Below are 111,716 nucleotides of genomic sequence, written 5' to 3'. Positions count from 1 at the left end.
CACCGAGTACGTCTCGGACGGGGGCAGCCCCTGCCACCGCCGGCCGTAGTCGATGACCTCGCCGTCGGCGTCGCGGAACACCGGAGCATCGATCCTCGGGCGCACGTAGGAGCTCATCCCGCCATCCTCCCCCGCGGGAGTGGTCCGAGGGCTTGCGTCACCTCATTCACGGAGTGAACTGTCGATCATGACCGAACCTCGTACCGCGGGTGTCATCACCGCCCGCTGGTGGATCGGCTTCGTGATCGCGATCGCCGTCGGCATCCCGGGAGCGGTCTGGGCGCTGTCTCCCAACGGCGACCAGACCATCGGCTTCATCGGGACCCTTCCGGCGGCCGCATACGTGGTCGTGACCATCGTCCGGTTGCGCGGCGTACGAGCACGACGGTCCAGATGAGGCCGGCGACCAGCAGCAGACCGCCGGCGACATTCCAGGCGATGTCGTACGGCAGCAGCTCGACCCCGTATCGGATCTGATGCAGGCGCAGAACCTTGTGGTCGATGACGCCATCCCAGAGCTGGAACAGCCCGAGGCCGACTAGGAAACCGGCCCAACCGGCTGCGGGCCAGAACGTGCCGCGACGGCGCGCGTCGAGCATGAGGAAGAACCCGAACACGAAGATGAACAGCTCGGCAGCATGCAACAACCCGTCGGAAAGCAGCGCGATGTCTGAGGTGGCGTTGTCGTAGAAGTGATGCCAAGCAAGGATCTGGTGGAAGACGATCTCATCGATCGCCGCCATCGTCGCGATTCCGAGCAGAAACGCCGCCCAATACGACCGGTTGCGTAACGGCGAACTCGTCGCACGGCCTGCAGTGTTGATCACGATCACGTTCCCTTCGCGGTTGTCTCCCTGGATTGCGCGGAGAGCGACCCAGGATGCGGCGATGCCGCTGCCGGTGTCCTGTGAAGCCTTCGGCCGGTGACGCGATACCAGTCCGCGCACAGCAGCACGATCAACAGGACGTCGACGAGGTCACCGCCGTAGAACATCAGTTGGGCGCCCGCGCGGGCATCGGCGACAGCGACACCCGGCGGCGGATAGGCATAGAGCAGCTTCGCGAGCACGCCGTGGGCTGCCAGGGACAGCACGAGCACGATCGACCGCAGGGCGAACCCGGCGCGGTGCGGGGAAGGATCGACCGCCACCAACGACGCGGTGTACAGATACCCGGCGAGCAGGAAGTGCAGCATCACCGCCCCATGCACCAGCATGACCTGCTGCATGAGCCCGTACAGCGGTGTGAGATACAGCACCCACATCCCGCCGACGTTCAGCAGTGCCGCCACAGGCGGATCGGTCAAGACGCGCATGAGCGGGCTGCGCAGCATCCGGCTCACCCGCCGCGCCGGCACGACGCTCATGCTCCGTAGAGCCAGCGTCACCGGAGCGGCAAGCACCAGAAGCAGCGGCGCCACCATGCCCACCAGCAGGTGCGCGCCCATATGAGCGGTGAAGCTGTCGTGCGCAGCGGACGCGAGCGGGCCGATGAAACCGGATGCCGCAGCCGACAGGCCTCCGATCCACAGGATGCTGCGGTACCACGGCCAGGCCCGGCCGCGCCGACTCGCTCTGACCGCCGCAGCGACGTAGACCACAGCGGCCATGAGGAACGGCGCAGCCAGGATCCAGCTGACCGCGATGCCGTCCGCGCCGCCGTGCACGTGCTCGCCGGCCACTGCCACGGCCCCTCCTCCCCCGCCTCAGGAAACGGACACGTCCCCGCCTCGGGAAACGCCACGTCGGTGCACGTTAGCGACGTGTGTTCGGCAGGGGCATGGGGTTGACCGTTGCCCGTTTCATACGCAGTGCCCGACTGGCGGGGCATCCGCACCGCTACCCCTCGACGTGCGCGGCCAGGTGAGCCAGGGTCTGGGCACCGCCCTCGACGGCGTGGTACTCCTCGACGGCGGTGTCGCGCAGCTGCTTCGTCGGGAAGACAGTCGACAGGGTCACTCGCGTCTGTCCGTCTACCTCATCGAACGTGACCACCGAATCGAACGCGTTCGGGTCGCCGGCGTGTTCGCCGTGCAGCAGCACGATGCGCTCGGGCGCGACGATCTCGCGCCACTGGATCCACTCGGCATAGTCGGCGCCATCCGGACCGTGCATCGTGAACACCCACTCACCGCCCTCACGGAACTCGAACGCTCGCGTCGAGGTGGTGAAGCCGTCTGGACCCCACCACGCCGACAGGTGATCGACGGTCGTGAAGGCCTCGAAGACGACCTCCCGCGGTGCGTGGATCATCCGCTCTATCGTCACCGTCCGCTCTGCCTCGGGCTCGGTCGGCCGCTCCGGGTGCGTCGCTGGCAGCTCAGTCATCGGTGTCTCCCTCGTCTGTGGATGCATGGTGTTGCGTGAGTCGCTGGACGTAGGCATCCAGCCGATCGAAGCTGCCGTTCCAGAACCGCTCGAATCCGCCGGTCCACTCGTGGACGGGGCGCAGGCCGCGAGCGTCGAGACCATAGAGGCGTTGCTTTCCTACCTCGCGCACCTGGACCAGTCCCACCTCCCGCAGCACGCGCAGGTGCTTGGAGGTCTGCGGCTGGGTCATGCGGAGGTGCTCCGCGAGGTCGGCGACGGGCCGCTCGCCGTCGCGCAGCAGGGTCAGGATGTCGCGACGCCGTGGTTCAGCGATCGCGTTGAACGCGTCGGATGTTGTCGCAGCTCGTGCCATAGCTTCATCATATGCCCATATGGGCAGGTATGCGCAACGTGCTCTGACGGCGGCGCGAAACGAGAGACACGACACCGATATCGATCGAGGCGTACTGCCGTGCCGGTTCTGCGCAGGCACCTGCACAACCGAAAGCACCAGGATCCTGGGCGCGCGAACGGCCGGGTCCGTCGGACCATCACGGCGCGGGTCGGGCGGGGCGGGGATCGCCACACGACCGCGGCGCCGTTCCCGCTGCCCTTCTCATTATCCCGCGCACAGGGGGGCTTGCCGCAAGGCCCCCTCGGTGCGGCAGAATCGCAGGTCGCGCGGGAATTCTCGGCGTAGGGCTCGCGGCTGGTGAAGGGAACTGAGATGCCGACACGGAACGCACCCGTGAGCGTGTTCGATCTGCCGGGACGGCTGCACCGGAAGGCCGACCCTGCGCTCATCGGACGGGACGCCGAGCACTTCGCCGCGCTCGGCGCCGCCCTCACCGCCGAGGTCGAACGCACCGAGAGCAGGCTCGCGGCGCTGCAGCGCGAAACGGCAGGCGACGGTCAGCGCGCCCTCGAACGCGACCTCGAGGTGCAGAACCTCGCGGGGCGACTGCGCGTGCTTCGGCGGTTCGGCCTCGACGCGTGCATCGGCCGCACGGTCGACCAGACGGGAACCGTCACCTACATCGGGCGCTTCGGCCTCGCGGATGCCGCGGAGGAGCGTCTGCTCATGGATTGGCGAGCTCCGGCATCCGCCCCCTTCTTCGCGGCGACTGCCGCCAGGCCCCAGGGGCTGACCAGCCGCAGGCGCTACCGGTGGCGCGCGGGGCGCATCATCGACTACTGGGACGAGGTGTTCGCCGACGACGGGCTCGACCACAGTGCCGCGCTCGACGATCAGTCGGCATTCATCGCGAGTCTCGGCGCGAGTCGGTCGGCGAAGATGCGTGATGTGCTCGCGACGATCCAGACAGACCAGGATGCGATCATCCGGGCCGACTCCCGTGGCGCTCTCGTCGTCGACGGCGGGCCGGGGACGGGCAAGACCGTCGTCGCGCTGCACCGCGCCGCCTACCTGCTCTACGCCGACGCGCGGATGCAGGCCGGAGGCGGCGGGCTGCTGTTCGTCGGGCCGCACCGCCCCTACGTCGAGTACGTCGACGACGTGCTGCCGAGCCTCGGCGAAGACGGCGCGCTCGTCTGTGCCGTAAACGACCTGGTCGGCGGGGGTGCGGTGACCCATCAGGCCGGCCGGTATGCCGCGACCGATCGGCTCGATCCCGTCATCCGTCGGCTGCTCGGCGACGGTCGCATGATCGACGCCGTGGATGCCGCGGTGCGCCTGTGGCAACGAGCACCCACGCGCCGCACACCGATCGAAACCGCGTGGGGAACGATCGTGGTCGGCGCCGACGAGTGGGCCGAGATCTTCGACGGAGCTGACGTCCTCGCGCACAATGCCCTCCGCACCCTCGCGTGGGAGCGACTGCTCGACCTGCTCGAGGAGCGCATCGACGAGGAGCTGCGCCGGCCCCGCGGCTCGTCCGACACGTGGGGCGAGGGGTGGGGGGACGCATCAGATCCTCAGGACGACTTCGATGCGTACGGCTCCGGATGGGAGGAGGACGAGTCCACCCGCGAGGTGCTCGAGAACGACGACGAGCTACGCGCCCTCTTCGACGCGGCCTGGCCCCTGCTCGACCCCGACGCTCTGCTGCGAGGCCTACTCACGACACCCGAGCTGTTGCGACGCTGCGCTCCCTGGCTCTCGCCCGACGAGATCGCCGCGCTCGTGGCTCGCGGGACGCCCGCAGCCTGGACCGTCGATGACCTTCCACTGCTCGACAGCGCACGTCAGGGCGTCGGCGACCCGCAGCGCGACGTGCTCGAGCGGCGGGCGCGCCGGGAAGCGGCTGAAGCGCAGCGCATGATGTCTGATGTCGTGGCCGACCTCATCGCGGCCGACGACGGAGACATGCGGATCATGTCGATGCTGCGCGGGCAAGACCTGCGTCGCACGCTCGAGCTGCCCGCGGCATCCGACCTCGACCCGTTCGCCGGGCCGTTCGCGCATATCGTCGTGGACGAGGCGCAGGAACTCACCGATGCGCAGTGGCGCATGCTGCTACGGCGCTGTCCGTCGGGGAGCCTCACGATCGTCGGCGACCGCGCCCAGGCCCGCCGGGGCTTCGCCGAGTCATGGACCGAGCGGCTGGCGAGGGTGGGGATCGCGCGGACGCGCGTCGCGTCGCTGAGCGTGAACTACCGCACGCCCGGTGAGGTGATGGATGCCGCCGCTCCCGTGATCCGCGCCGTTCTCCCCGACGCGAACGTACCGGAATCGATCCGCCGCACCGGCGTGCCCGTCCGGTTCGGCGCGCGCGGCGAGCTCGGGGCGATCATCGACAGGTGGGAGCACGACAACGCCGAAGGGACGGCGGTCGTGATCGGTGATCCGTCATTCGCGCCGCGCGAGCGGGTGTCCTCCCTCGACCCGGAACGGGTCAAGGGACTCGAGTTCGACCTCGTCGTGCTCGTCGACCCCGACCGGTTCGGCGATGGCATCGAGGGCGCCGTCGATCGGTATGTCGCGATGACGCGCGCGACGCAGCGGCTCGTCATCCTCACGTGACGAGCTGGTGGCCCGCCCGCCCGCACCCTGACCGGGATGAAACAACCGCCCCTCGCCGCGTCGCGCAGGGACGCCGACACGCCCCTGTGTCGACGCACTTCGTCATCTAAGCGACACACAGAACCCGGCATCCGCGCTGCTCGCTTACCGTCGTCGTCATGACCGACTCCCCCGTTCCCGTCCTCGACCTCTCGAACCTGGATGCCGGACCGGCGGCGGCCGCGCAGTTCCGCGCGGATCTTCGCCAGGCAACCCATGAGGTCGGGTTCTTCGCCCTCGTCGGCCACGGGGCCTCTCCCGCGCTCCAGGATCGGCTCCTCGCGACATCCCGCGCGTTCTTCGCCCTTCCGGATGCCGACAAACTCGCCATCGAGAACCTGAAGTCCCCGCAGTTCCACGGCTACACGCGCCTGGGCGGCGAACTCACGCAAGGACGGGTCGACTGGCGGGAACAGATCGACATCGGACCGGGCCGCGAGGCCGTCACGCGGGGGCCGGATGACCCCGCCTACATCGCGCTCGACGGCCCCAACCAGTGGCCTGAGGCTCTACCCGAGTTGCGGGAGGTCATCGATGAGTGGACCGCCCACCTCACCACGGTAGGGCGTCGACTCCTCACCGCCTGGGCCGAATCGCTCGGCGCGGATCCGCGCGCGCTGCTCCCCCTGTTCGATGACGCCCCCGCGACCCTGCTGAAGATCGTGCGGTATCCCGGCGTCCCCGACTCTGCGCCGTCGCGCCAGGGTGTCGGCAGCCACAAAGACCCGGGCGTGCTCACCCTGCTCTGGATCGAACCGGGCAGCCCCGGTCTGCAGGTCGAGTACCGCGGCGAGTGGGTCGACGTTCCGCCCGTCGATGGCGCCCTCATCGTCAACATCGGTGAATTGCTCGAATGGGCCACCGACGGATACCTGCGCGCCACCGTGCATCGCGTCATCGCGCCGGCAGAAGGTGCCGAACGTATCTCGGTTCCGTTCTTCTTCAATCCGCGACTGGATGCCGAACTGCCCCGCCTGCCGATCGCCGAGCAGTTCCGCGCTGCAGCGCGAGGGATCGAACAGGACCCCGACAATGTCATCCGCGGCACGTACGGCGAGAACCTGCTCAAGTCGCGCCTGCGCGCGCACCCCGACGTCGCGGCGATCCACTACCCGGACCTCGTCGGAGCGGCAGCGGCGGTGTGAGAGGCGTTCATGTCGTCATATGACGACATGAACACGACGACCGTGCCATAGCCGGGCATAATCGACGGCATGTCCCTGACGTGTCGGTGTTGTCGCTAGCGCTTCTGCGCCTGCTTGACGACCCCCGACCATCGCGCCTCCGCGCGCTCCCACACTTCAGGACACCCCGTGCGCTACGCCGCTTCGGTTGCTGACCTCATCGGCAACACTCCCCTCGTTCGCCTCACCTCCGTCACCGACGGCATCCGGGCCACCGTGCTCGCGAAGGTCGAGTACCTCAACCCCGGCGGCTCCGCGAAGGACCGCATCGCCGCCCGCATGATCGACGCCGCCGAAGCCGCTGGCCTCCTGCGGCCCGGCGGCACGATCATCGAACCGACCAGCGGCAACACCGGTGTCGGCCTGGCCCTGGTCGCCCAGCAACGCGGCTACCGCATGATCTTCGTGGTGCCCGACAAGTTCGCCGGCGACAAGGTCGCGACCCTGCGCGCCTACGGCGCCGAGGTCGTCGAGGTCCCGGCATCCGTCCCCCCCGAGCATCCCGACTCGTACTACTCGGTCTCGGACCGCCTCGCCCGCGAGATTCCCGGCGCCGTCAAGCCCGATCAGTTCGCCAACCCCGCCGCTCCCCGTAGCCACTACGAGACCACCGGTCCCGAGATCTGGCGCGACACCGACGGCCAGGTCACGCACTTCGTCGCCGGAGTCGGCACCGGCGGGACGATCTCCGGGGCCGGCGGCTACCTGAAGGAAGCCTCCGCGGGCCGGGTGCGCGTCATCGGAGCGGACCCCGAGGGGTCGATCTACTCCGGCGGTCCGGTCCACGGGTACCTCGTCGAAGGGGTGGGTGAGGACTTCTTCCCACCGAACTACGACCCGACCGTCGTCGACGAGTTCCACCGGGTGTCGGATGCCGAGTCCTTCGCCATGACCCGCCGTCTGGCCCGTGAAGAAGGCCTCCTCGTGGGCGGCTCCAGCGGGATGGCCGTCGTCGCCGCCCTCCGCGCCGCCAGCGATCTACCCGCCGACGCGGTCGTCGTCGTGCTGCTGCCCGACAGTGGGCGCAGCTACCTCGACAAGATCTTCGACGACGAGTGGATCGCCGCTCGCGTTCCCGAGGTCCTCGACCACGAGCCTGCGCGCACCGTGTGACGACGCATACCAGCCATCCCTCCCCCGTCCCTCTGGAGTTCCTATGACCACGTCCGCCGCCCGCCAGTTCGACTCCCTCGCCGTCCACGCCGGTCAGGATCCGGATGCCACGACCGGCGCCGTCATCCCGCCCGTGCACTTCTCGTCGACCTACGCGCAGGACGGCATCGGCACCCTGCGCGACGGGTACGAGTACGGGCGTGCCGGCAACCCGACCCGCACGGCGCTCGAACGCCAGCTCGCCGCGATCGAGGGCGGCGCGTTCGGACTCTCGTTCGCCTCGGGCCTGGCAGCCGAAGACGCCCTGCTGCGCGCCGTCCTGTCCCCCGGCGATGAGGTCCTCATCGGAAACGACGCCTACGGCGGCACGTACCGACTCATCTCCCGACTGCTGGGCCCGTGGGGCGTCAGCGTGCGAGTCGCCGACCTCAGCGATCCCGCCGCCGTCGAGGTCGCTCTGGCCGAAAGAGCCCCGCGCGTCGTGTGGGTCGAAACGCCCAGCAACCCGCTGCTGCGCGTCACGGACATCGCCTCGCTCGCGCAATCCGCGCACGCGGCGGGGGCGATCGTCGTCGTCGACAACACGTTCGCGACTCCCGCCCTCCAGCGACCTCTCGCGCTGGGGGCCGACGTGGTCGTCCACTCGACGACCAAGTACCTCGGCGGTCACTCCGACGTCGTCGGCGGCGCCGTCATCACCTCGGATGCCGAGATCCACGAGCAGACACGGTTCCTGCAGTTCGCCGCGGGTGCCGTCTCGGGGCCGCTGGATGCCTGGCTGACCACCCGCGGGATCAAGACGCTCGGCATCCGGATGCAGCGACACAGCCAGAACGCACAGCGCATCGCTGACACCTTTGCACACGACGCGCGGGTCGCCCGCGTCTTCTACCCGGGCCTGACCTCGCACCCCGGTCACGAGATCGCGGCGGAGCAGATGTCGGGATTCGGCGGGATCGTCTCGCTCGAACTGGAATCGGGTGAGCGAGCCCGGCGCTTCGCCGAGTCGACCCGCCTGTTCACGCTCGCGGAATCGCTCGGCGGTGTCGAATCGCTCGTGAACTACCCCGACGCCATGACGCATGCATCAGTGCGCGGCACCGAACTGGCTGTGCCCGAGACGATCGTGCGACTCTCGGTCGGCATCGAAGCGATCGACGATCTGCTCGACGACATCGATCGCGCCCTGGACGCATAGCCGCCGGGGTGAACCGCGTAGCTACGGAGCCCACTCGTCGCTGTTCCTGTTCCCGTTCCCGTTCCCGTTCCCGTCGGGGACGATGGCGACCAGCGCGATCTCGCTCTCCGACCACCCGCGCGACTGGAGTTCCGCACGCAGCACGCGACTGAACGCCTGCCTCGAGCTCACCCCGGTGGTGACCTCATGCCCGGATGCTGCGTCGGCACCGATCGCCTCGCAGGCGTCCCTGAGATCCGCGTCCAGCCGTGACGCCGTTGCGCCTCCGAACGCGGCACGCAGGTCCGCACCTCCGGGCAGGCTCACGAGCCAGCCGTTCACGCGATACCCGGACTCCGGGTGGGGCGTCGACGGTCCACCGTGGGGGCCGAGCGCGGCCGCCATCCGGATGACTGCCACCCCGGTCGCCGCGACGGCCGCGATACCGACCGCGGTGGTCGGATAGATCGAGAAGACTGCCCGATACAGGGGCGAGTCCATCCCGAACGCGAGCCCGACGACGATGCGTCCGAGCGAGAAGGCGGCGTATCCCACATACACGACCAGGAGAATCGTCGCACCGACCATGCCTGCCACGGGCGCCACGCGCGTCTCGCGCGCCGTGAGCACGCACAGCAGCAGCAGCGCCGACACCTTGACGAGCACAGCATCCGGATTCCCCACGAGCGCCGTGGTCAACGCGACGACGACGACAGCGGAGGCGACCACGACGATCCCAGTGCGCAGCCTCCCCGACAACGCCCGCAACGCCAAGAGAATCCCGCCGGGCGCGAGCACCATGAAGACGTCGCCGACGACCAGGGCCAGCACGGTAGTGGTTGTCTCGTAGATCGCGTACATGAGGGTCGACCCCACCGCCGAGATCCCGGCCCCGATGCTCAACCGAGCGAACACCTGCGCCCGTCCGCCGGAACCGACCCGGGTCAGCGTGAAGGCGATGACCGCGCCCGCGGCAGCGAGGCAGATCACCAGGAGACTCCAGATCCAGGCCATGCTCTCCCGCCCGAGGCTTCGCGAAGGACACTCGACTCACATACCTGGGTTCATCCTAAGGATCCAGGGTGAACGGCGAGGGTGAAGGCGAGGGTGAGCGGGCCACATCCGGTCGCGGGGCCGGGAGCCGGTAGGTAGTCGTTACTCATTGCCGCGGCTCAGCCACCGCGCGAACATGTCAACGTCCTCTGTCCCCTCCCCTGGAGACCCCCATGCCCCGCACCCGCGCTGCCCTTCTCGTTCCCACTCTCGGACTTGCATCCGTTCTGCTCTTGAGCGGCTGCATGCCATCGGTCAGCGACATCGTCGAGGACGCCACCGGTGTCTCCGTCGATGAGACCGGGGCCACCATCGAGACAGACGAGGGCACCGTCGAGGTCTCGACCAACGCGGAGGTCCCGGCGGACTTCCCGGCCGAGCTGCCCCAGCCCGACGGCCAGCTCGTGGGTGTCATCACGACTCCCGGATCCTGGAATCTCACGTACGAAGGGGTGGAGGCGGACGCTGTCGATCAGATGATCGCCACCATCGCCGGTTCGGGGTATGAGCTGGTCACCGACGGCACAACCGCCGACGGGCGCATGGCCTCCTACCAGAACGACCAGTGGGTCGTCACCGTGATCTGGGATGGCGCCGAGGGCGGGAGCAAGGCTCTGATCTACGGGGTGACGACGCGATGATGCTGCACCGTCGCCCGCGTTCCGTATTCGCCGCGCTCGCCCTCGTCCCGGCCCTGCTACTGGTCGGGTGCGCGGCTTCGGATGCCGACCCCCTCTCCACCCCGACCGACGTCGCGCTCGATGTGGCGGCGGATGATTCGACGGATGCCGAGGCCTCGACGGCTCCCGCGGCGGAAGCGGCCTCCACTGAGGGCGAGCTCATCCCGGTTCCCGACGGCATGCCCGATGTCCCCCTCTACGGCTGCGAAGAAGAAGTCGACGCCTCGGTGAGCGAGACCGAGTTCGACACGCAGTGGGTGTGGGAGTTCGTGTGCCGCACGCCCGACCCGTTCTGGCGCACGGTCGACGGGATCGCCGCCAGCGCCGGATGGACGAACACGGTCGACCAGCGCAGCGGGAACGAAGACTTCCTCACCGAGAACGTGCACTACATCGCCGATATCGGTGGCGTCGCGGGAGACGTCGATCTCAGGGCATTCGGTTCCGCGGACGACCTGGAGGTGACGTACACCGTCACCCTCGCGAAGCCGTAGCGGAGTCCTTCAGAGCCGGATCGAGCGTAGCCGGAAGCAGTCCGGTCTCGATGAGCGCGGCGCGAAGCTCGTCTCGCGACGAGACGCCGAGCTTTCGGTAGACCGACTGCAGGTGGTTGTCGATCGTGCGCGATGACACCCCGAACCGCTCCGCGATCTCCCGGCTTCGCGCGCGCCCCGCAGCCGCGATCGCGACCTCGCGCTCTCGCGGCGAAACCAGCGGGACCTCCCGCACCTGCAGGAGTGGGGCGTCCACGCCGTCTGCGGCCATCATGGCGACGCGGTCCAGCCGATGGCGGGTTTCGGCATCCGACCGCATCCGCCGGGCGATCGCCACCGCATCCAGCGCGGTCGGCGCCATGCCGCCCGCCACGAGGGCCGCAGCAGCAGCCGGCACACGGGCCGGCATCCGGTCCCGCAGCGCCACGGCGACATCGCGCAGGGCCGTGTAGAGACGCAGCGAGGCGGGGACCTGTTCGCAGATCGCCTCGAGTATCGACGCGGCCCGGTCGACCCGGTCGATCCGGATGCAGACTCCCAACGAGATCGCCGCGACCAGATGGAATCCCACGGCGACCGCCTGCTCGGCAGCATCCTCGATCAGCGCCGCCGCGCGTACCGCGTCACCGTTCGCGTACGAGAGCCACGCCTCGCATTCCGCGACCATCATGAGGGCCTTGGGCTCTGCGCGCTGCGCCGGGTCCATCGCATCCAGGAGCGCTCGTGCACCGGCGAGGTCACCCGACTTCGCCGTGAGGTCGGCACGGATGGCAAGAGCCAGCGGCATGATCGCGAACGGGTCACGCCACCGCAGCTGGTCGACGGCGAGAGCGCACAGCCGCCGGGCCTCGGTGAGCCGGCCGTTGTAGCTGCGGTGCTCGGCGACGGTGCTCGTCCAGATGCCCGCGCCCTCGCCTGCCGTCGCCCGGCGGGCCTCCGCGAACTCGACGGCCCGCTCATGCTCGCCACGGGAGAGGAGATCGAAGTAGGTTTCGAACCCGATCATCGCCGCCGCGAACGGGTCGAGGACGCCGTATTTCGCCTGCGCCTCGGCAAGCAGCGACGCCGCCTCGACGGCGGATGCCGTGCGGCCGTTCATCGACTCGGTCATGATCGACGCCACCGCGCCGCGCACGAGCATCTCCGGCGACTCCTCGCCGCCCTCGCCATCGCTCGTGTGATCGTGGCTCCGCTCCCCCATCTGCCCGACCAGCCCGCGCCACAGGCGCAACTCCGGATCCAGCGCGGCCCCGACGCTCGGGGGTGCGACAGCCTGGAGTTCCTCGGCAGCTCGGATCGCTGCCGCGACATCGAACCGGCGGAACGCGAGATGCTCGCCGCGGCGACTGGCCAGCAGCGCACGATCGCTCCAGCTCACAGCCTCAGCCGAGACGTCGGTCGAGCTCGCGCTCGCACCCGCCGCCGGCTCGTCGGCGTTGGGTGCTGATTCGGCGGCCGCGAGGGCGGCGTCGAACGCGGCGTCGGCCGCCTCGAGTTCACCCACACTCGACTTCGCGCAGGCGAGCACCAGATGAGCGCGGAACAGCTGGGCATTCCCCGACGCCACGCGCGCCGCGTGCAGCGCGAGCGCGGCGGCATGCTCGAAGTCGGCCGAGCGGAAGGCGTGATCGGCCGCCCACACAAGGTCGGCGGCATCCGGGTCGTCCTCCCCCGCCGAGTGCAGCACGATCGCCTTGAACCGGCTGGTGGGATCGCCAAGAGCCGCCAGATGCCGGATGGCATGCTCACGGGCCCCGGCTGTGTCGTCGCCGATCGTCTCCAGCGCTTCCGAGAGCAGCGGGTGGGCAACACGCACCGCTCGTGATCCGGCCTCCCGCACGAGCACACCGCGAGCGATGAGCGCATCGAACACCCGCCTGGGCCAGGGCACACTCCGGTCGTGCGAATCGAGGCCGTCAAGATCGAGCGGTTGGGTCACCGACACGAACCGCAGCGCCCCACGCTCATCAGCGTCCAGGGAAGCGACAGCGGCACCGATGGTCTGCAGCAGATCGGGAGGTGTCTGCCCATCGTCGATCTCGACCACGCCGTCCGTGATCCGCACGGCACCGTCGCGGTCGGCGGTCTCGACAAGCATCCGCAGGTACAGGGGGTTGCCTTCGGTCCGACCGGCGAGCCGCATTGCATCCGCGCGGCGCCCGGCGGCTCCGAAGCGGTGGCGCAGCAACTCCTGGATGTCGTCGACCGCAAGTCCGCCGACCTGACGCTCCTGGGCGAACCCTTCGAGCAGGAGCTTGGCAAGCGGGCCCGGAAGCGCCTCGCCGAGGCGAGCTGTTGCGATCATCGGCACACCGAATCCGCGCACGAGCTGATACACGACCGCAGCCGACACCTCGTCCAGACGCGGCGCGTCGTCCACGACAAGCAGATGGTCACCGGGATGGCGTCCGATGCGGGAGACGACAGCGGGAACGGCCTGTGCGGGGTCGACCGGGAGCTCCAGCGCCGTCAGCACCGGCGAAAACGCGGCCAAGGGCACCGCGCCCAGTTCGGCCAGCGCGATGACCGACACGACGCGGCGGTCCGGCATCCGTTCGGCCACGAGCGTCGCAAGGGCCGTCTTCCCGATGCCCGGTGGCCCGATGAGGATCTGGGCCCGAACGGGGAGCTCACTGAGCCGTCCGACGAGCATGTCGATCTCCGGCTCTCGCCCGACGAGGGGCCATACGCTCTCCCGCGTCGGCGCAGCTTTCACGAGAATCTATAGTGGCACCGCTCCGGCGATGCGGGCGCGGCACCCGGACCACTAGTGTGATGCCGTGCGAAAGCTGATGGCGGCTGTTGCTGCGACGACCGGACTGCTCGTCCTTCTGCTCACAGGGGCGCCGGCCCTCGGAGCCAGCGGAGACACCGATGCGCTCGACGGACTGGACTACGTGTCGCTCGGCGACTCCTACCAGGCCGGGTATGGACTCACTCCGTTCAGCAATACGAGCCCGTTCGCGGGCGACCCCAACGGCTGCTACCAGGCCGATGGCAACTATCCGCACCTGCTTGCGGCGTCGTTCGGTCTCACGATCAATGACCAGACCTGTTCGGGCGCGATCACCGCCAACATCGGCTACGGATCGGCGACGGTCCCCGCGACCGACCCGAACGTCATCCTGCCGACGCTTCCGGATGTCTCGACACTGCAGGTCACGCTCTCGGGCATGACGGCACCGCAGCTGCAGTCGGCGGGCCTGAGCGCAGACACCGACATCGTCACGGTCGGCATCGGCGGCAACGACCTCGGCTTCTCGTCGATCGCCACGGCCTGCATGCGCCTCACCGTCGACAGCGATCCCGCCTACCTCGAGTACAAGGTCGGGTCGTTCGACAACTGCAAGGACTACTTCGACGACGAAGCCACCTATCCGTCGGCGTACCTGAAGGGGCGTATCACCGACTCCGTGGCGCCGCGCCTCGCGCAGACGTTCGCCGAGATCCGGGCCGCCGCTCCGAACGCGCAGGTCTTCGTCGTGGGATACCCGCAGGTTGCGCCCAACAACGCAACGGATGCCTGCTTCACCGCGCCGACGACGCCGAACGCGGTGCCCTACAACGGCATCGATCTGCAGTTCCTGCACGACATCGAGCAGCAGCTCGACGACACCATCCAGTCCGCCGCGCTCGCGGCGAACTTCACGTTCATCCCCACGTGGGACCAGACAGCCGGCAACACCCTGTGCACGCCCGACCCCTGGATCAACGGCATCACGCTCTACATCAACACGCAGCAGGACTGCGACCCGGGCTACCTTCCCGCCGACTCCGAGAAGTGGATCTGCGTCAAGCTCGGTGCGCTGCACCCGAACGAGGGCGGCGTGCTCGAGGTCGCGAACATCGTGCAGCAGGCCATCGCCGAGTGGGCGCAGACCCGAGGGGTCACCGCGAGTGTCGGCGAGGTCGTGCAGGGCGGGCAGGTGACACTCTCGGGCGGCGGTTTCGGACCGAACGAGACGGTGCAGATCGAGCTGCACTCGACGCCCGTCCTGCTCTCGTCGGTGCCGGCCAGCGCGTCAGGGACGTTCTCGACGACCCTGACGATCCCGACGGATGCCGCGCCCGGCCCGCACTCGCTGGTCGCACGGGGCCTCAGCTCCAAGCGGACGTTCTCCACCCCCGTCACCGTCACCGCGGCCAGCCCCGCGAGCGAAGGCGGAGCATCCGTCCTGGCCGAAGGCGGCATGGACTCGACCACCCTGAGCCTTGTCGGTCTCGGGGCGCTGCTGGGCACGGCGCTGGTCGCGGGTGGGGCAACGCTCGCGCTGCGGCACGGCCGCGTCGCCCGTGTGAAGCGCTGACGCCAGCGCGTCACCGGAACCCGGTGCGGCACCGCATCGCGGCACCGCCACGCCTCAGCCTGCCGTCAGCGGACCTGTCGGGCGAGCAGGATCGCGATGGCCGCGCACAGGGCCGTGCTCACGGCGACGAGGACCGCCCCGAGCGGCCCGATGCCGTCGAGCACGATGAACACGAGGTTCAGGACAAGACTGATCGTGCCCGCCGCGGCCGGCACCCAGGGACGTCTGGCGAGAGGAACCACCAGCACAGCGAGCGCGGCGACCAGAACGACGACGTTGCCCGAAATGCGCAACGGCTCGACCTGATCGATCGCGACGTGCAGCACGACGTCGAACACGGTCAACAGGGCGAGGACTGTCGCCAGCACCAGGACGACACGGGAGCGAGAGAGCACGACTGAGTCTCTCATCACTGCTCCCGATGGCGCCCGCGAGAGGATGGATGCCGTGAAACTGGCGATCATCGGCCTCGCGCTGCTGCTGGCCGCAGCCAGCGCCATCGCCACCGGAGTGGCGCGCCCCGACGATGCGATCATCGTGGCCGAGCGGGTGTGGCCGATCCTCCTCTTCGTCGTGTCGGTGACGATCGTCGCCGAACTTGCTGCAGCCGCCGGCGTGTTCGACGCCGCAGCGCACCGACTCTCACGTGTGGGACGCGGGCGCACCGCAGCGCTCTGGGCCGCCGTGGTGATCCTCGCCGTCGCGGCAACCGCTTTCCTCTCGCTGGACACCACCGCTGTGCTGCTCACCCCGGTCATCGTCGCGGTGGTCAGGGCGCGACGCCTCGACCCGCTGCCTTTCGTGTTCGCGACCGTCTGGTTGGCCAACACCGCCTCGCTCGTGCTGCCGGTCTCGAACCTCACGAACCTGCTCGCCGCCGACCTGCTGCACCTGGACCCGTGGGAGTTCCTCGCGCTCCTCGGGCCGTCCGCGGTGATCGCGATCGCGGCGACCGTCGGCGTGCTCGTCGTGTTCTTCCAGCGCAGTCTGCACGGCACCTACCCCGATGTGACTCCCCCTGCCGCGGCCGACCCTCAGCTGCTGCGCATCGCAGCGATCGTCGTCATCGTTCTGCTTCCGCTGCTCGTGTCGGGACTCGCGCCATGGATCCCCGCATCCGCAGCCGCCCTCGTGCTCCTCGGCGTGTTCGGATGGCGGCATCCGCGCGCACTGCGGTGGCGTCTTGTGCCGTTCTCGCTCGTCGTCTTCGCGGCAGGGCTGTTCTTCGCCGTCGGAATCCTCGAGACACTCGGTTCGGGCGCTCTCATCGGGGCCATCGCGGGCACCGGGACGGATCTGCTGTCGCTGTGGCGCCTGACCGGGACAGGGTTGATCTCGGCGAACCTCATCAACAATCTGCCCGCGTATCTGCTCATCGAACCGGTCGCCGGGTCACCCGAGCGGCTCGGTGCGCTGCTGATCGGCGTCAATGCGGGCTCTCTCATCACGCCGTGGGCCTCGCTCGCGACCCTCTTGTGGCATCGCCGGTTGCGAGTCGAGGGCGTCGACGTGGGATGGACCCGGTTTGTTCTCATGGGGCTGGTGGGCGCACCCCTGATCGCGCTCACCGCCGTCATCCCCCTGGCACGCTGACCTGCGGACGGCGCACGGCAGGGCTCACCGTTCGCCCGAGCGCGACGCGAGCGCCACCCGCATCCGCGCGGTCACGGCAGGAGGTTCGGGATCGGAAACTCCCGCATCCGGTCCCACGGCTCCGTCCACCCCAAGCGATCGAAGAGGCCATCAAGCAGCATCGCGGTGAACCCCCACACGAGGTGCTCGCCTGTCTCGTGGCGCACCAGGAATGCGGGAGCACGGTGGGCCCGCTCGCCCCGGTCGATGACGGTGCTTCCCCGATTCGAGGGATCCAGCAGGTCCGCGACGGGCGCCCGAAAGACGGCGGCCGATTCCCCGACATCGACCGCGCGCACCGGCGACGGCCTCCGCCACCAGCTCAGAACCGGCGTCACGCGATGAGACGAGTACGGAAGGGGCACTTCGCTGAGTGTGCCCAGCACGTCCACCCCCGCCGGATCCAGGCCCGTCTCCTCCTGCGCCTCACGCAGCGCGGCGGTGACCGGACCGGTATCCCCGGGCTCGAGTCGACCACCCGGGAATGCCACTTGTCCCGCATGCGAGCGCAGCGTCGCCGCGCGGGCCAGAAGCAGGACGTCCAAGTCTCGCGAGACCTCAGCCGCGCTCGGCCGATGGACGCTCGGTGCGGCATCCAGCATCCCGAACAGGATCAACACGGCCGCCGGCCTCGCCTCCGGATCCGTGGGGAAGCCCAGGATCGCGGAGAGGCTGTCATCGGGGCCGACGGGTGAACCGCTCTCGACGAGCTCCAGCAGTTGTCGGCGCGCGCGGTGCATGCGCGGGTCCGCGTTCTCGCTCCCCCGCGCCGCGTGGGGACCGCTCGTTCGCACCGCAGCATCGCGGGGCCCGACGTCGCCAGTCATCCCCCCAGGGTACGGCCGACGCGCCCCGACCCCGCCGACGGATGGTAAGTTTCCGGCCACGGGACGGTACGGGGAGGTGCTGATGCCCGGACGGCGAGCGGCACCGGCCGCCTCGATGATCCTGGCCGCGATGGCGATCATTGCCGCGCTCGCCGGAGTCGTGACCGCCGGCTCGCTGTGGTCGACCTACCAGGCTGCCGAGTCGACGGCGGCGCAGACGCGGGTCGTCCTGGACGACGCCCTCGCCGACGCGCGTGGACGAGCGGATGCCGTCATCTCCGCTCAGGAAGACACCGAGCGGCTGCGGGAGTTCGCCGTCGGTCAGGCGAACTGTCTTCGGGTGAACCCCTGGTCGCCGCTGTGCAACAACTGGAACGCGCAGTCCGCGCTCGCGACCGCCGAGGCATCGCTGGCCGGCCTCGAAAGCGAGATGGACGTCGCCTTCGAGCGGGTCACCGGCGCGAGGGGCCCGTACGAGGCAGCACGCGCCGGTGCGGATGCCGCATACACGTCCTTCCTGGGTGCATGGGTCGCCGCATCTGTCGTGGTCACGGCTCTGCTCGGCGCCGCCATCCGTTCAACCGTCCGGGGTGGACGCGCGCCCTCGTCCGATCCTTCCGGCGCCGGTCACTGAACGCCACGGAACAGCTCACGCAGCGCGGAAGCGGCCTCGGAGCGGGCGAAGACCGGGATACGGTCGATCGGCGTCGCCACCGACACCTGGCCTCCTCCGGCATGCCGCTCGCCCGTCCAGACATCGACCCACTCGCCCTCGGGCAGGTACACCGGCCAGGTCGACGCGTCCGGCGCGAGAACCGGCGCCACCAGGAGGTCAGGACCCAGCATCCACTGCACACCCGCTGACCACACCCGCTCGTCGTCCGGCCAGTCGAAGAACAGCGGACGCATGAGCGGGCGGTCCGTCGCGATCGTCTCGCGCGCGGATGCCGCCAGATAGGGAACCAGCGCCTCCCGCAGCTTCACGAAGCGCCGCGTGATCGGAATCACCCGCGCGTCGCCGGTGCGCTCGGCGATGTTCCAGGGGGTCCGGTCCCGAGAGGGACGACGGTGATGGTTGAACTCCGAGTGGTACTGCATGATGGGCACGAACGCGGAGGCGCTCATCGCACGGACGTAGAGTTCCGCGTCGGGCACGTCCCCGGAGAAACCGGCGATGTCCCAGCCCCAGTACACGATGCCGCACGCCGCGGCTGACAGCCCCGCGTTCATCGACCAGCGGAATGCCTGCCACGTGCTGTTCTCGTCGCCGGCCCAGAAGGCACCGTGGGGCTGCGATCCTGCGAAACCTGCGCGGCTGAACGTCACCGGCGCCTTGCCCGCCGAGAGCAACAGGTCGCCGTATGCGGCGGCGTACGCCGCCGGGTACGTGTTGTTCTTCTCGTCGCCGCGACGACCGTCGAGGTAGACCAGTTCGCTCCCCCATGCGTGCTCGCCACCGTCGGTCTTGAATCCGTCGATGCCGACATCCTCGACCAGATACCGGCGCTTGTCCGTCCACCACCGCGCAGCGCGATCGTCGGTCAGATCCGGCATGAGACCGAGCGGGAACCACCACCCCCGATTGCGGTAGGGCCGCAGACCGCCGCGTGAGTCGGGCTCTCGGATGAGCACTCCCTCGGTGATGGCGGCGCGGGCGTCCGCGGCTGCCTGCCCCACCGGGTGGGGACGCATCTTGATGAGCGGGATCTGCCAGAGGTGCACGGTGATTCCCCGGCGATGCAACTCATCGGTCATCGCCTTCGGGTCCGGCCAGGCGCCCTCCGCCGGGAAGGAGAAGTCGGAGAGCCGATGAGGCGACCCGTCGTCGTTGACCTCGTACTGCGCGTCGCGGAACGCGGTGAAGGTGGATTCATCGCTCCACGCTTCGATGACGACCGATCCGACGGGAATGTCGTGTTCGCGGTGCAGGTCCATCTGTCGCATCACCTCGGCCTGCGTGTTCCACTCGTTTCCGCTCGCCCAGAGCCGGAACACCCAGGAGGGCAGCTCGGCGGCGCGACCGACACCGTCGAGGAATCCCCCGAGGACGTCCACGGGAGATCCGGTGAACAGGCGCAGGGGCACGATGCCCTCCGGTCCCGTCTCGGCTTCCACAAGAACGCGATCCCGAACACTCTCCCCCGTGTCGAACCACACGCGGCGGGATGTATCGACGTGGAATCCCCAGCCTGCCCCACCCACAACGTGCGCGAACGGCATCGGCATATAGGTCTTGCGCTCGGCGCCTTGCGACTTGTACTGCTCGAAGACCATCGAGTCCAGGCGGATGCGGGTCTGCTCGAGCGCGTCATACCGCTCACCGAAGCCGACGACGTGCTCCTGCTCCGACAACGGCAGCGCGAAGCGGACCCGCCACGCCCGGCGTCCGTCGTGCAGCACCTCGACGCTTCCCTCGATCACAGTCGAGCGTCCGGACACGTCGACCGCAGCCGGTTGCGGTTGCCACTGCGCAGCGCGGAAGGAGAACCAGCGGGTCCGCTCGGAGCGGCCGTCCTGGCGCGATGCGATGAACCGATACCGGTACGTTCCGCTGCCGCGCAGCACCGGCGTCTCCACCTGCCACCCGCCGGCGGAGCGCGACAGCCGCGCGGCCGCGGACGCAAGGTGGCCACCGTCTTCCACGCGGCCGCGCGAGGCGCGCAAGGCGCGCTCCAGCGGCAGCTCGACGGTCTCGACAGTGCCGTCGTCACCGCGCCATTCGAGCGAGCAGCGCACCGCGACAGCGGCGGCATCCGTTCTCACACCGAGCGCGGCGGTGGCACCCACGAGCGGGACGACAGGCGACCGCTGCTCGGTGTCGACAGCGTAGGGGTGCCCCGACCCGTGTGGACGGTGACGGATCATCGCGCACCTCCCTGTCCCGGCGCGGTCGCGGCGTATGCCGCTACCGTCAGCGCGGCCGGGTCGATGGCGCCGAGCTCGACGCCCAGGCGAAGAAACATCGCGTGGCTCCACAGCAGCGGAGTGGCCACCGGACCCCACTTGTCGATCCACTCTTGGCGCATGCCGGGCGCGATCAGATGCTCTCCGACCTGCTCGGGCATGTCTCCGGTGTCTGTCGCGGTCGCGGCAGACCACGCGAACAGTTCCTCTGCGCGGTCGCGGTCACCCGCGGCGAGATGCGCGAGGCCGAGGAAACAACTCAGCAGCGGCCATTGCCCGCCACCGAAGAAGGTGTCACCGAGGTAGCGATGCACTCCCCCGGTCACGGCGAGATGGGACTCGAGGACCTCGATCGTGCGGCGCCCCACGGCCGACCGGGCATCGATCACCCCCAGCGGCGCGAGCGCTGCCGCAAGGCTGCCGTCGACGGCGGTCGAGCCCACCCATTTCACCAGGTGCCCGTCCGCCACGCCCCGCTCCGTGATGAACTCCGCGATGGCGCGGGCGGCATCGTCAGCGGCGGCGCGGCGCTCTCCCGAGATCAGGCCCGCGACGGATGCTGCCCGAAGGCCGGCTTCCACGCACGCAAGCGTGGAGATGTGCACGTGTTGCGAGTGTTCTTCCCACCAGTCGTAGCAGGGCCGCTGCCACGACGCGACGAGATAGTCGACGGTGATACCGACCGCATCGACGAACCGATCAGCGGGGAGCCCGTGTCGCTCGAGGTGGGCGGCGAGCGCCCAGATCCAGGTGCCGTAGCCGTCGAGTTGGAAGTCCCACCATTCGTCGACGCCGTCCTCCCCGGCGAATGTGAACCGCGCCGGAAGCATGTCGGACGCCGCGACGGGACGACCCGCCGCGGCCTCGGCGACGATCCGCATGATCGTGTCGCGCCGGCGGGCGATGGTGTTCGCGCACCACTGGAAGAAGGCGGTTGCCGAGTCCGGAGCACCGGCGATCGACGCTGCGTCTGCGATGAACGCGCCGTCGCGCAACCAGCTGTATCCCACGTAGGCCGAGAACGTGGGGCTGGCGGGGTAGGCGCCCTCCGGTGTCTGCAGTCCCGTGATGAGGCGGATGCTGTGTTCAGCAAGAGCGGAGTACGAGTCGAGGCGGCGGGGCGTGTGGGCCACGGGGTCCTTCTGTCTGTGTCGGTGTGGGGGCGTGCGCGCTGACCGTGGTGCCGCGCCTTCGTGTGCGAGGAGGCGCGGCACCACGGTTGGGTGCGGCTACTCGAGCAGGCCGGTCACCTGCTCGGCGAGTGCCGGGATTGCCGTGTCGGCAGTCGCTCGCCCGGCGGCGATCTCACCGAGCGCATTGGTGACGTCGTCCTGGATCTCGGTCGCGTTGGGGCCCAGCTGCGGAGCGACGGCGATGTTCTCGAGCGCCTCGAACACTGCGGCGCGGTTCTCCGGCGGCGTCAGCTCGAGGTACGGCGTGAGAAGGGCGTCATCGCTGATCGCGGGAAGCTCCCACCCGCTGCTCAGTCGCACATCGACCATCGTCTGCGACGAGGTGAGGAACTCCGCCCACTTCTGAGCAGCCTCCTTGTGCTCCGAGTTCGCGGACACGACAGCGGCGTTGGAGAACACCGCGCTGGCCTTCTGGACATCACCGGGCTCGACCGCGATGTCCCACTCGAACGGAAGGTCACCGACGAGACTGATCATCCAGATCCCGGTGTGCCACATCGCGAGCTTTCCGTCCTTGAACAGGTTCGAATCGAAGTCCGGCGTGCCCGCGCCGTCCTCCGCGGTCGGCATGACCGTGCCGGACTTGCCGGCGAGCCAGTTCGCGGCACGCAGGCCGGCCTCGGAATCGAACGCAGCCTCGGTGTTGTCGGCGTTGAGGAACTCACCACCGGCCTGCTGAACCGTCTTGTAGTACTCGTAGTAGCTGATGGGCTGATAGTCGCCCCACACCCCCGCGGCAGTGTCGGTGAGCGCTTCGGCGGCGGCCAGCTCGTCGTCCCAGGTCCAGTCGGATGTCGGGTACTCGACGCCGGCGGCGTCGAAGAGGTCCTTGTTGTAGAACAGGACGACGTCTGAGAACGACGTCGGAAGACCGTACTGAGCGCCGTCGACGGCGTACGTCTCGAGCACGGAGGTGCGGTACGCCGAGGCATCCACATCGGTCAGCTCGGCCAACGCTCCACTGGCCTGAATGTTCGGGAAGCTCCCGGCGTCGACGTCGAAGACATCAGCTTCGGTGCCGGCAGCCAGATCAGTCTGCAGCTGCGTGAAGTAGTCCGAGTACGGCGCGGTCGTGACCTCGACGGTGATGTCGGGGTTCTCCGCCTCGAACGCGTCGACGATCGTCTGAAGGTTCTCTTCGTTCCCTCCGTTGGAGATGAAGTTCGAGTACGTGATGGTGACGGGACCACTGTCGGTTCCGCCGTCCTCGGATGCCGAGCATCCTGCCAGCGCGAGTGCGCCGACTGCGGCAATCGCCGTCGCCGCAACGAGTGTCTTCTTCATGTGATCGGGATCTCCTTCGATTCGGATGGGTGGTGAGGGGTTCGGGTGGCCTATTTCAGGCCGGTCCCGGCAACGCCCTGAACGATGTATTTCTGGGCGAAGACGTAGAGGGCGAACATCGGGATGATGCTGATGACCGAGCCGGCCATCAGCACGTCCCATTGGGTGGAGTACTGACCCTGGAGGCTGGACAGGGCGACCGGCAGGGTCTGCAGCATGGGGTCGCGCAGGATGATGAGGGGCCACAGGAAGCTGTTCCAGGTGTTCAGGAAGGCGAACACGGCGAGCGTCGCGAGGGCCGGTCGAACGAGCGGCAGCATGATCTGGAAGAAGATCCGGAAGTGGCCCGCGCCGTCGAGCGTTGCCGCCTGGTCGAGGTCGTACGGCACCGTGCTCATCGCTTGGCGCAGCAGAAACACCCCGAAGGCCGACGCGATCGTTGGGAGGATCGCACCGAGGTACGTGTTGATCAGCCCGAGGGTCCGCATCTCCGCGAACAGCGGCACGATGAGCACCTGGAACGGGATCATCATGGTCGCCAGATACAGCAGGAAGACCAGGTTGCGTCCGGGGAACGGCATCCGCGCGAACACGTACGCCGCCATCGAGCTCGTCACCAGCTGCAGGAGGGTGCTCACGACCGCGATGATGATCGAGTTCACGATCACGCGGGCGAACGGGACCGTGCTGAACAACTGGACGTAGGGCTCGAGCGACGGGTTCTCGGGGATGAGCTGAGGCGTCACCGTGAGGCTCGCGCCCGGGGTGATCGAAGTCACGACAGTCCACAGGAACGGGAAGAGCATGATCAGCCCGCCCGCGATGAGCAGCACATACAGGGATGCGGTGCGCAGCGTCTTAGTCATAGTTCACCCACTTCCGCTGGCCGTAGAACTGGACGAGGGTGACCACGAGGATGACCGCGAACAGCAGCCACGAGAGCGCCGAAGCCATGCCTGCCTGGCCGTATCGGAACGTCAGGTCGTAGACCTCGAGCACCACGACCTGCGTCGCATCGTTCGGACCGCCGGCGGTCATGACGTAGACCTGGTCGAAGACTTGGAAGCCATTGATCAACGAGAGCACGATGACGAAGAACGTCGACGGTGAGAGCATCGGCATCGTGACGTGCACGAGTCGCTGCCACCAGCCGGCGCCGTCCAGCTCGGCGGCCTCGTAGAGATCCGCATTGATCGATTGCAGACCGGCCAGCAGGATCACCATGACGAACCCGAGATCCTTCCACGCGGACGCCAGGATGATCGAGGGCATCGCCCACGCGGGATCTGCCCACCACCCGGGCCCGTCGATGCCGAACCACGCCAGGACGGTGTTGACGACGCCCGTGCTCGGGTTCAGCAGCCACCGCCACACGAGAGCCACCACGACCCAGCTGGTGATGACCGGGAGGAAGTACACGCCGCGCAGCAGCGAGCGACCCTTCAGTTTCGCGTTCAGGGCGAGAGCCAGCGCGAGCCCGCCGACATAGACCAGCGGCAGGTAGCCGACGATGTAGTACAGCGTGTGCAGGAACGCCGCACCGGTCGCGGGGTCGGTGAGCAGGTCGGCGTAGTTGTCGAGTCCGACCCACTCCATGGGACCGATGAGGTTCCACGAGTGAAGGCTCGTCCATCCGGCCGAGATCATCGGCCCGAAGACGAACGCCAGCAGCGGGACGAGACTGGGGAGCAGGAAGACCAGCACCGTGAGGGTGTACTTCGCGCGTTTCCCCCGCGGCCGGGTCCGGCGTCCTGCCCCGGGAACGCCCCCGCGCGCGGCCAGGGCGTCACCGGCATCCGGGGATGCCGAGCGCAGCGGGACTGTGGTCACGAACCCACCTCGAGCGACGCGACGAAACGTTCGCGGACGAGCCGGCCCTGTTCCCCGGAGACGCCGTCCGCATCGAAGGGTGTCGCGAGCACGAGGGCTGCAGCACCCTGAGCCCACCGATCATCGAGCCAGCGCTCGACGGCGACGGGCGTGCCGCGCTTGCCGGGCACGAGGGCGCCGCGCAGCGCCTTCTCGAACGAGTCCGACCAGTGGTGCCAGGCCTCCACGCCTTCGCCCGAGAGCACGACGATGTCGGGGTCGAAGAGGTTCACCGCACCGGCCAGCGCGCGACCGAACGTGTGTCCGGCGTGCGCGAAGATCTCGCGAGCATCCGTGTTGCCCGCGTCTGCGAGAGCACGCAACTCGTCGATGCCCTCGTGCGTACCGAGGAGGCGGATCGAGCGCGCATCGTTGATGAGTGCGCCCTGGCCGACGATCGCCTCGAGGCAGCCGCGGTTCCCGCACTGGCACAGTGGGCCGTCCTCACGGACGGGGACGTGACCCAGATCTCCTGCGCCACCGGCCCGGCCGCGGACGATGGCGCCGTCCGCGATGATTCCGGCTCCCACGCCGTTTCCGACCGTGACCACGAGCACGTTGTCCGAGCCGCGCCCCTGGCCGAACAGATGCTCGGCCACGCACAACGCGTTGACGTTGTTCTCCACGACGACCGGCAGCTGGAGGCCACGTCGCAGCAGGTCGCCCAGCGGTACCTGGTGCCAGCCGAGCTGCGTCGAGTCGACGACCCCGACTCCCTGTTCGGCGACGGTTCCCGGCAGCCCCACGCCGATGCCCAGGATCTGCGTGTCCCTGCCGCCGGCGATGAACGCCCGAATCAGGTCGATGAGGGCGGATGTCGCCACCGGCGAGACGGCATCGAACTCCGCTGTCTCGGAACGGACGACCACCCCGTCGATCCCGACCTGCACGATCACGACATGGTCGGGCGCCACCTTCACCCCGAGCGCCGTCAAACCTCGCGAGACGAGGCCGAGGCGACGAGCGGGACGCCCCCCGCTGCGTGCGGCTTCGAGCTCTTCGATGAGCCCGTCGACGAGCAAGTCCCGCGTGAGCTGCGTGACGAGGGCCGGCGAGACATCCAGAGCGCGAGCGAGTTCGGCCCGCGATGCAGGTCCCTGACCGCCGAGGTGAGCCAGGATCGCCGTCCGGTTCACATCCGCGAGAAGCCGGTTTCCCTTTGCCACTTCACTCCCTCGTTCCGTGTTCTCACTCGTTGCGTGACCTCACTCGTCGCGAGAACTCGGTCACTGACTCGCCGCACGACCACTTAGGTCATCACTTTCTTAAGTCGTGAATAAAGGCTAGAAGGAAGTGTTCAGCGATGTCAAGCACGTCCGCGACATCAGCGACCGACGGGATCCCCGCTCTCGCGCACCGCACGCGCCGCGCCGTGCGCGGGTGTCCGGCGGACGCAGATGCGCTCAGATGATCGGCCGCACCGGCTGACGCAGAATCGTCCTGAGCTTGTCCGGAGCCACGCGCCGCGGGTCGCTGAGGTAGATCTCGTGATGCGGCCCGTTGAAAGTCAGTCCCTGCGCCGGCATGAGGTCGGTGTGCAACCGCTCCAGCGTGGGCGTCTCGGCGTCGTAGGACCCGATGTGCAGAATCTGCAGCGCGAGCCCCTCGTCGATGACAGCGGGAACGACGCGCGCGATGGGAAGCTCCGGTTTCGCGCGCGCCGCCGTTTCCAGTCCGGCGCGGATGTCGGCATCCGTCACCTGCGCGGGCAGCGGGATCATCATCGTCCAGGCCCAGGCGTCCTTGCGTCGATCCCGGAAACTCGCGGGGTCTTCGCTGGACCACAGCCCCTCGAGCGGTCCGACGACGAAGCCCTCTCCCGTGCGGGCCGCGAACGCGCCCCTCACGGCGTAGCCCGACGCGTAGAGCGCGCTCACGGCATTCGTGTACTCAGGCGACGTGTTCGGGTCGCCGCGGCCTTCGACGGTGAGGTATGTGAGAGGCGGCACGGTCACGCGGGTGAAGTCGTGAGCGCTCGGCGCGTAGAGGTCCTTGCGGTCCTTCTTCAGGTCGTACGTCAATCCTCGCCGTCCCTCCGTCGCACGCCGACGTCAGTCGACCTCGCCGCGCATCGACCCCGACCGCTCTGCCGCCCGGCGCACGACGAGCGCGCCGACGAAGCCGAGCAGGAGGAAGACGGTAGCGACCAGGAGCGACCACCGGGTGGCGTCCGCGAAACCGGTCGACAGCGCCGTCACCGCCGCCGCCGTCTGGTCACCCAGCGCACTGCTGGACCCCTCCGCGCGCAGCTGGCTGATCGTCGTTCCCGCGGACTGGCGCGTCGTGTCCGCGAGCTGTGTCGCCGTCGACCCGGTGATGCCGGCATCCGTGAGCGCCGCCGGCAGCGTCAGGGCCAGCGCGACCGCGAGGGCAGCCCCCGCAAACGCCGTGCCGAGGGCCGAACCCACCTGCCGAACGGTGCTCTGGGTCGCCGATCCCTGTCCCGACACGTCGACGGGCACGTCCTGCAGAACAGTGCCGGTAAGTTGCGCGGATGCCAGGCCCAGACCCAGTCCATACACCACCAGCGGAATCGCGATGATCCATCCGGAGCTGTCCCCGGTGATGAGAAGGGCGAGGATGCCGACCCCGACCACTTCGAGACCGAGCCCGATGAGTACGGTCCCCGGCGACCCGAAACGCGCGGCAAGGTGGCGCGCGGAGGCCCCCGAGAAGAAGGCGCCGAGCGCCATCGCTGCCAGGACGAGACCTGCCCCCATGACATCCAGACCGAGGGCATTCACAAGGTACAGCGGCAGCACGAAGATGATCGCGAACTCCCCCACCGCCACCATCGCGGCCGTCAAGTTCCCCCAGGTGAAGGTCGGCAGTCGGAACAGATTCAGATCGAGGATGGCGGATCGGCGCACGCGCTCGCGGTGACGTTCCCACAGCACGAACAGCACCAGGGCGACGATCGCGACGGCGAAAGCGATCGGGACGACAGAGACCGGAGCATCCGCGGGCCACTGCCAGCCGAACACCGAGAACTCCCCGGTGGGCGCCCACCACCCCAGCTGCGGCCCTTCGATGACCGCGAACACCAGTGCGCCGAAGCCGATGGCGCTCAGGAGCGCACCGTCGACGTCCGCGCCCGGCCGCCCCTTCGCGCCCTTCGTCTCGGGCACGGTCAGCAGCGCTGCCACGAAGACGGCCGCACCGAGCGGGATGTTCACGAGGAAGATCCAGTGCCACGACGCCCACTGCGTCAGCGCTCCGCCGGCGAGCGGACCGATCGCCGCCGCTCCCGAGATCACCGCGCCCCACACGCCGAAGGCGGCACCGCGGTACCTGCCGCGGAACACCGCATTGACCGTCGACAGGGTCGAGGGCATGATGAGCGCCGCGCCGATCGCCTGCACGGCGCGCGCGGCGATGAGCGGGCCCGCAGCGTCAGCCATCGCGGCGAGGATGCTACCGCCGACGAACACGACGATGCCCACCTGGAACAGCAGTTTGCGTCCCCACCGGTCGGCAAGTTTGCCGGTGGAGAGCAGGAGGGCTGCCAGCAGCACCGCGTAGAGACTGTTGACCCACTGCGCGTCGGTCAGATCGAGGCCGATGTCCGCGATGATCACGGGCAGCGCAACGCCGACGATCGTGCCGTCGAGCACGATCATGCCGAGGCCTGTCGACAGGACCGCCAAGGCCAGCCATTCGCGGCGGGTCGGCGGAGTCACGCGAAGGTCAGTGGTGGTGCTCACGCATCGAGCCTGGCACAACGGGAACAGCCCGACAACGCGCGCCCGGCGATCGCGGGGCAACGTTCCCCGACCTACCGAGATACAGCGGTTTCGGGGCGTGCCATGGATCGGGGGACCTCGCGGTTACCCCAGGGCACGTCGTTGTGGGTCGAGAAACGTATCACTCAACGAGCACGGAAGGCAAGCGAGGTCCGCGAGAGACCGCTGCGCACCTCCGGCGGTCAGTTGGTGAAGGGCGGGACCTCAACGGGTGCAGCGATACCGATGAATGCCACGATCTGGTGCCCGCCGGGGTTGGTCTGCAGCGGCACCTCTTCCCAGTTGTTCGCGACCCAGAGGTTGCCGGACGGGTCGACGACGAGGCCCGTGTTGCGCACCAGCCCGTCGAAGCCGTAGCCGGTGTCATCCGGCGAGATTGCGTCCCCGGTGGACAGTGATCCCGGGCACGTCTCGGGAGAGGTTCCGCAGAACGCTGACACGCGCTGGTCCGCGAAGTTCGCGACCCACACGTTGCCGTTGCCGTCCGTCGCGATTCCCCACGGACGCGTCACTCCGCCACCGCTGAACGGACCCGTGACCGTTTGCCCGTCCGCCGAGATGAGCGCCACCGAACCCGTCGGGCCGGAGGAGATCGGACGCTCCGGGCACGGGAGGGTCGTCGATCCGGAGTTGGCGACCCACACGTTGCCCTCGGCATCCGCAGCGACACCCATCGGGAGCACGAAAGCGTCACCGGTCAGCGGGGCATCGCCCACGAGTGTCCCGTCGTAGTCGAAGACCGCGACCGAGCTGCTCGCGATGCCGCTGACGACGACATGCCGCCCGGTGTCGACGACACCGAACGCCTGCTCGAGACCCGCGTCGAGGGTCTTGGCCTGTTCCGGGTCGCCACCGGGGTACACGGTCACGGTGCCCGTCTGGCAGTTCGCGGTCCACACATCGCCGGATGCCGTCACGTCCATTCCCTGCGGCCATGCGAGATTCCCCGCCGTGAAGCCGGTCGTCGCCGGCGACAGCGGCTCCCCCTCGATCGTGAACAACGACAGGCTGTTGTGCGGGGGCTGTTCAGTGCATCCTTCACCGGCGAAACCGAAGTTGCTCAGCCACAGCCGACCCGACGGGTCGAAGGCGATCCCGAACCCCGACCCGCTGAGCCCGCCGCCGGCGTAGGTGCCGACCATCTGCCCATCGGGCGAGAACTTGAGAACCAGGTCGCTGGCGCAGGTGGGCTGCTGGGGATCCGCGTTGTACTCGTAGTTGTTGTTCACCCAGACATTGCCGTCCGGGTCGACAGCGAAGGTGCCGGGCCCGTCCAGGGTCTGCCCGTCGCCGTCGAACCGCAACGCGAGGGTCCACGCCGAGGGCTCTTCCGTGAGACCGGGACGATCGCCGGCCACGGTCAGTGACAGCTCGTACAGGGTCGAGACAGCCGCTCCCGGGTCGCGGGCGATCGCAGAGAATGCCCGGAACGTGTCGACGGGTCGCTCGTCTGCCCGGGCACCTGCCGCGTCGATGAGGGTGGCGCAGTCGTCTGTGTCGAGCACGCACGCGCTCAGCATGTTCGCGAGCGACGTGAAGGCCGCAAGAGCCGTGGTCTCCGTACCGTTGGGCGCGGAGGTCAGCACCGCTCCGTAGTCGCCCGTCTGCGCATCCACCAGGTTGGCGGCCATGAGTGCCGCGTTGGGAAGCCCGGGAGCGGATCCCGCGACTCCCGCAGCGTCGGTGAATTGCGCGAGCGCATACGCGGTAGCCACGGTGGAACGCTCGTTGAGCACGACGGTTTCGGCATCCGTCGGCACGATCGCCGCGAATGTGGCGGTGTCCGTCGAGGAACTCGCGCCCGGTGCTGTCGCGACGAGGTAGACCAGCGACGTGGCGCGCTCGATCGCACGGAGATCGACAGTGAAGCTCCCGTCACTGTCGGTGGTGGTCGCCGCGATCCGCTCAGCCGGGCCGTCAGCCGTCCCCGCTTGCCAGGCAGACACGCTCCATCCGGATGCCGAGGCCCCCGTGACGACGGGGTCGACGGTGCCGGCGAAGGATGCTGCGCCGAAGGTGGAATCCTCGCTCGCCCAGCACCCGCTCAGCGCCAGAGCGGTCACGGTCAGCGCTGCGGCGGCGGCCAGGGCGCGCGAAGCCAGTCTCGGTCGCATCACATTCACTCCGTCGGGTGGTCGGGAATTCGGGTCCTCGGATCCGTGTGCGCGGCAACCCTAGCAGGGCCGGTTATGACCAGATCGAGCAGGAATCGAGAAGTCTCCCCGCGTGCCGCGGTCGTATCGTCGGTGTCAGCCGACTCAGCGGGAAGGAACAGGCGATGGCCGACACACGTGAGAGCACGAACGACGACGCTTCGGCAGGGTTCAGCGAGGCCGAACGCGAGGCGATGAAGCAGCGCGCCGCCGAACTGCGCGCGCAGGCCGCGGGCGGAACGGGCACGGCGAAGAAGAAGAAGGAGGCGAAGGCGTGTCTGGACGCGATCGCCGCGCTCAGCGGCACGGACAAGGACGTAGCCGAGCTGCTGCACCGGATCGTCCAGGACGAGGCGCCGCACCTGGATCCGAAGACCTGGTACGGATTCCCGTCGTACGCGCGAGACGGAAAGGTCATCGTCTTCTACCAGCCGGCCTCGAAGTTCGACACCCGCTACGGCAGCGTCGGGTTCAACGAGGAAGCACTCCTCGATGACGGGGCCATGTGGGCGACGGGCTTCGCCGTCGTCGAGGTCACGGACGAGGTCGAAGCGACTCTCCGCGACCTGGTGCGCCGCGCCGCCGGTTGACGGGTCGATCGACCGAGCGTCGGGTTCTCCCCCCGGCCTGTCCGCCGTCAGGCTGCGCGAGTGCGCCGGCGCTCGTCGCGTGCCGCGCGACGACGGCGCCACCACACCCAGAACCGGTCCAGCATCCGCTTTGCCCACGCCGAGAGCCGACGTGCCCAGCGGAACTCGGTACCCAGCACGGCCAGCCCCAGGAAGACGATGAGCCACCCCGGGCCCGGCAAGGGCACGAGGACGAGTCCGCCGAGCGTGAGCACCGTGCCGACGGACGCAACTCCCACACGGTAGGCGATCTCGACACGAGGATGCCGCGCGACCCACGCGCGCGCCCGGCGCAGCATCCGTCGGATGGGTCGGTCCTCGCGCTCGGCGTCGGCGATCTCGGCGCGGATCTCGCTTTCGAGCGGTCCGGCACCCGCGGGGGCGGAGTCGAAGTCGGCAGGCCCTGGGCGTGTCGTCGAGGACATGGCGCGACGCTAACACGTGAGGCGGCGAGCTCCCTGAGAGCGCCCGCGGCCACTCGCGGGTCGGGTCCCGCAGAGCGCCGGATGACGATCTCTCACACGCTCTGCTTGACATTGTCACAGTGTCAAGGTCTTGCATGGATCCAGGAGGTATCCCCATGACCATGGACTCGCGGAGCGTCGGGCGACTGCAGGCGCTGCTTCAGGACGCGTCGGCGTCGACACGGATGCAGGCGGCGCTCACCGCCGGCTCCCGGCCGGATCCGACGTTCGTCGGCATCCTCATCGACCGGTGCGCGATCGAGCCGGACTTCACGGTGCGCGACACGCTCACCTGGGCGATCACGCGCCACGACCCGACCCAGACGATGCCGTTGCTGCTCGAGGCCGCCCGGAGCACCCCACCGCAGGCGCGCAGCCAGGCGCTCCACACGCTGTCGAAGGTCGGCGCACCCGGCGGCTGGGAGGCGATCACTCCGCAGACGCTCACCGATCCGGACGACGAGGTCGCGCGCGCGGCGTGGCGCGCCGCCGTGGTCCTCGTCCCCCGCGGCGTCGAGCCCGATCTCGCTCAGACGCTCGCCGCACAACTCGGCCGCGGCGACCGGGATGTGCGTCGCAGTCTGAGCCGCGCGCTGGTGAGTCTCGGTGAGGCCGGCGCGGCTGCTGTCGACACGGCGCTCGCGGGCGATCTGAGCGATGAGGCCCGCACACACGCCCTGGCGACGCTGCGCATGGTCGAGGATCCCGAGGAAGGATTCGATGCGGCGACATTCGAGGCTCGGCGGATCGTCGCGCTGCGCAACGCGCCGACGATCCGCGACACCGACCACGGGCGCTCGGCCACATGAAGATCGGCGATGTCGCCCGCCGGTCGGGCGTGAGCGCGCGGATGCTGCGGTACTACGACCGCATCGGTCTCGTGCAACCGAGCGGCCGCACCCGCGGCGGCTATCGGGACTACGACGACTCCGACCTACGCCGCCTCCTGCACGTGGAGGCGCTGCGCTCGCTAGGTCTCCCGCTGCGCCAGGTCGCTCATGTCCTGGACGACGCGGCAGCCACCCCGACGGAGATCCTCGACCGCGTGATCGCCCGCACTGCCGAGGCCATCACACGCGAGCAGGAGCTGCTTGCCCGACTCCTCCGGCTGCGTGATCAGCAGCCGGAAGCCTGGGCGGACGTGCTGAGCACCGTCTCGCTGCTGCAACGTCTCGGTTCCTCCAGCGCATCCGAGCGGCAGCGGGCGGCGCTGACAGATCCGCGTCCGCCGATTCCGTCCGCGCTCGCCGAGGCGGCGCTCACCGAAGACGACCCGAACGTCGCGGGTGCTCTGCAGTGGGCGTTGGCGCGATCGGCGGACGATGCGACACTCGCGGCGCTGGGCGACGCGCTCGAGTCAGGTGATCCAGACACCCGTCGGCGGGCGATCACCGCGCTCGTGAAGATCGCCTCGCCCACGCTGCCGGGGGTCGCGCCACTGCTGGAGCGTGCAGTGCGGCACGCGGACCCGATCGTACGCGGCCGGGCAGCCCTCGCGCTCGGTCGTGCCGGAGCCCCGGCCGCGACGGCGGAACTCCTCGCCATGATCGTGCGCGGCACCGACGATGTGGAGGCTGCGGAGGCCCTCGGTGTCCTCGCCCGCACGCCGGGCAACGACATCACGACGCGACTGGACAAGGAGTTGTCCACCCTCTCGGACCCCGACGCCAGGCTCCGACTCACGCAGGCGCTGGGCGAGCTCAACGACGACGCCGCGACCGGCATCCTCGACCGATTGGCAGCCGACCCGGATCACCGCGTGCGCTTGACGGCGCGTTACCTGCGCAGCAGAGTCGCGCGGTGACTCGGACCCGGTCGGCGGGCCGATAACCTGAGCGCTGACGCGACGCGGGAAGAGCCCCGCGGGAAAGGACACCGCCCACCCGTGGTCAGGTCACTCCCCCGTTCCCGCCTCGCCATCGCTGTGCTCCTGGCGGTACTCGCCGGCTACATCGACGGCATCGCATTCGTCTATCTCGGGGGCTACTTCGTCTCGTTCATGAGCGGCAATACAACCCAGTCCGGCGTCGAGCTGGCGGGCGGGGACATCGCTGCCGCCGGGTTCGGGTTCGCCGTCATCGTCGCGTTCGTGCTCGGAGTCATGCTCGGATCGGCCATCAGCACCCCCGGGCGTGATCGCGGAGCGCTCATCCTGGTCGGCGTCGCCGGCGTCGTCGCCCTCGGCGCGGCACTCGCGTCTGCGGCTCCGGTCGATCCCGGCGCCGTGACCGGGGCTGCGCTGCTGGCAGTGGCCCCGACGGCCGTGTGCCTGTCGCTGGCGATGGGCGCCGTCAACACCGTGTTCAACAGTCGGGGCGGGCCGTCCTTCGGGATCACCTACATGACCGGCGCGCTCGTGAAGATCGGGGAAGGGATCGTCGGTGCCTTCCGGGGCGGAGACCGCACGGGGTGGCTCCGCTACTTCGCGTTGTGGCTCGGGATCGCGATGGGCGCCATCGGCGGCGCGGCCGTCTACGGCGCCGTCGGCGCCGCCGCTCTCTGGTTCGCCGTGTTCTTCGCCGTCGGGATCGCGGGCATCAGTTCCACAGTGAGAGCTTCTCGGGGTTGAGTATCAGCCTGACCTCGCGGACGCTCCCGTCAGCCACGCGCGAGGCGAGACCACGGCGGAGCGCTCATCCTCGGTGAGGCGATACCACGGCGCATACGTCTCTTGCACGGCGCCCTCGGCGTGAGCGACCGTTCCCAGCATCCGGAACGCGAGCGACACGAGGTGCCGACGTTCGGCGATCGCCGGATCGTGGAGCGAGAGGTCACTGGTCGCAGCTGTGCCATCGGTCATCCGCGACCCCCGTCCTGATCCAGCCACTCGGCGAAGGTCTGCGACCCGAGCCGGGCTCCCGGCCCCGGAAGCAGGCCTCCGCCGGCCATGGCCGCCCCGAGCGCCCCGGGGAGTCGAATCTCCACGACGCGAGCGCTGGACCCGGTCCGCTGCAGGTACCGCCGTGCGAGATCCGCCATCCGCTCCTCCCGTGGACCGGCAAGATCAGGGGCATCTCCGCTCGCGCCGCTTTCGACCAGGTGCAGGAGGGCCGAGGCCACTTCCGATGCTGCCACCGGCTGAGAGCGCATCTGCGGCACGACGTGGACGCCGAGCACCTTCGCCTGGGCGAGCACCTGCGCCGAAAACTCATGGAACTGCGTCGCGCGCAGAATCGACCAGTGCCTCCCGGATGCCGCGACCAGCTCCTCGTGAAGCGCCTTTCCCGCGTAGTACCCGTGCGGCGCCTGGCGGGCCCCGACGATAGACAGAGCGACGTGGTGCACGGGGTTCTCGCGCGTTGCGGCGAGCAGGTTCGCGGTGACCGTGCCGAAGAACCTCCGTGAGGCCGATGCCGAAAGCGTCTGGATCGAGGTGACGTCGATGACGGCATCCGCCCCCGCGACGGCCGCAGCGAGACCGGCGCCCGTGATCAGGTCGACGCCGCCCGAACGCGACAGCACGACCACGTCGTGACCGGCAGCACGGGCGTGCGAGACCACGTGGCGACCGACGGTTCCGGTTCCGCCTGCAACGGCGACTCTCATGATGTCTCCTGCCTCGCGTCGCCACGATCCGGACGAACACTCTCATCATCCAGGACGACGCGGAGACGCGGAATGTGAGGTGGCGACCCCGCTGTCGCAGTCCGAAATTCTCTGACTATAGTCAGAGACATGGTCACGATCCCTCCCGAGCAGGATCCCGCTCTCGCACGTGCCGAGCTGCGAGCCTTCAACCGCGTCGTGACGGAGCGCATCGGCGCTCTCGAGGACCACTATCTCGACAGGGGCCGGTCGTTGGCCCTCGACCGGCTGCTGTGGGAGGTCGGCGAGGCCGGCGCCGAAGTCCGCGAGCTCCGGGCGCGACTCGGGCTCGATTCGGGGTATCTGAGCCGCATGCTCCGCTCCCTCGAGCACGAGGGCCTCGTCGTCACCAGAACCTCAGGCGAGGACAGTCGAGTGCGGCGCGTCCAGCTCACCGACGCCGGCCGCGCCGAGATCGGCATCCTCGACCGTCTCTCCGACGACCTGGTGGACGCGATCCTCGCGCCGCTCACGCCCCGCCAGCGCGCCGAGCTCGTGGACGCCACCGCAACGGCGCGTCGGCTTCTGACGGCGTCGGCAATCGAGATCGCATCCGCTGACCCCGACGACGCGGCGGCGCAGTACGCGATCGCGCAGTACTACTCGGTCTTGGCGCAGCGGTTCGAGTCAGGGTTCGACGCCGGCACGACCCGCCCCGCGCCCGCCGACGCGCTGCGGCCCCCCGCGGGTCGGTTCCTCGTGGCCACGCTCCGGGGCGCGGTCGTCGGGTGCGTCGGTCTGAAGCTCCATGCCGACGGCGTGGGCGAGATCAAGCGGCTCTGGGTCGCGCCCGCCACGCGAGGCATGGGTCTGGGCCGACGGCTCCTCACCGCGATCGAGGATGCCGCCCGCGACGCGGGGGCGCGGGTCGCCCGCCTGGACACGAACCGCGCACTCACGGAGGCCATTCAGCTGTACCGCTCCTCGGGCTACGTCGAGATCCCCGCGTTCAACGACGAGCCGTACGCGCACCACTGGTTCCAGAAGCGGCTCGCCGACGACCGCGCCGACCGCGAGCGCACGGCACCCTACGGGCGCGTCGGGTTCATCGGACTGGGACTCATGGGAACGCCGATGGCCGGGCGGCTCCTGGCCGCGGGGATCCCGCTGACCGTGTGGACGCGATCAGCCGCAGCGCTCGATCCGATCGTGAACGCGGGTGCTGCTCCCGCGGAATCCCCCGAGGCGGTGTTCGCGGCGTCGGACACGGTTGTCGTCATGCTCCGCGACGCGGATGCCGTCGATGCGGTTCTGCGCGACGCACACGGTGTGATTCAGCCGTTCGTCGCCGGACGCACCATCGTCAACACGGGAACGATGGCCCCTCACCTGTCGCGACGGCTCGCCGACGACACCGCCGCGGCGGGTGGGACCTACGTCGAGGCGCCGGTGTCGGGATCTCGCGTTCCGGCCGTGAACGGTCAGCTCGTCGGGATGCTCGCCGGCCCACCGGAGGCTGTCCACCGCGTTCGCCCGCTCCTCGAGCACCTGTGCGCCCGCGTGGAGGCCTGCGGCGACATCCCCGCGGCCCTGACGATGAAGCTCAGCGTCAACGTGTTCCTCGTGTCGTTGCTGGCCGGCCTCGCGGAGTCATTCCATTTCGCCACGGCGCACGGTGTGGACACTGCCGCGTGGCGAGAGATCCTCGACTCGGGCCAGATGTCCTCTCCCCTGTCGCGGGTCAAGACCGAGATGCTGGTTCGCGGCGATACAGCTCCGCAGGCGTCCATCGCGGATGTCCATGCGAACGCCGACCTGATCCGCAAGGCCGCCGCGGCGGCGGGGATCGCCTCACCGGTGATCGACGCGTGCGCGGAGCTGTTCGCCGCGGGCATGGCCGGCGGCGACAGCCCCCTGGACGCGGTCGGGATCGTCCGAACGCTCGCCGGCATGCGGCGCTGACGGGGGTGAGCGCTACGGTGCGGCTTCGACGAGCGGCACCGACAGCAGCCGGTCGTCGTCTCCGGAGGGCGACCCTCGCCCGTCGGTGTTGTTGGTGAGCAGCAGAAGCTCATCGCCGTCGATGACGGCGTCACGGATGCGGCCGAATTCGCTGATCCAGAGCGGCTGGGGGTCACCGATCAGCCCCTCCGGACCGACATCGAGCATCCAGACCCGCTCCCCGCGCAGCGCCGCGACGAAGAGAGTGTTGCCGGCGGCCGCCAGCCCGCTGGGACTGGCCTGATCCGGAGACCAGGTCACGACCGGATCCACGTAGGCGGTATCGCCCGCCGGCCCCTCGTGCACCGGCCACCCGTAGTTCGCACCGGCAACGATGCGGTTGATCTCATCGACCCGGTTCTGACCGAACTCGGTTGCCCACATGCTGCCGTCGTCGGTCCACGCCAGACCTTGCACGTTGCGGTGGCCGAGCGAGTAGACGGCGGTACCGAAGGGGTTTCCCGCGGCGGGTGCACCGTCGGGCCCGACCCGCAGAATCTTGCCCGCCAGCGACGACGGATCCTGCGCGGCATCCGGCGACCCGGCATCCCCCGTGGCGACGTACAGGTACCCGTCGGGTCCGAACGCGAGACGGCCACCGTTGTGGGTGCTCGCCTTCGGAATACCCTCGAGGATCACCTCCTCGGCACCGAGCCGGCGTTCGCCTGCCGCCCCCACGAGCGGCATCCGGATGACCCGGTTGCCGTTCCAGCTCGTGAGATACGCGTAGAGCCACGTCTGAGCATCCGTCTCGAGCACCGCGAGGCCCAGGAGGCCGCCCTCACCCACCGCGCTGACACCCGAGGCTGCGCCCAGGATGCGAGCTGATCCACCCGCGTCGACCTCGACGATCTCGCCGCCGCGCAGGCTCACGATGCGGGTGCCGTCGGCGAAAGGCACAACCGACCAGGGCACGCGCAGATCAGCCGCGACCACGGCCGGGGCACCCGCCGTGCGCCACATGACCGGAAGCGCTGCGGACGGTGACGACGACGGGCTGGGGTTCGGTGACGAACTCACGGGCGCCGACACCCCGCTGGGCGAGGCGCTCTCGGTATCGGATGCCGACTCGACGCACGCGGTCAGCGTGAGGGCGGCGGTGAGCAGCACGCTCCCGAGCGTGGCGCGGGCTGCCGGGGGTGAGGTCATTCGGAGGAGGACCGGGAGAAGACAGCGCGCAGCAGGAAGAACACGAAGAGGGCGACGACAGCCACGATCGCAAGTTTCACGATGAGCATCGCCACGCCCCAGAGCAGTTCCACCAGGACCCAGGCGATGACGATCGCCGCGATGACCCCGAGGATGGTCCAGAGTGTGCCTTTGTTCATCCTCCCAGCCTACGTACGAGCGATCACGGGTGGGCGTTCCGTCCGAGATCGGATACGGAACGTCTGAGGTCCTCCGGCGGTCGGCCCGCTACGCTCAGGAACGAAAAGGGGGAGCAATCATGTCGAACGACACGCCCACCGGAACGGGTGACCCGCGACCATCAGGCGAGAACGCCGCGCCTCCCCCGCCGCCCGCGGACGCGCCGCCCACGGGGAGCGCTACCCCTCCGGCTGCAGTCGACACGCGACCCAAGACCCTCGCGATCGTCGCGCTCGTGCTCGCCGGAGTCGGATTCGTCATGGCGTTCATCCCGTTCGTCAACTGGATCGCCGGCTTCGTCCTGCTCGCAGGGTTCATCATCAGCCTCATCGCGCTCATCGGGTCGCGGCACGGCGGCAAGGGCCTCAGCATCACGGCGCTGATCCTGTCGGTCGTCGGCTGGATCGCGGCATTCGTCATGATCCTGGTATCCGTCTTCTGGATCGGCGGGGTCGCCCTCACCGAGGCCATCCAGGAGCAGATCGTCGAGGCGACGCCGGTGATGCCCGAAGATGACGCGCCAGCCGAGGATGCCGGCGCCGCCGAGGACATCGCGGTGCTCGACGGCGCGTTCGGCCGATACAGCGTCGCCCCCGACACCTGGTGGTACGTGGCGGTCATCGACAACCCCAACGAGGACTACATCTTCGATTACTCGAGCATCGACGTCGAAGCGATCGGCGCGGACGGCACGATCCTCGACATCGCCACCGAATACCGCGTGATCCTCTCCGGTCAGGCAGCCCTCGTCGGCGATTTCACGGAGGTCGGCGAGGCCGAGATCGTGGATCTCAACATCGTCCTCCCCGGGGCCGCGGATGCCGTCTACTCCCCGTTCGCCGAGACCGGAGAGTTCACGATGGGCGCGCTGACCGCGACATCCGACGAGGTGTCGACGACGGTCACCGGAACGGTCAGCGGTGACTTCGCCGAGGATATGGAGCTCGTGCAGGTGAGCGTCGTCGCGCGCGACCCGTCCGGCCAGATCATCGGCGGCGCGTGGACCGTCATCGACCAGCTGCCCTCCATCGGCACGGCGGTGCAGTTCGAGGCCGTGTTCGTGGAGCCGCTCCCCGAGGGCACCGTGTTCGAGGCCTACGCGTCCCTGTAGCGGCGGCTCACCATCCGACGATCGCCAGTCCCACGACACCGGCGAGCACACCGAGGAACACCAGCAGGTCCGTCCACGTCGCCACCTGTTCGGCGGCTCCCTTGCCGGGCTTGGCGATGTGGCGCACGCCGGCCAGCAGCAGGAAGATCGCCCCGGGCACGGCAAGCAGAACGCTCCACGTCGGCAGGAACGGGATCGCGAGGGCCGTCACGCCCATGCCGAGGTTGGCGTAGCCGAGCTCCTGCACGATCTGGTTCGCATCCGTCGCCTCGACACCGAGGATCCTGCGGGTACGGTCGGGCTTCATGATCTGGCTCACGCCGGCCAATCCCAGCCGGATGCCGACACCCCAGAACCCCCACCAGATTCCGAACACGAGGAGCGGGTTTCCCCCCGCGACCAGCAGGTGGATCGCTCCGGAAACGAGCGGGAGGATCAACGTTTGCAAGAGGATGATGAATGCGTACACGTGCACACTCCGGATGATCAGGCGGCTTTCGTGCTCACGCTAGCGGTGCGAGCGGCAGAATGGATGCCGTGATCCGCCGCGCCGCCCCCGCAGACGCCGCGGCACTCCACGTTCTCGCTGCCGCGACCTTCCCCCTCGCGTGCCCCCCGGAGTCGACCCCCGCCGATCAGCGCGCGTTCATCGAGGCTCATCTGAGTGAAGCGTCCTTCCAGACGTATCTCACCGACCCGCACCGCGTGCTGCTGGTCGATGAGCGCGATCAGCAGCTGGTCGGCTACACGATGCTGGTGCTGGGCGAACCGACGGATGCCGATGTCCGCGCCGCTCTCGACGACGACGCTGCTCGCCCCGCGGCCGAGCTCTCCAAGTGCTACGCGCTCCCCGCCACGCACGGCACCGGTGTGGCCGCGGGGCTCCTGGAGGAGACGGTCGCCGAGGCGCGCCGCCGCGGAGCCGGGCGCGTCTGGCTCGGGGTGAACCAGCAGAACGCGCGCGCACAGCGCTTCTACGCCAAACACGGGTTCTCCGTGGTGGGAGAGAAGCGTTTCCGGGTCGGCCGTCGTCTCGAGAGCGACTATGTGCTGGTGCGCGACGTCCCCGGCATCCATTCACAGGAATAAAAGCACCCACCTGGAGGTTGCATCACTCATGCAGCGATTCGGAACACTCTCGTTCGGTCATTACGGACCTCTTGGCGGTGGGCACATTCTCACCGCGCAGGATTCCATGCTCCAGGCGATCGATCTCGCGCAGGGCATGGATGACCTGGGCGTCAACGGCGTCTACTTCCGCGTTCACCACTTCGCGCGACAGCAGTCGTCGCCGATGCCGCTGCTGGCTGCCATCGCAGCCCGTACCGAGCGGATCGAGGTGGGAACCGGCGTCATCGACATGCGGTACGAGAACCCCCTGTATCTGGCCGAGGAGGCGGCATCCGTCGACCTCATCAGCGGCGGGCGGCTCGCACTCGGAGTCAGCCGTGGCTCACCCGAGACGGTTGTGCGAGGATATGAGGCCTTCGGGTACACCGGGTCGAGCGATCCGCGCGGTGCCGACATCGCCCGAGAGCACTTCGACCTGTTCCTCCGCGCGGTCGAGGGTGAGGGACTGGCCGAGCGCGACGCGATGAGTCCGTTCGGCGGCGGATCCGGGATGCAGCGCATCGAGCCACACTCCCCCGGACTGCGCTCGCGCATCTGGTGGGGCGCCGGCAACCGCGATTCCGCGCAGTGGGCAGGACGCATGGGCGTGAACCTGATGTCGTCCACACTGCTCACCGAGGACCGCGGTCTGCCGTTCGACGAGCTGCAGGCCCAGCAGATCGACGCGTTCCGCACATCGTGGCGCGAGGCCGGCCACCCAGGTGAGCCGCGCGTGTCGGTGAGCCGCAGCATCTTCCCGATCACGACTGCCGAGGACGAGATGTACTTCGGAGGTCGACAGGACGGCGACGGCGTCGGCTACATCGACGGTATGCGCTCGACGTTCGGCAAGACGTACGCGGGCGCGCCGGACGTGCTCGTCGAGCAGCTGCTGGCGGATGCCGCCGTGCAGTCAGCCGATACGCTCATGCTCACGATTCCGAGTCAACTCGGGGTCGCGTTCAACCTGCGTATCGTCGAGGCCTTCGCGAAGCACGTCGCGCCCGCGCTGGGCTGGCAGCCCACGCGGGACACCGTCACGGCCTGACCTCGAGCAGGAGTCGCCTCCGGTCGCGTCCGCGCCGTCCGGGGCGCCGCACGCCACCGGACGGGCGGACACCGAGACCGCCGCAGGGCGGGATCGCGCGAACGGGGCGTGGCGCCATAGAAGCCGAAGCGCTGGCCCGATAGCGTCAATCCATGGGGTCGGCGGCGTCGGGGCGGCTCGAACTCGCGGTGGCGAGCATCCAGCGCACCCCGCGGTGGTGGGCGTGGGTTCTCGTTGCTCTCGCCCTGTTCGCTCTGTCTCGCCTGGGCGTCGCGTTCACGCCGCTCGGAGGCAGTGTCGCCGCGTGGTGGCCGGCCGCCGGCGTCGCAGCGTGGTTCGTGCTGGTCAACCCGCGCCAACGCCGGTGGGCGGCGTTAGTCCTCGTGTTCGTCGCCACCGGGCTTGCAAACGCCACGGGAGAGCGTGACCTCGTCACCTCCGTCGGGTTCGGTCTCGCCAATGCCATCGAGGCCGGAGTGTTCGCAGCTCTGCTCGATCACCGGGCGACGAGGCGTTTTCGGCTTCGCTCCGTTCGCCACGCGTGGCGCTTCGCTCTCGCGGTGCTTGCGGCGTCGAGCCTGCTCGGTATCCTCGTGGGTCTGGTTGTTCTCGCCGATGGCCGCGAGTTCCTCCCCGCTGCGACTCAGGCAGCGGCATCGCATGCTGCAGCGATCCTCATCATCGCGCCCTTCGCCGTTCTGCCACCCCCGATCTATCTCCGAATCCCGCGCATCGAGGTCATCGCCCAAGTCGCCGCGCTGACCGGGATCCTCGTGTTCCTTGCCGTCGGTGGGGCCGGTCTTCCGTTGACCTTCTTGCCCGTGGGCATTCTGGCCTGGGGATCATTCCGATTTCCGAACTGGGGCTCCTATGTCGAGACCCTGTTGACAGGTGTCGCGGTTCTCGCCATGACGGTCGCGGGCATCGGACCGTTCAGCGAGCCGGGACTCGATCCCCGCACTCAGGTGCTGATTGTCGCGCTGTTCATCTTCATGGCCGGGCTGTACAACCTGTTCCTCTCGACAGCGAGCTACGAGCTGCGCGCTGCGAACCGCACGAGCCGGGACTTCGCCAAGCTGTTCACCGGCGGCTTCATCGATTCCCGAGTCGGCCTGGTCATCGCCGAACGACGTGGCGCCACGTGGCGGGCGCTGCTCGCGAACTCGGCGGCCCGCGGCGTCCTCCGGTCGGAACTGCGTCAGGACGATGTCTGGGTGCACGGCCCCATCCGCGAACACGTCGAGAACAGTCTGCGCACCGGCCATCGTGCGACTTTTGAGACCTCCGACGGCGGGGTCATGACCATCGACGCGTCGACAGTCACCGGCGACGACACACGAGTTGCCGTGCAGGTTTTCGACATCACCGACAGCGTGCGCGCCACCCAGACCCTCCTCGACGCCGAACGCGCACGGGCGACGGCCCTCGCGGCCAAGCTCGATCTCGAGCGTCGTCAGAGCGACTTCGTGGCCACGGCGAGCCACGAGCTGCGCACCCCGATCGCGAGCATCGCCGGGTATCTCGAACTGATCGAGGAATCCGACGAACTGCCGGCGCAGTCGCGGGAGTGGGTCGAGGTCGTCCAGCGCAACACGGCACGTCTGAGCTACCTGATCGACGACCTGCTGATCCTTGCGCGTGTGCAGGAGCGCGCGGATCGCCACTTTCTGATCGCGGAGGTCGCCGTCGCCGACCTCGTCGATGAGGTCCTCACCCGCTACTCACCGTCGGCCCGGCAACGAGGCCTCGAGCTGAGCGTCGGCGACTGCGATGGCCTCGTCCAGGGCGTCCCCTCCGAACTCAGCCACGCCCTGGCGAGTCTCGTCGCGAACGCGGTGAAGTTCACGCCGCGCGGCGGTCGCGTGCGCGTGGAAGCGTCGCACGACGACTCCACGCTCGTTGCCGCCGACGGGTCTGCCCTATCGGCCGTCCGCATCACCGTCCGCGACACCGGCCCCGGGATCGCCGCGGCAGACCTTCCCCACGTCTTCGACCGCTTCTACCGGACGAAAGAAGCGGAGGAGGCGCACGCCCCGGGAACCGGTCTCGGTCTCGCGGTGGCGCAGGAGCTTGCGCACGCCAATGGCGGCATCGTCGAGGTGAGCTCACCGAACCGCGAAGGCGTGATCGCGGCACTGATCGTCCCCGTGGCAGACGAGTGGATACGGCCGGCGCCATGAGAAGAGTGCTGGCCCGAGCCCTCGCCGGGTGAGGCCGCGGATGACCGTGCCGCGCGACGCTCCTCAGCGTCCGGTGCGATCGGCGCTCCCCCGCGGCGGATCCACCGTGACGTCGAGCCGCTCCAACCCGCGCAGAGAGGTCCAGGTCAACGCTTCGCCCCTCGCAGCGTGCTCCGAGGCGCGGACGGCGCGCTCGTCTGCCCAACTGTTGAGCCGATGACCGCTGTGCCCCCGCACATGCTCGAGCACGACATCCGGCATCCCCGCCGCGCGGCGCGCGTCCCGGGCGGCGATGAGACGCTCGAGAATCTCCCGATTGGCGACCGGCTTCTTCGCGCTCGTGACCCAGCCGCGACGGCGATGGCCGTCCATCCATGACGAGTACGTGTCGATCGCGTATTTCGAGTCGGCCTGGATCACCAGCTCCCGGACGTCGGCATGGTCAGCGATGGCATAGAGCAGCCCGAGGAGCTCACCGATGTTGTTCGTTCCCTCGGGGATCGAACCCGCGGCCCAGTGACCGTCTTCTCCCACCCACGCCCACCCCGCGGGGCCCGGGTTTCCCTTGCAGGCGCCATCGGTGGCAACGATGTAGCGATCAGTCGGATGCGGGGAGATCGGTGCGGGCACGCGCTCCAGTCTCTCAGCCTCAGGGCGCCGGTGCCGCCACAGCCACGGCGCATGCGCGAAATCAGCCGACCGCACTCTCCAGCACCTCGAGCGCCCGCCGCGTCCCCTGCTCCGCCGCGATGGATGGCGCGCGCTCAGCGTTCACCGCCGCATACCGGTGGACGGCATCCAGCGCGTCGCCGAGGCGGCGGGCCGTCAGACGTGAGGCCCGGAGCGGACGCGGCGAAAGGCCTTCTCGATAGAGTCGGGCGCCCCAGTACGGCTGGTCGGCGAAGAACGGCACGACGATCGATGTGGCTCCCGCCCGAGCAGCCGCGTGAATCGTGCCGATCCCGCCGCGACGACCCGGGGCAGGACGGCGTCGTGAGGCACCGAACCGGTCACGAAGACGTCGTCGCCACGGAGGCCATCGGGTACCGCGATAGCTCCCAGACCCGTGGCGATGAGGACCCGCAGGCCTCGTTGTCGGGCTGCGGTCACGACTGCCGCCCCCAGCCGGTGCGGATCAGGAGACACCATCGAGCCGAACCCCGCGTAGAGCACGTTCCCGCTGGCGAGAAACTGCTCCATCTGCGGGGAAACGTTCTGCCGGTCCCGCGATGGTGTGTTCCACGCTCCGGTCAGGACCGTGGAATCGGGCCAGTCCGCCGGCCGACGCAGGATGCGGGGACTGATGGGAACCAGCGATGCCCGCGAGGCGAGCCCGCGCGTCGCCGTGACACCGAGGGTGTCCGCCGCTTCCGCGATCTCGCGACGAAACAGCGCGGACGCGCCGGCGGCGGCGCGGTAGGTGAGGCGGTTGAGGGGGCCGAGGGAGCCCGCGACAGTACCCGCGGCGGGAAAGGCACGCGTCGGCGTCACGGCGGGGACGAGTTCGGCGAGGAACCCGGGGATGTCGAGGGCCGCCGCCACGAGCGGGCCGGAGAGGACCTTGGGGTGGAAGATCACCGCATCCGGACTCTCGTCACGCGCCCGCCGCGCCGACTCGACGATGACCGAGCGCATGATGGGACGCACAACCGTGTTCATCGATCGCATCGCGGCCCACGCTGAGAGCCCCTGCGACCGGATGACGGCGCTGTAATCCGCATCCAGCTCCCAGACCGTGAGCCCGGAGAGGTCGGCGCCGGAGGCGCGGGGAACGATCAGGACTGCGTCGTGTCCGGCATCCTGAGCCGCTCGCGCGAGCGCGGCGAACGGCTCCACGTCACCGCGCGAACCCGCCGTCAGCAACACGAGTTTCATGAGCAACCCCCTGAATTGAACAGTTGTTCAGCACAGGCTACCGCGTGACTCAGGTCGCGGCGAGGGCAGGCGATCGTCCCCCGGGGTCAGGACGGGGCGGCGCATGGGCCTCCAGTTCCTCCGCCGCCTCGAGCACCATCAGATCCGCGGCTGAGCACGCGGGAGCGGGCATCGGGCACCCGGGAGCGGACGCCGGAACAAGGGGATCCCGCCGAGGCGAGGGCCGGATGCCGCATCCGCACCCCCGTGTCGGCAGAATCCCCTCACCGTTGCTGCACCGGCGTCCCAGACCGCGGCTCAACCGAGGAGGACCGCGTCAGCCGCGGTGCGCGCGGTAATACTCGAGCAGCGCGCGGGTCGAGGCATCCTGGGCCGCGACGGCATCGGCATCCCCCTCGATCGCCGGAGCGATTTGCAGGGCCAGCTGCTTGCCGAGCTCGACCCCCCACTGATCGAAGGAGTTGATGCCCCAGATCGTGCCCTGCGTGAACACGATGTGCTCATAGAGGGCGATGAGCTGACCGAGCACCGACGGTGTGAGCGCGGGCGCGAAGATCGAGGTCGTCGGGCGGTTGCCGGGGAACGTCCGCGCCGCGACGAGCGCACCCGTCGTGCCCTCTGCCTCGACCTCTTCAGCGGTCTTGCCGAACGCGAGGGCCTTCGTCTGCGCGAGGAAGTTCGCGAGGAACAGGCCGTGCACGTCGCGCCCGCCGTCCTCGAGCGGATAGGCGGGGTTGACGAACGCGATGAAATCGGCCGGGATGAGCCGGGTGCCCTGATGGATGAGCTGGTAGAACGCGTGCTGCCCGTTCGTGCCGGGCTCGCCCCAGAACACCTCACCGGTGTCGGTCACGACCGGCGACCCGTCCCAGCGCACGCGCTTGCCGTTGGATTCCATCGTCAACTGCTGCAGGTACGCCGGGAAGCGGTGCAGCTGCTGCGCGTACGGGAGCACCGCATGGGTCTGGGCGCCGAGGAAGTTCGTGTACCAGACGTTGAGCAGGCCCATGAGCACCGGCACATTCCGCTCGAGCGGCGTCGTCGCAACATGCACGTCGACGGCGTGGAAGCCGGCGAGCAGGTCACGGAAGGCATCCGGACCGAGCGCAATCGTGAGCGAGAGCCCGATGGCCGAGTCCACGGAATAGCGGCCGCCGACCCAGTCCCAGAAGCCGAACGCGTTGTCGGTGTCGATGCCGAACGCGGCGACCTTGTCGAGGGCCGTCGAGACGGCGGCGAAGTGGTGGGCGACGGCATCCGTCTTGGCCGCATCCGATCCGTCGATCGCGCCGGATGCCGACAGTCCCGCCCACAGCCAGTCGCGAGCCAGCCGCGCGTTGGTGAGGGTCTCGAGGGTCGTGAAGGTCTTGGAGGCGACGATGAACAGGGTCGTCTCGGGGTCGAGGTCCGCGGTCTTCTGCGCCATGTCGGTGGGGTCGATGTTCGAGACGAACCGCGCCTCGATACCGGCGTTCGCGTACGGACGCAGGGCCTCGTAGACCATGACCGGTCCGAGGTCGGAGCCGCCGATGCCGATGTTGACGACGTGGGTGACCTTCTTGCCGGTCACCCCGAGCCACTGGCCCGACCGCACGCGGTTCGCGAAGGCATCCATCGCATCCAGCACGGCGTGCACGTCGGTGTCGACATCCTGCCCGTCCACGACGAGCGCGGGGCTCTCCCCCGCCGGCCGCCGCAGCGCCGTATGGAGCACGGCCCGGTCCTCGGAGGTGTTCAGGTGCACGCCGGCGAGCATCTGCGCGAACCGCTCGGCGACACCGGTCTGCTCGGCGAGCCCCACGAGAGACGCGAGCACCTCGTCGGTGATGAGATTCTTCGAGAGGTCGACGTGCAGGTCGGCGAGCGGATGGCTCATCCGCTCGACCCGACCGGGGTCGGTGTCGAACCACGCACGCAGGTCCGGAGCGAATCCGGATGCGGCATTGGTGAGGGCGGACCAGGCGGGCGTGGATGTCGGATCGACGGGTGCGTTCACGACACTCACGCTACCGAACGGCGGCACTCGCGTCAGGGGGGATCGGCCGCGTCAGACCACGGGCGATCCGAACGGATCGGATGCCAGGATGGAGCCATGACCCGCATCGGAAACAGCGACCTCGACATCTTCCCCCTGTGCCTGGGCGGCAACGTCTTCGGGTGGACCGCCGACCGCGACGAGAGCTTCGCGATCCTGGATGCATTCACGGAGGCCGGCGGAAACCTCGTCGACACCGCAGACGGATACAGCGCCTGGGTTCCCGGCAACACGGGCGGCGACAGCGAGCGGATCATCGGCGAATGGCTCGCGGCCAGACCGTCCGCCGATCTCATAATCGCGACGAAGGTCAGTCGTCACCCGGAGTTCCCGGGGCTGAAGAACATCCGCGGCGCGGCGGAGGCATCCCTGCAGCGGCTCGGGGTCGACACGATCGACCTCTACTACGCGCACTACGACGACCCCGACGTCCCGTTGACCGACGTCGTGTCGGCGTTCGGTCAGCTCGTCTCCGACGGTCTGGTGCGCACCATCGGACTGTCCAATTTCACACCCGACCGGATGCGCGAATGGATGCAGACCGCCGACGCGCTCGGCCTCGCCCGCCCGGTCGCCCTGCAGCCGCACTACAACCTCGTGCATCGCTACGAGGTCGAAAGCGAGATCGCGCCGATCGCCGAAGAGTTCGGCCTCGGCATCCTGCCGTACTACGCGCTCGCAAGCGGCTTCCTCACCGGCAAGTACCGGTCACCGGAGGCCGACGGCTCCTCGCCGCGCGCGAAGGCGGCGTCGAAGTACGCCACCCCGCAGGGCCTCCAGGTGCTCGAGGTCCTCGAGCGGATCGCCGCCGCGCACGAGAGCACGATGGCCGCCGTCTCGCTCGCCTGGCTGCGTGTCCAGCCGTTTGTCGTCGCCCCCATCGCGAGCGCTTCGCGTGCGGAACAGGTCGCCGATCTGCTGGCCGGTGCGACGCTGGATCTCACCGCCGACGAACTCGACGAACTGAGCGTCGTCTCGGACTGGACGCCCACCGACATCTGACAGCGAGGCCTGCCGCACTCTGGCAGCCTCCCGAACCCGCCCGACCTTTGACGTCGGGCGGGTTCGGAAGAACCGCGGGGTGCTACTGGGCGGCCGGGCGCTGGCCCGACCCGCGACCGCGCGAACCGCGGCGACGGCGCGCGGGGGCGCCGTCGGTGGCTCGCTGCGGATGACGATCTGCGGTTGCCGGTCCCTGATCGGCCGCATGGCGCGGATTGTGGGCATGCGTGGGCTTTGCCGTGTGACCTGCCTTGGTGGCGCGGGCCGGCTGAGGTCCGCGCCCGCTGCCGCTGCGCTGACCATTGCCGGAGCGCTGTCCGCTGGCGGCGGTCGCTCCCGACCGCGCAGGCCGCGAGGACGACGCTGCCGGAGCCTGCGGCATCATGCGGTGCGCGGCTCGCTCGCCCACAAGCTCATCCACGACGGGCGATGACGCCCGCACGGATTCGAGCTCCACCTGGATGCCTGCCTTCTTCAGCAACTGCGCGATCTCACGACGTTGGGCGTCGAGCCCCACCGTGACGACAGTGCCCTCCGCGCCGGCGCGCGCGGTGCGGCCAGAGCGGTGCAGGTACGCCTTGTGCTCGACGGGAGGGTCGACGTGGACGACGAGCTCGACCTGATCGACGTGCACACCGCGGGCGGCGACATCCGTCGCGACGAGAACCCGGATGCCGCCGGCCCCGGGCTCCGCCGAGAAGGCGGCGAGGTTGCGGTCGCGGGCGTTCTGCGACAGGTTCCCGTGCAGGTCGACCGCGGGGATCCCCGCTGCGCTGAGCTGCTTGGCAAGCTTCTTGGCCTGGTGCTTCGTGCGGGTGAAGAGGATGCGGCGACCCTGCCCCGAGGCGAGTTCGCGAACGAGCGCGGTCTTCTCCTCGGTGCCGGAAACGAGCAGCACCCGGTGGGTCATCTCGCCCGCGGGAACACTGGACTCATCCACCTCGTGGCTGACCGGCGACGACAGGAAACGGCGGGCGAGAACATCGATCCCCCCGTCGAGGGTTGCGCTGAACAGAAGCCGCTGACCATCTGCGGGGGTCGCCGCGAGAATGCGGGTCACGCCCGGAAGGAAGCCGAGGTCGGCCATGTGGTCGGCCTCATCGAGCACGCTCACCTCGACCCGGTCCAGGCGCACGATCTGCTGCTTCATGAGGTCTTCGAGGCGGCCGGGGCACGCCACGACGATGTCGACCCCGGCACGCAGCGCCTGCTCCTGCGGGCGCTGGCTCACCCCGCCGAAGATCGTCGTGACCCGTAGGCCGACGGCGTGGGCAAGCGGCTCGATGGTCGCGGCGATCTGCGTCGCGAGCTCTCGGGTCGGAGCGAGCACGAGGCCGCGCGGGCGGCCTGAGGTCAGCGGTGTCGAGGATGCGGCGATGCGGGCGACCAGCGGCAAGGCGAATGCGATCGTCTTTCCGCTGCCGGTACGGCCACGGCCCAGCACATCGCGGCCGGCGAGCGAGTCGGGCAGCGTGTCGCGCTGAATGGGGAAGGCTTCGGATTTGCCCGAGGCGAGAAGAACATCGGCCAGCCGCGAAGGCACGCCGAGGTCGAGGAAGGTTGTCATGGTGACGCTTTCTGAGATGTGCTGCAGCACGGCATCCGGCGCCCGCGAGGGCAGAGGAACGGATGCGAGGACATGCATCAGCGGGTGGCGACGGCGCGGGTTCGCGCATCGGTTCGCCGTTCGAGAAGAGAGCCGGACCGTCAGGCCGGGATGCGTATCGACGACGCTGGCAGAGATCGGGAACGACCGTCCGCCGTGTTCAGCCTATCAGTGATCCCCGAGCGCTCAGACGCGACGGTATTCGGCGGCCATCGGGCAGTCGAACGGGTCGCGCGCGGCCAGTCCCACACGGTTGAGGTAGTCGATGACGATCGCGTACGACTGCCAGAGCGATGTCTCTGTGTAGGGGACGTCGTGAGTGGCGCAGTAGTCGCGGACGATCTCGCGCGCCTGAGCGAGGTGCAGCCGAGACATGCTCGGGAAGAGGTGGTGCTCGACCTGGTAGTTCAAGCCGCCCATGAGCCAGGTCGCCCACCAACCGCCGGCGACGTTGCGGGAGGTGCGCACCTGCTTCGAGAAGAAGTCGAGCTTCGCGTCAGGCGCGATGATCGGCATGCCCTTGTGGTTGGGGGCGAACGAGGCGCCCATGTAGACACCGAAGACGGCGAGCATGACGCCGAAGAAGGCGAACGCCATCCCCAGGGGCAGGAAGAGGAAGATCGGGACGAGCACGACCCCGAAGCGCAGGCTCAGGATGCCCAGTTCGGTCCACCGCCCCTTGATCGGTCCTCGCGAGAGCAGGTGGCGGAAGCTCAACGCGTAGAGGTTCAGACCCTCGAGCGTCAGCAGCGGGAAGAAGAACCATCCCTGCTTGCGGGTGATCATCCGCACGACGCCACGGGAGGCCGCGGCATCCGTCTCGAGGAACGAGATGGTGTCGACCTCGATGTCCGGGTCCTTACCGACCCGGTTGGGGTTGGCGTGGTGGCGCGAGTGCTTGGAGTCCCACCACGAGTAGCTCATGCCGACGATGCCGCCGAGAACCCGCGCGAGCCGGTCGTTGGCCGGGCCGCTCGCGAGGATCTGGCGGTGCGCCGCTTCGTGAGCGAGAAACGCCACCTGCGTGAACAGGATGCCCAGCGCCGCCGCGATGAGCAGCTGGAACCAGCTGTCGCCGAGCAGGACGAACCCGGTGATCGCGCCGCCGAAGCCGAGGGCGATCGCGCCACCGACAGCGGCGTAGAACCACGGCGTCCGCCGCAGCAGGCCGAGCTCACGGACCACCTGCGAAACCTGCGTGTACGCCCGGGCGATCGGGGGGAAGTCCTCGGAGCGCGCGTACGTCTGGCGCACGGGGCCGAGCCGCGCGGCTTCCGTCACGACGGGGGAAGCAGAAGAAAGGGAGGATGACGGCACAACGGCACCTGATTTCTCTCGTGCGCCGCACGTCGTGCGCGCCGCGGGATGGATGCCAAGGGCGGTTGCCGTTCGCTATGTCCCACCCTACGGACGTCGGCATGTCGCTTCCCGTATGCATCCGGATTCACGGGAAGCGGTCAGGCGGTGGGTCCGGATCCTGGATGCGGAAACGACGAACGCGCCGACTCCGGTGCGGAGCGGCGCGTTCGAGGGGATCGTGTCAGAGTGCGCGAATGTTCGCTGCCTGCAGACCCTTGGGGCCCTGCTCGGTGTCGAACTCGACCTTCTGCGCTTCCTCAAGGCTACGGTAGCCGCTGCCGGAGATCGCGCTGAAGTGCGCGAACACGTCGGCGGAACCGTCATCGGGAGCGATGAAACCGAATCCCTTCTCGGAGTTGAACCATTTGACGGTGCCGGTGGCCATATCGTCTTTTCCTTCGTGTACCTCCGGGTCACAGTGCGTGACCCGCACGCCGGAAGCCGGCGCGGGACTCACACTACGGCACGCGGGGCCGACCTCGTAAGGATGTTGTGATCTCGTGACGAAATGGGTCGCGGTCAGCCACGTGATGCGAGCACGGCGGTCGCCGCTCCCGCGGCCTCGTGGCGCACGCAGCGGGCCGACTCCGCATCCGTGCACGAATCGCACTGCACGACGCGCACGCGGCACTCATCGTCGGCGCAATTGACCATCCGCGACGAAGGTGCACCGCACCCTCGGCAGCTTCCGATCGTCGCGGCATCCGTCCCGAATGTGATCGACTCCCGTCCGTCGAAGACGTACAGCGCACCCTCCCACAGGCCGGCATTGCCGAAGCTCTCCCCGTAGCGGACGATGCCGCCGTCCATCTGATACACCTCGGTGAAGCCGCGCGAAACCATGAGGCTCGAGAGCACTTCGCAACGGATGCCGCCGGTGCAGTAGGTGACGACCGGAGAGTTCTTCAGATGGTCGTACCGGCCCGACTCCAGTTCGGCGACGAAGTCACGTGTGGTCGCGACATCCGGAACCACTGCGTTCTTGAACCTGCCGATCTCGGCTTCGAAAGCGTTGCGTCCATCGAAGAAGACGACCTCATCGCCGCGTTCCTCCACGAGCTTGTGCACCGCACCCGGCGTCAGGTGCGTGCCGCCGCCGACCACACCAGAGCGGTCGACGCGCAGCTCCCCCGGTGCCCCGAAACTCACGATCTCGTCGCGGACCTTCACTGACAGGCGAGGAAAGTCGAGGCTGCGGCCCTCTGCGTCGAGCCCGGAACCCTCCGACCACTTGAAGTCGATGTCGCCGAAACCCGGGTACTCGCGCGTCTTGCGCCAGTACGTCTTCATGGCGCCCAACTCGCCCCCGACTGTCGCGTTGATGCCGTCTTTCGAGATCAGGATGCGCCCGCGAAGCCCGAGCATCTCGCACAGGTCCCGCTGCCACAGCCGCACCGCGGTCGGGTCGGTGATCGGCGTGAACCGGTAGTAGAGGAGGATCTTCGACAGTGCCACCGCACAAGGTTAGCCGGGCGATCCGAGAGAGCGGCGGGCACATCGGATCGCCGGGCAGACTGGATGCATGAGTTCAACCCCAGGACCGCTCCGAGAAGCGGCGGTCACGCCCTCGCCGCGTATCGTCGCTGCCGCCCTCGCCATCGATGTCGCCCTCGTCGTCGTCTTCGCCGCCATCGGTCGCGCAAGCCATGGGGAAGATGTGATCGGAGTCGATGGCCTGGGGCTCGCGCAGACCAGTTGGCCGTTCCTGGTGTCGCTGCTGGCCGGATGGCTGGCGATGCGGTTGTGGCGGTTCCCCCTCGCCATTCTCGGCGCGGGCGTCGCCGTGTGGCTCTACACCGTGATTGGGGGGATGCTGCTGCGGGCGATCAGCGGCCAGGGCGTGCAGACCGCGTTCGTGATCGTTGCCTCGATCGTGCTGGCGCTCTTTCTCGTCGGCTGGCGCGTCGTGGTCGCTCTGATCACCAGGATCCGGGCCCGGCGCAGCGAATCGCTGGTTGACTGAAAGCATGGCGGATGTCGCGATGTTCCCGCTCGGGACAGTGTTGTTTCCCCACACGCCGCTTGCGCTGCGCATCTTCGAGCAGCGGTACCTCGTGATGCTCGGCCGCGTGCTGGACGACGAGGAACCGTCGTTCGGCGTCGTGCTCATCGAGCGGGGCAGCGAAGCAGGCGGCGGGGACCAGCGGTTCTCGGTGGGGACGATGGCGCGGATCCTGCAGGTGGATCCACGCGCGGACGATCTTCATGTGATCGCCGTGGGCGGCGCGCGCGTGGCCGTGGACGAGTGGCTCGACGACGACCCCTATCCCGCCGCATCCGTCACCCCGCTCCCCGAGCTCGTCTGGCATGACGAGCTCGCGCCGCTGCACTCCCAGGCCGAACAGATCGTGCGGCGGGTGCTCGCGCGAGCGGCTGAGTTCAACGACATCCGCTGGGACCCCGACGTCGAGATCTCGGATGATCCCGTGGAATCGGCCTGGCAGTTGGCCGCCATCGCTCCCCTCGGTCAGATGGACCAGCTGCGCCTGCTGCGCGCGAGCACTCTGGGCGGACTGCTGCGGGATCTCATCGACCTGACCCTCGAGGCGGAGGTGCTGCTTACCGCGGGCCCCGACATCGACGACGTCGGCGACATCCAGCTCGGCGGTCGCTGACCGCTCCTCGCCCCTTCGTCGCCGTCACCAGCCCCCTGACCCGGGAACTCCCTTGAAGGGGCCCCGGATCTCGCTCGTGACCCACCCGCCGTAGAAAGTTCCGGGCTGCGGCTGCACCACATCCCCGTCCACGGTGCAGCGGTCCATCGGCGCGGGGTACAGCGCAATACGGCCCACGAGGTCCTCGAAGCCATGGGAGGGGTCTGCGTACGTCCATGCCACGCGGGGGGCGACGCGATCCCCGACCGTGACGTCGAAGTAGCTGGCTCGCCCCTTGAACTCGCAGAATGTCGTTCCCTCGGCGGCAGTGAGGACCCCGTCGGCGACGTCGGCGATCGGCAGGTAGTAGACGGGAGGATGACTGGTCTCGAGGACGCGCACGACGTCACGGGTGTCGACGATCACTGCGCCACCGAACTCGACGACGACGCGGCGGTCGACGTGCTCGAGACGCGGTGGCCGAGGATAGTCCCAGACCGACTCCTCACCGGGGCCGACGGGTTCGCGTTCGGGCCTGCGCATGGTTCCAGCGTACGGTCACCGGAACACGAAAGCTTCAGCTACGCGAAACGTCGTATGGCCATTTCAGCGACGTTCTCCTAGCCTCGGAGGCGGAGGGGAGCGTCACAGTATCGGGATCGTCGTGGGTCCCTGATCCTGACGCTCGCGGACTGCACCGGCGGGATTGTCACAGACGTCGACGCCCGAGCCGACCGACACGACCGCCGGTGCAGTATCCGAGGGGCACAGCAGGTGCGTGCGACGCACCCCGCGTGACGACCGCGCCGGGGCGTCGTGTCTCAGCGCGCGAGCACCGGGTGGGCGAGGATGCCGGCCGCTTCGGGGTGGACCACTCGCATCACCGTGGCAGCGACGGCAGCGCGGCTGGACACGCCGAGCGTCGCGTGCACCGCTTCCAGGTGCTTGCGCACCGTTCCTGGCGAGATCCCCAGCGACAGGGCGATCTGGGAGGTGGCCGCACCGCTTGCCACCATGAGTGCGATCTCGGATTGGCGCGTCGTCAGACCCGCGGCCCGCAACAGCTTGTGGGCGCGCAACTGGGCGTCGTCGATCGTGAGACCGTCGCGCGGGTCGACGTCGATCGGAGCCGGGAGCCCGGCGGGTGCGCCGGCCGGCCTGGCCTCCGCGACCGGCCACGGGCTGCGCCCGGCCGCTCTGCGGACGAGCCGATAGCTGTTCTCGAGAAGAGGGGCGATCGTCGCGAGCACGGCGGACTCTCGCTCACCGCAGGGATGCTCGGCGGCGCAATCGATCGAAATGACGATCGATGTCCCCTCGACGGTCGGGAAGATGAGGACGACCTGCCGACGCACTCCATTCGGCTCGTAGAACGCCCGGTACAACTCCGTGTCGGCGAACGCGGAGTCGGCTCCGTCGATGCTCCACGACAGCGGACCGACGCGCTCGCCCGCGACGAGGCGCTCGAACAGCGGATGCTGCCAGGCGTACTTCTCGAAGGCGGGTCCGTACTGGGCGATCCACCCGGGAGGGAACGGCGGCGCGGGCTCGGAGACGACGCGGCGACCCGCCGCGTCCACTTCGGTGCACGAGGCACCCCGGCACGGCAACAGCTGGTACAGGCCGGCACTTACCCGGGTGGCGTAGTCGCGCGTGTCCTGTGAGGACGCGACCGATTCGAGGACGGCGAGGATCGCCGCGTAATCCTCCGCCTCGAGTTGCATCCGAACATTGTTACAGACAACCTCTGCGCCCCACGCGACGAAGGTCCCGCCGGTCGACTCCGAGGTGACCTCAAGACTCCGGGCGCAGCAACACCTTCGTCGCGCGTCGCTCGTCCATCGCGGCGTACGCGTCGGCGACCTCGCTGAGCGGGAGCTCCAGGTCGAAGACCTTCCCCGGTTGGATCGAGCCCGATCGGACATCCGGGAGCAATTCCTCGATGTATCCCCGCACCGGAGCCACACCACCGACGACACCCACGTTGCGGTTGAACATGTCACGAACCGACAGCTCCGGACCGCCCGCGGGCACGCCCACGAATCCCACGCGCCCACCCGGGCGGGCGGAGGCGAGGGCCTGGTCCATCGACTCCTTCGTACCCACGCACTCCAGTACTCGGTCTGCGCCGACACCCTGAGTGAGTTGACGAACCGCCATGACCCCCTCGTCGCCGCGTTCGGCGACGACGTGTGTCGCACCGAACTCCCACGCGAGCTCTTGACGCTGCGGGTTGCGCGACATGGCGATGATCTCCGAAGCGCCGAGCCGCTTCGCGGCGATCACCGCGCACAAGCCCACCGCGCCGTCCCCGACGACCACGACAGTGTCACCTGCCCGCACGCCCGCGCTGACGGCGGCGTGATGCCCGGTGCCCATGACGTCGGCCAGCGAGAGCAGACCGGGGATCTCGTCATCCGTCACCGGGCCGGGCACGGCGACGAGCGTTCCGTCGGCCAGCGGCACGCGAACGCGTTCGCCCTGGCCGCCGTCGGCAAAGCCGCCGAACCGGTCGTCCTGGCCCCACCATCCGCCGTTCAGACACGACGTGCTCACGCCGTTGCGGCAGTTGATGCAGGTGTTGTCGCACACATAGAACGGGGCGATCACGAAATCGCCGGGGCGGATCCGCTCGACGTCCGCGCCGACATCTTCGACGACGCCGATGAACTCGTGTCCGATGCGGTGAGGCTGCTCAGTGGGCGCAATGCCGCGATAGGACCAGAGGTCCGAACCGCACACGCACGCGGCGACCACACGAACTATCGCGTCACCACCGGTTGACAGGATCGGGTCCGCGACGGTTTCGAGTCGGATGTCTCGGGCACCATGAATGACGGTCGCACGCATACGTCGAGACTATGCCCGCGAGTGGCCTCGCGGGCATACCGTCATTCCTTCTCGGAGACCTCGACCGTGAAGGTGACGTCCTGGATGCCGCCGTTGCTGTTCGAGAGCACAACCTCGGTCGTGCCGACGCTCAGCGCCGTGACACCGGGGTTGAACGTCGCCGATCCGTCGGTGTAGCCGGCCACGAACTCCGCGACAGCGGGGTCGGCGACCTCGCCGCTGTAGCTGTCGACGGCCAGATCGCCCGTGTTGATGTTCAGCACCTGCCCGACGACCAGGTCGACCGTCTCGCCCTGAAGATCGCCGGCGTCCATGGTCACGGGCGCAATGACGGACTCGCTCTGCGTGCAGCCGCTCAGCGCGATCGATGCCGCGAAGATCCCCACCACAACTGCAGTCAATGCTCTGGTTCTCATAGCTGTGAGTGTGGCAGGTGCGAGAGTTCCCTGTGGTGAGAAACGCCAGAACCGCGCTAGAACTGTTATCAAGCGTCGCGGCGACGACCCGCGCCGACGGCGCAGGGAGGGATGATGCGCGCGACGGACTCGTTGTCCATCCGCGGGCTCGTGGGTCTGGCGAAGGCTGAGGCCAAGCGCTGGGGCTCTGACCACGCGACCGTCACGCACGCCGCGTCTGCATTCGCACAGAACTGGCCCGGCGAGTTCGGCGATGCGTTCGGCAGCGACGGCGAACAGCTCGTTCACCGCCTTCTGGCCGCGGAACAGACCGTCGGCAATGAGGCCGAGGTGCGCAACATGATCACGGCCTCCCCGGATGCCGCCGCCCTGGCGATGAGACTCCACGCCGCGCTGCGCGGCGACCTCGCCGTCGCCGACCTGCTGCCTGAGCAGGGCGCACCCACCCGGGTCCGCACCGAACAGACCCCGGGACTGGATGCTGCGGGCGGGTCTTCGCCGCAGAAGCGAACCGACCCGTTGGCCGGCCTCCTGCGCGGACCCGAGGCCCTGAACGCCGCCGCGTACCTGTTGAGCGATCAGCCGCTGATTCCCGCTCTCGTCGGTCGACGCGGATGCGGGAAGACGAGCCTCGCCGCCGAGATCGCCCGTCTCCTGCTCGACCTCGACGATCCTCTCCCGACGCTGTTCTTCGACCCGGGAACCACCGTGGACGGCGAGCCGGCCATGCTGCTGCGCGACACTCTGTCCGCGCTGACGCGGCGCACCGTCGTGGTCGTCGAAGACATCGACGAGCTGGCGCGCCTAGGCACGACGGAACCGGACGTGTCGATCCTTCGGGAGATTTGGCAGTCCGAGCGGTTCCCCCTCGCGCGCCTCGTGGTGACGGTGACTGCGCCCTACGAGAAGCGGATCGCCCAGTTCTACGGCGCCCTGGCGGACCGCCTCGTCATCCTCGAACTGCAGCCGTGGGACGAGAACCTCGTTCGAGGTCTGGTCGTCCCGGTCGCCACCCACCTGTCCGAGCAGTACGGCGTCGTCATCGATCACGCCGCGATCGAGGCTGCGCTCCAGCCACCGACCGACAGCGACACTCTCGGTCATCCGGGCCTCGCGATCGCCCGTCTCGACGTCGCCTGCGCGCGCGTCATGATCGCCGGCCGACGCACGGTGACCGTCACCGACGTCACCCCCGGCTGAGCGCCGGCACAGGGCATTTTCACGACTCGACCCCTGCCGCGCCGGGGCGCGCGGAGCTAACGTCACAGGTGGAGGTCCGACGATGCTCGACGATGCTCGATCACAACGGCTCATCTCGCTTCGCACCGAATTGCTGCGCCTGCGGTCGGCGGCGGAGGACGCAGAACGCGCGGCATCCACGCTCCTCTCCCGCGTGCACGCGGTCAACGCCGCCGGCGCCGCCAATCTGGTGCGCTATGTCGCATTGCGATCCCAAGACCTGCGCGATCTGCAGGACCGCCTCACCGCCGAAGGGCTCTCCTCGCTGGGTCGCATGGAGTCGGACGTGCTCCGCAACCTCGACGCCGTGCTCGGCACGATCGACGCCGCTCTCGGGCAGGCAGACACGCACGACCGGACCCACCAGGGGTCGGATGCGTCACGGCAGACCCCGGCCCCGCTGCGTGTCCACACCGCGGCGCTTCTCGGCGGCACCGCCGAGGATCGTCAGACCCGAATCATGGTCACGATGCCGACCGAGGCGGCGAACGACCCCGCGCTGGTCGCGAGGTTCGTGGCCGCCGGAATGGATGTCGCGCGCATCAACTGCGCGCACGACGACGCGCAGGCGTGGTCACGGATGGCGCAGCACATCAGGAACGCCGGGCCCGGCATCCGTATCGCCGCCGACCTGGCCGGCCCGAAGCTGCGAACCGGACCGCTCGCACCGGGGCCGCGCGTGGTGAAGGTGGCGCCGACACGCGACGCCCTGGGGCGGGTGGTCGAGGCGGCCTCCGTATGGCTCGTCGCGCAGCCCGCAGGCGGCGACGACCCCGCTGCCGGCGAGGTCCCGGTCACGGATGCCGAGTGGATCGCACGGCTGCGGATCGATGACACCGTCGAGTTCACCGACACCCGGGGCCGCTCGCGCTACATGACCGTCGTGGAGCGTCGGGAGGGAGGCGCCCGCATCGAGGGCGACCGCACCGCCTACATCGGCACGGGAACGCTGATCGACGTGGACGGTCGCGAGACCCAGGTGGGTGTGCTGCCGCCGGTCGACCAGGCACTGCGCATCCATCCCGGAGACATCATCGAGCTGCATCGCGGCACCGAGCCGGGCTCCACACGCGACGGCCGACACCGCGTGGGGTGCACGCTGCCCGAAGCACTCGATGCGATCCGCGTCGGCGATCGCGTCCTGTTCGACGACGGCAAGATCGAGGGGTTCACGCGCGCCGTCGGGACGATCGCGGGACAACGCGTCGCCGACGTGCAGGTGACGCTCGCCTCGCCGAAGGGCACGAAGCTGCGCGCCGAGAAGGGCATCAACCTGCCCGACACCGACCTTCCGATCTCGGCGCTCACCGATGACGACCTGCGCGACCTGGATGCCGTCGCGGGCTTTGCCGACATCGTGCAGCTCTCGTTCGCACGCTCCCCCGCCGACATCCGGCGGCTCTTCACGGAACTCGACGCCCGCGACGCGGGGCACCTGGGCGTGGTCGTCAAGGTCGAGACGGTGCGTGCGTTCCGCGCCCTGCCCGACATCCTCCTCGAGCTCATGCGGCGCCCGCGCGTGGGAGTCATGATCGCGCGGGGCGACCTCGGCGTCGAAGCCGGCTGGGAGCGGCTCGCCGAAGTGCAGGAAGAGATCCTGTGGCTGTGCGAGGCCGCGCACCTTCCGGTCATCTGGGCGACGCAAGTGCTTGATTCGCTCGCCGGCAGCGGTGTCCCGACCCGCGCCGAGGTGACGGATGCCGCTGCCGGCGAGCGTGCAGAATGCGTCATGCTCAACAAGGGACCGCACATCGAGGAGGCCATCGAGGCGCTCGACGACATCCTGCGGCGGATGCACGGCCATCTCGAGAAGAAGCGCCCCCTGCTGCGACGCCTACGAGCCTGGTCGCACGAGGGCTGAGCGCCGGTCGAGCTCTGCGCCGACCGGGCAGGAGCGCCGCCGAAAGTCGGTCGAGCGCAGCCCCCGGATGGGGCACACTGTGTCCATGGATGCTGCGCCGACCGAGTTTGCGGCCACCCTCGTCGCAGACACCGCGACCACCAAGCTCGATGCCCTGGCGATCATCGCCCGCGCCGCGGGAGGCACGATCACGGATGCCGGAACCCCGCGTGTCGCGATCGCCCTGCCGTCGGGCGCCCGCGCGGTGATCGAGATCCCCAAGTTCGGGGAACCGCCGCCGCTGACGGTCGACGTGTTCTCGGACGAGTCGCTCACTGAGGCTCGAGCGCAGGCCGACGCGTTGCGCCAGAGCATCGCTGCAGCAACCGGCTGGGAGGTGCGGCTGCTCCCCCACCGCCGCAGGTCCGAGGCGCCAGTCACGGGCACCGCCGAGCACCAGCCCCCACTCGACACCAGCCCGGACTCGTCACGAGTCCGGCCGCAACTGTGACGTCACAGATCGTCACGAGCAGTCACAGAGCGCCGCAGCACGCGCGCGGCACCTAACGTGGGGTCGTTGCCCATCCACCCGAGGAGTGCCATGTCCGTTCTTTCCGAGGTGCTCGACGCCAACGAGTCCTATGCTTCCGCCTTCGACAAAGGTGATCTCGCCCTGCCTCCCGCGCGTCAGTTCGCGATCCTCACGTGCATGGATGCACGCTTGGACCCCGCGAAGTACGCGGGTCTGAGTGAGGGCGATGCCCACGTCATCCGTAACGCCGGCGGTCGCGCCTCCGACGATGCGATCCGCTCGCTCGTGATCTCGTACAAGCTGCTGGGCACGAAGGAGTGGTTCGTCATCCACCACACCGACTGCGGCATGGAGTTCTTCACCGACGAGGTCATCCGGGGTCTGCTGGCCAACTCCCTCGAGACCGCCGAGCTCGGAGCCGACGGCTTCCGCGACGTCGGCGAGGGTCCGGGCTCTGCCGAGGCTGCCTACATCGATTGGCTCACCATCAGCGACCAGGCGCAGGCGGTCGTCGACGATGTCGCCCGGATCAAGGCGCACCCGCTCGTCCCGGCGAGGATCCCCGTGTACGGCTACGTCTACGACGTACGCACCGGGCGTCTGGTCGAGGTGCCCGCGGCGACCGCGGCAGGCGCCGCCGCCTGAGCCGTACACATGCTGCCGGCTCCGGCATCCGTCACAGGATGTCGGAGCCGTCCGTTTCTGCGTCGAGGTACCACCAGCGACCGCCGGCGAACTGGAAGCGGCTGCGCTCATGCTGCTCCCCCGACTGCGCGCCGTGACGCCAGCTCGCGCGGAACTCGACGATCCCCTGAGTTCCGCGTGCGGCGGGAGTGTCGACGATGCGCAAGCCCACCCAGCGCACGTCAGGGTCGATGTCGACGCGTTCGGGTCGCGTGCGGGGGTGCCACGTGTCGGCGAGATAACGCGTGTCACCTGTCGCGAACGCGCTGTACCGCGAGCGCATCAGCCGCTCCGGCGTGGGGGCGGGCGCACCGCGGTGCAGCGGCCCGCAGCACCGCCCGTAGGTCGACCCGCTCCCGCACGGGCAGGGACTCTCCTCGGTGGGCCGACGGATGCCGGACTGCGCGGCCGATCCGAAACTCATTCTTGAAGTCTAGGAATCGCGCCGTCGCGTCCCTCCCCAGCCGGGGCGTGATGACGCGGGGTGTGGATAACAGATCGCACCCGGATGCCGCGGGCTACCGTGGTCGACATGACCCGTCGCCCTCACCCGCCGCGATCCGCATCGGTCGTGATCGCAGCGCTGGTCGCGACAGCGCTCATGACGGCGACGCTCACCGGGTGCGGGCCCGCAGCCCCCACCCCGACCCCGACGCCGACGGGGTTCGCGAGCGAGGAGGAAGCGTTCGCCGCCGCCGAGGCCACGTATCGGGCGTACGTCGATGCCCTCAACCAGGTCGATCTGAGCGACCCGACCACCTTCGAGGAGGTCTACCGCTGGACGACAGGCGATGCCAATGCAGCTGTGCGGGAGTCTTTCTCGCAGATGCACGCGGACAACTGGTCCGTATCCGGTGACAGCATCGTCACGCTTGTCGAACCGATCGCCGTCCGAGATGGTTCCGACGAAGTCGCCCTCGCCGTCTGTCTTGACGTGTCAGACGTGCAAGTTACCGATCCGATCGGCGAATCCATGGTCTCGCCATCGCGCGGGCAAGTGCAGACGATGACAGTAACCGTGGAGCGCTCCGAAGCACTACCGACGGAGTTCACCGTCGCGCGGATCGAGGGGCGCGAAGGTGAGCCAGCATGCGGACCGTAGCTGGCGCGACCATACTCGCGGCTGTCCTCGTGGCGACGGGAGGCATCGCGCAAGCAGCCGCGGCCACGAGTCAATGTGGCAGCGAGTGGATCAGCCAGTGCTCCGTGTCAAATAGCGGGAGCCAGGTCGACGTCGGCGGCACTGCCCACCATCCCGGCACGGGCGGCGGCAACGTTTCCGGTGGCAGCGGCTCCGGTGGCGGGGGCTCCCGCGGCAGCGGCTCGGGAGGTGCCCCCGGATCCGGCACCGGCGGTGAGGCATCCGCCGATGAGGAATGCCCCGACATCGGCTGCCGCGGAGGCTACTCCGTCGTCCTCTATCCCGACGTGACGATCGACGACCTCGCGAGCTTCGTTCCTGCGCGGCCGACCCTCGGTGGCGAGCCCGCCGGTTTCGGCGTCGTGGGGATGCCGACGAACCTCGTCGCAACGGCATCCACCCACAGCCTCACGGGCCCGCTCCTCGGGTGGGACGTCAGCGTGCGGTTCCGCCCGGTCGGATTCGTCTTCGATTACGGCGACGGCGCGACAGTCCGCACCACGACGGGCGGCACGACGTGGGCCGCCCTCGGGCTCCCCCAGTTCAGCCCGACCGCCACGAGCCACGTCTACCGGGAACGCGGCACCTACACGGTGCGCCTGACGCTGCAGTACGCGGCGGACGTGGACTTCGGCAGCGGCTGGCGGCCCGTATCCGGCTACGTGAACGCGCCGGCGCCGCCCTACACGCTCGAGGTGCTGGACGTGCGAACTGCGCTCGTGGAGCGCACCTGCACCGAGAACCCCGGCGGCCCCGGCTGCTGACCGGCTTCGCACCGCAGCCCTCGCCCGCGCCGTGTCAGGATGGGCCGGTGACCGAACGACTGATGCTGCTCGACTCCGCGTCGCTGTACTTTCGCGCGTTCTACGGCGTGCCGGACACGGTCAAGGCGCCGAACGGGATGCCCGTGAACGCCGTCCGCGGATTCCTCGACATGATCGCGAAGCTCGTGACGGCCTACGAACCCACCCACCTCGTGGCCTGTTGGGACGACGACTGGCGCCCGCAGTGGCGCGTCGATCTCATCCCGTCGTACAAGACGCACCGTGTCGTCGAGGTCGTCGCCGGCGCCCCTGACGTCGAAGAGGTGCCCGATCCGCTCGAGGTGCAGGTGCCCCTCATCCGGGAGGCGCTCGCGACCCTCGGCATCCCGATCGTCGGCGCCGCCGAGCACGAAGCCGATGATGTGATCGGCACGCTCGCGACCACCGCCACCATGCCCGTCGACATCGTCACCGGCGACCGGGACCTGTTCCAACTGGTCGACGACGAGCGCGGCATCCGGGTCATCTACACGGCACGCGGCATGAGCAACCTCGAGCTGGTCACCGACGCCACCGTCGTGGCGAAGTACGGCGTGCTGCCCCACCAATACGCGGACTTCGCGACCCTGCGAGGCGACAGTTCGGACGGACTGCCCGGCGTCGCGGGAGTCGGCGAGAAGACCGCCGCCGCGCTCCTGGCGGCGCACGGCGACCTCGCCGGGATCATCGCCGCCGCCGAACGGGGCGAGGGGATGTCCGCGGGGGTCCGCGCGAAGATCCTCGCCGGAGCGGACTACCTCGCCGTCGCGCCGGCCGTCGTCGGCGTCGTCCGAACCCTGGGTCTGCCCCAACCGGATGATCGCCTGCGTCCGCTGGATGACACCCAGCGCACTGCGGCCGTCGAACTCGCCGAGACGTGGTCGCTCGGCAGTTCGGTGGCCCGCGTCATCGAGGCGCTCGCCACGACGCGGTGACGGCAACCAACAGCAGCACGCAGTAGGCGACGACGACCGCAAGGGATGCCACCAGGACGGCATCCCACCCCCCGGTCGCTTCGTGCAACGCGCCCATCGCGGGTGCGGCAAGCGCTGCAACCCCGTACCCACCGCCCTGCACGAGGGCCGACATCCCCGCGGCTTCCGCATCCGACCGGGCGATCGCGACCAGCGTGCTGAAGATCACGACGAACCCGCCCGCATGGCCGATGGCGCCGAAGCTCAACCACACCGCCGCCCACTCCGGTGCCACGAGCATCCCGACGGTGAGCAGGAGCCACGACACGCAGATCGCCACCGCGGGAACGATCCGCGGTGTGAAGCGGGCAAGCAGCGGCACGACGAACGCGCCGACGACGGCGACACCGTGGAAGAACGCCGTCAGCCCTCCCGCAGCGGCGGCGGTGACTCCGAGGTCGTCGGCGATGAGCGTCGGCAACCACGTCGCGAAGCCGTAGTACACGGCTGCCTGCCCCGCGAACGCGAGAAGAAGCATCCACGGCACCGGATGCCGGAACATCGAGCCACCCCGAGCCGCGCCGCGAGCAAGCGGCACCGGGACGGGCCCGGTGAGGGCGTCCGCTTCCCGCTCCCCGACGGATGCTGCACTCTCCCGCGCCGCACCCGAGAACCGTTCGCCCCACAGGTCGCCCTGGGCGGCTGACCGGCGAAGGTGCACACCCCACAGGAGCATCCCGGCGACCGTGATCACCGACCAGGCGAGCAGCGCACAGTTCCAACCGATCACGGCGGCGATCGGCACGGTCAACAGCGATGTCAGCAGCGAGCCGGCGTTCAATGTCGCGACGTAACCCGCCGTGACCAGCGCGACCCGCTCGGGGGCGACGTCGCGGCGGATGATGACAGGGATCACGACGTTGCCGACGGTGATCGACGCGCCGATCACGATCATTCCCGCCAGCATCCACCCGAAGCCGGGGACCGCGCGCAGCAGCGTCCCGATCAGCACTCCCGTGAGGGTGATCATGAGCGCCAGCTCCGCACCGGCACGACGGATGACGAGGGCCGCGACCGGGGTGAGCAGTGCGAACATCAGCACCGGCGCTGTGGTCAGCAACCCCGCGGTGGCCGCCCCGATGCCCAGATCGGTCTCGATCTGCCGGAGGACCGGAGTCGGTGAGACGATGGGACCGCGAAGACTGAGCGCGGCGACCAGGATGCCGGCGACCACGAGCCCCGCAGCGCCTCCCGCGGCGCCAGAGGGGACACGTCGATCGGCAGCCACCCGTCGAGTCTAGGTCGCAGAAGCGGGCGTCCTCCGCCGCCGAAGTTGCAGGAGTGATACCCCCAGGGGTATCCTTGAGACACCACCGAGCCCAGAACGTAGGAAGGACCCCTCATGTGCTCACAGATCCGTTGTTCGTCGTGCGGAAAGATCACCTGGACCGGCTGCGGCATGCACGTCGAGCAGGCCCTTGCCGGCGTGCCGAAGGACCAGCTCTGCACCTGCAACTGACAACCGGGGTCACGCACTGAGGCCGGTCCCATGACCGTTCTTGCCGAGCGCATCGAGGCTGCCCACGACGCAGCTCTCGATGCGCTCACCCACGCGGCGGCCGGCCAGTCCCTCTGCACGCTGGGCCGGGAGCGCCTCAACGCCGCGAAATACCACGAGGGAGCCGTCGTTGCGCTGAGCGATGCGCGGCGGGCGCTGCGCCGCGGAGTCCCTCCCCCGGCGCCGCAGGACTGGGGAGCCGGACCCGTTGCGGCGCAGGCGCAGACCAGCGCCCAGTGGCGCGCCTACCTCATCGGCGGCCGCGATGCCCTCACCGCCGTGTACCAGTCCACTCTCGAAGCCGATCCAGCGACCACGTCGTGACGATCCGCTCCGGCGGCACACCGAGCCGCTCGGCACGTTCTGCACCATGATCCAGGAGCGACAGCTGGCCCGGCGCGTGAGCATCGGAGTCGATCGAGAACAGACACCCCATCTCGAGGGCAAGGACGATGAGGTCGTCCGGCGGGTCCTCGCGTTCCGGGCGGGAATTGATCTCCACCGCAACCGCGTTCTCCGCGCACGCCTGGAAGACGCGAGCCGCGTCGAAGTCGGACGGCGGCCTGGTGCCCCGCTCGCCGCGCACCAGACGCCCGGTCGCGTGCCCGAGCACGTCGATCCTGCCGCTTCGCACCGCGCTCAGCATCCGGGTGGTCATCGGGCCTCGGTCCATGCGCAGCTTCGAGTGCACCGAGGCGACCACGACATCGAGCGAGCGCAGCAGGTCATCCTGCTGATCCAGCGCCCCATCCTCGAGGATGTCGACCTCGATACCCGTGAGCAGCGTGAACCGTTCGTCCCGAAAACCCTCGACGATCGATACCTGCTCGCGGAGCCGCTGCGCCGTCAGTCCGTTCGCCACACGAAGCCGCGGCGAATGGTCCGTCAGCGCCAGGTACTCCCGCCCGAGCGCACGGGCGGCATCGACCATGGTCGCGATCGGCGTCGTGCCGTCCGACCAGTCGGAATGGCTGTGCAGGTCTCCGCGAAGACGCTCACGCAGCGTCGAGGGACGGATGCCTGCTCTCTCGCGCAGGTCCACGAGATAGTCGGGCACGCGGCCCTCCCGCGCCTGGACGATGACCGCGAGGGTCGAGTCGCCGATCCCCTTCCGACGGCGCAGACCCGCGGTGTCCGCGAGCTGCGAATCGTCGAGCCCTTCGATCGCGGCTGCCGCCGCACGAAACGCCTTCGCCTTGTACCGGATCGCCCGCTCTCGCTCGAGAAGCAGGGCGATCTCGATCAGCGCGTCGCGCGGATGCATGCCCTGCTCGCTCATGCGCCCAGCCTGACATGACCGGCAGCGCCTGCGCAGCGCATCGCCAGCGCAGACACGCCGACGGGCGTGGGCCGAGAGCTGTTGCCATCGACCCACGCCCGGGGTGTTCGCTACGTCCGAGAGGCGGTGAGCGCCTCGCGGACAGATCGCGTCACGCCGTGACGGCGGCGCGCTTGACCACGACGGGGGCGCTTGCGAGGCGGTGCAACGCCCAGCCGAACAGGATCGACAGCACGCCGATGCCGATCGCGAAGGCCGAGACACCGAAGCTCACGACCGAGGTGAACAGCGACGCCCGCAAGAACGACGCGTTCATCATGGTCGCGCGCACGGGGTCCTCACGGTCGAGTTCCGCGTACGTGGCGCCGCCGGATGCCTCCAGCGCGTGGTGCTGGATGATGTCGGCCTGGACGTACGCGGTGAAGGGACCGGCGACGGTCTGACCCTGGAAGGCCATCGCATCCTCGGGAATCGTGATGTTCTCGGCGCGCAGCTGGCTCGACACGGTCACCCACACGATGATGCCGACGATGATGAGCAGGGCGCCGCCGACGATGCCGAGGATCCCCACCACCTTCACGAGGCCGAGGTTGCGGGCTGGTGCCTGGACGGTGTCGGTGGCAGCTTCGGACATGGCGGAGGCTCCTTCTGGGGCGTGGTTCGTCAGGGGGATGCGACGGCGTGTCTCACCGTCGTCCTCCACGCTACGGAGCCGCGCCGCATACGGAAAGTGACGTAGGTCCCCCGGGAGCCGGCGCGGCCGGCACCGGCGCCGTTCACTCCCTGGCGACGCGTCTCAGGATGCGAGCGCCGTCGTCGCCGCCGACCAGGCCGCGAGCTTCGCGGATGCGGCGCCCGAATCGATCGCCGCGGCGGCGTCGTCGCGGGCCTCACCGAGGCGCTCGACGATCGGTCGCTGGGCCTGAGCGGCATCCTGCGACAGTCGGTACGCGACGATCCCGGCCGCGGCGTTCAGCAGGACGATGTCGCGGATCGGACCGCCGTCGCCGGCAAGGACGCGGCGCACCACCTCGGCGTTGTGCTCGGGAGTCCCGCCACGCAGGTCATCGAGCGTTGCCAGACGGATGCCGAGATCCCGCGGATCGAGATCGTGTTCGTGGATGTCACCGCGCGAGACCTCCCAGATCCGGCTGTGCCCGGTGGTGGTGAGCTCGTCGAGACCGTCGTCGCCGCGGAACACCAGCGCCGTCGCGCCCCGGGTGCGGAACACGCCCGTGATGAGGGGCACTCGGTCCAGGTGCGCCACACCGACCGCATTCGCCTCCGCACGCGCGGGGTTGCACAGGGGTCCCAGAAAATTGAAGACGGTGGGCACGCCGAGCTCGGCGCGGGTGGCCGCAGCATGCCGGAACCCCGGATGGAACGCCGCCGCGAAGGCGAACGTGATGCCCGCACGATCGAGCACGCCGGCCACTGCATCCGGACTCAGCCCCAGATCGATGCCCAGCGCCGAGAGCACATCCGAGGACCCGGACGCCGAACTTGCCGCCTTGTTTCCGTGCTTGACGACCGGAATCCCGGTGGCAGCGGCGACGATCGACGCCGTCGTGGAGACGTTGACCGTGCGGTGGCGATCGCCGCCCGTTCCGACGATGTCGAGCACATGGGGATCGACCGGAAGCGGCAACGCGGCCTCCAGGATCGCGTCTCGGAACCCGACGATCTCGTCGACCGTCTCCCCCTTGGCGCGCAGCGCGACCAGGAATCCGGCGAGCTGAGACGGGGTCGTCTCCCCCGCCATGATCTGGCGCATCGCCCAGGTGGACTCCGACACGCTGAGGTCGTGCCCCTCCAGGAGTGCGCTGATTATCGACGGCCATGACGGCAGCTGGGTCATGGCTCCGAGCGTAGCGGGGAGGGCAACTGAGGCGCGCCTAAGTCGCACACCACCCGATATCAGTGGTGGCTCATGCGAAACCCCAGGCAAATCTTCAGCCATAATGAAGAGCGTGACCACCAGCTCAGCGACGTACTCCCAGGCCATGCGGTCGGTCAAGCGACCCGATCCGGTCGCAGTCGGAACAATCGTGTGGCTCGGCAGCGAAGTCATGTTCTTCGCCGGCCTCTTCGCGATCTACTTCACACTGCGCAGCACCTCTCCCGAACTCTGGGCCGAAGAGACCCAGCTGCTGAACGTGCCGTTCGCGGCCGTGAACACCACGATCCTGGTGCTCTCGTCGGTGACGTGCCAGATGGGTGTGTTCGCGGCGGAGCGCTTCCAGCCGTACACGATCCGCAAGGCCAACGGACGCCTCAGCTGGGGAATGGTCGAGTGGTTCTGGCTCACCTTCGCCCTCGGCGCCATCTTCGTGTCGGGCCAGGTGTGGGAGTACGCCCAGCTCGTCGCCGAGGGGATGCCCATCCAGGCGAACGCCTACGCCTCCGCGTTCTACCTCACCACCGGGTTCCACGCCCTCCATGTGACCGGCGGCCTCATCGCCTTCCTCCTCGTGATCGGACGCGCCTACGCCGTCAAGAACTTCGGTCGCAAGGAGATGACGTCCTCGATCGTCGTGTCGTACTACTGGCACTTCGTGGACGTCGTCTGGATCGCCCTCTTCTTCGTCATCTACTTCCTCAAGTAACCCGAGCGGAGCTGAATCACCCTCATGGCACGACAGACCAACCGCCGCTCGAACGGACGCCGCAGCCCCTGGGCCGCGACCGCTCTCATCGGCATCGGACTGCTCATCACCGGCGGCGTCTACGCGGGCGCCTCCGCCGCGATGGCCGCGACCGAGCCCGAGAGCACCTCCGCATCCACTCTCACGATCGAGGACGGAAAGCTCCTCTTCCAGGCCAACTGCGCCACCTGCCACGGACTGGATCTTCAGGGCACCGAGAACGGCCCGTCGCTGTACGGCGTCGGTGCGATCGCGGTCGACTTCCAGGTCGGCACGGGTCGTATGCCCCTCCAGATGCAGGGCCCGCAGGCTCCCCAGAAGCCGGTGCAGTTCACGGATGAGCAGATCCTCGCGATGGCCAACTACGTGCAGTCCGTGGCTCCGGGTCCGGACTTCCCCGACCCCGAGATCCTCGACGGCGAAGGTGACATCGCCCGCGGTGCGGAGCTGTTCCGCATCAACTGCGCGATGTGCCACAACGTCGCGGGCGCCGGTGGCGCCCTCACCGAAGGCAAGTACGCACCGGCTCTGACCGATGTCAGCGCGCTGCACATCTACGCCGCGATGGTCACCGGACCCCAGAACATGCCGGTGTTCAACAACATGTACCTGACCGACGAAGACAAGCGCGACATCATCTCGTCTTTGCTGTACACCCAGCAGACCGAGTCCCCCGGCGGGTTCAAGCTCGGGTCTCTCGGACCGGTCGCCGAAGGCCTGTTCATCTGGATCTTCGGCATCAGCACCCTGATCGCCATCACCGTGTGGATCACGGCGAAATCCAACTGATCCCGCACGCCGAATACGCAGCAAGACGCTAGAGGAGCACCATGGCACACGAGGACGACCCGCACGACCTCGACAGGGCGTCGTACCAGCCCTCGTCGGGGACGGCCGTCGCCGTCACCGACCCCGTGCGTAACCCTGAGCTTCCGCCTCATCGCGTGCGGATGACCGACAAGGACCCGGCCGCGATGAAGCGCGCCGTGCGCACGATCTACACGCTCTTCTACATCTCGGTCGCAGGATCGCTGTGGGCGGTCGCCGCCTACATGATCTTCCCGATCGAGAGCGGCGAGATCCCCGCGATCCGTGACAACAATCTCTTCGTCGGTCTCGGCATCGCCCTCGCGCTGCTGGCGATCGGCGTCGCGGCCATCCACTGGTCCAAGGCTGTGATGTCCGACAAGGAGCACACGGAGGCCCGCCACCCCACGCGCGGCACCGATGCGACTCGTGCCGGAGCGGTCGCCGTCTTCGAAGCAGCGAACGAGGAGTCCGGGTTCGGTCGCCGCACCGTCATCCGCGGTGGCCTCTTCGCGGCGCTCATCGCGTCGATCCTCCCCGCGATCACGCTGTTCCGTGGCCTCGCCCCCGAGTCCACGCCGGAACGTCCGCACGCGGGCGACCCCGTCTTCCTGCTCAGCCACACGATGTGGAAGCCCGGGATGCGGCTCGCCAAGGACCCCGAGGGAACGCCGATCAAGGCATCCGAAGTGACCCTCGGCTCCGCCGTGCACGTCATCCCCGAGCCGCTCGCCGACCTCAGCCACGAGGACGGATACCTGGAGGAGAAGGCCAAGGCGATCGTCCTGCTGGTCAGGATGCTTCCCGAGCAGATCACCGAGACCCCCGAGCGGGCGAGCTGGTCGTACGACGGCATCGTCGCGTACTCGAAGGTCTGCACGCACGTCGGCTGCCCCGTGGCCCTCTACGAGCAGCAGACCCACCACCTGCTGTGCCCGTGCCACCAGTCGCAGTTCGACGTCTCGGACGGCGCCAAGGTCATCTTCGGCCCGGCTGCCCGTCCGCTGCCGCAGCTGCCCATCGAAGTGGATGACGAGGGTTACCTCGTCGCGCAGAGCGACTTCACCGAACCCGTCGGCCCGAGCTTCTGGGAGCGCCATTGAGCACCGCCACCGCTACTGACGAGACGGCCGTCGGTACCACCAGGGAAAAGCCGCTCGGCGGCCGCTTCGTCGGCGCCACCGCCAACTACATCGACGAGCGCACCAGCCTCTCCGGCCTGGTCAAGGAGCTCGGACGCAAGATCTTCCCCGACCACTGGTCGTTCATGCTCGGTGAGATCGCGCTGTGGAGCTTCGTGGTCGTCCTGCTGTCGGGGACGTTCCTGACGTTCTTCTTCCAGGCCTCGATGGTGCCGACGCACTACACCGGCGCCTACATCCCGATGCGCGGCGTCGAGATGTCCGCGGCGCTGGACTCGACTCTGCGGATCTCGTTCGACATCCGTGGCGGCCTGCTCGTCCGCCAGATCCACCACTGGGCCGCGCTCGTGTTCATCGCCGGCATCGGCGTGCACATGCTGCGCGTGTTCTTCACCGGCGCCTTCCGCAAGCCCCGCGAGCTCAACTGGCTCATCGGCTTCGTGCTGTTCGTCCTCGCGATGGGTGAGGGCTTCACCGGCTACTCCCTCCCCGACGACCTGCTCTCGGGCAACGGTCTTCGCATCATCGACGGCATGATCAAGGGCATCCCGCTGATCGGTACCTGGACCTCGTTCCTGCTGTTCGGCGGCGAGTTCCCCGGGATGCAGATCGTGGGTCGCCTCTACACGCTGCACATCCTGCTGCTGCCGGCGATCCTGGTCGCGCTCCTCGCGGCGCACCTGATCCTCATGATCGTGAACAAGCACACGCAGTTCGCCGGCCCCGGCCGCACGAACGACAACGTCGTGGGCTACCCGATGCTGCCGGTCTACGCCTCGAAGATGGGCGGGTTCTTCTTCATCGTCTTCGGCGTCATCGTGCTGATCGCGTCTTTGTTCACGATCAACCCCATCTGGAACTACGGGCCGTACGACCCGTCGCCGGTGTCGGCGGGCACGCAGCCTGACTGGTACATCGGCTTCGCCGACGGTGCGCTGCGTCTCGTGCCCCCGCACCTGGAGACGGTGTTCTGGGATCACACCTGGTCGTGGAACATCATCCTCCCGATCACCGTCCTGGTGCTGTTCATCGCCCTGGTTGCGTTCTACCCGTTCATCGAGGCGTGGATCACCGGCGACAAGCGCGAGCACCACATCGCGCAGCGTCCGCGCAACGCCCCGACCCGCACCGCGATCGGCGCCGCGGGCGTGACGTTCTACGCCGTGCTGTGGGCGGCGGCGTCGTCCGACATCATCGCCACCCACTTCTGGGTCACGATGGAAGGCGTCATCCACACGCTGCAGGTCCTGCTGTTCGTCGGACCCGTCATCGCGTACTTCGTGACCAAGCGGATCGCGATCGCCCTGCAGAAGAAGGATCGTGAGATCGCACTGCACGGCTACGAGTCCGGCCGCATCGTCCGCCTCCCCGGCGGCGAGTACATCGAGGTTCACCAGCCCGTCGACGAGTACGAGCGCTGGAAGCTCGTGGACTTCGAGACCTACGAACCGCTGGTGGTGCGCCCGAACTCTCGCGGGACGATCCCGTGGCACCAGAACTTCCGCGCGGCGCTGTCGCGGTGGTTCTTCGAGGACCGCCTCGCACCGGTGACGCAGGCCGAGATCGACGAGGCGCTCTCGCACCAGCATCACGAACTCGACCACATTGCCGAGCAGGAGGATGCGGAGATCCAGGCGATGCACGAGCGCGCCGGGGTTCCGGATGCTCCGCACCACCCGATCACCGACGGCAAGCAGTCCGAGACGGCTGTTCGCCCGACGAACGTGATCGTCACTGACCAGGTCGTGGAGAACACGGCTGCCGATAAGGGCACGTCGAACACGGATGTCGATCCTGACGACGACGTTCACCCCAGCGGCGACACGAAGTAGTCCCGAATCAACCAGTGCGCGGGCCCGGCATCCACGGATGTCGGGCCCGCGCCGTTGCCCGCATCTCACTGCAGCGGGCAATGGCAGGATCCGGCCGAAACGTGGCCGCAGGAGGGTGCCTGCGGCGCTCTCAATGTCATGACTTGCCTCTAGTGTCGGCATCATGAGCAGCGCAGACTTCTTCGCCACCCGCCTCGCCCACGAGACCGATCCGTCGGACGTGTACGCCGCTCAGAAGGCCGGAGAAGACATCGTGCTCGTCGATGTGCGCGGCGTCGACGCCTGGCGCCAGGGACGCATCACCGGCGCGATCCATATGCCCTACCGCGAGATCGCGGAGCGCGCCCCGCGCGAGATTGCCCCGGACGCCACTGTCGTCGTGTACTGCTGGAGCCCGGGCTGCAACGCCGGCGTCAAGGGGGCGCTCGAGTTCGCAAAGCTCGGCTACGCGGTCAAGGAGATGATCGGGGGGTTCGAATACTGGGCACGGGAAGGCCAGCCGACCGAGAACGATGACGGTCCGCTCCCCCGCGAGTTCGACCCGCTCGTGATGATCGTGCGCCGGTGAACGAGGGGTCCGATTCCCGCCAGTGCCCTGGCCGCCCCGGCGAGTAGCGTGACCGTCGTGTCCTCGTCGCCGACTCTCGCGCCAGCGCGCTCCAGCACCGTGGTCCTCATGTTCGCGGCGCTGTCGCTGGTGTGGGGAGCGAGTTTCCTCTTCATGAAGGTTGCGGTTGACTCCTTCGACCCTGCTCAGGTGGCTCTGGGACGCATCATCCTGGGCTCCGTGACGCTCGCCGCGATCATGACGCTCACGCGTCGACGGTGGCCGCGAGAGAGACGCCTGTGGCTGCACATGATCGTCGTCGCAGTCTTCTTCTGCATCGTGCCCTTCCTGCTGTTCGCGTGGGCCGCTCAGAGCCTGCCGTCGGGATTGTCGGCCATCCTGAACGCGACCACACCGTTGTGGACGATGCTCGTTGCCGTCGTCGTTCTTCCGAGCGAGCGGATGACGGCACGGCGACTGATCGGGGTGATCATCGGCGCTGTCGGTGTCGCGATTGTCATGGGCATCTGGGACGTTGTCACCTCCCCCGAGTTCACGGCATCGCTTCCCGCGCAGCTCGCCTGCCTGGGGGCCACCGCGTCCTACGGCATCGCCCTGGGGTGGATGCGGCGCTTCATCACGGGAACCCACAACCATGACAGCGTCACGATCGCGTCGACGCAGATGGCTGTCGCAGGCGTACTCGCCCTGGTGCTCGTGCCCGCCATCGGCCTCGCGCCCGTCGCATGGGCTCCCGCGCCGATTCTGGCGCTCCTGGCCCTCGGGTGCCTCGGGACCGGAATCGTCTATGTCTGGAACACACGAGTCGTCAGCGAATGGGGCGCGGTCGGCGCGTCAACCGTCACCTACGTGATCCCCGTGGTCGGCGTGGCACTCGGGATCATCGTGCTCGGAGAACGGTTCACACTGAACGAGCTCATCGGCGCCGTCATCGTGATCGGCGGCGTACTCCTCGTTCAACGCGCCCGCTGATCAGCGTCTAGCCCCGCCGGGCCCAGACGTCGAGCGCGCAGCGCGGAAGAGCGCGCTCCGCGCGGTACTCAGCGAGCGAAGTAGCCGCGGTAGTACTCGTAGACCCAACCGACGATCGCGACCAGGAAGATACCGAACCCGATCGGCACCATCCACGCGCCCACCGAGAGACCGATGATGGCGATCGCTGCCGAGAAAGCGAGCACAATCGGCCACCACGACCACGGGCTGAACTCACCGATCTCGGGGTCGCCGTCGTCGATGTCTGCCGTGAGGGTGTCCTCGGGCAGCTCGCCGCCCTGAGCGCGTCGAACCGCACCGGTGTAGAAGGCGATCAGTGCGCCCATGAGGGCAGTGAAGATTAGCGCGATCGTGCCGACCCACTCGACGTTGCCGTACCAGAAAAGGCTCCAGATCGTGTAGACGACACCGACGAGAGCGAAGAAGCCCGCCAGAATCCACCAGAGCGCGACGTTGGTACGCATCGGACTACTTCACCTTCCCATCGGCAAGATCCACAACCGGTGTGTGCGGAGCATCCTTCGCCGGGCCGACACCAACCGTCATCGGCGCAGCTTCCGGGTGGTTGAGGTCGAACGCCGGGCGTTCGCTGCGGATGCGCGGGATCGACGTGAAGTTGTGGCGCGGCGGCGGGCACGAAGTGGCCCACTCGAGCGATCCACCGTAACCCCACGGGTCGTTGACCGTGACCTTGGGCGCCTTCCGAGCGGTGATCCACACATTCAGCAGGAACGGAATCATCGAGACCGCGAGGAGCATGGCACCAACTGTCGACAACTGGTTCTGCCACGTGAATCCGTCAGCTTCCGCGTAGTCAGCGTAGCGGCGGACCATACCTTCGACACCCAGCCAGTGCTGGACGAGGAAGGTCATGTGGAAGCCGATGAACAGCAGCCAGAAGTGCACGTACCCGAGGCGCTCGTTGAGCATCCGGCCTGTCCACTTCGGCCACCAGAAGTAGAAGCCGGCGAACATCGCGAACACGACGGTTCCGAAGATGACGTAGTGGAAGTGCGCGACGACGAAGTACGAGTCCGACAGTGCGAAGTCCAGCGGCGGCGACGCGAGGATGACACCGGTCAGCCCACCGAAGACGAACGAGACGAGGAAGCCGAGCGCGAAGGTCATCGGTGTCTCGAAGGTCACCGACCCTCGCCACATCGTTCCGATCCAGTTGAAGATCTTCACGCCTGTCGGGACGGCGATGAGCATGGTCATCAGGGCGAAGAACGGCAGCAGCACCGAGCCGGTGACGTACATGTGGTGCGCCCACACAGCGACCGAGAGAGCGGCGATCGCGATCGTCGCGTACACGAGCGTCTTGTAACCGAAGATCGGCTTGCGGCTGAAGACCGGGAAGATCTCGGACACGATGCCGAAGAACGGCAGCGCGATGATGTACACCTCGGGGTGACCGAAGAACCAGAACAGGTGCTGCCACAGCAGCACGCCCCCGTTCTGTGGGTCGTAGATGTGCGCACCGAGCACGCGGTCGGCGGCGGCGGCGAAGATCGCGGCGGCCAGCACCGGGAAGGCCATGAGGATCAGGATGCTCGTGATGAGCGTGTTCCAGGTGAAGATCGGCATGCGCCACATCGTCATGCCGGGTGCGCGCATCGTGATGACGGTGGTGATGAAGTTCACGGCACCGAGAATCGTTCCGAAGCCGCTCATGCCGAGCCCGAGCATCCAGAGATTACCGCCGACGCCTGGTGAGAAGGATGCGTTCGCGAGTGGTTGATACGCGAACCAGCCGAAGGAAGCCGCGCCCTGCGGGGTCAGGAAGCCGGAGATCGCAATGATCGACCCGAACAGGAACAACCAGAACGCGAAAGCGTTCAGGCGCGGGAACGCGACGTCAGGTGCACCGATCTGCAGCGGCAGGATCGCGTTGGCAAAGCCCGCGAACAGAGGCGTCGCGAACATGAGCAGCATGATCGTGCCATGCATCGTGAACAGCTGGTTGTACTGCTCTTTGGTCGGCAAGACCTGCATGCCCGGCTCGAACAGCTCGGCACGGATGATGAGCGCCATCACGCCGCCGAGCAGGAAGAACAGGAACGACGCGATCAGGTACATGTACCCGATCGTCTTGTGGTCAGTGGAGGTGATCCACTTGACGATGATGTTGCCCTTTTGCTCGACGCGCGAGGACGACATCAGCGCCGCCTGGCGTGCGGGCAGAGTGCGCGGGCGCGACGAGTCCGCGTCCTGAAGCGGCAGCGTGGTGGCCATCACTCGTTCCCCTCATCTGACTGCTGGACCGAGGGATCCGTGGGATCGTTCGGCGTGTTCTGCAGGCGGTCGTATGCGTCGTTGATGTCGCCGGTCTGACCCTTTGCCTCGAGACTTGCGAGGTAGTCCTCGTACTCCTCGGCGCTCACGACCTTGACGTTGAAGAGCATCATCGAGTGGTACTCACCACAGAGCTCGGCGCACTTGCCGGCGTAGGTGCCCTCTCGGGTCGGGGTGAAGGACCAGAAGTTGTCCTTCCCGATGTACATGTCCTTCTTGTAGAGGAAGTCGATGATCCAGAAGGAGTGGATGACATCGCGCGACTGCAGCTTGATCTGCACCGTCTGGTCGACGGGCAGGTACAGCGTCGGCAGCTGCTCCTGGTCGATGTCGCCGTTCTTATCGGGCTGAGCCTGGATGCCCATCGTCCAAACGGCGTCGGAGTTGTCCTCCTCGTCGCCGTTGTACTGGAAGTCCCACGCCCACTGCTTGCCGATGGCGGTGATCGACACGTCGGGGTCTTCGTACTGCGTCTCGATGATCGCCTGGTCCCGCGCGGTGAAGGCGAAGAAGCCCAGCACCAGGATGAACGGCACGACCGTGTAGAAGATCTCGATCGGCATGTTGTAGCGCAGCTGCACCGGCAGGCCCGTCTGCCCCTTGCGGCGACGGTAGGCGATGGCTGCCCATCCCATGAGCGCCCAGGTGACGACACCGACGGCGAGCAGGACGATCCACGAGTTCACCCAGAGTCCGGAGACCATTTCGGTGTGATTGGTCGCGGGAGTTCCGTCCTCGACGAAGCCCGGGAGATACCCGTTGAGCTCCGTCGGCGTGCATCCTGCGAGCACCACGGCCGCGGCGGCACCAACCGGTAGAAGAACCCAGCGGAGTCGGCGATTGGAGGGCACAGGCGCACCTTTCCACGTTGCGAAGTGTGACTGTGGTCAGTCTAGGGCAACCTCACACCTCCTTGAGGCCAACCACTCAGCATCCGGTCACTTTCGGGGTACTGAAGGTCAGCCTTCCGGGAGGCTGAAGCTTGGGAGGGTCAGTGGAAGCTGTCACCACACGCGCAGCTACCCTGCGCGTTGGGGTTGTCGATCGTGAAACCCTGCTCGGAGATCGTGTCCTTGAAGTCGATCGTGGCACCGTCGAGGTAGGGCACGCTCATGTCGTCGACGATGACTTCCACGCCATCGAAGTCGACGGTCTTGTCGCCGTCGAGATAGCGCTCGTCGAAGTACAGCTGGTAGATGAGACCGCTGCATCCGCCGGGCTGCACGGCCACGCGAAGACGCAGGTCGTCGCGGCCTTCCTGATCGAGCAGGCTCTTCACCTTGGCGGCCGCGGCGTCCGTGAGCGCGACGCCGTGCTCGCGCGCGGTCTGGTCCGTGGTCAGTGCGGTGTCGGTCATGACTCTCCTTATCGGCTGGTGCCGTCGGGGTGGATGCTGAAATTCTACGCCCGCTCCCACGGCACACGGCGGGCACGCCTCCGAATCAGAGGGTGCGCGCGTCCAGCTTCGCCAGCAGAAGGGCTTCCGAGATCAGCGCGTTACGGAAGGTGTCGAGGTGCAGGGACTCGTTGGGGCTGTGAGCGCGAGAGTGCGGATCCTCGACTCCCGTGACGAGGATCTGCGCTCCCGGGAACTCCCGCACGAGGTCGGCGATGAACGGGATCGACCCACCGACGCCGATATCGACCGGTTCGACCCCGTACCCCTCGGTGAGCGCCTCACGCACGTCCTGCACCGCCCACCCGGAGGTGTCGACGAGGAACGGGTCGCCCAGGTCGACATCGAAGAACTCCACCTGCGCGCCGAACGGCGCGTGAGCGCGAAGGTGCGCCTCCAACGCCGCGTAGGCATCGGCGGCCGACTGACCGGGCGCCACACGCGCGCTGATGACGACAGTCACCTCCGGGGCGAGTGTGTTCGACGCCGATGCCACGTCGGTGGCGTCGATCCCGATCACGGTGATCGACGGCTCGTTCCAGATCCGACCGATGATCGATCCGCGGCCGATCGGGGCGACGCCGTCGATCAGCCCGGTCTCCGACCGCAACGTGCTCTCGCTGTACTCGGGAGTCTCCGCCTCGCGAGAGGCCAAGCCCTCCACCGCAACGGCGCCCTCGGCATCCCACAGCGTGGCAAGGAGCGTGATGGTCGCGAGCATGGCATCGGGGACCGCTCCCCCGAACATTCCCGAGTGCGATGCGTGCTCGAGGGTGCGCACGCGCATCGAGAATCGCGCATTGCCACGCAGGGAGACGGTCAGGCCCGGCGTCCGGTCGTCCCAGTTGCCGGAGTCGGCGACCACGATGACGTCGGATCTGAGCGCGTCGGCGTTGTCTCGGAGGAACTGAGCGAACGAGCGCGAGCCGTACTCCTCCTCCCCCTCGATGAACAGCGCCAGCCCCACATCGAGGTCGGGCCCGAGCGCGTCGGTGAGCGCGCGGATCGCACCGATGTGCACCATGATCCCCGCCTTGTCGTCGGCGGCGCCCCGGCCGTACAAGCGACCGTCGCGCACGGTCGGCTGGAACGGCGGTGTCTCCCAGAGCGCCTCGTCGCCCACAGGCTGTACGTCGTGGTGCGCGTACAGCAGGACTGTGGGACGTCCGTTCCGAGCGGCACGGGTGGCCAGCACGGCGGGCTGCCCGAGCTCGTCAGTGCCGGGAATCGCCGCCCGCTTCACCGTGACGGAATCGAAGACGCCCGTGCCCTCTGCCAGGGCCGCGACGGCTTCGGCGCTGCGCACCAGCTGCTGCTGGTCCATCGACGGCCACGCGATCGACGGGATCCGCACCAAATCGCCCAGATCGGCCAGCGCGCGGGGGATGCCGGCCTCGGCGGCGTCACGGACAGCATCGGAGCGGGCGGCGTTATCAGTCATGCGGGTAATCTTAAGGACTACCCGCAACGCGACACCGAGGATCATCGTGGCCAAGACCCCCGCCCCCGAGGCACCGAACGGCGCGTCGACGTCGACCGCCGGGAAAGGTCGGGCAACGCCGACCCGCGCCGAGCGGGAAGCCGCCCGCAAGCGCCCGCTCGTTCCGGATACGAAGGAAGCGAAGGCGCAGCGCAAGGCAGAACTCGCCGCCGCTCGCGAACGCGCGCGCATCGGCATGGCCAATGGCGAGCAGAAGTACCTACCGGCGCGCGATCAGGGTCCGCAACGCAAGTTCGTCCGCGACTTCGTCGACGCCGGCTGGCACCTGGGCGAGGCCGTCATGCCGGCGATGGTCGTGGTCATCATTGCGACCTTCATCCCGCTGAACTTCATCCAGTACTGGTCGTTCGTCGCCCTGTGGCTGTTCATCTTCTTCGTCATCGGCGACATGATCATCACCTCGATCCGCGTCAAGCGCGCGGTGCGCGACAAGTTCGGCGCATCCAAGGTCGAGAAGGGTCTCGGTTGGTACGCGGCGATGCGCAGTGTTCAGATGCGCTTCATGCGGCTCCCCAAGGCCCAGGTGCGACGGGGTCAGTACCCCTCCTGATCTGTGGGTTCGCTGCGCGGGGGCGTTGGGTGTAGTCCGCTCAGCTCACCGGATGCCACGCCACGACGCCCGCCGCTGCGCCCACCGCGGCCGCAGGCGCGGGGTGATCACACGTAGAGGCGCGGAACGAGCGGCGATACCCGCACGATGATCTCTTCACCGACAGTGCCGATCGCCTCGGCCAGAGTCGTCACGCTCGACTCGCCGTGGGTCCCCGGGCCGAACACGAAGACGTCCTCGCCCGGCGCGGCGCCTGGCCACGGCTCGACCACCATGCATGCCGGGCCGATCTCGCGCACGGCGCGCGGACCAGCCGCGGTTCCGACGGACATCCGACCAGCGAGCGTCGAGGGCAGCCCGTCGAGCGCCCCGTAGGCGACTTCCACCCCGGCCTCGCCCACGCCAGAGACGGTGGCGATCAGCGTCGCCGCCGGCACGATGCCGAGAAGATCGGGTCCGCCGGTCGAACGGATGCCGTAGCTGAACGCGCCGAATCGCACGAGATCGAACCGGAACTCAGGACGTGCGAATGCGGCAGCGCTGGCGGCCAGGTGCCGCACCTCGGGCCGCAGGCCGGCCTGTTCGGCGATGCGGACCGCGTCGAGAAACAGCGCCCGGGACTGGTCGTCGTCCTCGTCGCTGGTCTCGGCGATATGGCTCCACAACCCGGCGACCCGGATGTCGCCCCGCTCCTCGAGCGCTGCGGCGCGCGCCACGAACGCCGGCCAGTCCTCCGGGCGGACGCCGTTGCGGTGGAGGCCCGTGTCGACCTTCAGGTGCACCGCGGCGGCCCGCCCGGCCGAGACGACCGCGACATCCTCCAGGTAGGCAGCGTCGCCCACGCCGAGCTCGATGCCCGCATCCAGCGCAATGGCGATCTCGGGCTGGGTGATGGTCACCCAGGAGAAGATCCGCGCATCGGCGCCCGCCGCCGCCCTCGCACGAACGCCCATCGGCACGTCGAAGGCGCCGAACCAGCGCACCCCGTGTGCGGCGGCGGCCGCCACGACGCGATCGACACCGTGACCATACGCGTCGTTCTTGACCACGAGCATGTACTCCGCCGGCGCGATCCGCTCGCGCAGCACATCGATGTCTGCCAGCAGCCGCGCCAGATCGACGACCATCCGCGCGCTCACTCGACCACCTCCCGCGGCAGCCGCAGGCCCAGGGCACAGACGAGTTCGGCCGCGGTGAGCCCGCTTGCCGCCACCCATGTCGCCAATGCGGGTCCGGCCGGACCCGCACCGCCGAAGTAGACCACCTCATCACCGCGGGCGCTCTGAGCGTCACCGATGTCGACAACGCACACGTCCATCGCGACGCGCCCGACGATCGGGTGGAGCGCGCCGCGGATCTCGACGGTCGCGCGGTTGCCGAGGGACCGCGCGACGCCCTGGCCGAAACCGCCCGAGACCAGAGCGATCCGGGTGTCCTCGGGCGCGATGTGCGTGTAGTTGTACGAGACGCCCTCGCCGGCGCGCAGCGCTTTGATCGAGAGCACGGATCCGACCAGACTCATGACCGGTCGCGACACGCTGTCTCCGGCGCCGAGGGGCGAGAGCTCCACCCCCGGGAGCCCGAAGACACGTGCCGGCTCGAGGGTGACCTCGCCGCCGACAGCCGTGATCCCCGCGGCGGCAGCCGTCGGTACGGATGCCGGATCCAGCTGCGCGGCACGGATGCCGAGGGGCGCGAGCACCTCGACGACGAACCCCACACCGTGGCCGTACGCGTCGCGTCGGAGATCGGCGACAGCATCCGTTCCCCCCGTCTCGAGCGCGTGCGTCGCGCCGTCGACGAGCGCCGAACGGCTCAGCCGCACGCGCGGCCCGGTGGGACTGATCAAAAGCCCATCGCCTTCTGGTACCGCGGACGGTGGCCGGTGCGTACGCCGAGCACGCTGGGCTTGTTCTCGTAGACCCCCGTCGCCCAGTTGCCTTCGATCAGCACGGGGCCGGTGGGAGTCACCGCGACGTCCCACCCGACATACTGCACCTGCGGGACGTGGCGAGCGACCTTGTCGACGAACGCGATGACCTCGTCGAACATCGGAAGTTGGAACTCCGCGATCGGATATCCCGAGTCCGGGTGGTACTTGTGGACGTGCCCGTGCGAGTCGTACCCGTCACCCAGGGCGGCTCCGGTCTCCGGATCGAGCATCGTGTAGAACCCGCCGAAGTCCATCTGATCGGCGACCTGACCGCGACCGAACTTCTGCGCAATCGCCAGAATGTGGGTCTTCTCGCCGTCGAAGAAGGCCGCGACGCGTGTCGAGTTGACGGTGCCGGCGCAGACCGCGGCGACATCCGGATGCTGAGTGATGTTCTCTTCGATCAGCAGCTCACCCCGCGCGCGCAGTTGCGCGTGGAAGTCATCCCAGTCCTCGATCTGCGCAGAGTAGTACCGGTTGATCGCGGCGCCCGAGCGCCCGGCCTGCTTCTTCGTGATCAGCACCGGATGCGCCTGGCCGAAGGCGCGCAACTGGTCGACGTTGTCATCGTCGACCATCATCCAGTCCCGTCCCAGATACTCCGAGAAGACCCGGTCGAACTCCCACTTGTCGTAGAAGATCCCGCGGTACTCCGGGTCATCGAAGGTGTACGAGTACTTGTTCGAGTGCGGGTGGGTCATCATCGTCCGCCGCTCTCGGCGGTTCAGGATCGCGAAGTCGTAGTCGACGTAGTCCTGGAATCCCACCTGATGGAACGTCGCCTGCCAGAACATGTCCAGGACGATCAGCGGCGTCCACTTATGGAACTGGGCGGACACCTCGCGGGCGCGCTCGATGACCGAAGGCAGGTCGATGACCTTCAACCGGGCGACCATGTATCCGAAACGGGACCCCAGTCCCCGTTCCCGTGATGCCACGGCTGTCTCCTTTCTGCGGCGCTTCTCGCACGCCGGCCGGTACCCGAAGGCACCGGCCGGCGTGCGATCGGCGGATGTCAGGCGTCGACCAGTTCGTTCTCGACCACGCGGTAGTGGCGCGTGCGACGATCAGCGGAACGCCCGAGGTCATCGGTGATGATCACGCGCTGCAGCCAGCGGTCGGTGCCGTCGTAGCGAGGCTCGAACGGCGTGCGTGCGTGCATCACGCGGCGGTTGTCGAACAGGAGGATGTCGCCCGCACCCAGCGTGACGTAGATGCCTTCCTTGTCGGCACCGTCGTGGAACGCCTTCAGCGCGGCAGCCGCCTCGTCATCGCCGGCCACAGCCGCAGCGCAGTCCATGTCGATACGGACGAATCGCTTGCCGTCCTCGCCGTACAGCGCCGCGCCCTGGACACCGTCCTCGGGCCGACCGGTTCCCCCGGATGCCTTGTCGATGCCGTGCATGAAGCGCGGCTGACGCAGCACCGCTTCGTCCTCGGCCGAGAGTTCGATGCGATCGACCGGAGCGAGTGCGGTCTGCACGCGCTCGTCGCCCCTCACGCAGAACAGGCCGACGAACTGCGGGTGGGCGTCGTCGAAGGCGTCCTCCGAGTGCCAGTCGAGCAGGCTTCGGCTGCCGGTTCCGACGGCGTCGTACTCGTGCCCCGGGATCGGCGTGACGTTCTGGATGAGTGCGCCGCGGTGCTGGCGCGCGAAGGAGAAGATCTCACCGGCCACCGAGGCAAAGGCCACAAGCGCCGCCTCCGTCACGGGATCGCGGTCCTTGTTCTCGAAAGCGACGGGGTCACGCGGGCTCTCCCCCATGTCGGCCTGGTCGACCGTGAGGCCGTGGAAGAGCACTCCCCCGTCCGGAACGTCGGCGCGAGCGAACTGGCGGATGATCTCGACAGTCTCGGGGTCGGCGGCCTCGAACGCCGCCTTCGCATCGGCGAGGAGCTCTTCGAAGGCCGCATCGTCGGAGTAGATGCCGCGTCTGCCGCGGGCGACCTCCACGAAGATCGCAGCGACGTCGGGCGTGATGTGACGTTCGATCACAGGGGTTCCTTCCCACGGTGGGGTAACCGCACTGAAGCGCTCGAAGACACGAGTGCCGGTGTTGTGCTGTCGGGAGTATATCGGAGGAGCATCGCCCTCATGGGGGAGAAGTTAGGGTTTCCTAAGTCCGCGCGCACGGGTGCATCCGTCGTGCTCACTCGCGCGCGAGACCGCGAGAGATCTGCCGGGCCCACAGCGGTCCGCGGTAGAGGAATCCGGTGTATCCCTGCACGAGCGTCGCGCCGGCATGCAGCCTCTCGCGCACATCATCGGCGCTCTCGACGCCGCCCGCCGAGATGACGCAGAAGTCGTCGGGAACGAGCGATCGCACGAGTCGGAGAACCTCCAGCGCGCGCGGCGCGAGTGGCTTTCCCGACAGCCCGCCGGCACCGGCCGCGGCGATGACGGCGGGGTCGGTCACGAGCCCGAGTCCGTCACGGGCGATCGTCGTGTTCGTGGCGACGATGCCCTGCAGGCCGAGTTCGAGCGCCAGCGCGGTGACATCGCGGATGTCGTCGTCCGAGAGGTCGGGGGCGATCTTCACCAGCAGCGGGGTATCCTCCGCCGCCTCCTGAACCGCACCCAGCAGCGGTCGGAGCGATTCCGTGGCCTGGAGGCTCCGCAACCCCGGGGTGTTCGGTGAAGAGACGTTGACGACGAGGTAATCCGCGACCGGCGCGAGCAGCCGCGCACTCGTGACGTAGTCGACGACGGCGTTCTCGACATCCACGATGCGGCTCTTGCCGATGTTGACGCCCAGGACTGTGCGGTGCCGCCGGCGGCGAGCTTTCTCCAGCCGCCCCGCGGCCGCGTACGAGCCGTGGTTGTTGAAGCCCATGCGGTTGATGACTGCCCGATCCGGGATCAGGCGGAACAGGCGCGGCGTGGGGTTGCCCGTCTGCGGGATGGCGGTGAGCGTCCCGACCTCCACATGACCGAAGCCCAGCGCGTGGAGGCCGTTCACCCCCACCGCATCCTTGTCGAAGCCTGCGGCGACCCCGAACGGACTGTCGAAGGTCAGACCCAGTGCCTGGACCCGCAGGGAAGGGTCAGGACGGGTGAAGGCCCGCGCAAGCCACGACAGCGGGGGAACACCGAGGACTCGGATGACGAGCATCGCCGCATGGTGCGCTGTCTCCGGGTCCATCTTCGAGAGGAACGTGCGAAACAGCCACGGGTACATGCTTACTCCTCGAGATCGGATGCCGGGCGATGGTGATCCGCGCGCAACTGTGCGATCGCCGATTCAAAATCCTCGAGGGTTTCGAACGCCTGGTACACGCTGGCGAACCGGAGATAAGCGATCTCGTCCAGTTCTCGCAACGGACCGAGAATCGCCAGACCGATCTCATTGGTGTCGACCTGCGATGACCCCGTCTGGCGAACGGCCTCCTCGACCGTCTGGGCCAGAACCGCCAAGTCGCCCTCCGTCACGGGGCGACCCTGGCATGCCTTGCGCACGCCGGACATGACCTTTTCGCGGCTGAACGGCTCGATGACGCCGGATCGCTTGATGACGTTCAGGCTCGCGGTCTCGATCGTGGAGAATCGGCCACCGCACTCGGGGCATTGCCGACGACGACGGATGCTCAGCCCGTCGTCACTGGTCCGAGAATCGATGACGCGCGAATCGGGGTGGCGGCAGAAGGGGCAGTGCATGGCAGCCCCAGACTACGCGGTGAACCGCGCGCGGACCGCCTCCCCGTGCGCGGGGAGGACCTCCGCGTCGGCGAGAGCGACGATCGCATCGGCGACCTCGGCCAACGCCGCCTGGTCGTACTCGATGATCTGCTGCGGGCGGAGGAACGTCGAGGCCGACAGCCCCGCGGCGTAGCGCGCCTGTCCGCCGGTGGGGAGCACGTGATTGCTTCCCGCCAGGTAGTCGCCGAGGCTGACGGGCGAGTGCGCGCCGACGAAGACAGCCCCAGCGTGGACGAATCGATCCGTCATCGGGTCCGCGAGGTGAAGCTCCAGGTGTTCCGGAGCGTAGGCGTTGGAGAACTCGACCGCGTCGTCGAGGTCATCGACCAGCACGATTGCCGACTGCGGGCCGGCGAGCGCCACCGCGATGCGCTCGGCGTGGAGTGTCGTTGCGGCCCGCGCGGCGACCTCGATCTGCACCGCATCCGCCAGCGACGGCGATGTCGTGACCAGAACCGCCGATGCCTGCTCGTCGTGCTCGGCCTGGCTGATGAGATCGGCGGCGACGAGCCGCGCATCGGCGGTGTCATCGGCGACGATGAGGATCTCCGTGGCCCCGGCCTCGGAATCCGTGCCGACGCGTCCGGCGACAACGCGCTTGGCCGCCGCCACGAAATTGTTGCCGGGTCCGGTCACGACGTCCACCGCATCGAGTCCCAGACTCGGTACCCCGAATGCGAAAGCGCCGATCGCACCTGCTCCGCCCATCGCGTAGACCTCGGTCACGCCCAGCAGCCGCGCGGCCGCGAGGATCACCGGGTGCACCCTGCCGCCCTCGGATCGCTGCGGCGGAGAGGCGAGGGCGATCTGCTGGACGCCGGCCGCTTGGGCGGGCACGACGTTCATGACGACGCTCGAGGGGTAGACGGCCTTGCCGCCCGGGACGTAGACCCCGACGCGCCGGACCGGCTGCCACCGTTGGTGGATGAGGGCGCCGGGTCCCACCTTCGTCGTCGCCGGCGGGGGGACCTGAACCGCGGACGCCACCCGCACGCGGTCGATGGCGCGCTCGAGAGCCTCCCGGACGGAGGAATCGAGCCGCTCGAGGGCTTCGTCGAGGTGCTCGAGCGGCACCCGGATGTCGTGGCCGGTCACCCCGTCGAATTGCTCAGCCTGGGCGCGCAACGCGGTCTCGCCGTTCGTCGCGACGTCCTCGACGAGGCGCGCGGCGGTCTCGAGCGCCTCGGAACGGGCCGCCGTCGCACGAGGAACGGCGGCGAGCAGGTCGGCGGGCGAGAGGGCGCGCCCACGCAGGTCAAGGGTGCGAAGCATCCATCTACGGTATCGCGCCCACGACATGCTCACGCTCGAGCGAGCCAGTGATCATCCGAGGCATTGCGGCCCGAGCAGACCCTTCAGTTCCCCGTACAGATCGGCCGTGACCGTCACCGGATGCGGCACCTCGAACACCTTCGCCACGCCGCCCTTGTGCAGCCGCAGCGTCACCTCGGTGTCGCCGCGATGACGGAGCAGGCAATCGGCGAGGTCTCCGATCACGGACTCGGTGGCGCGCTGCTCGGGGATGACGAGAACCAGCGGGCCGGATGCGTCGACCGAACCGAGATCGGGCGCGAACGCCGCCTGCGCGTGCAGGTTCATGCCGTCGTCTCTGCGGGAAACGCGACCTCTCACGACGAGGATCGAGTCCGCCTGCAGCATCGACTGGAACTCGGTGTAGGTCTTCCCCATGAACATGACCGTGATCTCACCGTCGAAGTCCTCGACCGTGATCATGCCGTACGGATTGCCGCTGGACTTGGCGACGCGGTGCTGGACGCTCGTCACCAGTCCCGCGATCGTCACCTGATCCCCGTCGGCCAGATCCTCCGAGCCGAGCAGATCGTGGATGGTGATCGACGCATGCTTTGCCAGCGGGACCTCGAGTCCCGCGAGCGGATGGTCCGACACATAAAGACCGAGCATCTCGCGTTCGAACGCGAGCTTGTCCTTCTTGGTCCACTCGGGCCGCTCGGGCACCTTGCTGACCTGCTGGGGCTCGTCCTCGCCCCACAGCGAGTCGAAATCGAACCCGACCTCGCCGTTGGCCTCGCGACGCTTGTCGAGCACGGCCTGCTCGGTGGCATCCTCGTGGATTTCCATGAGGGCTCGGCGAGTGGCTCCGAGCGAATCGAACGCGCCGGCCTTGATGAGCGATTCCACCGTCCGCTTGTTCGCGACCGAGACGGGGACCCGGGCCAGGAAGTCGTGGAACGAGGCGAACGGGGCGTCCGTCCGGGCCTGGACGATCGCCTCCACCACGTTCGCCCCGACGTTGCGGACGGCTCCCAGGCCGAAGCGGATGTCATCCCCGACGGCGGCGAAGTAGCGGATCGACTCGTTGACATCCGGCGGCAGCACCCGGATGCCCATGCGGCGGCACTCATTGAGATAGACGGCCATCTTGTCTTTCGAGTCGCCGACGCTCGTGAGGAGGGCAGCCATGTACTCAGCCGGATAGTGGGCCTTCAGGTACGCCGTCCAGTACGACACGAGCCCGTAGGCGGCCGTGTGGGCTTTGTTGAAGGCGTAGTCGGCGAACGACTCGAGCACCTTCCACAGGGTCTGCTGCGCGGCATCCGAGAATCCACGCTCCGCCATTCCGCCGAAGAAGATCTCTTGTTGTTTGTCGAGCTCCGACTTCTTCTTCTTGCCCATCGCACGCCGCAGCAGGTCGGCTTGACCGAGCGTGTAGCCGGCCACGCGCTGTGCGACCGCCATCACCTGCTCCTGATAGACGATGAGGCCGTAGGTGGTGTCGAGGATGTCAGCGAGAGGTTCCTCGAGCTCCGGGTGGATCGGCTCGATCTCCTGCTGCCCGTTCTTTCGCAGGGCGTAGTTGATGTGGGAGTTCACCCCCATCGGCCCGGGACGGTACAGGGCGAGCACCGCGGAGATGTCCTCGAAGTTGTCGGGCTTCATCAACCGGAGGAGGGACCGCATGGGCCCGCCGTCGAGCTGGAACACGCCCAGCGTGTCCCCTCGAGCGAGCAGCTCGTAGGAGGCGCGATCGTCGAGCGCGAGATCCTCGAGGATGAGCGGCTCGCCTCGGTTGGCTTCGATGTTGTCGAGCGCATCGTTGATGATCGTGAGGTTGCGAAGCCCCAGGAAGTCCATCTTGATGAGGCCGAGGGACTCGCACGACGGGTAGTCGAACTGCGTGACGATCTGGCCGTCCTGTTCGCGACGCATGATCGGGATGATGTCGATCAGCGGCTCACTCGACATGATCACGCCCGCGGCGTGCACGCCCCACTGACGCTTGAGGTTCTCGAGACCGACAGCGGTGTCGAACACCGTCTTGGCTTCGCTGTCGGTCTCGATGAGCGTGCGGAACTCCCCTGCCTCTTTGTAGCGGGGGTGGTCTTTGTTGAACATGTCCGTCAGCGGAACGTCCTTGCCCATGACGGCGGGCGGCATCGCCTTGGTGAGGCGCTCCCCCATGCTGAAGGGGAATCCCAGAACACGACCGGCATCCTTGAGCGCCTGCTTGGCCTTGATCGTGCCGTAGGTGACGATCTGCGCGACACGGTCGTCGCCGTACTTCTCGGTGACGTACTGGATGACCTCGCCGCGACGTCGATCGTCGAAGTCGACATCGAAGTCGGGCATCGACACGCGGTCGGGGTTGAGGAACCGCTCGAAGATGAGCCCGTGCTGGAGCGGGTCGAGGTCGGTGATCCGCATGGCGTAGGCAGCCATCGACCCGGCACCGGACCCGCGGCCGGGTCCGACACGGATGCCGTTGCGCTTGGCCCAGTTGATGAAGTCGGCGACCACGAGGAAGTAGCCCGGGAAGCCCATCTGGACGATGACGCCGACTTCGTACTCGGCCTGCTTCCGGACCTCATCGGGGATGCCGGCTGGGTAGCGCTCGTGCAGACCGGCCTCGACTTCTTTGACGAACCAGCTCTCCTCTGTTTCACCGTCGGGAACCGGGAACCGCGGCATGTAGTTCGCGCTGGTGTTGAACTCGACCTCGCAGCGCTCCGCGATCAGCAGCGTGTTGTCGCACGCCTCGGGGTGCTGCCGGAAGATCTGGCGCATCTCGGCGGGCGTGCGGATGTAGTAGCCATCGCCGTCGAACTTGAAGCGCTTGGGGTCGTCGAGGGTGGAGCCGGACTGAACGCACAGCAGGGCGGCATGGCTGTTCGCGTCGTGCTGGTGCGTGTAGTGCGAGTCGTTGGTTGCCAGCAGCGGGATGTCGAGGTCTTTCGCGATGCGCAGCAGGTCGGTCATGACACGGCGCTCGATGTCGAGGCCGTGGTCCATGATCTCGGCGAAGTAGTTCTCCTTGCCGAAGATGTCTTGGAACTCCGCCGCCGCGGCGCGCGCGGCGTCGTACTGACCAAGACGCAAGCGGGTTTGGACCTCGCCGGACGGGCATCCGGTCGTCGCGATCAGACCCTTCGAGTAGGTCTCCAGGAGTTCGCGGTCCATGCGCGGCTTGAAGTAGTAGCCCTCCATCGAGGCCAACGAGGACAGCCGGAAGAGGTTGTGCATGCCCTCGGTCGTCTCGGACAGCAGCGTCATGTGCGTATAGGCACCCGATCCCGAGACGTCGTCGTCGCTCTGCTCGGGCGATCCCCATCGAACACGCGACTTCTCCGAACGGTGGGTACCTGGGGTCACGTACGCTTCGATCCCGATGATCGGCTTGATGCCGGCATCCTTCGCCGCCTTGTAGAACTCGAACGCCGCGAAGGTGTTGCCGTGGTCGGTGACGGCGATCGCCGGAGATCCTTGCGCTGCCGCTTCCTGCACCATGGCCCCGATGCGCGCCGCCCCATCGAGCATCGAATACTCGCTGTGCACGTGCAGGTGGACGAAGGAGTCGGACGCCATGCCGAGAGTCTACGTTCGGCATCCGACACGCTCATCCCGGCCCGCCGCGGGTCGGGATGCCGAGTCGACGTGGGCGGATACGGTGGGTGCGTGCCCACCCCGGACTTCATTCTCGAGCTGCGCCGATTCGTCGGCACCCGACCGCTTCCGCTCGTCGGCGTGACCGCCGTCATCATCCGAGGGGGCGACGTGCTGCTGGGGCGACGCAGCGACAACGGTGCCCTCACGCCGATCACCGGCATCGTCGATCCGGGCGAGGAACCGGCCGATGCCGCGGTCCGTGAGGCCGCCGAAGAGGCCGGTGTCGTCATCCGGGCCGACCGACTGGCCTGGGTGCATCAGATCCCCCGGATCACGTACGCCAACGGCGACCAGAGCGACTACCTTGATCTCACCTTCCGGTGCAGCTGGATCTCGGGCGAGCCGTTCCCCGTCGACGGTGAGATGACCGAGGTCGGCTGGTATCCCCACGACCGCCTCGACGAGGTCGGCGACCAGATGCGCGCACGTATCGCCGCTGCCCTTCCCCCGCACGGAGAGGCCCGGTTCCTGACCGGCGGGACGGCCTGACGGCAGCCGTCCGCACGATTTGTTCCGGTCCTCGGGAACCCTGGGCGCGAGAAGACTCCGGACAATTGCTGCGTGGCCCTGCATCGACCCACCGCTGCCCTCGCCGTGCTCTGGATCGTCAGCGGCGTGCTCGGCGGCACCGTCGCGTTCCTGCTGTACCTCGAGTACATCGGGCAGCTGACCGGCAGCGACCCGATCGTCTCGTGCCAGTGGGGCGTTCTGGTCACCTGCGGACCGAATCTGCTCTCGCCCGGGGGGAACATCCTCGGCTTCAGCAACTCGATCGCCGGGATGGTGCTGTTCGCGGGTCCCGTCTACGCCGGCGTCAGCGCTCTGGCCTCACCCGCAGGTCTCCGTCGCTGGTACTGGCGGACCTTCGGGATCTTCGTCGCCGGAGCCTTCGTCCTCGTGCACTACTTCGCGATCCAGAGCATCTTCGTCTACCGGTCGCTGTGCCCGTGGTGCATGATCATCTGGCTCGTCACGATCCCGCTGTTCTGGTACACGACCGGCTGGATGCTTCGCGAAGGCGTCTGGACCGAAGCGGTACCCGTCCGACGCGCGGGCCGAGCCCTCTCCACCTGGGCGCCGCTGGTGACCGTTCTGGACTACGCCCTCATCGCGGTGACGGCGCAGCTGAGGTTGGATCTGCTGGCAAGCTTCTGAGCCGCATCGCCGCGGTGCGGTGGCGATGGCGGCCTCACGCGGATTCCCCACCCCGCACGATCTCCAGCGCCCGAGCAAGATCGGGCGCGTACGAGGACTCGAACGACACCCACTCGCCTGAACCGGGATGCGTGAAGGCGAGCGTGCGCGCGTGAAGCCACTGGCGTGTCAGGCCGAGGCGTTCCGACACCGTCGGATCGGCGCCGTAGAGGGGGTCGCCCACGCACGGATGCCGGTGTGCGGCCATGTGCACCCGGATCTGGTGGGTGCGACCCGTCTCCAGATGGATCTCCAGGAGCGAGGCACCCCGGAACGCCTCGATCGTCTCGTAGTGGGTGATCGACGGCTTCCCGTCCGGGGTCACGGCGAATTTCCAGGAGTGCGACGGATGCCGTCCGATAGGCGCGTCGATCGTTCCGGCGAGGGGATCCGGGTGCCCCTGGACGAGCGCGTGGTAGATCTTCTCGACGGTGCGGTCTTTGAATGCCGCCTTGAGGACCCCGTAGGCGCGCTCGGACTTGGCGACGACCATGAGGCCGGTCGTTCCGACATCCAGGCGGTGGACGACACCCTGCCGTTCGGGAGCACCGCTGGTCGCGATGCGAAACCCCGCCGCCGCAAGGGCACCGAGCACGGTCGGCCCCTCCCACCCCACGGAGGGGTGAGCGGCGACGCCGGCGGGTTTGTCGACGACCACGATGTCATCGTCGTCATGCACGATCCCGAGGTCTGGCACCGCGACCGGGACGATCTCGGGTTCGCGCCTGTCTGTCCACACGATCTCGAGGATGCTGCCCGCTGTCAGCCGATCGGACTTGCTGAGCGGGCGACCGGCCTCGCTGACCCCGCCGGCTTCGGCCACTTCGGCGGCGAAGGTGCGCGAGAACCCGAGCATCTTGGCGACACCGGCATCCACGCGGGCGCCGTCGAGCCCATCGGGCACGGGAAGCATCCGGGCCGGCATGTCAGCTCTTCTCTCGCCGACGAGGCGCCTGTACCGCTACGGAACGGGTTGGTCTCGACCGGGGGCGACTCACGAGTTGTGGCGGCGCGCTTCTTCGTCCGCGATCCGGTCCGCCTCCCGGGCGACGGCCTCCTGCTCGGCCTCGCTCAGCGGGGGCAGGCCGATCTCGTCACGCGGAACACCGGCGTTCGGGTCGGCGACGGGGAACTCGGAATCGAATCCGCCTGCGACACCGCCGCCAGGCGGAAACTCGTCCCCGGCGGCGCCGAGGATGGTCTCGTCGGCGGATGCCTCGGTCTCACCGTGATGGTGCCGCTTGCCGTCCATCTGTACTCCTACGATCACGAGCAGTGCCACGCCGATCATCATCGTGACGATGAAGATGTCGGCCACGTTGTAGATGGCCGGGCTCATCCAGAACCACATCCAGGGCGTGTTGATGAAGTCTACGACGTGCCCCACAGGGAAACCGGGCTCGCGGAACAGCCGGTCAGTGAGATTGCCCAGCACGCCGCCCAGCAGCAGCCCGAGGACCACAGCCCACAAGCGCGATTGCACCCTCGTGATGGCAAACCAGACGATGACCCCGGCGACGACGGCGAGGGCGATCGTGAAGATCCAGGTGAAGCCTTCGCCGAGCGAGAATGCCGCGCCCGGGTTCTTGACCAGGTAGAACTGCAGGAACTCGCCCCACACCGGAACCGGTTGCTCCAGCGGCAGGTTCGTCAGCGCAAGGTGCTTCGTGAACTGATCGGCGGCCAGCACCACAATCGCGAGGACCGCGATCGTGATGCCGGCCGCCGAGTGGCGCAAGGGAGGCCGGGACGCCAAGAGCGTCCTCAGTTCGTGATGTTCGCGACCGACGCGCTGTCGGTCGAAGAGGAGTCGAGGTCCTTGAGGTGGCCCTCGATGAAGTTGCGAAGCTGCGAGCGGTAGTCACGCTCGAACTCGCGCAGCTCACTGATGCGAGCATCCAGTTCGGCCTTCTTGGCCTCCATGCGGGCGATCTCGTCGCGGCCGCGCGTCTCTGCGTCGGAGATGATCGAGGCGGCCTGGGCCTGTGCCTCGGCGATGAGCTGGTCGTGACGCGCCTGACCTTCTGCGACGTGCTCGTCGTGCAGGCGCTGAGCCAGCTCGAGCAGGCCGGCGCTAGCCACCGTCGGAAGAGGCGTACCTGCGGGCGCAGCCGGGGCCGGTGCGGGCGCGGACTCCTCCGCGGGAGCCTCGGGAGCAGCCGGCGCCGCCGGGGCGCCCGCCTCGAGCTCAGCGATCCGCGCCTTCAGCTCCTCGTTCTCAGCGAGAGTCTTGCGCCACTCGACCACGATCTCGTCGAGGAAGTCGTCGACCTCGTCGGGATCGAACCCTTCCTTGAACCGGACGTGCTGGAACTGCTTGGTGACGACGTCATCCGGAGTCAGTGGCATTTCTTCCCTCTTTCGTTCGCCCGGGCACTGGTCGAGCGTGCGTTGCGACCCGCGTTTGTGGGCGGTTGATAACAGCAAAGCATAGTCGTGGTGGCATTCACGCCGCGAAGGCGCGTGTCACCGACAGCAGAATGAAGCACGAGAGCATCGTGAGCGCGAAGGCGAAGTCGATGGCGATGTTGCCGATACGCAGCGGCGGAATGAACCGACGGAGGAAACGGATCGGAGGATCCGTTGCGGTGTACACACCTTCCGCGACGACGAGCATCGCACCGCGCGGACGCCACTCACGATCGAAGATGGGGATCCACTCGAAGATGAGTCGAGCCAGCAGCACGAGGATGTAGATGAGAAGTGCCGCGTTGAGGATTCCGGCGACGATCTGAATGACGTTCACGTATCAAGTCTGAGGGAAAGGAACCGCCTCTGGATCCGCCTGCGCCACGGCGCCCTCGCCGGAGACCGCGACGTTCTCCGGCGACAGGAGAAACACCTTGCTCGTCACACGCTCGATGCGACCGTAGAGCCCCAGCGACAGCCCGCTCGCGAAGTCGATCAGACGGCGCGCGTCGGCGTCGCTCATCTGTGAGAGGTTGATGATGACCGGCACTCCCTCGCGGAAGCTCTCGGCGATCACCTGAGCGTCGCGGTACTGCTTCGGGTGCACCGTGACGATCTCGTTCAGCGCGCCGACGGCAGGCTGACGCACAACTGCCGGGCGGTGGATCGGGGTCACCGGAGCGGCCTTCTCGACGGACGTCGAGGCGGACTTGCGCGTCGGCGCCGGCGCAGGCGTCTCGTCGTAGACCTCCTCCTCGTCGGCGAGGCCCAGGTAGACCATGGTCTTCTTCAAGGGGTTCGACATCGCATCCTCCGTTTGCTCGTCTGGTCCGAGGTTAACCGCGGACAGGGCGCGGACCCGTGATTGCCGTACCGATGCGCAGGTGTGTCGCGCCGGCCCGGATGGCGGCTTCGAAGTCTCCGGTCATGCCCGCCGAGATCCACGTGGCGTCGGGAACGACCCGCCGCACGGTTTCGGCATGGCCTGCGAGGCGCTCGAACGCCGCGGCCGGTTCTTCGCCCAGCGGCGCGACCGCCATCACTCCCCGCACGCGCAGCCCACGGCATCCGGCTGCGTGTTCCGCGAGGGCCAGGAGCCGCTCCGGGGCGACACCTCCCCGTCCGGGGTCATCGGTGAGGTTCACCTGAATCAGGACATCCCGCGGCTCCTCGTCGGCCGCATCCAGCGCAACGGCGAGCTTCTCCCGATCGAGCGAGTGGATGACGGAGGCCACACGGCGAACCGCGCGAGCCTTGTTCGTCTGCAGCTGCCCGACGAAGTGCCACCGCAGGTCCGGCGTCTGGCCGACCTCGGTGACCTTCTCCAGCACCTCCTGCGCGCGGTTCTCCCCCACATCCCGCACACCGAGCGCGTAGAGCTCGTTGATCAGCGACGCCGGATGGAACTTCGTGACGACGATCCGCGTGATCTCGTCCGGCGATCGACCGGCCTCGCGCGCCGCTGCGGCAATGCGTTGGTCGATCGCGGCCACGCGCTCCGCCAGGGACGCGGACGGCGTGGTCATCGCAGTCGTCCCGCCACGCACACGCGGTCGGCTCTCGAAGACGTCACTTCAGGAAGTCGGGGATGTCGAGATCGTCGTCTCCGAACGCCGAGTCGAACGCGGCATCCGAAATCGAGGGCACAGGGGCGAGCTTCTCGGGACGCTTCGGCTCCTCGTCCGATTGTGCGGGGGCCGGCTCGGCGGGTTCCCGGCGGAGCACGGGCGCAGCGTCAGGTCGCGTCTGAGGTTCGCCACCGTCGAAGCCGGCGGCGATGACGGTCACGCGGACCTCGTCGCCGAGCGTGTCGTCGATGACCGTTCCGAAGATGATGTTCGCCTCGGGGTGCGCAGCCTCCTTGACCAGCTGCGCCGCATCGTTGATCTCGAAGATGCCGAGATTCGACCCGCCCTGGATCGACAGCAGCACCCCATGGGCCCCTTCGATGGATGCCTCCAGCAGCGGCGACTCGACGGCCAGCTCTGCTGCCTTGATCGCCCGGTCCGCGCCTCGCGCCGACCCGATCCCCATGAGCGCGGAGCCCGCGCCCTGCATGACCGACTTCACGTCGGCGAAGTCGAGATTGATCAGGCCCGGCGTCGTGATGAGGTCGGTGATGCCCTGTACACCGGCCAGCAGCACCTGGTCGGCGGTGGCGAACGCCTCGATCATGGAGATTCCGCGATCGCTGATCTCGAGGAGCCGGTCATTGGGGACGACGATGAGAGTGTCGACCTCTTCCTTCAGGCGCGCCACCCCGGACTCCGCCTGGCTCTGACGACGACGACCCTCGAACGAGAAGGGCTTGGTGACGACACCGATCGTCAACGCGCCGATCGACTTGGCGATCTTGGCGACGACCGGAGCCCCACCGGTTCCCGTCCCACCGCCCTCGCCCGCCGTCACGAAGACCATGTCGGCGCCTCGGAGGGCCTCTTCGATCTCTTCGGTGTGGTCCTCTGCCGCGCGCCGGCCCACTTCGGGGTCGGCACCCGCACCCAGGCCTCGCGTGAGCTCGCGCCCTACATCCAGCTTGACGTCGGCGTCGCTCATCAGCAGGGCCTGGGCGTCCGTGTTGACAGCGATGAACTCGACCCCACGCAGGCCGAGCTCGATCATGCGGTTGACGGCGTTGACGCCTCCGCCGCCGACGCCGACCACCTTGATGACTGCAAGGTAGTTCTGGTTCTGGCTCATGCCGACTCCTGTGCTCGTGTCCTGCAACCTTCAACCTCAACTGGAGGTGTAAAGTATTGCTGGGTATGCATTTCCTAGACACGAAGCTAAGCGTCGATGTCGCCGATTCGGCGCGCGTCGGTGGCGTGTCGTCACATCACGCGTCAGCGCACGCGCCTACGACGTCGGGCGGCTAGCGCCTCACTGGATCACCACGGCCGATGGCGACGAAACGTCGTATCGGGAGACCGTCTCGGGGGGCCGAGATCGCATCGCTGCCGACAACGCGATCGCCTTGTCCGCCGACTCATCGGCATTGCCCCAGACGATCTGCGTACCGGTTCCGCCCAGAGTCAGGGTGACATCGTTCGGTGTCGTCGCCGAGGCCTCGGTGACCTGGAGCATGATCTCTGCGGGCAGCGATCGAAGCACATGGCCGAGCGCGGCGAAGGCATCGGATGCCGTCCCCCCGGTGACCTCGAGCACGGGGCGACCGGCGGCCGGCGTCTGCGTCGTGGACAGCGCGACACCGGCTGCATCCACGAGCGTGAACCCGGCGGGCGAGGCGATGACCCCGATCGGGGTGCGCTCCACGACCCTCACGATCAGATCGTGCGGCGGCCGCGCCTCGACGGTGTACGACTCGACCAGGGGGAAAGCGACCAGCGCAGCCTTGATGGCGCTCTCATCGACAAGAGGCAGCGGAGTGCCCAGCTGCGACGACAACGCGTCAGACACGGCCTGTGCGTCCAACTGCTCCGCGCCCGCGACGGTGATGGTCTCGACGGCGAAGAGCGGGCTGTAGGCCGCACCGACGCTGCCGAGCGCCACGAGCACGACGGCGGCGAGGGAACCGAGCCAGACCGCCCGGCGACGTCGTGCCCGAGCCGTGAACCGACGCACCTCCGATTTCAACGCCCGCCGGCGCGCTCGCGCAGCGCGCCACACCTCGCGTGCTCCCACGGCCTCTGAACCGCCGCCCGGATCGTTTCCCGACGCCGGTGGGGATCCGATTCCCGGGACCGCCTGCGCGGGCGAGTCATCCGTCGCCCCCGTGTCGGTCACGGGGGTATCCGTCCTCCGCGCGTCGGGCGTCAACGGCAGAATCGGCGCGGTCATCTCCGCATCCGCGCTCTCGCGACCGAGCTGATCACGGGGGTCACTCTCGGACGCCGGCGGTCGACCGGAGGGAGGAAGCGGGGTCGGCCGGCGCACGGCTACTCCCCCGGTGCGTCTGAGCGGCGAAGCGCCGCGAGCACGTCGGGGACGATGAGGTTGACGTTCCCACACCCCAGGGTGATCACGAAGTCGCCGTCCCGCGCGATCGAGGCGGTGTAGGCGGCGGCGGCGCTCCAATCCGCTTCGAAGTGGACGCGGTCGGCATCCGTGAACCGGCGCGAGACGAGCTCGCCCGTGACGCCGGGGATCGGGTCTTCCCGTGCTCCGTAGACATCGAGGACGACGGTGTGGTCCGCGTGCGTCTCCAGCACCTGGGCGAACTCTGCGGCCATCTGCTGCGTTCGCGAGTAGGTGTGCGGCTGATGCAGCGCGATGATGCGCCCGTCGCCGACGACGGTGCGGGCGGCGGCGAGAGCCGCAGCGACCTCGGTCGGATGGTGGGCGTAGTCGTCGTACACGCTCACACCGCGCTCGATTCCGTGCAGTTCGAAACGCCGCACGGTGCCGGCGAAGGTCGCCACCGACCGCACCGCATCCGGGAAGGCATGACCGAGCGTGAGTAGAACAGCCACAGCCCCGGCGGCGTTGACGGCGTTGTGCTCGCCGGGGATCGCCAGGGTCGCCGAGACCGTCTGATCGGCGTGGGTGAGCTCGAACGACACCGGCCCGTCCGTTCGGATCCCGTGCACACGGACGTCGGCGTCGGGGGACTTCCCGAAGGTCACGACGCGCGGGTGGGTCAGGTGCGGGAGGATGCGGCGGGTGCCCTCGTCGTCCGAGGACAGCACGATCGCCTCCCGGGCCTTGTTGCCGAAGCTCGCGAATGCGGCGTCGAAGGCCTCTCGGGTGCCCCAGTGATCCAGGTGGTCGGGGTCGATGTTGGTGATGAGCGCAACCGCCGTGTCGTAGAGCAGGAACGTGCCATCCGACTCGTCAGCTTCGATGACGAACAGGTCGTCGACACCGGTTCCGCTCGAGACGCCGAGGTCAGCGATCACGCCCCCGTTGACGAAGCTCGGGTCGGCTCCGAGCGCCCGAAGCGCCGTCACGATCATGCCCGTCGAGGTCGTCTTGCCGTGCGCGCCTGCGACGGAGACCAGCGGACGACGGCCGATCAGCCAGTACAGCGCCTGCGACCGGTGGATGACCGGGAGTCCCCGCTGCTTCGCGGTGACGAACTCGGGGTTCTCGGGCCAGATCGCGCCGGTGTGGATGACGGTGTCGGCGTCACCGAGGTACGCGGCATCGTGGCCGACGTGCACCCGCGCGCCGCGCGCGGCGAGCGCCCGTAGAGCAGCACTGTCGGCGCGGTCGGATCCCGAAACGCGGATGCCGCGATCGAGGAACATGCCGGCAAGGCCGGACATGCCCGATCCGCCGATACCGATGAAGTGCGCGGCCTCGATGGATTCGGGAATCGGGAGACTCAGGTCGGGTCTGATCATGACCCGTCAATCCTAGGTCGGCGCCGCTGAGGATCTCCTTCGGCGCGCGGCCTCTCGCAGGGCTTGAGCTATGGATATTCCATTTTCAGGAATATTCTTGATCCATGGCTACTTCCCGACCTGACACTGCCTTCTGGATTCTGACGGCGCTCGCGAGCGGACCGCAGCACGGCTACGGCATCCTTCGGGGCGTATCCGAGGCATCCAGCGGCACAGCGTCCCTCAAGACCGCGACCCTCTACGCGACGCTCGATCGCCTGACCGCGAGCGGCGCTGTCGAGGTCTCGGGCGAAGAGATCGTGGATGGGCGCGCTCGCCGCTACTTTCGCCTCACACCCCAGGGACGGACTCAGCTCGAGAGCGAAACCGCCGAGCTTGAGCAGCGGGTCGCCGCCGCACGCAGGGCGCTGGGCCCCGCAGCGAGCGGCGGCGCGACACCGCGCCCCGCTCATCCGCGGAGCGCTCTGGCATGAGCCGCGACCGAGACAGTTTCGATCGCCTCGTCCGCTGGTACCCGCGCTGGTGGCGCGACGCGAACGCGGCGGCGTTCGTGGGAACCGCCATGGATGCTGCCGAAGCAGCCGGTCTGCGCACGCCATCGCGCGGTGAGCGAGTGGCGGCAGCGCTGGCGGGCCTGGGCACCCGACTCGACGCAACCACCGCGCGCGTCGCCAGCGTTGCAGCTCTGGTCTTGTCGGCGTTCGTCGCAGCGGCAGGTCAGTTCGGGTGGCCATTCACGGCCCCGTGGCTGTTCACGGCGAGTCTCGCAATCCAGGTCGGCCTGGTTCCGGCTCTGTGGTGGACAGTCGCTCTCGCCTGCGCGCGGCACCGTCTCCATCTCGATCCGACACGCACGCTGCTCGCGCTGGGCATCGCGATGATCGCGGCAACCGGCGCCGCACTCGCCTTCGCGTCCTGGAGCGTCGGGTTTGATGAGGCAGACGCTGGCGGCCCGCGCTCCCTCTTCTCGGCGCTGTTTCCTGCCTTCCTTGCGCTCGGATCGACGGCAGCCGCATGTGCGGTGCTCATCGCGGTCAGCGACCGCCTCCCGCGTCACCGTGGGATGCGGATGCTGATCGTCGCCACGAGCATGATGGGCGCTGCGTTGTCGCTTCCCCTCGTAGCCGTCATGCTCATGTCACCGATCACGACACTCCTCGTCTCCGGATCCGCGGTTGTGATCGTCGCTCTCGCCTGGCCCGACCACCGCGAGCGCACCAGTGCGACAGCCTCAGCTGGCGACTCCGACGCGGACGTGGGCGGTCGGCGGCGCGCAGCGCGGGCGCTCGCTGTTGCCGCCAGCGTGATGTCACTCCTGGGGATCGCTTTCGCGGTCTCGGGGCCTCTGTACACGACCCTCGATGGCACCGAGGCGATGATCGTCGGAATGCGAGCCGCGGCCGGATGCGGCATCCTCGTGGTCCTCGCGCTGGCCCTGCGCGCCCCCCGCGGCAGCTCGACCCAGCGGTGGGCGGTCTGGGGAGCCGCGACGCTGGGCGCACTCACCCTCGTCCTCGTGATGACAGCGTGGGGAACGCTCCTGCCGTCGGGCAACCCCCGCCTGATCGGCGCCGTGGTCTGGCTTCTTCCGGCGGCCGCGATCGTCTGGGTCGTGTGGGCCGCTTCGTGGCGAAACCGCTCCCTCGCCCTGGCCATCAGCCTCGTCGTCGGGGTGTCGTTACCTCTAGTCGGGCAGCTCCTTGCGGCGGTTCTCGGCATCCTGACGCCGATCGTCGCAATCGTGGTGGCATGCCTGCGCGTGACGGCACCCGGGCCGCAGCGAGTGCAGGTCGACGCCGCCTGAACCTGTCTTGCATCTGTATCGACACATTATGACAATGTTGATACAAAGGAGACATGTCTGTGGAGTTCGGCTTGGTCTGGTTCAGCGCAGCGCTCCTGTGCGCACTCGCCCTCGTGCCGATCGTCTACCTCGTCAGGAGCCGGCGGCTCGACCTGAGCGCACAACAAGCCGCGCGCTACGAGCGAGTAGCGAAGCTGCCGTTCGGAACGGGCGAGAACTACGTGCGGGTGCGTGAGCGGCTGACTCGACGCGGTCGCACCGCCATGTGGGGCGTGCTCGCCGCGCTCGTCGTCTGGAGCCCCTTCGTCCTCTGGGGTGCGTCGTGGGGCTCATCGCTGTTCCTCTGGCTGATCACACTCTCGATCGTCATCGGCGTGCTGACCGTCTCTTCGGTGGCTGAAACCGTTCACGATCAGCTGCGGGCACCGAGCGCGGATACCCCGCGCGTCGCACACTCGCGGCGACTCACCACACAGGACTACCTTCAGCCCTGGCGCTGCGCCCTCGCCCCCGTGGCCCTCGGTGCTGCGTCCGCGGGCGTGACGGCAGTCCTCGCGTGGTGGATTGCCCAGCCCGGCCGCATCGCGACCGACACCGTGCTGTGGTGCGTCGGGTTTCTCGCCTTCGCGATCATCGTTTTCGTCGTGATGCGCGTGATGGAGCGCGTCGTCCTTTCCCAGCCCCAGGTCGCCAGCGATGACCTCCAGCTGGCGTGGGACGACCTGTTCCGCGCGGACGCGCTATGGTCCCTGCGCAGTGCCGCGACGATGGCCGCGGCGCTGCCTCTGGGAATGGCTGCGGGAACGCTCACCCTGACACCGATAGCCGTCGCGCCGCCCGAGCTCACCACGATCATGAGCTCATGGACCCCGGTGCTGATCGGCGCGACACAGGTGACCTACTCCCTGGGGCTCGGCAGGATGGCGGCGTCGCGCTACCCGGCCGCGTTCCGCCCGCAGGGCCGGCGCTCGCCCGCCATGTCGGGCACCCTCCCCCAGGGAGACGGCGCATGATCGTCATCGACCCGACCTCGCACACACCGCCGTTTGAACAGCTCCGCGCACAGTACGTCGCCGCGATTGCGAGCGGTGAGCTCCCGCCGGGGTCGAGGCTCCCGACGGTGCGTCGGCTCGCCGGCGACCTGGGCGTTGCACCGGGCACCGTCGCCCGGGCCTATCGGGAACTCGAGGCATCCGGCCTCATCGAGACGCGTGGCCGTCATGGGACGTTCGTTTCCGTTGACGAGAACGCTGCTCTCGGCCAGATCCAACGCGCCGCGGCCGCGTTTGCCGAACAGGTCCGCGGTCTGCGCGTGGACACGGACCAAGCTCTCGCCGCTGTGAGTGCGGCACTCAGGAGCACAGGAGCGGACCAGACCCACACGTGAGCGTCGGCCCGGCCGGGGCACTCTCAGTCGCATCGAGCGGCGTCCCACGAATGCCGGGTCCGCCGCATTCGGCGACGTGACCCTCGGCGCCGCGGGGACTAGCCGAGAGCCTCGTCGATCATGGCGATCACGTTCTCCGTGCCGGTACGGATGCCGATCGCGGCGGCCCGCTCGGCCATGCGCTGCCGTTCCCGGGTGTCGGTCAGGAGGGGCAGGATCCGCTCGCGCACAGCGTCGGCGGTGAACTCGGCGTCCGGGATGAGCCGCGCAGCACCGTGCTCCACCGCCGATGCCGCGTTCAGCGCCTGCTCACCGTTGCCCACGGCGTAGGGAACATAGACCGCGGGGATGCCCAGAGCGCTGATCTCGCTCACGGTCGCCGCGCCCGAACGCGAGACGATGAAATCGCACGCGGCGAAGGCGAGATCCATCCGGTCGACGTAGCGGCGGAGCGCGTAGCCCTGCTCCCCCGGATCCTCGAGGTCAGAACGATCGCCGGTGACATGGAGCAGCTGCCAGCCGACATCCAGAACATCGCGCCACGATCCCGCGAACGCCGTGTTGAGCCGCAACGCCCCGAGGGAGCCACCGAACACGAGAAGAGTCGGACGGTCGGGGTCGAGCCCGAAGTGAGCGGCTCCTTCGGCACGGTGGGCCGCACGGTCGAGATCCTCGATCTCGCGGCGAAGCGGCATTCCCACGACCCGCGCGCGCGGGAGCGGAGTGCCCTCGAACGCGACGCCGACACCCGCGGCGCGCCGAGCGCCGAGCCGGTTCGCGAGCCCTGGACGCGCGTTGGCCTCGTGGACCACGAACGGGATGCCGGCACGCCGGGCCGCGACGTAGGCGGGCGCCGACGCATAACCGCCGAAGCCGACCACGACCTCCACCCCGTGGGTCGCGATGTGTGCCCGCACCTGGGCGACCGCGCGCCGGAATCGTCCGGGGAACGCGACGGCGGCGCGATCCGGACGCCGCGGGAACGGCACTTTGTCGACGACGAGCAGGTCGTATCCTCGCTGCGGCACGAGTCGGGACTCCAGACCCTCCGCCGTCCCGAGGACGCGGACGTCGGCATCCGTCTGCCGTGCGCGAAGTCCGTCAGCCACCGCAAGCAGCGGGTTCACGTGCCCGGCGGTCCCGCCACCGGCCAGCAGGTAGGTCGTCACCGTCCGACCCTATCTCGGCCAGAGTGTCGCGCGCCGAAGGCCGCAGTTCGCGGTCAGCGCCGGGCCGCGGCAGGTCGCGCAGAAGCGACGCTCTTCATCGGGATCGTACGCGCGAACGCCAAGAGAACACCTGTGGCAACGAGCACGGAGACGAGGGATGTGCCCCCCTGGGACATGAACGGCAACGGGACACCCAGCGGCGGGAACAGGCGGAGGACCACACCGATGTTGATCAGCGCCTGGCCGACGATCCACACGGTGATCGCGCCGGCAACGATCCGCACGAACGTGTCGTCAGTCTTGCGGACGATGTGAAAAGCGCCGATCGCGTAGATCGCGAACAGCCCGAGCACGACGATCGCGCCGATGAGGCCGAGCTCTTCACCGACGATGGCGAAGATGTAGTCGCTCGCGGCTGCGGGAAGCCACTCGTACTTCTCCTTCGAGTTCCCGAGGCCGAGGCCGAAGATGCCACCGCCGGCCAGTCCCCAGATCGCGTGCAGGGGCTGGTAGCACGTGTCGAGGTAGTCGGCGGCGCAATCGGTGTTGAAGACGCTCAGGATGCGTTCCATCCGGTTCGGGCTGGTTACCGCCAACGCCGCCACCGCAACGATCGCACCCAGCACCGGGATGATGAAGACCCGTAGCTTGACGCCCGAGAAGAACAAAGCACCGAGCGACAGCAGGAACAGCACCATGGCGGTGCCGAGGTCGTGGCCGGCCAGGACCGTGGCGATCACCGCCGCGGTGACGGGAACGACGGGGATGAACACGTGCCGCCAGTCCCCCAGCAGCGTGCGCTTGCGGAAGAGGATGAACCCGAGCCAGAGCGCCAGCGAGAGCTTGAGGAACTCGGACGGCTGAGCCTGCATCCCCCCAATGCTGATCCAGTTGCGGTTCCCGCCGTCCTCCACACCGAGGGGCGTGAACACCAGCAGCTGGAACGCTGTCGTGGCGATGAGCGCCGGCCACGCGATCCGTTTCCAGAAGCTGACCGGCAGCCGGCTTGCGATGAACATCAGCGGCAGACCGATCGCGGCGAACACCGCCTGCTTGATCACGGCGTCGTACGGCGCCTGCCCCGCCGCCGTGGCTGTCGCACTCGTGGCCGAGAGGACCATCACGAGACCGAAGACGGTCAGCAGCACCGCGGTCGAGGAGATGAGCAGGAACTCCCCCGCGACGGGACGGAACAGCGAACCCAGGGAGACGCGGGCAGCGAGCCCGCGTCGGGGCGTGGGCTCGTCAGGCTCCTGCGGGAGGGGACGGATCGGCGTCGGTGTCGCCATCGGCGCCCCTTCCCACTCGGTCTCGAACCGCGGCGGCGAACTTCTCGCCCCGGTCGGCGTAGGAGGCGAACTGGTCGAAGGATGCGGCAGCGGGGGCAAGGAGTACGACGTCCCCGTCCGCCACGATTCCGATCGCCAGGTCCACGACCTGCGCCATGACATCCCCAGTCTCATCGGCAACGACCTCGTGCAGCGGCACGTCGGGCGCGTGTCGCTCGAACGCCGCTCGCACCGCGTCCCGTTGCTCGCCGATGACGATGGCGGCTTTCACGAGGGGGCCGCGCGCTGACACGAGGCTCGTGATGTCCACTCCCTTGAGCAGTCCGCCGACGATCCAGACCGATCCCGGGTACGCCGCCAGCGACGACGCCGCCGCGTGGGGGTTGGTCGCCTTCGAGTCATCCACCCATGTGACCCCGGCGACCGTCGCGACGACCTCCATCCGGTGCGGATCGAGGCGGAACTCGCGCAGCGCGGCGGCGATGGCTGCGGGCGGCACATCGAGGGAGCGGGCCAGCGCGCTCGCGGCGAGGATGTTGGCGACGACGTGGGGAGCCGCGAGCCCGAGTTCCTGCAACTCCGCCACGGTCGTGAGCTCGAGCGCGCTGCGGTGGCGCTCAGCGAGGAAGGCCCGGTCGACGACGATGCCGTCGACGACACCGAGATCGCTGGGGCCGGGTACCCCCAGATCGAACCCGATCGCGCGGGCCCCGTCGATCACGTCAGCCTGCTCGACCATCTCGCGGGTCGCGGTATCCGACTTGTTGTAGACGCACGCGACGCGGGTGTTGTCGTACACGTGTGCTTTCGCGTCACGATAGGCCTGGAACGAGCCGTGCCACTCCAGGTGGTCGTCGGCGAGGTTCAGACACACTGCGGCATGCGGTGAGACCGGCTCGGGCGATGACTGCAGACCGAGATACCAGAGCTGATGGCTGGAGAGCTCGACGACGAGCACGTCGAATCCCGAGGGGTCGCGGACGGCATCCAGAATCGGAGTCCCGATGTTCCCGCACGGCACCGCGCGCAGGCCGCCCGCGACCATCATCGTGGCGGCAAGACGCGTGGTGGTCGTCTTCCCGTTGGTCCCCGTCACCAAGACCCAGTCGGCGGGATCGCCGCCGGGACGGACAACCTTGTCCCGGACCCGCCACGCCAGTTCGATGTCGCCCCACAGCGGAATGCCGCTCTCCTGCGTCCAGCGGACGACGGGATGGGTCGGACTGAACCCCGGCGAGGCGATCACGACCTCGGGGGCGAACTCGACCAGGTCCGCGGGCGGAGCGCTGAGCGGCCCGATCGCCGACCGGACTCCGATCACCGGCAGGAGCCGTTCGTAGGCGGGATCGGCCCGTTCGGCGACGACCAGCACGTCCGCTCCGAGCTCCGCCATGGTGTCCGCAACGGAGAATCCGGTGACGGATAGTCCCAGCACCGCGACGCGCAGTCCACGCCAGTCGGCGTGCCAGCTCGTGAGGGCGTCCAGCCGTGAGGACGTCGATGACCTCTCGCTCATGTACGTGCGAGCCACTCGACGTAGAACAGACCGACCCCGGTGACGGCCAGTCCCGCCGCGATGATCCACATCCGGATCACGATGTTGGTCTCCGACCACCCTCGCATCTCGAGGTGGTGGTGGAACGGACTCATGAGGAACAGGCGCTTCCCCCTCGTGAGCTTGAAGTACACGCGCTGCAGGATGACCGAGCCGGGGCCGATGATGAAGGCGCCGGCGGTGAGGACCGTGAGGATCTCGGTGTGGGAGAGGATCGAGACGGCGGCGATGACACCTCCGATCGCCATGGACCCCACATCACCCATGAACACCTGCGCCTTCGGCGCGTTCCACCAGAGGAATCCGACCAGGGAGGCGACGAACGTGGCGGAGATGATGGTCAGATCGAGAGGATCTCTCGTCTGATAACAGGCCTGCTGGTAGGCGGCGACGAGGTCTGCGCCGTCGCATCGCTGCTGGAACTGCCAGAACGTCGTGAGGCTCATCGCGCCGATCGTGAACACGCCGACGCCGGCGGCCAACCCGTCGAGGCCGTCGGTGACGTTGGTGCTGTTGGACCAGGCGACGCCGATGAACGAGATCCAGGCGACGTACAGCAGGATGCCGAGCGCCACCGGCAAGGCGAGGAAGTTCAGCACAGAGATATCGCGGAACACCGACACATATGCTGTCGCGGGCGTTTGACCCTGAGCATCCGGGAACTGGAGTGCGACGAGGGCCCACGGAACGATGACGATGACCTGACCGACGATCTTGCGCCATCCGGACAGCCCGAGGCTGCGCTGACTGCGCAGCTTCATGTAGTCGTCGATGAATCCGACGAGGGCGAAGCCGACCATCATCCAGATCACGAGGAAACCCGAGAGCGTGGGTGGTGTGCCGCCCGCGTACGTCCCGATCAGGTATCCCAGGGCCGTGCCGAGGACGAAGATGACGCCGCCCATGGTCGGTGTGCCGCGCTTGAGCGCGTGCTGCGGATTGTTGCCGGCTTCGGGAGTGCGGATGACCTGCCCCCAGCCCCAGCGTCGGAACAGCCGCAGGAAGACCGGTGTGAGAAACAGCGAGAACGACAGGGCGATCGCCGACGCCATCAGAAGGGATCTCACGAGAAGGATTCTCCCAGACGGTCGCCGAGGTGCCGCAGCCCCGCGGAATTGGAGGACTTGACCAGGACACGGTCACCGTCACGAAGCTCGGTCAGCAGGTAGGCGTAGGCCTCGTCCGCCGTCTCGAAGAACACCGCCTCGCCATCCCACGACCCTTCGCTGATCGCGGCGAGGTAGAGGCGGCGCGCGTCGGCACCGATCACCACGATGCGCTGGATGCGCAGCCTCACGGCGAGCAGACCCACGCGGTCGTGTTCCTCCCCCGCGTACTCGCCCAACTCGCTCATCGCCCCGAGTACCGCCACGGTTCGCTGGTGCGGCGCGGTGATCTGGGCGAGCGTGCGAAGCGCCGCCGCCATCGAATCGGGACTCGCGTTGTAGGCGTCGTTGATGATGCGCACGCGATCCGAGCCCATGGGCTGCATCCGCCACCGCTCCGCGAGCTCCATCGTCTCGAGCCGCTCGATGCACGCGGCGGGGCTGACGTCGAGACTTGTCGCCGCAGCGATGGCCGCCAACGCGTTCATCACGTGGTGCTCGCCGAGCACACGCAGCACCACGGGATAGGGCTCGCCATCGATGACGACGCGGAACCGTGTCCCCTCGGGCGTGACCTCCACATCGTCCGCGCGAACATCTGCGCGCGCGCCTCGTCCGAACCATCGCACGGACGCGCCTCGTTCGGCAGCGATGCCTGCCATCGCAGCAACGCGCGGGTCATCCGCGTTGAGGACCGCGACGCCCCCCTCGCGGACGGCGTGGATCAGCTGGGACTTCTCGACGAACGTGGACTCGATACCGCCGAATCCGCCGGCATGAGCCATGCCCACCATCAGCACCACGCCGACGTCAGGCAGGACCAGCCCTGCCAGACGCGCGATTTCGCCCGGCGCGCTCGCCCCGAACTCGCTGACGAGGTAGCGGGTGCGTTCGGTGATGCGCAGCATCGTCAGCGGCGCGCCGACCTCGTTGTTGAACGACGCCTGCGGTGCGACGGTCTCGTCCTCGGCCTCGAGGATCCGCGCCAGCATGTTCTTCGTCGTCGTCTTGCCGTTGGATCCGGTGATCCCGACGATCCGGAGGCTCCCCCGCGCGCGAACCTCGGCCACGACGTACCGGGCGAGATCGGCCAGGGCGTGGACCGCACCCGGCACCACGATCTGCGTGACGGCGACGTCGACGGGCCGCTCGACGATCGCGAGCGTCGCGCCGCGTTCGACCGCGGCGGCGGCGAAGTCGTGCCCGTCGGCATGCTCACCGGGCTTGGCGACGAAGATCCCGCCGGGCTCGATCAGGCGGGAGTCGGTATCGACGATCCCCGCGACGACGGTCTCGGGAGTGTCGCCGCCGTGCAGCATGAGGGTACCGCCGAGGACATCGGCGATGCGGGAGAGGGGCAGGCTGATCATGCGCGAAGTGACGTGCCGTCGCGATCAGCCGAAGGTCGGAAGATCTGGCGAGGCGGAGTTCGAAGGCATCACCCGGTAGGTCTTGAGCACCTGGGTCATCGCCTCACGGAACGCCGGCGCGTTGGCACTAGACGACTTTACCGTGGTCGGCTCATCGAGTGTCACCACGACGACGTACTGCGGGTCATCAGCCGGAGCGAATCCGGCGATGGTCGTGAAGTACGAACCGACCTTGTAGGTGCCCGCACCCGGGTCGACCTTCTCGGCCGTACCGGTCTTGAGCGCCAGGCGGTATCCCGCGATCCCGACCTGGTCGGACACCGATCCCTTGCTGGCAACGTTCTCGAGCATGTCGGCGACCTGCCGGGCGGCAGCCGAGCCGATCACCTGGGTGGGCTCCCCGGTCTCGGGCGTGGTGATCGTCCCGTCGGCGGCCGTGCAGGACTCGACCAGCCGAAGCGGCAGCTTCAGACCGCCGTTCGCGATCGCCTGGTAGGCGCTGGCCAGTTCGGGGACCGTCGTCGTCAGACCCTGCCCGTAGGACGTGTTGTACTTCGTCTGGTTGTCCCACTCCCGCGGGTCCCGCACGAGACCTTGCGCTTCGCCCCAGAAGTCGACATCCGTCCCCTGCCCGATCCCGAAGCGCGTGAAGTAGTCATAGCGCGCCTGGTCGCTCATCATCCCCGCGAACGTGGAGATACCGACGTTCGAGGAGTTCACGAGAACGCCGTTGAGGGTGTA

General features: G+C 68.4%; 111 protein-coding genes (2 of these 111 only partly in view). 42 read left to right on the top strand and 69 right to left on the bottom strand.

The window, feature by feature from the left end:
• The 6 genes from ACSGC5_RS06755 to ACSGC5_RS06730 form a co-directional block, all read right to left on the bottom strand.
• On the bottom strand, positions 1-117 hold the 5' end (the start) of the coding sequence (locus tag ACSGC5_RS06755) for a DUF6226 family protein (protein WP_434969876.1). 531 nt of this gene lie to the left of the window's left edge; 117 of the gene's 648 nt are visible here — the first part of the coding sequence; it begins with the start codon at positions 115-117; the stop codon falls past the left edge of the window.
• Positions 118-162: 45 nt separating this feature from the next.
• Positions 163-318 (bottom strand): hypothetical protein, encoded by a 156-nt coding sequence (locus tag ACSGC5_RS06750; RefSeq protein WP_434969875.1) that lies wholly within the window; start codon positions 316-318, stop codon positions 163-165.
• Entirely contained in the window at positions 315-827 is a 513-nt protein-coding gene (locus tag ACSGC5_RS06745; protein WP_434969874.1) for a DUF2243 domain-containing protein, read from the bottom strand. Before ACSGC5_RS06745 ends, ACSGC5_RS06750 begins: the two co-directional genes overlap by 4 nt.
• Positions 828-829: 2 nt before the next feature.
• Positions 830-1,687 (bottom strand): cytochrome c oxidase assembly protein, encoded by an 858-nt coding sequence (locus ACSGC5_RS06740; RefSeq protein WP_434969873.1) that lies wholly within the window; start codon positions 1,685-1,687, stop codon positions 830-832.
• A 151-nt stretch (positions 1,688-1,838) separates the two neighbouring features.
• Positions 1,839-2,327: an SRPBCC family protein gene (locus ACSGC5_RS06735; RefSeq protein WP_434969872.1), complete on the bottom strand. Its 489-nt coding sequence runs from the start codon at positions 2,325-2,327 to the stop codon at positions 1,839-1,841.
• Positions 2,320-2,682, bottom strand: coding sequence for an ArsR/SmtB family transcription factor (locus tag ACSGC5_RS06730; protein ID WP_434969871.1), 363 nt, complete (start codon positions 2,680-2,682; stop codon positions 2,320-2,322). The genes ACSGC5_RS06735 and ACSGC5_RS06730 overlap by 8 nt, the downstream gene beginning before the upstream one ends.
• A gap of 354 nt (positions 2,683-3,036) precedes the next feature.
• Between ACSGC5_RS06730 and helR the strand changes: the two genes are divergently transcribed.
• From helR to ACSGC5_RS06710, 4 genes are all read left to right on the top strand, one after another.
• Positions 3,037-5,292, top strand: a complete 2,256-nt coding sequence (gene helR, locus ACSGC5_RS06725; RefSeq protein WP_434969870.1) for an RNA polymerase recycling motor ATPase HelR — start codon at positions 3,037-3,039, stop codon at positions 5,290-5,292.
• A 158-nt stretch (positions 5,293-5,450) separates the two neighbouring features.
• Positions 5,451-6,476 carry an isopenicillin N synthase family dioxygenase gene (locus ACSGC5_RS06720; protein WP_434969869.1) on the top strand — a complete coding sequence of 342 codons (1,026 nt, stop codon included), beginning with the start codon at positions 5,451-5,453 and terminating at the stop codon, positions 6,474-6,476.
• Between the two features lie 168 nt (positions 6,477-6,644).
• Complete coding sequence (locus ACSGC5_RS06715; protein ID WP_434969868.1) at positions 6,645-7,628, top strand: PLP-dependent cysteine synthase family protein; 984 nt, start codon at positions 6,645-6,647, stop codon at positions 7,626-7,628.
• A 43-nt stretch (positions 7,629-7,671) separates the two neighbouring features.
• Positions 7,672-8,826, top strand: coding sequence for a cystathionine gamma-synthase (locus ACSGC5_RS06710; RefSeq protein WP_434969867.1), 1,155 nt, complete (start codon positions 7,672-7,674; stop codon positions 8,824-8,826).
• Positions 8,827-8,847: 21 nt separating this feature from the next.
• Here ACSGC5_RS06710 and ACSGC5_RS06705 read toward each other — a convergent pair whose 3' ends face one another.
• A complete protein-coding gene (locus ACSGC5_RS06705) occupies positions 8,848-9,819 on the bottom strand; it encodes a hypothetical protein (protein ID WP_434969866.1) in 972 nt (323 codons plus the stop codon).
• 212 nt (positions 9,820-10,031) lie between these two features.
• Here ACSGC5_RS06705 and ACSGC5_RS06700 point away from each other — a divergent pair, with 212 nt between their 5' ends.
• Together ACSGC5_RS06700 and ACSGC5_RS06695 are read left to right on the top strand one after the other, a co-directional pair.
• On the top strand, positions 10,032-10,499 hold the full coding sequence (locus ACSGC5_RS06700) for a hypothetical protein (protein WP_434969865.1): 468 nt from the start codon (positions 10,032-10,034) through the stop codon (positions 10,497-10,499).
• Entirely contained in the window at positions 10,496-11,032 is a 537-nt protein-coding gene (locus tag ACSGC5_RS06695; RefSeq protein WP_434969864.1) for a hypothetical protein, read from the top strand. The genes ACSGC5_RS06700 and ACSGC5_RS06695 overlap by 4 nt, the downstream gene beginning before the upstream one ends.
• Here the strand turns inward: ACSGC5_RS06695 and ACSGC5_RS06690 are convergent.
• Complete coding sequence (locus ACSGC5_RS06690; RefSeq protein WP_434969863.1) at positions 11,013-13,748, bottom strand: LuxR C-terminal-related transcriptional regulator; 2,736 nt, start codon at positions 13,746-13,748, stop codon at positions 11,013-11,015. The genes ACSGC5_RS06695 and ACSGC5_RS06690 overlap by 20 nt on opposite strands.
• A gap of 64 nt (positions 13,749-13,812) precedes the next feature.
• Between ACSGC5_RS06690 and ACSGC5_RS06685 the strand changes: the two genes are divergently transcribed.
• Positions 13,813-15,339: an SGNH/GDSL hydrolase family protein gene (locus tag ACSGC5_RS06685; RefSeq protein ID WP_434969862.1), complete on the top strand. Its 1,527-nt coding sequence runs from the start codon at positions 13,813-13,815 to the stop codon at positions 15,337-15,339.
• A gap of 65 nt (positions 15,340-15,404) precedes the next feature.
• On the opposite strand, the gene ACSGC5_RS06680 is transcribed toward ACSGC5_RS06685, so the two are convergent.
• A complete protein-coding gene (locus ACSGC5_RS06680) occupies positions 15,405-15,749 on the bottom strand; it encodes a hypothetical protein (protein ID WP_434969861.1) in 345 nt (114 codons plus the stop codon).
• 28 nt (positions 15,750-15,777) lie between these two features.
• On the opposite strand from ACSGC5_RS06680, the gene ACSGC5_RS06675 reads away from it, so the two are divergent.
• Entirely contained in the window at positions 15,778-16,932 is a 1,155-nt protein-coding gene (locus ACSGC5_RS06675; RefSeq protein WP_434969860.1) for an SLC13 family permease, read from the top strand.
• 71 nt (positions 16,933-17,003) lie between these two features.
• Here the strand turns inward: ACSGC5_RS06675 and ACSGC5_RS06670 are convergent, their stop codons facing one another.
• Positions 17,004-17,711, bottom strand: coding sequence for an NUDIX hydrolase (locus ACSGC5_RS06670; RefSeq protein ID WP_434969901.1), 708 nt, complete (start codon positions 17,709-17,711; stop codon positions 17,004-17,006).
• A gap of 169 nt (positions 17,712-17,880) precedes the next feature.
• Between ACSGC5_RS06670 and ACSGC5_RS06665 the strand changes: the two genes are divergently transcribed.
• The gene (locus tag ACSGC5_RS06665) at positions 17,881-18,432 is read left to right on the top strand and encodes a hypothetical protein (protein ID WP_434969859.1); all 552 of its coding nucleotides are present in this window, start codon (positions 17,881-17,883) and stop codon (positions 18,430-18,432) included.
• On the opposite strand, the gene ACSGC5_RS06660 is transcribed toward ACSGC5_RS06665, so the two are convergent.
• The 9 genes from ACSGC5_RS06660 to ACSGC5_RS06620 all read right to left on the bottom strand — a co-directional run bounded on the left by ACSGC5_RS06660 (position 18,426) and on the right by ACSGC5_RS06620 (position 30,905).
• Positions 18,426-20,663 (bottom strand): TIM-barrel domain-containing protein, encoded by a 2,238-nt coding sequence (locus tag ACSGC5_RS06660; RefSeq protein ID WP_434969858.1) that lies wholly within the window; start codon positions 20,661-20,663, stop codon positions 18,426-18,428. The two genes, ACSGC5_RS06665 and ACSGC5_RS06660, sit on opposite strands and share 7 nt — an antisense overlap.
• A complete protein-coding gene (locus ACSGC5_RS06655; RefSeq protein WP_434969857.1) occupies positions 20,660-21,835 on the bottom strand; it encodes a glycoside hydrolase family 15 protein in 1,176 nt (391 codons plus the stop codon). The genes ACSGC5_RS06660 and ACSGC5_RS06655 overlap by 4 nt, the downstream gene beginning before the upstream one ends.
• Positions 21,836-21,931: 96 nt before the next feature.
• Complete coding sequence (locus ACSGC5_RS06650; RefSeq protein WP_434969856.1) at positions 21,932-23,179, bottom strand: ABC transporter substrate-binding protein; 1,248 nt, start codon at positions 23,177-23,179, stop codon at positions 21,932-21,934.
• A 50-nt stretch (positions 23,180-23,229) separates the two neighbouring features.
• Entirely contained in the window at positions 23,230-24,045 is an 816-nt protein-coding gene (locus ACSGC5_RS06645) for a carbohydrate ABC transporter permease (protein WP_434969855.1), read from the bottom strand.
• Entirely contained in the window at positions 24,038-25,009 is a 972-nt protein-coding gene (locus ACSGC5_RS06640; protein WP_434969854.1) for a carbohydrate ABC transporter permease, read from the bottom strand. The genes ACSGC5_RS06645 and ACSGC5_RS06640 overlap by 8 nt, the downstream gene beginning before the upstream one ends.
• Positions 25,006-26,214 carry an ROK family protein gene (locus tag ACSGC5_RS06635; protein ID WP_434969853.1) on the bottom strand — a complete coding sequence of 403 codons (1,209 nt, stop codon included), beginning with the start codon at positions 26,212-26,214 and terminating at the stop codon, positions 25,006-25,008. Before ACSGC5_RS06635 ends, ACSGC5_RS06640 begins: the two co-directional genes overlap by 4 nt.
• Positions 26,215-26,451: 237 nt before the next feature.
• Positions 26,452-27,069: a GyrI-like domain-containing protein gene (locus ACSGC5_RS06630; protein ID WP_434969851.1), complete on the bottom strand. Its 618-nt coding sequence runs from the start codon at positions 27,067-27,069 to the stop codon at positions 26,452-26,454.
• A gap of 30 nt (positions 27,070-27,099) precedes the next feature.
• The gene (locus ACSGC5_RS06625) at positions 27,100-28,668 is read right to left on the bottom strand and encodes an MFS transporter (RefSeq protein WP_434969900.1); all 1,569 of its coding nucleotides are present in this window, start codon (positions 28,666-28,668) and stop codon (positions 27,100-27,102) included.
• A gap of 305 nt (positions 28,669-28,973) precedes the next feature.
• Positions 28,974-30,905, bottom strand: a complete 1,932-nt coding sequence (locus ACSGC5_RS06620) for an NHL repeat-containing protein (RefSeq protein ID WP_434969850.1) — start codon at positions 30,903-30,905, stop codon at positions 28,974-28,976.
• Between the two features lie 164 nt (positions 30,906-31,069).
• On the opposite strand from ACSGC5_RS06620, the gene ACSGC5_RS06615 reads away from it, so the two are divergent.
• Positions 31,070-31,534: a hypothetical protein gene (locus ACSGC5_RS06615; protein ID WP_434969849.1), complete on the top strand. Its 465-nt coding sequence runs from the start codon at positions 31,070-31,072 to the stop codon at positions 31,532-31,534.
• A 47-nt stretch (positions 31,535-31,581) separates the two neighbouring features.
• Here ACSGC5_RS06615 and ACSGC5_RS06610 read toward each other — a convergent pair whose 3' ends face one another.
• Positions 31,582-31,998 (bottom strand): TIGR02611 family protein, encoded by a 417-nt coding sequence (locus tag ACSGC5_RS06610; protein ID WP_434969848.1) that lies wholly within the window; start codon positions 31,996-31,998, stop codon positions 31,582-31,584.
• Positions 31,999-32,153: 155 nt separating this feature from the next.
• On the opposite strand from ACSGC5_RS06610, the gene ACSGC5_RS06605 reads away from it, so the two are divergent.
• The 3 genes from ACSGC5_RS06605 to ACSGC5_RS06595 all read left to right on the top strand — a co-directional run bounded on the left by ACSGC5_RS06605 (position 32,154) and on the right by ACSGC5_RS06595 (position 34,606).
• The gene (locus ACSGC5_RS06605) at positions 32,154-32,846 is read left to right on the top strand and encodes a HEAT repeat domain-containing protein (RefSeq protein WP_434969847.1); all 693 of its coding nucleotides are present in this window, start codon (positions 32,154-32,156) and stop codon (positions 32,844-32,846) included.
• Positions 32,843-33,841 carry a MerR family transcriptional regulator gene (locus ACSGC5_RS06600; RefSeq protein ID WP_434969846.1) on the top strand — a complete coding sequence of 333 codons (999 nt, stop codon included), beginning with the start codon at positions 32,843-32,845 and terminating at the stop codon, positions 33,839-33,841. The genes ACSGC5_RS06605 and ACSGC5_RS06600 overlap by 4 nt, the downstream gene beginning before the upstream one ends.
• An 81-nt stretch (positions 33,842-33,922) precedes the next feature.
• Entirely contained in the window at positions 33,923-34,606 is a 684-nt protein-coding gene (locus ACSGC5_RS06595; protein WP_434969845.1) for a YoaK family protein, read from the top strand.
• Between the two features lie 3 nt (positions 34,607-34,609).
• Here the strand turns inward: ACSGC5_RS06595 and ACSGC5_RS06590 are convergent, their stop codons facing one another.
• Both ACSGC5_RS06590 and ACSGC5_RS06585 read right to left on the bottom strand, forming a co-directional pair.
• Positions 34,610-34,837 carry a sigma factor gene (locus ACSGC5_RS06590; protein WP_434969843.1) on the bottom strand — a complete coding sequence of 76 codons (228 nt, stop codon included), beginning with the start codon at positions 34,835-34,837 and terminating at the stop codon, positions 34,610-34,612.
• Complete coding sequence (locus tag ACSGC5_RS06585) at positions 34,834-35,583, bottom strand: SDR family oxidoreductase (protein WP_434969841.1); 750 nt, start codon at positions 35,581-35,583, stop codon at positions 34,834-34,836. Before ACSGC5_RS06585 ends, ACSGC5_RS06590 begins: the two co-directional genes overlap by 4 nt.
• A 129-nt stretch (positions 35,584-35,712) precedes the next feature.
• Here ACSGC5_RS06585 and ACSGC5_RS06580 point away from each other — a divergent pair, with 129 nt between their 5' ends.
• Positions 35,713-37,524: a GNAT family N-acetyltransferase gene (locus tag ACSGC5_RS06580; protein ID WP_434969839.1), complete on the top strand. Its 1,812-nt coding sequence runs from the start codon at positions 35,713-35,715 to the stop codon at positions 37,522-37,524.
• A gap of 12 nt (positions 37,525-37,536) precedes the next feature.
• Here the strand turns inward: ACSGC5_RS06580 and ACSGC5_RS06575 are convergent, their stop codons facing one another.
• Together ACSGC5_RS06575 and ACSGC5_RS06570 are read right to left on the bottom strand one after the other, a co-directional pair.
• Entirely contained in the window at positions 37,537-38,712 is a 1,176-nt protein-coding gene (locus tag ACSGC5_RS06575) for a PQQ-dependent sugar dehydrogenase (protein WP_434969837.1), read from the bottom strand.
• Positions 38,709-38,891, bottom strand: a complete 183-nt coding sequence (locus ACSGC5_RS06570) for a hypothetical protein (RefSeq protein WP_434969836.1) — start codon at positions 38,889-38,891, stop codon at positions 38,709-38,711. Before ACSGC5_RS06570 ends, ACSGC5_RS06575 begins: the two co-directional genes overlap by 4 nt.
• 119 nt (positions 38,892-39,010) lie before the next feature.
• Between ACSGC5_RS06570 and ACSGC5_RS06565 the strand changes: the two genes are divergently transcribed.
• The gene (locus ACSGC5_RS06565) at positions 39,011-40,042 is read left to right on the top strand and encodes a hypothetical protein (RefSeq protein WP_434969835.1); all 1,032 of its coding nucleotides are present in this window, start codon (positions 39,011-39,013) and stop codon (positions 40,040-40,042) included.
• A gap of 7 nt (positions 40,043-40,049) precedes the next feature.
• On the opposite strand, the gene ACSGC5_RS06560 is transcribed toward ACSGC5_RS06565, so the two are convergent.
• Positions 40,050-40,511, bottom strand: a complete 462-nt coding sequence (locus ACSGC5_RS06560; protein WP_434969834.1) for a hypothetical protein — start codon at positions 40,509-40,511, stop codon at positions 40,050-40,052.
• A gap of 59 nt (positions 40,512-40,570) precedes the next feature.
• Between ACSGC5_RS06560 and ACSGC5_RS06555 the strand changes: the two genes are divergently transcribed.
• From ACSGC5_RS06555 to ACSGC5_RS06545, 3 genes are all read left to right on the top strand, one after another.
• Entirely contained in the window at positions 40,571-41,131 is a 561-nt protein-coding gene (locus ACSGC5_RS06555; RefSeq protein ID WP_434969832.1) for a GNAT family N-acetyltransferase, read from the top strand.
• A 28-nt stretch (positions 41,132-41,159) separates the two neighbouring features.
• Positions 41,160-42,200: an LLM class flavin-dependent oxidoreductase gene (locus ACSGC5_RS06550; protein WP_434969831.1), complete on the top strand. Its 1,041-nt coding sequence runs from the start codon at positions 41,160-41,162 to the stop codon at positions 42,198-42,200.
• A 152-nt stretch (positions 42,201-42,352) separates the two neighbouring features.
• Positions 42,353-44,380 (top strand): ATP-binding protein, encoded by a 2,028-nt coding sequence (locus tag ACSGC5_RS06545; protein ID WP_434969830.1) that lies wholly within the window; start codon positions 42,353-42,355, stop codon positions 44,378-44,380.
• Positions 44,381-44,443: 63 nt separating this feature from the next.
• Here the strand turns inward: ACSGC5_RS06545 and ACSGC5_RS06540 are convergent, their stop codons facing one another.
• The 3 genes from ACSGC5_RS06540 to pgi form a co-directional block, all read right to left on the bottom strand.
• Positions 44,444-45,010, bottom strand: a complete 567-nt coding sequence (locus ACSGC5_RS06540) for a ribonuclease H family protein (protein ID WP_434969829.1) — start codon at positions 45,008-45,010, stop codon at positions 44,444-44,446.
• A gap of 195 nt (positions 45,011-45,205) precedes the next feature.
• The gene (locus ACSGC5_RS06535) at positions 45,206-46,255 is read right to left on the bottom strand and encodes a glycosyltransferase (protein ID WP_434969827.1); all 1,050 of its coding nucleotides are present in this window, start codon (positions 46,253-46,255) and stop codon (positions 45,206-45,208) included.
• Positions 46,256-46,571: 316 nt separating this feature from the next.
• On the bottom strand, positions 46,572-48,251 hold the full coding sequence (gene pgi / locus ACSGC5_RS06530) for a glucose-6-phosphate isomerase (protein WP_434969826.1): 1,680 nt from the start codon (positions 48,249-48,251) through the stop codon (positions 46,572-46,574).
• 96 nt (positions 48,252-48,347) lie between these two features.
• Here pgi and ACSGC5_RS06525 point away from each other — a divergent pair, with 96 nt between their 5' ends.
• Positions 48,348-49,292 carry an aldo/keto reductase gene (locus ACSGC5_RS06525; RefSeq protein WP_434969825.1) on the top strand — a complete coding sequence of 315 codons (945 nt, stop codon included), beginning with the start codon at positions 48,348-48,350 and terminating at the stop codon, positions 49,290-49,292.
• Between the two features lie 82 nt (positions 49,293-49,374).
• Here ACSGC5_RS06525 and ACSGC5_RS06520 read toward each other — a convergent pair whose 3' ends face one another.
• The 4 genes from ACSGC5_RS06520 to ACSGC5_RS06505 all read right to left on the bottom strand — a co-directional run bounded on the left by ACSGC5_RS06520 (position 49,375) and on the right by ACSGC5_RS06505 (position 53,712).
• The gene (locus tag ACSGC5_RS06520; RefSeq protein ID WP_434969823.1) at positions 49,375-50,937 is read right to left on the bottom strand and encodes a DEAD/DEAH box helicase; all 1,563 of its coding nucleotides are present in this window, start codon (positions 50,935-50,937) and stop codon (positions 49,375-49,377) included.
• 147 nt (positions 50,938-51,084) lie between these two features.
• A complete protein-coding gene (locus ACSGC5_RS06515; RefSeq protein ID WP_434969822.1) occupies positions 51,085-52,179 on the bottom strand; it encodes a fatty acid desaturase family protein in 1,095 nt (364 codons plus the stop codon).
• 259 nt (positions 52,180-52,438) lie between these two features.
• Positions 52,439-52,642 (bottom strand): cold-shock protein, encoded by a 204-nt coding sequence (locus ACSGC5_RS06510; RefSeq protein ID WP_195693661.1) that lies wholly within the window; start codon positions 52,640-52,642, stop codon positions 52,439-52,441.
• A gap of 134 nt (positions 52,643-52,776) precedes the next feature.
• Entirely contained in the window at positions 52,777-53,712 is a 936-nt protein-coding gene (locus ACSGC5_RS06505; protein WP_434969820.1) for a rhodanese-related sulfurtransferase, read from the bottom strand.
• Between the two features lie 67 nt (positions 53,713-53,779).
• Here ACSGC5_RS06505 and ACSGC5_RS06500 point away from each other — a divergent pair, with 67 nt between their 5' ends.
• The gene (locus ACSGC5_RS06500) at positions 53,780-54,220 is read left to right on the top strand and encodes a DUF3054 domain-containing protein (RefSeq protein ID WP_434969819.1); all 441 of its coding nucleotides are present in this window, start codon (positions 53,780-53,782) and stop codon (positions 54,218-54,220) included.
• A gap of 4 nt (positions 54,221-54,224) precedes the next feature.
• Positions 54,225-54,872 (top strand): LON peptidase substrate-binding domain-containing protein, encoded by a 648-nt coding sequence (locus ACSGC5_RS06495; RefSeq protein ID WP_434969818.1) that lies wholly within the window; start codon positions 54,225-54,227, stop codon positions 54,870-54,872.
• A 24-nt stretch (positions 54,873-54,896) separates the two neighbouring features.
• On the opposite strand, the gene ACSGC5_RS06490 is transcribed toward ACSGC5_RS06495, so the two are convergent.
• The 4 genes from ACSGC5_RS06490 to ACSGC5_RS06475 form a co-directional block, all read right to left on the bottom strand.
• The gene (locus ACSGC5_RS06490; RefSeq protein WP_434969816.1) at positions 54,897-55,394 is read right to left on the bottom strand and encodes a DUF427 domain-containing protein; all 498 of its coding nucleotides are present in this window, start codon (positions 55,392-55,394) and stop codon (positions 54,897-54,899) included.
• A 278-nt stretch (positions 55,395-55,672) separates the two neighbouring features.
• Positions 55,673-56,575 (bottom strand): helix-turn-helix transcriptional regulator, encoded by a 903-nt coding sequence (locus ACSGC5_RS06485; RefSeq protein WP_434969814.1) that lies wholly within the window; start codon positions 56,573-56,575, stop codon positions 55,673-55,675.
• A 70-nt stretch (positions 56,576-56,645) separates the two neighbouring features.
• Positions 56,646-57,701, bottom strand: a complete 1,056-nt coding sequence (locus tag ACSGC5_RS06480) for a zinc-dependent alcohol dehydrogenase family protein (RefSeq protein WP_434969813.1) — start codon at positions 57,699-57,701, stop codon at positions 56,646-56,648.
• Positions 57,702-57,742: 41 nt separating this feature from the next.
• Positions 57,743-58,117: a hypothetical protein gene (locus tag ACSGC5_RS06475; protein WP_434969811.1), complete on the bottom strand. Its 375-nt coding sequence runs from the start codon at positions 58,115-58,117 to the stop codon at positions 57,743-57,745.
• A 111-nt stretch (positions 58,118-58,228) separates the two neighbouring features.
• Between ACSGC5_RS06475 and ACSGC5_RS06470 the strand changes: the two genes are divergently transcribed.
• The 4 genes from ACSGC5_RS06470 to ACSGC5_RS06455 all read left to right on the top strand — a co-directional run bounded on the left by ACSGC5_RS06470 (position 58,229) and on the right by ACSGC5_RS06455 (position 62,373).
• Positions 58,229-59,317, top strand: coding sequence for an AAA family ATPase (locus ACSGC5_RS06470; RefSeq protein WP_434969810.1), 1,089 nt, complete (start codon positions 58,229-58,231; stop codon positions 59,315-59,317).
• Positions 59,318-59,399: 82 nt separating this feature from the next.
• Positions 59,400-61,217 carry a pyruvate kinase gene (locus tag ACSGC5_RS06465; RefSeq protein ID WP_434969808.1) on the top strand — a complete coding sequence of 606 codons (1,818 nt, stop codon included), beginning with the start codon at positions 59,400-59,402 and terminating at the stop codon, positions 61,215-61,217.
• A gap of 85 nt (positions 61,218-61,302) precedes the next feature.
• The gene (locus ACSGC5_RS06460; RefSeq protein WP_434969806.1) at positions 61,303-61,707 is read left to right on the top strand and encodes a hypothetical protein; all 405 of its coding nucleotides are present in this window, start codon (positions 61,303-61,305) and stop codon (positions 61,705-61,707) included.
• 90 nt (positions 61,708-61,797) lie between these two features.
• The gene (locus ACSGC5_RS06455; protein ID WP_434969805.1) at positions 61,798-62,373 is read left to right on the top strand and encodes a beta-class carbonic anhydrase; all 576 of its coding nucleotides are present in this window, start codon (positions 61,798-61,800) and stop codon (positions 62,371-62,373) included.
• A gap of 31 nt (positions 62,374-62,404) precedes the next feature.
• Here ACSGC5_RS06455 and ACSGC5_RS06450 read toward each other — a convergent pair whose 3' ends face one another.
• Positions 62,405-62,836 carry a YchJ family protein gene (locus ACSGC5_RS06450; protein ID WP_434969804.1) on the bottom strand — a complete coding sequence of 144 codons (432 nt, stop codon included), beginning with the start codon at positions 62,834-62,836 and terminating at the stop codon, positions 62,405-62,407.
• Positions 62,837-62,944: 108 nt separating this feature from the next.
• On the opposite strand from ACSGC5_RS06450, the gene ACSGC5_RS06445 reads away from it, so the two are divergent.
• From ACSGC5_RS06445 to ACSGC5_RS06435, 3 genes are all read left to right on the top strand, one after another.
• A complete protein-coding gene (locus tag ACSGC5_RS06445; protein WP_434969803.1) occupies positions 62,945-63,514 on the top strand; it encodes a hypothetical protein in 570 nt (189 codons plus the stop codon).
• A 104-nt stretch (positions 63,515-63,618) separates the two neighbouring features.
• Positions 63,619-64,317, top strand: a complete 699-nt coding sequence (locus tag ACSGC5_RS06440) for a hypothetical protein (protein WP_434969802.1) — start codon at positions 63,619-63,621, stop codon at positions 64,315-64,317.
• 47 nt (positions 64,318-64,364) lie between these two features.
• The gene (locus tag ACSGC5_RS06435; RefSeq protein ID WP_434969801.1) at positions 64,365-65,291 is read left to right on the top strand and encodes a 5'-3' exonuclease; all 927 of its coding nucleotides are present in this window, start codon (positions 64,365-64,367) and stop codon (positions 65,289-65,291) included.
• Here the strand turns inward: ACSGC5_RS06435 and ACSGC5_RS06430 are convergent.
• Positions 65,263-66,558, bottom strand: coding sequence for an MFS transporter (locus ACSGC5_RS06430; RefSeq protein ID WP_434969800.1), 1,296 nt, complete (start codon positions 66,556-66,558; stop codon positions 65,263-65,265). The genes ACSGC5_RS06435 and ACSGC5_RS06430 overlap by 29 nt on opposite strands.
• 261 nt (positions 66,559-66,819) lie before the next feature.
• On the opposite strand from ACSGC5_RS06430, the gene ACSGC5_RS06425 reads away from it, so the two are divergent.
• A complete protein-coding gene (locus ACSGC5_RS06425; protein WP_434969799.1) occupies positions 66,820-67,152 on the top strand; it encodes a hypothetical protein in 333 nt (110 codons plus the stop codon).
• Here the strand turns inward: ACSGC5_RS06425 and ACSGC5_RS06420 are convergent.
• The 3 genes from ACSGC5_RS06420 to trpD form a co-directional block, all read right to left on the bottom strand.
• Positions 67,100-68,092: a PHP domain-containing protein gene (locus ACSGC5_RS06420; RefSeq protein WP_434969899.1), complete on the bottom strand. Its 993-nt coding sequence runs from the start codon at positions 68,090-68,092 to the stop codon at positions 67,100-67,102. The genes ACSGC5_RS06425 and ACSGC5_RS06420 overlap by 53 nt on opposite strands.
• Positions 68,093-68,258: 166 nt before the next feature.
• Positions 68,259-68,741, bottom strand: a complete 483-nt coding sequence (locus ACSGC5_RS06415) for an aromatic ring-opening dioxygenase LigA (protein ID WP_434969798.1) — start codon at positions 68,739-68,741, stop codon at positions 68,259-68,261.
• 162 nt (positions 68,742-68,903) lie between these two features.
• The gene (gene trpD / locus ACSGC5_RS06410) at positions 68,904-69,965 is read right to left on the bottom strand and encodes an anthranilate phosphoribosyltransferase (RefSeq protein WP_434969796.1); all 1,062 of its coding nucleotides are present in this window, start codon (positions 69,963-69,965) and stop codon (positions 68,904-68,906) included.
• A 103-nt stretch (positions 69,966-70,068) separates the two neighbouring features.
• Here trpD and ctaE point away from each other — a divergent pair, with 103 nt between their 5' ends.
• The 6 genes from ctaE to ACSGC5_RS06380 all read left to right on the top strand — a co-directional run bounded on the left by ctaE (position 70,069) and on the right by ACSGC5_RS06380 (position 76,073).
• Positions 70,069-70,713 (top strand): aa3-type cytochrome oxidase subunit III, encoded by a 645-nt coding sequence (ctaE, locus tag ACSGC5_RS06405; protein ID WP_434969795.1) that lies wholly within the window; start codon positions 70,069-70,071, stop codon positions 70,711-70,713.
• A 24-nt stretch (positions 70,714-70,737) separates the two neighbouring features.
• On the top strand, positions 70,738-71,541 hold the full coding sequence (gene qcrC / locus ACSGC5_RS06400; RefSeq protein WP_434969793.1) for a cytochrome bc1 complex diheme cytochrome c subunit: 804 nt from the start codon (positions 70,738-70,740) through the stop codon (positions 71,539-71,541).
• 41 nt (positions 71,542-71,582) lie between these two features.
• A complete protein-coding gene (gene qcrA / locus ACSGC5_RS06395) occupies positions 71,583-72,662 on the top strand; it encodes a cytochrome bc1 complex Rieske iron-sulfur subunit (RefSeq protein WP_434969791.1) in 1,080 nt (359 codons plus the stop codon).
• The gene (gene qcrB / locus ACSGC5_RS06390; protein WP_434969790.1) at positions 72,659-74,533 is read left to right on the top strand and encodes a cytochrome bc1 complex cytochrome b subunit; all 1,875 of its coding nucleotides are present in this window, start codon (positions 72,659-72,661) and stop codon (positions 74,531-74,533) included. Before qcrA ends, qcrB begins: the two co-directional genes overlap by 4 nt.
• 163 nt (positions 74,534-74,696) lie before the next feature.
• On the top strand, positions 74,697-75,101 hold the full coding sequence (locus ACSGC5_RS06385; RefSeq protein ID WP_434969789.1) for a rhodanese-like domain-containing protein: 405 nt from the start codon (positions 74,697-74,699) through the stop codon (positions 75,099-75,101).
• Positions 75,102-75,158: 57 nt separating this feature from the next.
• Positions 75,159-76,073 carry a DMT family transporter gene (locus ACSGC5_RS06380; protein ID WP_434969787.1) on the top strand — a complete coding sequence of 305 codons (915 nt, stop codon included), beginning with the start codon at positions 75,159-75,161 and terminating at the stop codon, positions 76,071-76,073.
• 68 nt (positions 76,074-76,141) lie between these two features.
• Here ACSGC5_RS06380 and ACSGC5_RS06375 read toward each other — a convergent pair whose 3' ends face one another.
• From ACSGC5_RS06375 to ACSGC5_RS06355, 5 genes are all read right to left on the bottom strand, one after another.
• A complete protein-coding gene (locus tag ACSGC5_RS06375) occupies positions 76,142-76,558 on the bottom strand; it encodes a cytochrome c oxidase subunit 4 (protein ID WP_434969786.1) in 417 nt (138 codons plus the stop codon).
• A gap of 4 nt (positions 76,559-76,562) precedes the next feature.
• The gene (ctaD, locus tag ACSGC5_RS06370) at positions 76,563-78,329 is read right to left on the bottom strand and encodes an aa3-type cytochrome oxidase subunit I (protein ID WP_434969785.1); all 1,767 of its coding nucleotides are present in this window, start codon (positions 78,327-78,329) and stop codon (positions 76,563-76,565) included.
• Positions 78,329-79,240 (bottom strand): aa3-type cytochrome oxidase subunit II, encoded by a 912-nt coding sequence (gene ctaC, locus ACSGC5_RS06365; protein WP_434969784.1) that lies wholly within the window; start codon positions 79,238-79,240, stop codon positions 78,329-78,331. Before ctaC ends, ctaD begins: the two co-directional genes overlap by 1 nt.
• 140 nt (positions 79,241-79,380) lie before the next feature.
• Positions 79,381-79,746, bottom strand: a complete 366-nt coding sequence (erpA, locus tag ACSGC5_RS06360; RefSeq protein WP_434969782.1) for an iron-sulfur cluster insertion protein ErpA — start codon at positions 79,744-79,746, stop codon at positions 79,381-79,383.
• 85 nt (positions 79,747-79,831) lie between these two features.
• On the bottom strand, positions 79,832-81,226 hold the full coding sequence (locus tag ACSGC5_RS06355) for a dipeptidase (protein WP_434969781.1): 1,395 nt from the start codon (positions 81,224-81,226) through the stop codon (positions 79,832-79,834).
• 46 nt (positions 81,227-81,272) lie between these two features.
• Between ACSGC5_RS06355 and ACSGC5_RS06350 the strand changes: the two genes are divergently transcribed.
• Positions 81,273-81,836, top strand: coding sequence for a DUF3043 domain-containing protein (locus ACSGC5_RS06350; protein WP_434969779.1), 564 nt, complete (start codon positions 81,273-81,275; stop codon positions 81,834-81,836).
• Positions 81,837-81,943: 107 nt separating this feature from the next.
• On the opposite strand, the gene ACSGC5_RS06345 is transcribed toward ACSGC5_RS06350, so the two are convergent.
• The 8 genes from ACSGC5_RS06345 to dnaE all read right to left on the bottom strand — a co-directional run bounded on the left by ACSGC5_RS06345 (position 81,944) and on the right by dnaE (position 92,308).
• Positions 81,944-82,975: an alanine racemase gene (locus tag ACSGC5_RS06345; protein ID WP_434969778.1), complete on the bottom strand. Its 1,032-nt coding sequence runs from the start codon at positions 82,973-82,975 to the stop codon at positions 81,944-81,946.
• Positions 82,972-83,685: an alanine racemase gene (locus tag ACSGC5_RS06340; RefSeq protein WP_434969777.1), complete on the bottom strand. Its 714-nt coding sequence runs from the start codon at positions 83,683-83,685 to the stop codon at positions 82,972-82,974. The genes ACSGC5_RS06345 and ACSGC5_RS06340 overlap by 4 nt, the downstream gene beginning before the upstream one ends.
• On the bottom strand, positions 83,682-84,707 hold the full coding sequence (locus ACSGC5_RS06335) for a sugar-transfer associated ATP-grasp domain-containing protein (RefSeq protein WP_434969775.1): 1,026 nt from the start codon (positions 84,705-84,707) through the stop codon (positions 83,682-83,684). The genes ACSGC5_RS06340 and ACSGC5_RS06335 overlap by 4 nt, the downstream gene beginning before the upstream one ends.
• 77 nt (positions 84,708-84,784) lie before the next feature.
• Positions 84,785-85,765 (bottom strand): TauD/TfdA family dioxygenase, encoded by a 981-nt coding sequence (locus ACSGC5_RS06330; protein WP_434969773.1) that lies wholly within the window; start codon positions 85,763-85,765, stop codon positions 84,785-84,787.
• A gap of 154 nt (positions 85,766-85,919) precedes the next feature.
• A complete protein-coding gene (locus tag ACSGC5_RS06325; protein ID WP_434969772.1) occupies positions 85,920-86,948 on the bottom strand; it encodes a quinone-dependent dihydroorotate dehydrogenase in 1,029 nt (342 codons plus the stop codon).
• Between the two features lie 2 nt (positions 86,949-86,950).
• A complete protein-coding gene (gene nrdR, locus ACSGC5_RS06320) occupies positions 86,951-87,424 on the bottom strand; it encodes a transcriptional regulator NrdR (RefSeq protein WP_434969770.1) in 474 nt (157 codons plus the stop codon).
• A gap of 12 nt (positions 87,425-87,436) precedes the next feature.
• Positions 87,437-88,738, bottom strand: coding sequence for a histidinol dehydrogenase (gene hisD / locus ACSGC5_RS06315; RefSeq protein ID WP_434969768.1), 1,302 nt, complete (start codon positions 88,736-88,738; stop codon positions 87,437-87,439).
• A gap of 51 nt (positions 88,739-88,789) precedes the next feature.
• Positions 88,790-92,308, bottom strand: coding sequence for a DNA polymerase III subunit alpha (dnaE, locus tag ACSGC5_RS06310; protein ID WP_434969766.1), 3,519 nt, complete (start codon positions 92,306-92,308; stop codon positions 88,790-88,792).
• A gap of 90 nt (positions 92,309-92,398) precedes the next feature.
• Between dnaE and ACSGC5_RS06305 the strand changes: the two genes are divergently transcribed.
• Both ACSGC5_RS06305 and ACSGC5_RS06300 read left to right on the top strand, forming a co-directional pair.
• Positions 92,399-92,878: an NUDIX hydrolase gene (locus ACSGC5_RS06305; RefSeq protein WP_434969764.1), complete on the top strand. Its 480-nt coding sequence runs from the start codon at positions 92,399-92,401 to the stop codon at positions 92,876-92,878.
• Positions 92,879-92,950: 72 nt separating this feature from the next.
• On the top strand, positions 92,951-93,544 hold the full coding sequence (locus ACSGC5_RS06300; protein ID WP_434969763.1) for a vitamin K epoxide reductase family protein: 594 nt from the start codon (positions 92,951-92,953) through the stop codon (positions 93,542-93,544).
• A gap of 34 nt (positions 93,545-93,578) precedes the next feature.
• Here ACSGC5_RS06300 and ACSGC5_RS06295 read toward each other — a convergent pair whose 3' ends face one another.
• From ACSGC5_RS06295 to murC, 9 genes are all read right to left on the bottom strand, one after another.
• Positions 93,579-94,508: an RluA family pseudouridine synthase gene (locus ACSGC5_RS06295; RefSeq protein ID WP_434969762.1), complete on the bottom strand. Its 930-nt coding sequence runs from the start codon at positions 94,506-94,508 to the stop codon at positions 93,579-93,581.
• Between the two features lie 69 nt (positions 94,509-94,577).
• A complete protein-coding gene (gene lspA, locus ACSGC5_RS06290) occupies positions 94,578-95,339 on the bottom strand; it encodes a signal peptidase II (RefSeq protein WP_434969761.1) in 762 nt (253 codons plus the stop codon).
• Between the two features lie 8 nt (positions 95,340-95,347).
• On the bottom strand, positions 95,348-95,932 hold the full coding sequence (locus ACSGC5_RS06285; protein WP_434969760.1) for a DivIVA domain-containing protein: 585 nt from the start codon (positions 95,930-95,932) through the stop codon (positions 95,348-95,350).
• Between the two features lie 97 nt (positions 95,933-96,029).
• Positions 96,030-96,329 carry a YggT family protein gene (locus ACSGC5_RS06280; RefSeq protein ID WP_434969759.1) on the bottom strand — a complete coding sequence of 100 codons (300 nt, stop codon included), beginning with the start codon at positions 96,327-96,329 and terminating at the stop codon, positions 96,030-96,032.
• Positions 96,330-96,332: 3 nt separating this feature from the next.
• Positions 96,333-96,797: a cell division protein SepF gene (locus ACSGC5_RS06275; RefSeq protein WP_434969758.1), complete on the bottom strand. Its 465-nt coding sequence runs from the start codon at positions 96,795-96,797 to the stop codon at positions 96,333-96,335.
• A gap of 31 nt (positions 96,798-96,828) precedes the next feature.
• Positions 96,829-97,518 carry a YggS family pyridoxal phosphate-dependent enzyme gene (locus tag ACSGC5_RS06270; protein WP_434969757.1) on the bottom strand — a complete coding sequence of 230 codons (690 nt, stop codon included), beginning with the start codon at positions 97,516-97,518 and terminating at the stop codon, positions 96,829-96,831.
• A 43-nt stretch (positions 97,519-97,561) separates the two neighbouring features.
• Entirely contained in the window at positions 97,562-98,692 is a 1,131-nt protein-coding gene (gene ftsZ / locus ACSGC5_RS06265; protein ID WP_434969756.1) for a cell division protein FtsZ, read from the bottom strand.
• Between the two features lie 180 nt (positions 98,693-98,872).
• A complete protein-coding gene (locus ACSGC5_RS06260) occupies positions 98,873-99,790 on the bottom strand; it encodes an FtsQ-type POTRA domain-containing protein (RefSeq protein WP_434969755.1) in 918 nt (305 codons plus the stop codon).
• Positions 99,791-99,888: 98 nt separating this feature from the next.
• A complete protein-coding gene (gene murC / locus ACSGC5_RS06255) occupies positions 99,889-101,295 on the bottom strand; it encodes a UDP-N-acetylmuramate--L-alanine ligase (protein ID WP_434969754.1) in 1,407 nt (468 codons plus the stop codon).
• Between the two features lie 104 nt (positions 101,296-101,399).
• On the opposite strand from murC, the gene ACSGC5_RS06250 reads away from it, so the two are divergent.
• The 4 genes from ACSGC5_RS06250 to ACSGC5_RS06235 are packed head-to-tail and all read left to right on the top strand — an operon-like array spanning position 101,400 to position 104,486.
• Complete coding sequence (locus tag ACSGC5_RS06250) at positions 101,400-101,768, top strand: PadR family transcriptional regulator (protein ID WP_434969753.1); 369 nt, start codon at positions 101,400-101,402, stop codon at positions 101,766-101,768.
• A complete protein-coding gene (locus tag ACSGC5_RS06245; RefSeq protein ID WP_434969752.1) occupies positions 101,765-103,099 on the top strand; it encodes a hypothetical protein in 1,335 nt (444 codons plus the stop codon). Before ACSGC5_RS06250 ends, ACSGC5_RS06245 begins: the two co-directional genes overlap by 4 nt.
• A gap of 53 nt (positions 103,100-103,152) precedes the next feature.
• Positions 103,153-104,112 carry a hypothetical protein gene (locus tag ACSGC5_RS06240; RefSeq protein WP_434969751.1) on the top strand — a complete coding sequence of 320 codons (960 nt, stop codon included), beginning with the start codon at positions 103,153-103,155 and terminating at the stop codon, positions 104,110-104,112.
• Positions 104,109-104,486: a GntR family transcriptional regulator gene (locus ACSGC5_RS06235; RefSeq protein WP_434969750.1), complete on the top strand. Its 378-nt coding sequence runs from the start codon at positions 104,109-104,111 to the stop codon at positions 104,484-104,486. The genes ACSGC5_RS06240 and ACSGC5_RS06235 overlap by 4 nt, the downstream gene beginning before the upstream one ends.
• 98 nt (positions 104,487-104,584) lie before the next feature.
• Here the strand turns inward: ACSGC5_RS06235 and ACSGC5_RS06230 are convergent, their stop codons facing one another.
• The 6 genes in view from ACSGC5_RS06230 to ACSGC5_RS06205 are tightly spaced (at most 53 nt apart) and all read right to left on the bottom strand, a layout consistent with a single transcriptional unit that may run on beyond the window.
• Complete coding sequence (locus ACSGC5_RS06230) at positions 104,585-105,655, bottom strand: UDP-N-acetylglucosamine--N-acetylmuramyl-(pentapeptide) pyrophosphoryl-undecaprenol N-acetylglucosamine transferase (RefSeq protein WP_434969749.1); 1,071 nt, start codon at positions 105,653-105,655, stop codon at positions 104,585-104,587.
• A 53-nt stretch (positions 105,656-105,708) separates the two neighbouring features.
• Entirely contained in the window at positions 105,709-106,944 is a 1,236-nt protein-coding gene (gene ftsW / locus ACSGC5_RS06225) for a putative lipid II flippase FtsW (RefSeq protein ID WP_434969748.1), read from the bottom strand.
• Positions 106,901-108,460 carry a UDP-N-acetylmuramoyl-L-alanine--D-glutamate ligase gene (murD, locus tag ACSGC5_RS06220; protein WP_434969747.1) on the bottom strand — a complete coding sequence of 520 codons (1,560 nt, stop codon included), beginning with the start codon at positions 108,458-108,460 and terminating at the stop codon, positions 106,901-106,903. Before murD ends, ftsW begins: the two co-directional genes overlap by 44 nt.
• Positions 108,457-109,566: a phospho-N-acetylmuramoyl-pentapeptide-transferase gene (gene mraY, locus ACSGC5_RS06215; protein ID WP_434969746.1), complete on the bottom strand. Its 1,110-nt coding sequence runs from the start codon at positions 109,564-109,566 to the stop codon at positions 108,457-108,459. The genes murD and mraY overlap by 4 nt, the downstream gene beginning before the upstream one ends.
• The gene (locus tag ACSGC5_RS06210) at positions 109,563-110,975 is read right to left on the bottom strand and encodes a UDP-N-acetylmuramoyl-tripeptide--D-alanyl-D-alanine ligase (RefSeq protein ID WP_434969745.1); all 1,413 of its coding nucleotides are present in this window, start codon (positions 110,973-110,975) and stop codon (positions 109,563-109,565) included. Before ACSGC5_RS06210 ends, mraY begins: the two co-directional genes overlap by 4 nt.
• A gap of 24 nt (positions 110,976-110,999) precedes the next feature.
• Positions 111,000-111,716, bottom strand: partial view of a peptidoglycan D,D-transpeptidase FtsI family protein gene (locus ACSGC5_RS06205; protein WP_434969744.1) — the 3' end only. The gene runs 1,020 nt beyond the window's last position; only the last 717 of its 1,737 coding nucleotides appear in the window; its start codon lies off the right edge, out of view; the stop codon is at positions 111,000-111,002.

Source organism: Microbacterium sp. bgisy207 (genome assembly GCF_965345035.1).
GTDB lineage: Bacteria > Actinomycetota > Actinomycetes > Actinomycetales > Microbacteriaceae > Microbacterium.
The sequence above is the reverse complement of the archived record's forward strand: the minus strand, read 5'-3'. Positions and strand labels throughout refer to the sequence as shown.

What these genes read in the sequence shown, in the direction of transcription:
- ACSGC5_RS06750 (WP_434969875.1), bottom strand. Translation starts at nt 318, where the DNA reads ATGAAGCCGATGGTCTGGTCGCCGTTGGGAGACAGCGCCCAGACCGCT.
- ACSGC5_RS06735 (WP_434969872.1), bottom strand. Translation starts at nt 2,327, where the DNA reads ATGACTGAGCTGCCAGCGACGCACCCGGAGCGGCCGACCGAGCCCGAG.
- ACSGC5_RS06730 (WP_434969871.1), bottom strand. Translation starts at nt 2,682, where the DNA reads ATGGCACGAGCTGCGACAACATCCGACGCGTTCAACGCGATCGCTGAA.
- helR (WP_434969870.1), top strand. Translation starts at nt 3,037, where the DNA reads ATGCCGACACGGAACGCACCCGTGAGCGTGTTCGATCTGCCGGGACGG.
- ACSGC5_RS06720 (WP_434969869.1), top strand. Translation starts at nt 5,451, where the DNA reads ATGACCGACTCCCCCGTTCCCGTCCTCGACCTCTCGAACCTGGATGCC.
- ACSGC5_RS06710 (WP_434969867.1), top strand. Translation starts at nt 7,672, where the DNA reads ATGACCACGTCCGCCGCCCGCCAGTTCGACTCCCTCGCCGTCCACGCC.
- ACSGC5_RS06705 (WP_434969866.1), bottom strand. Translation starts at nt 9,819, where the DNA reads ATGGCCTGGATCTGGAGTCTCCTGGTGATCTGCCTCGCTGCCGCGGGC.
- ACSGC5_RS06700 (WP_434969865.1), top strand. Translation starts at nt 10,032, where the DNA reads ATGCCCCGCACCCGCGCTGCCCTTCTCGTTCCCACTCTCGGACTTGCA.
- ACSGC5_RS06695 (WP_434969864.1), top strand. Translation starts at nt 10,496, where the DNA reads ATGATGCTGCACCGTCGCCCGCGTTCCGTATTCGCCGCGCTCGCCCTC.
- ACSGC5_RS06680 (WP_434969861.1), bottom strand. Translation starts at nt 15,749, where the DNA reads ATGAGAGACTCAGTCGTGCTCTCTCGCTCCCGTGTCGTCCTGGTGCTG.
- ACSGC5_RS06675 (WP_434969860.1), top strand. Translation starts at nt 15,778, where the DNA reads ATGGATGCCGTGAAACTGGCGATCATCGGCCTCGCGCTGCTGCTGGCC.
- ACSGC5_RS06670 (WP_434969901.1), bottom strand. Translation starts at nt 17,711, where the DNA reads ATGCACCGCGCGCGCCGACAACTGCTGGAGCTCGTCGAGAGCGGTTCA.
- ACSGC5_RS06665 (WP_434969859.1), top strand. Translation starts at nt 17,881, where the DNA reads ATGCCCGGACGGCGAGCGGCACCGGCCGCCTCGATGATCCTGGCCGCG.
- ACSGC5_RS06660 (WP_434969858.1), bottom strand. Translation starts at nt 20,663, where the DNA reads ATGATCCGTCACCGTCCACACGGGTCGGGGCACCCCTACGCTGTCGAC.
- ACSGC5_RS06650 (WP_434969856.1), bottom strand. Translation starts at nt 23,179, where the DNA reads ATGAAGAAGACACTCGTTGCGGCGACGGCGATTGCCGCAGTCGGCGCA.
- ACSGC5_RS06645 (WP_434969855.1), bottom strand. Translation starts at nt 24,045, where the DNA reads ATGACTAAGACGCTGCGCACCGCATCCCTGTATGTGCTGCTCATCGCG.
- ACSGC5_RS06625 (WP_434969900.1), bottom strand. Translation starts at nt 28,668, where the DNA reads ATGATCGTGCTCGACGGCACGATCGTCGGCGTTGCGCTGCCCGTGATC.
- ACSGC5_RS06620 (WP_434969850.1), bottom strand. Translation starts at nt 30,905, where the DNA reads ATGCGACCGAGACTGGCTTCGCGCGCCCTGGCCGCCGCCGCAGCGCTG.
- ACSGC5_RS06615 (WP_434969849.1), top strand. Translation starts at nt 31,070, where the DNA reads ATGGCCGACACACGTGAGAGCACGAACGACGACGCTTCGGCAGGGTTC.
- ACSGC5_RS06610 (WP_434969848.1), bottom strand. Translation starts at nt 31,998, where the DNA reads ATGTCCTCGACGACACGCCCAGGGCCTGCCGACTTCGACTCCGCCCCC.
- ACSGC5_RS06605 (WP_434969847.1), top strand. Translation starts at nt 32,154, where the DNA reads ATGACCATGGACTCGCGGAGCGTCGGGCGACTGCAGGCGCTGCTTCAG.
- ACSGC5_RS06600 (WP_434969846.1), top strand. Translation starts at nt 32,843, where the DNA reads ATGAAGATCGGCGATGTCGCCCGCCGGTCGGGCGTGAGCGCGCGGATG.
- ACSGC5_RS06590 (WP_434969843.1), bottom strand. Translation starts at nt 34,837, where the DNA reads ATGACCGATGGCACAGCTGCGACCAGTGACCTCTCGCTCCACGATCCG.
- ACSGC5_RS06585 (WP_434969841.1), bottom strand. Translation starts at nt 35,583, where the DNA reads ATGAGAGTCGCCGTTGCAGGCGGAACCGGAACCGTCGGTCGCCACGTG.
- ACSGC5_RS06580 (WP_434969839.1), top strand. Translation starts at nt 35,713, where the DNA reads ATGGTCACGATCCCTCCCGAGCAGGATCCCGCTCTCGCACGTGCCGAG.
- ACSGC5_RS06575 (WP_434969837.1), bottom strand. Translation starts at nt 38,712, where the DNA reads ATGACCTCACCCCCGGCAGCCCGCGCCACGCTCGGGAGCGTGCTGCTC.
- ACSGC5_RS06570 (WP_434969836.1), bottom strand. Translation starts at nt 38,891, where the DNA reads ATGAACAAAGGCACACTCTGGACCATCCTCGGGGTCATCGCGGCGATC.
- ACSGC5_RS06565 (WP_434969835.1), top strand. Translation starts at nt 39,011, where the DNA reads ATGTCGAACGACACGCCCACCGGAACGGGTGACCCGCGACCATCAGGC.
- ACSGC5_RS06555 (WP_434969832.1), top strand. Translation starts at nt 40,571, where the DNA reads ATGGATGCCGTGATCCGCCGCGCCGCCCCCGCAGACGCCGCGGCACTC.
- ACSGC5_RS06550 (WP_434969831.1), top strand. Translation starts at nt 41,160, where the DNA reads ATGCAGCGATTCGGAACACTCTCGTTCGGTCATTACGGACCTCTTGGC.
- ACSGC5_RS06545 (WP_434969830.1), top strand. Translation starts at nt 42,353, where the DNA reads ATGGGGTCGGCGGCGTCGGGGCGGCTCGAACTCGCGGTGGCGAGCATC.
- ACSGC5_RS06535 (WP_434969827.1), bottom strand. Translation starts at nt 46,255, where the DNA reads ATGAAACTCGTGTTGCTGACGGCGGGTTCGCGCGGTGACGTGGAGCCG.
- ACSGC5_RS06525 (WP_434969825.1), top strand. Translation starts at nt 48,348, where the DNA reads ATGACCCGCATCGGAAACAGCGACCTCGACATCTTCCCCCTGTGCCTG.
- ACSGC5_RS06520 (WP_434969823.1), bottom strand. Translation starts at nt 50,937, where the DNA reads ATGCATGTCCTCGCATCCGTTCCTCTGCCCTCGCGGGCGCCGGATGCC.
- ACSGC5_RS06510 (WP_195693661.1), bottom strand. Translation starts at nt 52,642, where the DNA reads ATGGCCACCGGCACCGTCAAATGGTTCAACTCCGAGAAGGGATTCGGT.
- ACSGC5_RS06500 (WP_434969819.1), top strand. Translation starts at nt 53,780, where the DNA reads ATGAGTTCAACCCCAGGACCGCTCCGAGAAGCGGCGGTCACGCCCTCG.
- ACSGC5_RS06495 (WP_434969818.1), top strand. Translation starts at nt 54,225, where the DNA reads ATGGCGGATGTCGCGATGTTCCCGCTCGGGACAGTGTTGTTTCCCCAC.
- ACSGC5_RS06490 (WP_434969816.1), bottom strand. Translation starts at nt 55,394, where the DNA reads ATGCGCAGGCCCGAACGCGAACCCGTCGGCCCCGGTGAGGAGTCGGTC.
- ACSGC5_RS06485 (WP_434969814.1), bottom strand. Translation starts at nt 56,575, where the DNA reads ATGCAACTCGAGGCGGAGGATTACGCGGCGATCCTCGCCGTCCTCGAA.
- ACSGC5_RS06480 (WP_434969813.1), bottom strand. Translation starts at nt 57,701, where the DNA reads ATGCGTGCGACCGTCATTCATGGTGCCCGAGACATCCGACTCGAAACC.
- ACSGC5_RS06475 (WP_434969811.1), bottom strand. Translation starts at nt 58,117, where the DNA reads ATGAGAACCAGAGCATTGACTGCAGTTGTGGTGGGGATCTTCGCGGCA.
- ACSGC5_RS06470 (WP_434969810.1), top strand. Translation starts at nt 58,229, where the DNA reads ATGATGCGCGCGACGGACTCGTTGTCCATCCGCGGGCTCGTGGGTCTG.
- ACSGC5_RS06465 (WP_434969808.1), top strand. Translation starts at nt 59,400, where the DNA reads ATGCTCGACGATGCTCGATCACAACGGCTCATCTCGCTTCGCACCGAA.
- ACSGC5_RS06460 (WP_434969806.1), top strand. Translation starts at nt 61,303, where the DNA reads ATGGATGCTGCGCCGACCGAGTTTGCGGCCACCCTCGTCGCAGACACC.
- ACSGC5_RS06455 (WP_434969805.1), top strand. Translation starts at nt 61,798, where the DNA reads ATGTCCGTTCTTTCCGAGGTGCTCGACGCCAACGAGTCCTATGCTTCC.
- ACSGC5_RS06450 (WP_434969804.1), bottom strand. Translation starts at nt 62,836, where the DNA reads ATGAGTTTCGGATCGGCCGCGCAGTCCGGCATCCGTCGGCCCACCGAG.
- ACSGC5_RS06445 (WP_434969803.1), top strand. Translation starts at nt 62,945, where the DNA reads ATGACCCGTCGCCCTCACCCGCCGCGATCCGCATCGGTCGTGATCGCA.
- ACSGC5_RS06425 (WP_434969799.1), top strand. Translation starts at nt 66,820, where the DNA reads ATGACCGTTCTTGCCGAGCGCATCGAGGCTGCCCACGACGCAGCTCTC.
- ACSGC5_RS06420 (WP_434969899.1), bottom strand. Translation starts at nt 68,092, where the DNA reads ATGCATCCGCGCGACGCGCTGATCGAGATCGCCCTGCTTCTCGAGCGA.
- ACSGC5_RS06415 (WP_434969798.1), bottom strand. Translation starts at nt 68,741, where the DNA reads ATGTCCGAAGCTGCCACCGACACCGTCCAGGCACCAGCCCGCAACCTC.
- trpD (WP_434969796.1), bottom strand. Translation starts at nt 69,965, where the DNA reads ATGACCCAGCTGCCGTCATGGCCGTCGATAATCAGCGCACTCCTGGAG.
- ctaE (WP_434969795.1), top strand. Translation starts at nt 70,069, where the DNA reads ATGAAGAGCGTGACCACCAGCTCAGCGACGTACTCCCAGGCCATGCGG.
- qcrC (WP_434969793.1), top strand. Translation starts at nt 70,738, where the DNA reads ATGGCACGACAGACCAACCGCCGCTCGAACGGACGCCGCAGCCCCTGG.
- qcrA (WP_434969791.1), top strand. Translation starts at nt 71,583, where the DNA reads ATGGCACACGAGGACGACCCGCACGACCTCGACAGGGCGTCGTACCAG.
- ACSGC5_RS06385 (WP_434969789.1), top strand. Translation starts at nt 74,697, where the DNA reads ATGAGCAGCGCAGACTTCTTCGCCACCCGCCTCGCCCACGAGACCGAT.
- ACSGC5_RS06375 (WP_434969786.1), bottom strand. Translation starts at nt 76,558, where the DNA reads ATGCGTACCAACGTCGCGCTCTGGTGGATTCTGGCGGGCTTCTTCGCT.
- ctaD (WP_434969785.1), bottom strand. Translation starts at nt 78,329, where the DNA reads ATGGCCACCACGCTGCCGCTTCAGGACGCGGACTCGTCGCGCCCGCGC.
- erpA (WP_434969782.1), bottom strand. Translation starts at nt 79,746, where the DNA reads ATGACCGACACCGCACTGACCACGGACCAGACCGCGCGCGAGCACGGC.
- ACSGC5_RS06355 (WP_434969781.1), bottom strand. Translation starts at nt 81,226, where the DNA reads ATGACTGATAACGCCGCCCGCTCCGATGCTGTCCGTGACGCCGCCGAG.
- ACSGC5_RS06325 (WP_434969772.1), bottom strand. Translation starts at nt 86,948, where the DNA reads ATGTACCCGTGGCTGTTTCGCACGTTCCTCTCGAAGATGGACCCGGAG.
- nrdR (WP_434969770.1), bottom strand. Translation starts at nt 87,424, where the DNA reads ATGCACTGCCCCTTCTGCCGCCACCCCGATTCGCGCGTCATCGATTCT.
- hisD (WP_434969768.1), bottom strand. Translation starts at nt 88,738, where the DNA reads ATGCTTCGCACCCTTGACCTGCGTGGGCGCGCCCTCTCGCCCGCCGAC.
- dnaE (WP_434969766.1), bottom strand. Translation starts at nt 92,308, where the DNA reads ATGGCGTCCGACTCCTTCGTCCACCTGCACGTGCACAGCGAGTATTCG.
- ACSGC5_RS06295 (WP_434969762.1), bottom strand. Translation starts at nt 94,508, where the DNA reads ATGCCGGCCCGGATGCTTCCCGTGCCCGATGGGCTCGACGGCGCCCGC.
- ACSGC5_RS06285 (WP_434969760.1), bottom strand. Translation starts at nt 95,932, where the DNA reads ATGCCACTGACTCCGGATGACGTCGTCACCAAGCAGTTCCAGCACGTC.
- ACSGC5_RS06275 (WP_434969758.1), bottom strand. Translation starts at nt 96,797, where the DNA reads ATGTCGAACCCCTTGAAGAAGACCATGGTCTACCTGGGCCTCGCCGAC.
- ACSGC5_RS06270 (WP_434969757.1), bottom strand. Translation starts at nt 97,518, where the DNA reads ATGACCACGCCGTCCGCGTCCCTGGCGGAGCGCGTGGCCGCGATCGAC.
- ftsZ (WP_434969756.1), bottom strand. Translation starts at nt 98,692, where the DNA reads ATGAGCCAGAACCAGAACTACCTTGCAGTCATCAAGGTGGTCGGCGTC.
- ACSGC5_RS06260 (WP_434969755.1), bottom strand. Translation starts at nt 99,790, where the DNA reads ATGACCGCGCCGATTCTGCCGTTGACGCCCGACGCGCGGAGGACGGAT.
- murC (WP_434969754.1), bottom strand. Translation starts at nt 101,295, where the DNA reads ATGATCAGACCCGACCTGAGTCTCCCGATTCCCGAATCCATCGAGGCC.
- ACSGC5_RS06250 (WP_434969753.1), top strand. Translation starts at nt 101,400, where the DNA reads ATGGCTACTTCCCGACCTGACACTGCCTTCTGGATTCTGACGGCGCTC.
- ACSGC5_RS06245 (WP_434969752.1), top strand. Translation starts at nt 101,765, where the DNA reads ATGAGCCGCGACCGAGACAGTTTCGATCGCCTCGTCCGCTGGTACCCG.
- ACSGC5_RS06240 (WP_434969751.1), top strand. Translation starts at nt 103,153, where the DNA reads ATGTCTGTGGAGTTCGGCTTGGTCTGGTTCAGCGCAGCGCTCCTGTGC.
- ACSGC5_RS06235 (WP_434969750.1), top strand. Translation starts at nt 104,109, where the DNA reads ATGATCGTCATCGACCCGACCTCGCACACACCGCCGTTTGAACAGCTC.
- ftsW (WP_434969748.1), bottom strand. Translation starts at nt 106,944, where the DNA reads ATGGCGACACCGACGCCGATCCGTCCCCTCCCGCAGGAGCCTGACGAG.
- murD (WP_434969747.1), bottom strand. Translation starts at nt 108,460, where the DNA reads ATGAGCGAGAGGTCATCGACGTCCTCACGGCTGGACGCCCTCACGAGC.
- ACSGC5_RS06210 (WP_434969745.1), bottom strand. Translation starts at nt 110,975, where the DNA reads ATGATCAGCCTGCCCCTCTCCCGCATCGCCGATGTCCTCGGCGGTACC.